This is a genomic window from Janthinobacterium sp. SUN033, assembly GCF_030397595.1.
Taxonomy (GTDB): domain Bacteria; phylum Pseudomonadota; class Gammaproteobacteria; order Burkholderiales; family Burkholderiaceae_D; genus Janthinobacterium; species Janthinobacterium kumbetense.
Genome location: NZ_JAPQNV010000005.1, coordinates 458,197 through 573,539 on the forward strand (window position 1 = coordinate 458,197; position 115,343 = coordinate 573,539).

Annotated in this window: 98 protein-coding genes and 1 tRNA gene (2 of these 99 only partly in view); 78 read left to right on the top strand and 21 right to left on the bottom strand. The window is 64.1% G+C overall.

Features of this window, described 5'->3' with window-relative positions:
• A protein-coding gene (locus OX460_RS22700; protein WP_289900007.1) for a CYTH and CHAD domain-containing protein crosses the window boundary here: on the top strand, window positions 1–354 show its final stretch. 1,227 nt of this gene lie to the left of the window's left edge; the window shows 354 of its 1,581 coding nt (coding positions 1,228–1,581); the start codon falls outside the window, past its left edge; the stop codon is at window positions 352–354.
• Window positions 355–402: 48 nt separating this feature from the next.
• On the opposite strand, the gene OX460_RS22705 is transcribed toward OX460_RS22700, so the two are convergent.
• The 5 genes from OX460_RS22705 to OX460_RS22725 form a co-directional block, all read right to left on the bottom strand.
• Window positions 403–1,278, bottom strand: coding sequence for a Kdo hydroxylase family protein (locus tag OX460_RS22705; RefSeq protein ID WP_289900008.1), 876 nt, complete (start codon window positions 1,276–1,278; stop codon window positions 403–405).
• 78 nt (window positions 1,279–1,356) lie between these two features.
• On the bottom strand, window positions 1,357–1,728 hold the full coding sequence (locus OX460_RS22710) for a lysozyme inhibitor LprI family protein (RefSeq protein ID WP_289900009.1): 372 nt from the start codon (window positions 1,726–1,728) through the stop codon (window positions 1,357–1,359).
• Between the two features lie 116 nt (window positions 1,729–1,844).
• A complete protein-coding gene (locus OX460_RS22715) occupies window positions 1,845–4,817 on the bottom strand; it encodes a sensor histidine kinase (protein WP_289900010.1) in 2,973 nt (990 codons plus the stop codon).
• Window positions 4,818–4,936: 119 nt separating this feature from the next.
• On the bottom strand, window positions 4,937–5,515 hold the full coding sequence (locus OX460_RS22720) for a Fe-Mn family superoxide dismutase (RefSeq protein ID WP_034751750.1): 579 nt from the start codon (window positions 5,513–5,515) through the stop codon (window positions 4,937–4,939).
• A gap of 329 nt (window positions 5,516–5,844) precedes the next feature.
• Entirely contained in the window at window positions 5,845–6,864 is a 1,020-nt protein-coding gene (locus tag OX460_RS22725; protein ID WP_289900011.1) for a substrate-binding domain-containing protein, read from the bottom strand.
• 430 nt (window positions 6,865–7,294) lie between these two features.
• Between OX460_RS22725 and OX460_RS22730 the strand changes: the two genes are divergently transcribed.
• The 6 genes from OX460_RS22730 to OX460_RS22755 all read left to right on the top strand — a co-directional run bounded on the left by OX460_RS22730 (window position 7,295) and on the right by OX460_RS22755 (window position 15,409).
• On the top strand, window positions 7,295–8,584 hold the full coding sequence (locus tag OX460_RS22730; RefSeq protein ID WP_289900012.1) for an extracellular solute-binding protein: 1,290 nt from the start codon (window positions 7,295–7,297) through the stop codon (window positions 8,582–8,584).
• A gap of 7 nt (window positions 8,585–8,591) precedes the next feature.
• Window positions 8,592–9,581, top strand: a complete 990-nt coding sequence (locus OX460_RS22735) for a sugar ABC transporter permease (RefSeq protein ID WP_251349986.1) — start codon at window positions 8,592–8,594, stop codon at window positions 9,579–9,581.
• Window positions 9,578–10,396 (top strand): carbohydrate ABC transporter permease, encoded by an 819-nt coding sequence (locus OX460_RS22740; RefSeq protein WP_289900013.1) that lies wholly within the window; start codon window positions 9,578–9,580, stop codon window positions 10,394–10,396. The genes OX460_RS22735 and OX460_RS22740 overlap by 4 nt, the downstream gene beginning before the upstream one ends.
• A gap of 27 nt (window positions 10,397–10,423) precedes the next feature.
• Window positions 10,424–11,797, top strand: coding sequence for a GH1 family beta-glucosidase (locus tag OX460_RS22745; RefSeq protein ID WP_289900014.1), 1,374 nt, complete (start codon window positions 10,424–10,426; stop codon window positions 11,795–11,797).
• Between the two features lies 1 nt (window position 11,798).
• Window positions 11,799–12,839 carry a sn-glycerol-3-phosphate ABC transporter ATP-binding protein UgpC gene (ugpC, locus tag OX460_RS22750; RefSeq protein ID WP_251349988.1) on the top strand — a complete coding sequence of 347 codons (1,041 nt, stop codon included), beginning with the start codon at window positions 11,799–11,801 and terminating at the stop codon, window positions 12,837–12,839.
• 107 nt (window positions 12,840–12,946) lie between these two features.
• The gene (locus OX460_RS22755) at window positions 12,947–15,409 is read left to right on the top strand and encodes a TonB-dependent receptor (RefSeq protein WP_251349989.1); all 2,463 of its coding nucleotides are present in this window, start codon (window positions 12,947–12,949) and stop codon (window positions 15,407–15,409) included.
• A gap of 81 nt (window positions 15,410–15,490) precedes the next feature.
• Here the strand turns inward: OX460_RS22755 and xseA are convergent, their stop codons facing one another.
• Entirely contained in the window at window positions 15,491–16,852 is a 1,362-nt protein-coding gene (gene xseA, locus OX460_RS22760) for an exodeoxyribonuclease VII large subunit (RefSeq protein WP_251349990.1), read from the bottom strand.
• 317 nt (window positions 16,853–17,169) lie between these two features.
• Window positions 17,170–17,313: a hypothetical protein gene (locus OX460_RS22765; protein ID WP_289900015.1), complete on the bottom strand. Its 144-nt coding sequence runs from the start codon at window positions 17,311–17,313 to the stop codon at window positions 17,170–17,172.
• 869 nt (window positions 17,314–18,182) lie between these two features.
• Between OX460_RS22765 and OX460_RS22770 the strand changes: the two genes are divergently transcribed.
• The 9 genes from OX460_RS22770 to OX460_RS22810 all read left to right on the top strand — a co-directional run bounded on the left by OX460_RS22770 (window position 18,183) and on the right by OX460_RS22810 (window position 25,432).
• On the top strand, window positions 18,183–18,785 hold the full coding sequence (locus tag OX460_RS22770) for a MotA/TolQ/ExbB proton channel family protein (RefSeq protein WP_099665101.1): 603 nt from the start codon (window positions 18,183–18,185) through the stop codon (window positions 18,783–18,785).
• On the top strand, window positions 18,782–19,222 hold the full coding sequence (locus OX460_RS22775) for a biopolymer transporter ExbD (protein WP_035825768.1): 441 nt from the start codon (window positions 18,782–18,784) through the stop codon (window positions 19,220–19,222). The genes OX460_RS22770 and OX460_RS22775 overlap by 4 nt, the downstream gene beginning before the upstream one ends.
• A 93-nt stretch (window positions 19,223–19,315) precedes the next feature.
• Window positions 19,316–20,371, top strand: a complete 1,056-nt coding sequence (lpxK, locus tag OX460_RS22780; RefSeq protein WP_289900016.1) for a tetraacyldisaccharide 4'-kinase — start codon at window positions 19,316–19,318, stop codon at window positions 20,369–20,371.
• Window positions 20,352–20,528 (top strand): Trm112 family protein, encoded by a 177-nt coding sequence (locus tag OX460_RS22785; protein WP_010395789.1) that lies wholly within the window; start codon window positions 20,352–20,354, stop codon window positions 20,526–20,528. Before lpxK ends, OX460_RS22785 begins: the two co-directional genes overlap by 20 nt.
• 2 nt (window positions 20,529–20,530) lie before the next feature.
• Window positions 20,531–21,286: a 3-deoxy-manno-octulosonate cytidylyltransferase gene (kdsB, locus tag OX460_RS22790; RefSeq protein ID WP_289900017.1), complete on the top strand. Its 756-nt coding sequence runs from the start codon at window positions 20,531–20,533 to the stop codon at window positions 21,284–21,286.
• Window positions 21,287–21,530: 244 nt separating this feature from the next.
• Window positions 21,531–22,187 (top strand): adenylate kinase, encoded by a 657-nt coding sequence (gene adk / locus OX460_RS22795; RefSeq protein WP_077400901.1) that lies wholly within the window; start codon window positions 21,531–21,533, stop codon window positions 22,185–22,187.
• Window positions 22,188–22,367: 180 nt separating this feature from the next.
• Window positions 22,368–24,491, top strand: coding sequence for a sodium-translocating pyrophosphatase (locus OX460_RS22800; protein WP_289900018.1), 2,124 nt, complete (start codon window positions 22,368–22,370; stop codon window positions 24,489–24,491).
• Between the two features lie 190 nt (window positions 24,492–24,681).
• Window positions 24,682–25,068, top strand: coding sequence for a hypothetical protein (locus OX460_RS22805; RefSeq protein ID WP_289900019.1), 387 nt, complete (start codon window positions 24,682–24,684; stop codon window positions 25,066–25,068).
• A gap of 13 nt (window positions 25,069–25,081) precedes the next feature.
• Window positions 25,082–25,432 carry a glycine zipper family protein gene (locus OX460_RS22810; protein ID WP_289900020.1) on the top strand — a complete coding sequence of 117 codons (351 nt, stop codon included), beginning with the start codon at window positions 25,082–25,084 and terminating at the stop codon, window positions 25,430–25,432.
• 129 nt (window positions 25,433–25,561) lie between these two features.
• Here the strand turns inward: OX460_RS22810 and OX460_RS22815 are convergent, their stop codons facing one another.
• Window positions 25,562–27,619: a TonB-dependent receptor gene (locus OX460_RS22815; protein ID WP_289900021.1), complete on the bottom strand. Its 2,058-nt coding sequence runs from the start codon at window positions 27,617–27,619 to the stop codon at window positions 25,562–25,564.
• A 320-nt stretch (window positions 27,620–27,939) separates the two neighbouring features.
• Here OX460_RS22815 and OX460_RS22820 point away from each other — a divergent pair, with 320 nt between their 5' ends.
• The 31 genes from OX460_RS22820 (at window position 27,940) to OX460_RS22970 (ending at window position 67,274) form a co-directional block, all read left to right on the top strand.
• Window positions 27,940–28,335 carry a hypothetical protein gene (locus OX460_RS22820; RefSeq protein WP_251349998.1) on the top strand — a complete coding sequence of 132 codons (396 nt, stop codon included), beginning with the start codon at window positions 27,940–27,942 and terminating at the stop codon, window positions 28,333–28,335.
• Between the two features lie 152 nt (window positions 28,336–28,487).
• Window positions 28,488–29,246, top strand: a complete 759-nt coding sequence (locus OX460_RS22825; RefSeq protein WP_099665094.1) for a 3-hydroxyacyl-CoA dehydrogenase — start codon at window positions 28,488–28,490, stop codon at window positions 29,244–29,246.
• Between the two features lie 94 nt (window positions 29,247–29,340).
• A complete protein-coding gene (ggt, locus tag OX460_RS22830; RefSeq protein WP_289900022.1) occupies window positions 29,341–31,116 on the top strand; it encodes a gamma-glutamyltransferase in 1,776 nt (591 codons plus the stop codon).
• A 41-nt stretch (window positions 31,117–31,157) separates the two neighbouring features.
• Window positions 31,158–32,327, top strand: coding sequence for a patatin-like phospholipase family protein (locus tag OX460_RS22835; RefSeq protein ID WP_034751717.1), 1,170 nt, complete (start codon window positions 31,158–31,160; stop codon window positions 32,325–32,327).
• A 54-nt stretch (window positions 32,328–32,381) separates the two neighbouring features.
• Window positions 32,382–36,611 carry a two-component regulator propeller domain-containing protein gene (locus OX460_RS22840; RefSeq protein WP_289900023.1) on the top strand — a complete coding sequence of 1,410 codons (4,230 nt, stop codon included), beginning with the start codon at window positions 32,382–32,384 and terminating at the stop codon, window positions 36,609–36,611.
• A gap of 86 nt (window positions 36,612–36,697) precedes the next feature.
• Entirely contained in the window at window positions 36,698–37,408 is a 711-nt protein-coding gene (locus OX460_RS22845; protein WP_077400918.1) for a response regulator, read from the top strand.
• Window positions 37,409–37,501: 93 nt separating this feature from the next.
• On the top strand, window positions 37,502–39,121 hold the full coding sequence (locus OX460_RS22850; protein WP_289900024.1) for an AMP-binding protein: 1,620 nt from the start codon (window positions 37,502–37,504) through the stop codon (window positions 39,119–39,121).
• Complete coding sequence (locus OX460_RS22855; RefSeq protein ID WP_289900025.1) at window positions 39,118–41,505, top strand: bifunctional salicylyl-CoA 5-hydroxylase/oxidoreductase; 2,388 nt, start codon at window positions 39,118–39,120, stop codon at window positions 41,503–41,505. Before OX460_RS22850 ends, OX460_RS22855 begins: the two co-directional genes overlap by 4 nt.
• A gap of 1 nt (window position 41,506) precedes the next feature.
• Window positions 41,507–42,295, top strand: coding sequence for an SDR family NAD(P)-dependent oxidoreductase (locus OX460_RS22860; protein WP_289900026.1), 789 nt, complete (start codon window positions 41,507–41,509; stop codon window positions 42,293–42,295).
• Window positions 42,296–42,308: 13 nt separating this feature from the next.
• Window positions 42,309–42,812 (top strand): MarR family transcriptional regulator, encoded by a 504-nt coding sequence (locus OX460_RS22865; protein WP_289900027.1) that lies wholly within the window; start codon window positions 42,309–42,311, stop codon window positions 42,810–42,812.
• A 10-nt stretch (window positions 42,813–42,822) separates the two neighbouring features.
• Window positions 42,823–43,677, top strand: coding sequence for an enoyl-CoA hydratase family protein (locus OX460_RS22870; protein WP_289900028.1), 855 nt, complete (start codon window positions 42,823–42,825; stop codon window positions 43,675–43,677).
• 1 nt (window position 43,678) lies between these two features.
• Window positions 43,679–44,839: an acyl-CoA dehydrogenase family protein gene (locus OX460_RS22875; RefSeq protein ID WP_289900029.1), complete on the top strand. Its 1,161-nt coding sequence runs from the start codon at window positions 43,679–43,681 to the stop codon at window positions 44,837–44,839.
• Window positions 44,840–44,856: 17 nt separating this feature from the next.
• The gene (locus OX460_RS22880; RefSeq protein ID WP_035828787.1) at window positions 44,857–45,249 is read left to right on the top strand and encodes a RidA family protein; all 393 of its coding nucleotides are present in this window, start codon (window positions 44,857–44,859) and stop codon (window positions 45,247–45,249) included.
• 119 nt (window positions 45,250–45,368) lie between these two features.
• Entirely contained in the window at window positions 45,369–46,142 is a 774-nt protein-coding gene (locus tag OX460_RS22885) for a PEP_CTERM-anchored TLD domain-containing protein (RefSeq protein ID WP_289900030.1), read from the top strand.
• Window positions 46,143–46,482: 340 nt separating this feature from the next.
• A complete protein-coding gene (locus OX460_RS22890) occupies window positions 46,483–47,850 on the top strand; it encodes an MBOAT family protein (protein ID WP_354669839.1) in 1,368 nt (455 codons plus the stop codon).
• Window positions 47,851–47,858: 8 nt separating this feature from the next.
• On the top strand, window positions 47,859–48,926 hold the full coding sequence (locus tag OX460_RS22895; RefSeq protein ID WP_289900032.1) for a hypothetical protein: 1,068 nt from the start codon (window positions 47,859–47,861) through the stop codon (window positions 48,924–48,926).
• A 71-nt stretch (window positions 48,927–48,997) separates the two neighbouring features.
• Window positions 48,998–49,072 (top strand) — tRNA-Arg (locus tag OX460_RS22900).
• Between the two features lie 172 nt (window positions 49,073–49,244).
• Window positions 49,245–51,137, top strand: coding sequence for an ATP-binding cassette domain-containing protein (locus OX460_RS22905; RefSeq protein ID WP_077400945.1), 1,893 nt, complete (start codon window positions 49,245–49,247; stop codon window positions 51,135–51,137).
• A gap of 176 nt (window positions 51,138–51,313) precedes the next feature.
• Window positions 51,314–51,976, top strand: a complete 663-nt coding sequence (locus tag OX460_RS22910; protein ID WP_289900033.1) for a CAAX prenyl protease-related protein — start codon at window positions 51,314–51,316, stop codon at window positions 51,974–51,976.
• Window positions 51,977–52,016: 40 nt separating this feature from the next.
• On the top strand, window positions 52,017–53,255 hold the full coding sequence (epsL, locus tag OX460_RS22915; protein WP_289900034.1) for an XrtB/PEP-CTERM-associated polysaccharide biosynthesis outer membrane protein EpsL: 1,239 nt from the start codon (window positions 52,017–52,019) through the stop codon (window positions 53,253–53,255).
• Between the two features lie 8 nt (window positions 53,256–53,263).
• Window positions 53,264–54,646 (top strand): undecaprenyl-phosphate glucose phosphotransferase, encoded by a 1,383-nt coding sequence (locus OX460_RS22920; RefSeq protein WP_099665081.1) that lies wholly within the window; start codon window positions 53,264–53,266, stop codon window positions 54,644–54,646.
• 527 nt (window positions 54,647–55,173) lie between these two features.
• Entirely contained in the window at window positions 55,174–56,112 is a 939-nt protein-coding gene (locus OX460_RS22925; protein ID WP_289900035.1) for an EpsD family peptidyl-prolyl cis-trans isomerase, read from the top strand.
• A gap of 56 nt (window positions 56,113–56,168) precedes the next feature.
• Window positions 56,169–56,957: a polysaccharide export protein EpsE gene (gene epsE / locus OX460_RS22930; RefSeq protein WP_077400957.1), complete on the top strand. Its 789-nt coding sequence runs from the start codon at window positions 56,169–56,171 to the stop codon at window positions 56,955–56,957.
• Between the two features lie 41 nt (window positions 56,958–56,998).
• On the top strand, window positions 56,999–58,396 hold the full coding sequence (gene epsF, locus OX460_RS22935) for a chain length determinant protein EpsF (RefSeq protein WP_077400960.1): 1,398 nt from the start codon (window positions 56,999–57,001) through the stop codon (window positions 58,394–58,396).
• Between the two features lie 13 nt (window positions 58,397–58,409).
• The gene (gene epsG / locus OX460_RS22940) at window positions 58,410–59,288 is read left to right on the top strand and encodes a chain length determinant protein tyrosine kinase EpsG (RefSeq protein ID WP_077409017.1); all 879 of its coding nucleotides are present in this window, start codon (window positions 58,410–58,412) and stop codon (window positions 59,286–59,288) included.
• Entirely contained in the window at window positions 59,288–60,196 is a 909-nt protein-coding gene (xrtB, locus tag OX460_RS22945) for an exosortase B (RefSeq protein WP_289900036.1), read from the top strand. The genes epsG and xrtB overlap by 1 nt, the downstream gene beginning before the upstream one ends.
• Window positions 60,193–60,879 carry an exosortase-associated protein EpsI, B-type gene (epsI, locus tag OX460_RS22950; RefSeq protein ID WP_289900037.1) on the top strand — a complete coding sequence of 229 codons (687 nt, stop codon included), beginning with the start codon at window positions 60,193–60,195 and terminating at the stop codon, window positions 60,877–60,879. Before xrtB ends, epsI begins: the two co-directional genes overlap by 4 nt.
• Window positions 60,880–60,943: 64 nt before the next feature.
• Window positions 60,944–62,482, top strand: coding sequence for a lipopolysaccharide biosynthesis protein (locus OX460_RS22955; RefSeq protein WP_289900038.1), 1,539 nt, complete (start codon window positions 60,944–60,946; stop codon window positions 62,480–62,482).
• Window positions 62,475–63,893 carry an O-antigen ligase family protein gene (locus tag OX460_RS22960; RefSeq protein ID WP_289900039.1) on the top strand — a complete coding sequence of 473 codons (1,419 nt, stop codon included), beginning with the start codon at window positions 62,475–62,477 and terminating at the stop codon, window positions 63,891–63,893. Before OX460_RS22955 ends, OX460_RS22960 begins: the two co-directional genes overlap by 8 nt.
• Window positions 63,893–64,837, top strand: coding sequence for a glycosyltransferase family A protein (locus OX460_RS22965; protein WP_289900040.1), 945 nt, complete (start codon window positions 63,893–63,895; stop codon window positions 64,835–64,837). Before OX460_RS22960 ends, OX460_RS22965 begins: the two co-directional genes overlap by 1 nt.
• A 205-nt stretch (window positions 64,838–65,042) precedes the next feature.
• Complete coding sequence (locus OX460_RS22970; RefSeq protein ID WP_289900041.1) at window positions 65,043–67,274, top strand: heparinase II/III family protein; 2,232 nt, start codon at window positions 65,043–65,045, stop codon at window positions 67,272–67,274.
• 48 nt (window positions 67,275–67,322) lie between these two features.
• Here the strand turns inward: OX460_RS22970 and OX460_RS22975 are convergent, their stop codons facing one another.
• Window positions 67,323–68,309, bottom strand: a complete 987-nt coding sequence (locus OX460_RS22975) for a glycosyltransferase (RefSeq protein WP_289900042.1) — start codon at window positions 68,307–68,309, stop codon at window positions 67,323–67,325.
• A gap of 2 nt (window positions 68,310–68,311) precedes the next feature.
• Between OX460_RS22975 and OX460_RS22980 the strand changes: the two genes are divergently transcribed.
• The 10 genes from OX460_RS22980 to OX460_RS23025 all read left to right on the top strand — a co-directional run bounded on the left by OX460_RS22980 (window position 68,312) and on the right by OX460_RS23025 (window position 81,354).
• Window positions 68,312–68,512 carry a hypothetical protein gene (locus tag OX460_RS22980; RefSeq protein ID WP_289900043.1) on the top strand — a complete coding sequence of 67 codons (201 nt, stop codon included), beginning with the start codon at window positions 68,312–68,314 and terminating at the stop codon, window positions 68,510–68,512.
• A 102-nt stretch (window positions 68,513–68,614) separates the two neighbouring features.
• Window positions 68,615–69,826, top strand: coding sequence for a glycosyltransferase (locus OX460_RS22985; protein ID WP_289900044.1), 1,212 nt, complete (start codon window positions 68,615–68,617; stop codon window positions 69,824–69,826).
• Window positions 69,827–70,057: 231 nt separating this feature from the next.
• Window positions 70,058–71,092: a glycosyltransferase family 4 protein gene (locus tag OX460_RS22990; protein WP_289900045.1), complete on the top strand. Its 1,035-nt coding sequence runs from the start codon at window positions 70,058–70,060 to the stop codon at window positions 71,090–71,092.
• A gap of 26 nt (window positions 71,093–71,118) precedes the next feature.
• Complete coding sequence (gene asnB, locus OX460_RS22995) at window positions 71,119–72,987, top strand: asparagine synthase (glutamine-hydrolyzing) (RefSeq protein WP_289900046.1); 1,869 nt, start codon at window positions 71,119–71,121, stop codon at window positions 72,985–72,987.
• Between the two features lie 7 nt (window positions 72,988–72,994).
• Window positions 72,995–75,010, top strand: a complete 2,016-nt coding sequence (locus OX460_RS23000) for an alginate lyase family protein (protein WP_289900047.1) — start codon at window positions 72,995–72,997, stop codon at window positions 75,008–75,010.
• The gene (locus tag OX460_RS23005; RefSeq protein ID WP_289900048.1) at window positions 75,007–76,317 is read left to right on the top strand and encodes a UDP-glucose/GDP-mannose dehydrogenase family protein; all 1,311 of its coding nucleotides are present in this window, start codon (window positions 75,007–75,009) and stop codon (window positions 76,315–76,317) included. Before OX460_RS23000 ends, OX460_RS23005 begins: the two co-directional genes overlap by 4 nt.
• Window positions 76,298–77,560 carry a glycosyltransferase family 4 protein gene (locus OX460_RS23010; protein ID WP_289900049.1) on the top strand — a complete coding sequence of 421 codons (1,263 nt, stop codon included), beginning with the start codon at window positions 76,298–76,300 and terminating at the stop codon, window positions 77,558–77,560. Before OX460_RS23005 ends, OX460_RS23010 begins: the two co-directional genes overlap by 20 nt.
• A gap of 49 nt (window positions 77,561–77,609) precedes the next feature.
• Entirely contained in the window at window positions 77,610–78,764 is a 1,155-nt protein-coding gene (locus tag OX460_RS23015) for an NDP-sugar synthase (protein ID WP_289900050.1), read from the top strand.
• A gap of 20 nt (window positions 78,765–78,784) precedes the next feature.
• On the top strand, window positions 78,785–80,239 hold the full coding sequence (locus OX460_RS23020; RefSeq protein ID WP_099665069.1) for a mannose-1-phosphate guanylyltransferase/mannose-6-phosphate isomerase: 1,455 nt from the start codon (window positions 78,785–78,787) through the stop codon (window positions 80,237–80,239).
• A 74-nt stretch (window positions 80,240–80,313) separates the two neighbouring features.
• Window positions 80,314–81,354: a TIGR03790 family protein gene (locus OX460_RS23025; RefSeq protein WP_289900051.1), complete on the top strand. Its 1,041-nt coding sequence runs from the start codon at window positions 80,314–80,316 to the stop codon at window positions 81,352–81,354.
• 65 nt (window positions 81,355–81,419) lie between these two features.
• On the opposite strand, the gene OX460_RS23030 is transcribed toward OX460_RS23025, so the two are convergent.
• Entirely contained in the window at window positions 81,420–82,142 is a 723-nt protein-coding gene (locus tag OX460_RS23030; protein WP_251350025.1) for a PEP-CTERM sorting domain-containing protein, read from the bottom strand.
• A 449-nt stretch (window positions 82,143–82,591) separates the two neighbouring features.
• Here OX460_RS23030 and OX460_RS23035 point away from each other — a divergent pair, with 449 nt between their 5' ends.
• The 4 genes from OX460_RS23035 (at window position 82,592) to OX460_RS23050 (ending at window position 87,844) form a co-directional block, all read left to right on the top strand.
• Window positions 82,592–85,606, top strand: coding sequence for an ExeM/NucH family extracellular endonuclease (locus OX460_RS23035; protein WP_289900052.1), 3,015 nt, complete (start codon window positions 82,592–82,594; stop codon window positions 85,604–85,606).
• A 10-nt stretch (window positions 85,607–85,616) separates the two neighbouring features.
• Window positions 85,617–86,255: an NF038129 family PEP-CTERM protein gene (locus OX460_RS23040; RefSeq protein ID WP_289900053.1), complete on the top strand. Its 639-nt coding sequence runs from the start codon at window positions 85,617–85,619 to the stop codon at window positions 86,253–86,255.
• 195 nt (window positions 86,256–86,450) lie between these two features.
• Window positions 86,451–87,161 (top strand): winged helix-turn-helix domain-containing protein, encoded by a 711-nt coding sequence (locus tag OX460_RS23045; RefSeq protein ID WP_289900054.1) that lies wholly within the window; start codon window positions 86,451–86,453, stop codon window positions 87,159–87,161.
• Complete coding sequence (locus OX460_RS23050; RefSeq protein ID WP_289900085.1) at window positions 87,161–87,844, top strand: LuxR C-terminal-related transcriptional regulator; 684 nt, start codon at window positions 87,161–87,163, stop codon at window positions 87,842–87,844. Before OX460_RS23045 ends, OX460_RS23050 begins: the two co-directional genes overlap by 1 nt.
• Before the next feature lie 6 nt (window positions 87,845–87,850).
• On the opposite strand, the gene OX460_RS23055 is transcribed toward OX460_RS23050, so the two are convergent.
• Window positions 87,851–88,216, bottom strand: coding sequence for a protease inhibitor I9 family protein (locus OX460_RS23055; RefSeq protein WP_251350030.1), 366 nt, complete (start codon window positions 88,214–88,216; stop codon window positions 87,851–87,853).
• Window positions 88,217–88,478: 262 nt separating this feature from the next.
• Between OX460_RS23055 and gspG the strand changes: the two genes are divergently transcribed.
• The 12 genes from gspG to OX460_RS23115 all read left to right on the top strand — a co-directional run bounded on the left by gspG (window position 88,479) and on the right by OX460_RS23115 (window position 98,579).
• Entirely contained in the window at window positions 88,479–88,922 is a 444-nt protein-coding gene (gene gspG / locus OX460_RS23060) for a type II secretion system major pseudopilin GspG (RefSeq protein WP_034782166.1), read from the top strand.
• A 36-nt stretch (window positions 88,923–88,958) separates the two neighbouring features.
• Complete coding sequence (locus tag OX460_RS23065) at window positions 88,959–90,164, top strand: type II secretion system F family protein (RefSeq protein WP_289900055.1); 1,206 nt, start codon at window positions 88,959–88,961, stop codon at window positions 90,162–90,164.
• Window positions 90,164–91,867 carry a GspE/PulE family protein gene (locus tag OX460_RS23070; RefSeq protein ID WP_289900086.1) on the top strand — a complete coding sequence of 568 codons (1,704 nt, stop codon included), beginning with the start codon at window positions 90,164–90,166 and terminating at the stop codon, window positions 91,865–91,867. The genes OX460_RS23065 and OX460_RS23070 overlap by 1 nt, the downstream gene beginning before the upstream one ends.
• A complete protein-coding gene (locus tag OX460_RS23075) occupies window positions 91,860–92,678 on the top strand; it encodes a hypothetical protein (protein ID WP_289900056.1) in 819 nt (272 codons plus the stop codon). Before OX460_RS23070 ends, OX460_RS23075 begins: the two co-directional genes overlap by 8 nt.
• Window positions 92,675–93,223: a hypothetical protein gene (locus OX460_RS23080; RefSeq protein ID WP_289900057.1), complete on the top strand. Its 549-nt coding sequence runs from the start codon at window positions 92,675–92,677 to the stop codon at window positions 93,221–93,223. Before OX460_RS23075 ends, OX460_RS23080 begins: the two co-directional genes overlap by 4 nt.
• Window positions 93,220–93,804, top strand: a complete 585-nt coding sequence (locus OX460_RS23085) for a hypothetical protein (protein ID WP_289900058.1) — start codon at window positions 93,220–93,222, stop codon at window positions 93,802–93,804. Before OX460_RS23080 ends, OX460_RS23085 begins: the two co-directional genes overlap by 4 nt.
• On the top strand, window positions 93,801–94,322 hold the full coding sequence (locus OX460_RS23090) for a hypothetical protein (protein ID WP_289900059.1): 522 nt from the start codon (window positions 93,801–93,803) through the stop codon (window positions 94,320–94,322). Before OX460_RS23085 ends, OX460_RS23090 begins: the two co-directional genes overlap by 4 nt.
• The gene (locus tag OX460_RS23095; protein WP_289900060.1) at window positions 94,322–96,337 is read left to right on the top strand and encodes a secretin N-terminal domain-containing protein; all 2,016 of its coding nucleotides are present in this window, start codon (window positions 94,322–94,324) and stop codon (window positions 96,335–96,337) included. The genes OX460_RS23090 and OX460_RS23095 overlap by 1 nt, the downstream gene beginning before the upstream one ends.
• Window positions 96,334–96,825 carry a type II secretion system protein gene (locus OX460_RS23100; protein ID WP_099665057.1) on the top strand — a complete coding sequence of 164 codons (492 nt, stop codon included), beginning with the start codon at window positions 96,334–96,336 and terminating at the stop codon, window positions 96,823–96,825. The genes OX460_RS23095 and OX460_RS23100 overlap by 4 nt, the downstream gene beginning before the upstream one ends.
• A 3-nt stretch (window positions 96,826–96,828) precedes the next feature.
• Window positions 96,829–97,212: a prepilin-type N-terminal cleavage/methylation domain-containing protein gene (locus OX460_RS23105; RefSeq protein ID WP_077401047.1), complete on the top strand. Its 384-nt coding sequence runs from the start codon at window positions 96,829–96,831 to the stop codon at window positions 97,210–97,212.
• 5 nt (window positions 97,213–97,217) lie between these two features.
• The gene (locus OX460_RS23110; RefSeq protein ID WP_289900061.1) at window positions 97,218–97,859 is read left to right on the top strand and encodes a type II secretion system protein; all 642 of its coding nucleotides are present in this window, start codon (window positions 97,218–97,220) and stop codon (window positions 97,857–97,859) included.
• Window positions 97,860–98,081: 222 nt separating this feature from the next.
• A complete protein-coding gene (locus OX460_RS23115; RefSeq protein WP_077401053.1) occupies window positions 98,082–98,579 on the top strand; it encodes an FxDxF family PEP-CTERM protein in 498 nt (165 codons plus the stop codon).
• A 160-nt stretch (window positions 98,580–98,739) separates the two neighbouring features.
• On the opposite strand, the gene murJ is transcribed toward OX460_RS23115, so the two are convergent.
• Complete coding sequence (gene murJ / locus OX460_RS23120; RefSeq protein ID WP_099665054.1) at window positions 98,740–100,287, bottom strand: murein biosynthesis integral membrane protein MurJ; 1,548 nt, start codon at window positions 100,285–100,287, stop codon at window positions 98,740–98,742.
• A gap of 297 nt (window positions 100,288–100,584) precedes the next feature.
• Between murJ and rpsT the strand changes: the two genes are divergently transcribed.
• A complete protein-coding gene (gene rpsT / locus OX460_RS23125; protein WP_010395935.1) occupies window positions 100,585–100,851 on the top strand; it encodes a 30S ribosomal protein S20 in 267 nt (88 codons plus the stop codon).
• Between the two features lie 162 nt (window positions 100,852–101,013).
• Here the strand turns inward: rpsT and OX460_RS23130 are convergent, their stop codons facing one another.
• The 3 genes from OX460_RS23130 to OX460_RS23140 all read right to left on the bottom strand — a co-directional run bounded on the left by OX460_RS23130 (window position 101,014) and on the right by OX460_RS23140 (window position 102,640).
• Window positions 101,014–101,457, bottom strand: a complete 444-nt coding sequence (locus OX460_RS23130) for a DUF192 domain-containing protein (protein ID WP_289900062.1) — start codon at window positions 101,455–101,457, stop codon at window positions 101,014–101,016.
• Window positions 101,458–101,642: 185 nt separating this feature from the next.
• On the bottom strand, window positions 101,643–101,966 hold the full coding sequence (locus OX460_RS23135; RefSeq protein WP_099665052.1) for a hypothetical protein: 324 nt from the start codon (window positions 101,964–101,966) through the stop codon (window positions 101,643–101,645).
• 110 nt (window positions 101,967–102,076) lie between these two features.
• Entirely contained in the window at window positions 102,077–102,640 is a 564-nt protein-coding gene (locus OX460_RS23140) for a pseudouridine synthase (protein ID WP_289900063.1), read from the bottom strand.
• Window positions 102,641–102,932: 292 nt separating this feature from the next.
• Between OX460_RS23140 and icd the strand changes: the two genes are divergently transcribed.
• Entirely contained in the window at window positions 102,933–104,186 is a 1,254-nt protein-coding gene (gene icd, locus OX460_RS23145; protein WP_289900064.1) for an NADP-dependent isocitrate dehydrogenase, read from the top strand.
• A 92-nt stretch (window positions 104,187–104,278) separates the two neighbouring features.
• Here the strand turns inward: icd and OX460_RS23150 are convergent, their stop codons facing one another.
• Window positions 104,279–104,482, bottom strand: coding sequence for a cold-shock protein (locus OX460_RS23150; protein ID WP_010395943.1), 204 nt, complete (start codon window positions 104,480–104,482; stop codon window positions 104,279–104,281).
• Between the two features lie 321 nt (window positions 104,483–104,803).
• Between OX460_RS23150 and clpS the strand changes: the two genes are divergently transcribed.
• The 3 genes from clpS (at window position 104,804) to OX460_RS23165 (ending at window position 110,964) form a co-directional block, all read left to right on the top strand.
• Window positions 104,804–105,106 carry an ATP-dependent Clp protease adapter ClpS gene (gene clpS, locus OX460_RS23155; protein WP_034751577.1) on the top strand — a complete coding sequence of 101 codons (303 nt, stop codon included), beginning with the start codon at window positions 104,804–104,806 and terminating at the stop codon, window positions 105,104–105,106.
• Entirely contained in the window at window positions 105,103–107,403 is a 2,301-nt protein-coding gene (clpA, locus tag OX460_RS23160) for an ATP-dependent Clp protease ATP-binding subunit ClpA (RefSeq protein ID WP_035825884.1), read from the top strand. Before clpS ends, clpA begins: the two co-directional genes overlap by 4 nt.
• A 207-nt stretch (window positions 107,404–107,610) precedes the next feature.
• On the top strand, window positions 107,611–110,964 hold the full coding sequence (locus OX460_RS23165; RefSeq protein ID WP_251350041.1) for a S41 family peptidase: 3,354 nt from the start codon (window positions 107,611–107,613) through the stop codon (window positions 110,962–110,964).
• A 5-nt stretch (window positions 110,965–110,969) separates the two neighbouring features.
• Here OX460_RS23165 and OX460_RS23170 read toward each other — a convergent pair whose 3' ends face one another.
• From OX460_RS23170 to prpR, 5 genes are all read right to left on the bottom strand, one after another.
• Window positions 110,970–111,689 (bottom strand): LytTR family DNA-binding domain-containing protein, encoded by a 720-nt coding sequence (locus OX460_RS23170; protein ID WP_289900065.1) that lies wholly within the window; start codon window positions 111,687–111,689, stop codon window positions 110,970–110,972.
• Window positions 111,686–112,750, bottom strand: a complete 1,065-nt coding sequence (locus OX460_RS23175) for a histidine kinase (RefSeq protein WP_289900066.1) — start codon at window positions 112,748–112,750, stop codon at window positions 111,686–111,688. The genes OX460_RS23170 and OX460_RS23175 overlap by 4 nt, the downstream gene beginning before the upstream one ends.
• Before the next feature lie 3 nt (window positions 112,751–112,753).
• Entirely contained in the window at window positions 112,754–113,626 is an 873-nt protein-coding gene (locus OX460_RS23180; protein ID WP_289900067.1) for an alpha/beta hydrolase, read from the bottom strand.
• 90 nt (window positions 113,627–113,716) lie between these two features.
• Complete coding sequence (locus OX460_RS23185; RefSeq protein ID WP_289900068.1) at window positions 113,717–114,643, bottom strand: phytanoyl-CoA dioxygenase family protein; 927 nt, start codon at window positions 114,641–114,643, stop codon at window positions 113,717–113,719.
• Window positions 114,644–114,669: 26 nt separating this feature from the next.
• Window positions 114,670–115,343: the final stretch of a propionate catabolism operon regulatory protein PrpR gene (prpR, locus tag OX460_RS23190; protein WP_289900069.1), read on the bottom strand. The gene runs 952 nt beyond the window's last position; the window shows 674 of its 1,626 coding nt (coding positions 953–1,626); its start codon lies beyond the right edge, outside the window; the stop codon is at window positions 114,670–114,672.

Consider the following 115,343-nt stretch of genomic DNA (forward strand, 5'->3'; position numbering starts at 1 on the left):
CATGCCACGCCGCTGCAGCGCCACCGGGTGCGCATCGCGGCCAAGAAGACGCGCTATGCGACGGAATTTTTTGCCTCGCTGTTTGCCGCGCGCGCCGTGCAACCATATGTGGGGCGGCTGTCGGTGCTGCAGGATGAACTGGGCTGGCTCAACGATGTGCAGGTGGCCGACCGGCTGCTGCAGCAATTGCCCGATGTTCAGAATGGCCAGGCTGACCAGTCCGCCCAGGACGGGTTGCGGCAGCACGCGGCCTTCGTGCGCGGCTACCTGGCGGCGCGCGCGCAGGCGCAGGGCAGCGATGGCCGCATGCACAAGGCCTGGCGGCGCTTCAAGGCGGCCCGTTTGCCTGCCTGAGCCGGTTTGCCTGAGCCTGGCTTTGCCGGGGCGTAGTGCCTGGCCAGGCTAGGCCAGCGGGCGTTGCAACTGGCGCTCGAGGATGGCCAGCGGCGACTTGTCGGGGGCGGCCATGGCGCGCACGGGCAGCAGCCAGGTTTGCTCCAGCGCATGCTGTCCCCGCAGGGCCGCGTGCGATACGGCGTCGCTGAAGACGATCCACGTCTGGCCCGGCGCGAAGGCATGCGTGTGCTGTTCCACCTGCGCCTGGTAGGCCAGGTCGGCCTTCATGGCGTCGTGCAGCTGCAGCATGTAGTGATCGTAGGCTGTGCGCCGCGACTTGGTGATGCGCAGCCATTGCAGCAGGGTCGCCAGCACGGGTTGCGGACGCTGCGCGACGGGTAAAAAATGCTGCGCCACCTGCTCGAAGGGCGGGCCCAGTTTCCACACGCGGGGCGCGTCGCGCGGGTGGATGTTGGTGAAGACGCGCAGGATGCGCCGGCCCTGCGTGGGCGAGGAGGGGAAACTGTCGATATGCAGGCGCGTATCGTCCTTGCGCCAGGAGGTTACCCTGCCGGCGATTTCCACGGGGCGAAAGCTGCCCTTGCCTTGCTGCAGATGCGCCTGGTAGCTGGGCAGCAAGCCGGCCAGCAAGCTGCGCGTCTGGCGTGCGTAGCGCTGCATCAGCGCCGCCAGCAGGGCCGCATCGCAGGCGTCGCCCTGGCCGCGCACGCCGCGTACCGGTTCCCAGCTGATGTTCTTGGCGCCGCTGGCACTACCCGCCGCGCCGTTCAGCAGCCCATGCTCTTCCGGGTGCAGCGAGAATCCCAGGCGGGGCAGCAGCAGTACTTGCCCGTCTTCGAGGGCTTGCAGCGCCGCCGCCTGCTGCGTAGCGCTGCCGCTGGCGTCCCATTGATCCAGGGAAATATCGATGAGTTTGCTCATGGCATAAACGGAAAGACCTCCGAGTGGCCAGTATGGGGGATTACCGCCCGCTCGCGTTTGCGCTGGCGCAGCTTCAGCTCACAGTTTGCTGTTCTGGCAGCCGGCGCTCACGCATTCGCGCACGCGGTCCTGCAAAAATTGCGCGCGTTCGATGGTGGTCTGGGTGGCGCAATCGAGGTTCACATAGAAGCCCGAAGATTCGCGTTTCGAACAGTTCTGGTTGCGTGCGCTGATCCACGCCAGCTGGCCCGCTTTCAGCTTTTGCTTGCCGCCGGCGTCGAGCTGTGCTGCGAGTTTCTTGTAGTTGGCGTTGAGTTCCTTGTCCGCTTCCTGGTACACCTTGTTGAGGCAATACAGGCCGTCGAAGTCGTTGCGCGGCGTGTCGCAGGCCGAGTTGGCGAAGGCGGAACCGGAGGCGCAGAGCAGCAGGGCGAGCAGGCATTTTTTCATGGAGTGCTTTCAGGAAGTGGTGTGGCGGGATAGGCGAGCCAGGCAGCGCTCTTGCGTATCGTATAACATTTTTCATCGAGGCCGCAGACGCTTGCCCGTCCGCCGGCGCCGTGCCGTCAATAGGCCAGGCGGCCCGGCACGCTCACTTCGATCTGCGTGCCGGCGCCGGGGCGGCTGTCGATACGCAGGCTGGCATCGATGGCGGCGGCGCGCTCGCGCATGCCGACCAGGCCCCAGTGGCCGGGCCGCTGGCCCGTTTGCGCCACGGCGTCATCGAGGCCGCAGCCGTCGTCGCGCACGCGCAGGGTGAAGGCCTGTTCCGCATAGTCGAGTTCCAGCACGATGTTTGCCGCTTCGGCATAGCGCGAGGCGTTGAACAGCGCTTCGCGCGCGATGGCGTAGATTTCGTCATGCACGCGCGGCTGCAGGCGCCGGCAGATGCCGCTGACATGCACCGTGAAGGCGTGCGCGCGGTGTTCGGCCAGGCCCTTGCCGAATTGCTGCAGCGCCAGCCGCAGTTCGTCGGGTTCGGCCGAGGCGCGCAAGTCCATGATCTGGTCGCGGCCTTCGATCAGCAACTGGTCGGCCAGGTTGAGGGTGCCATCGAGGCGCGCCCGTTCGCGCGTGCCCTTGGGCAGCATGTCCGCATGCGCATGGAACGACAGGATCAGGCCTTGCACGCTTTGCAGCAGCGTGTCGTGCAGCGAACGGGCGATGCGAGAGCGTTCGGCCAGGCGCTCCTGCAAGCGTTCCTGCAACCGTTCCTGCATATTGCGCGTCAGGTGGCGGATGCGCAGCACATAGCCGCCATACAGCAGCAGCGCGGCGCCCAGCGCCAGCAGCAGCGCGAACCACGGCGTTTGCACGAAGGCGGGCGCGATGACGATGTCGAGCCCTGTCCCCTGCGTGTTCCACACGCCGTCTTCGTTGGCGGCCGTGACGTCGAAGCGGTAGCTGCCGGGCGCCAGGTTGGTGTAGTACGCTTCGCGGCGACCCACCGCCTCCTGCCAGCCGGCGTCCACGCCCGCCAGCCGGTAGCGCAGGCGCACGCGTTCCGGCATCGACAGGCTCAGGGCCGTGAAGCCGATCTGCAGGTTCCGGCTGCCCTGCGGCAGGTGCAGCGGCTTGCCGTCGTCCAGCGTGTAACGCACGCCATCGGCCAGCAAGCTGTGGATCTGCACGGGCGGCGGCAGGCGATTGCGGCGGATATGCAGCGGGTCGAGCATGGCGATGGTGGCCGAGGTGGAGAACCACAGCTTGCCATCGGGCGCATGGATCAGCGACGGCACGGGGCGCAGCTGCGAGGCATGGCCCTGCAAGCCGTCGAGCGCGTCGAAGCGTTCCGAGACGACGGCGCTGCCGTCGCGCATCCACGCGGCCAGGCTGGCGGCGGCGATATGCTCGATGCCGTCCGCGCCATGCAGCCACAGGTCGCCGTCCGGCAGGCGCACGATGCCCGACACGCCGCGAAACGCCGCGCCGCGCGCGCCGCGCAGCATCTGGAAGCGTCCGGCGCGGTACAGGGCCACGCCGTTTTCGCCGCCGGCCCAGATCATGTCGCCATCGCGGTACAGCTGCAGCACCGTGCCCACCTGCAGGCCCTCGGGCGCGCCGAGCCGCCTGACGGCGCCCGCGCGCTGGCCATCGGCCACCAGGCTGATTGTATTGTCGGCATGGCCCAGCCAGACGGTGCCGGCGCCATCGATCGCCATGGCCGTGGTCAGCACCGCCGGCAGGCCGGACAGGCCGCCGTTGGCGATCCATTTCCCTTCGCTCAGGCGAAACAGGCCGCCGCCGGAAAACGAGGCCCACAGGGCGCCGGAGCGGTCCTGCTGCAGCGCCTGCGGATCGAGTCCCAGCACGGGCGGCACCACGCGCGTCATGGCGCCATTGCGCGCGCGGTGGTGCAGTTCCTGCTCGTTGCCCAGCCACAGCGTGCCGTCGGGCGCCCAGTGGCTGGCCGCCAGCGCTCCTTTCAATTCCACCTTTTTCACCCCGTCGGCGGTAAAGCTGCGCACGTCGCCCACATAGTCGCCGATCCACACGTCGCCATCGGGGCCTGGCAGCATGCCGGGATGGTCGAAGGGCACGGCGACGGGCAGGGTCTGCAGGCGGTTCGGCCGCAGCCGGTCCAGGCCCGTCGACGTGCCGAACCACAGATTGCCTTCGCGGTCCTGGAACGACGATTGCGGCAGCGGGCCGCTGATGCCGTTTTGGCGCGTCAGGCGCTGGGCCGGCAGGCTGGGGCCGGAAGGGTCGAACTTGCGCTCAAGGCCATCGGGCTGCATCAGCCACATGGTGCCGGCGCGGTCGAAGCGGATGCCGTTGCCCGTGGCGTCGGGCCGCATGGGCGCATCGCCGTGCGGCGCGCTGGTGCGCACGCGATAGTAATTGCTCTGGTTGTCGACGGCCCAGATGGCGCCATCGGGTGCTTCATCCATGCTGGTGAGCATGGTGCGCGGCCAGGCATGGGAAAAGCGCGCCTGGCCCGGCTTGCGGAAGAACACGCCATGCATGGTCCCCATCCACTGCGTGCCATCGCGCCCGAACAGGATCTGATACACGCGCTTGTCGGGCAGGCCCACGTTGGCGGCCTGCGCTTCGAAGCGGTCCGCGCCCGGCGCCAGGCGCGCCGCGCCATCGCGCGTGCCGACCCAGATGCTGCCGTCGGGCGCTGCCTCGATGTGAAATACGGCGCCTGACGGCAAGCCATCCGCTTCCCGGTAGGTGCGCGCGCCCCCCCGGCGAAAGACGGTGACGCCGCCCAGGCGGTAGCCGACCCACACGGCGCCATCCGGCGGCGTGGCCAGGCCCAGCACATTGCTCGACGGCAGACGGTAGCCGTACACGCTGTCGACGCGGTCGAAGCGCACGCCATCGTAGCGGTACAAGCCGGTGGCCGTGGCGATCCACAGCCAGCCATCCTGGCCCTGGGCGAATTTCAGTACGTCGACGGGCGCGCCTTGCAGGGCGCCCCAGGCGTTGTGCGTGTAGTCGGACAGCAGGGGAGAGGGGGAGGCCGCGTATGCGTGCAGGTGCAGCGCCAGCAGGGGCAAAATCGACAGGCGGCGCAGCAGGCGAGCGGACATCGGGGCAGGGTGGGGTGGGAAGATGCTGATTGTAGCGCAGCGCCTCGCCTTTCAGCAGGCAAAAAAAAAGCCCGCGCGGGGCGGCGCAGGCTTTTTCTCCTTACGTTGACAGGAACTGCTTACGCGAAGTTCTTGGCAACGAAGTCCCAGTTGACCAGGCCCCAGAACGTTTCCACGTACTTGGCGCGCAGGTTGCGGTAGTCGATGTAGTAGGCGTGTTCCCACACGTCGCAGGTCAGCAGCGGCTTGTCGCCGGTGGTCAGCGGGCAGCCGGCGTTCGAGGTGTTGACGATGTCGACGGAGCCGTCGGCTTTTTGCACCAGCCAGGTCCAGCCCGAACCGAAGTTGCCCACGCACGACTTGGTGAATTCTTCCTTGAACTTGTCGAACGACGACCATTTGGCGTTGATCGCGTCAGCCACGGCACCCGCAGGCGCGCCGCCGCCGGCCGGCTTCATGCCGTTCCAGTAGAAGGTGTGGTTCCATACTTGCGCTGCATTGTTGAAGATGCCGCCCGACGATTTCTTGATGATCTCTTCCAGCGACAGGTTCTCGAACTCGGTACCCTTGATCAGGTTGTTCAAGTTGGTGACATACGCCTGGTGATGCTTGGCATAGTGGTATTCCAGGGTTTCTTTCGAAATATGCGGCGCCAGAGCGTCCATTTCATACGGCAGTGGTGGCAGAGTATGTTCCATGTGATGTCCCTTTGTGGTGAATGTTCGGAGTCTTCCAGCCTGTGGCCGGAGGGTTGAGCCAAGCTTGCTTGAAGCAGGCATTCTTGCTGAACGAGCCACTATTGTAAAGCGGATGCGCCATTGCTGCAGATTCCCGCATGCGTTGCGGATACTGGTAGCGTATTGATTCTCGTTCAGGAAAATAGTGGTATATGGTGAAGCGTCAGTACCTTGAGAAACCGTAGCGAGCAAGCCCGATATCGGGTTGAGTAGCGCAGCTGTACAAAAAGTACAGCGAGCAACGCCGACCCGAGAGTGGGCTGCGCAGTAGGTTTATCATGGTGCAATCCTTAGCGGATGCGTCGGGTGGTTTCCCTGACGATCAGTTCCAGAGGCGGAATGGCCGCCTGCACGGCTTCGCCATTGATCAGCCCCAGCAGCGCTTCGGTGGCGATGCGGCCGATGTCGTACAGGGGCTGGTGGATGGTGGTCAGCGGCGGCGTCGTGTAGGACGAGCCGGGCAAGTCATCGAAGCCGACGAGCGAGATATCGTCGGGCACGCGGATGCCCTTGCGGTAGAGGCACAGGCGCACGCCATAGGCGGACAGGTCGTTGGCGGCGAAGACGGCGCTGAACTGCTGCTGCGTATCGAACAGGTGGTTCATGGCCAGCATCCCGCTTGCCTCGTGGAAATCACCTTCCACCATCAGCTTCGGGTCGATGGGTATGTCCGCTTCGCGCAGCGCGCGCTGGTAGCCCGTCAGGCGCTCGGCCGCATCCGTGTTGTTGGCGGGGCCGGCCACGAAGGCGATGCGCCGGTGGCCCAGTTCCACCAGGTGGCGCACGGCCAGGTAGGCGCCGTATTCATTGTCGAGCTTGAAGCCGATGGCGCTTTTCGTGGCCAGCAGGCGGCCCGTCGAGACGATGGGCCGCTGCTGCGAGAAATCAAGCACGCTCTCGTCCGAGATGCGTCCCGACAGCAGGATGATGCCGTCGACCTTGCGCGCCAGCAGCAGACGGATGCGGTCGGCCTCTTCCTGCGCATTCCAGTGTCCGCTGACGATGACGGATGCGTAGCCCGTGTCTTTCAAGCCGTCGTCCACCCCGCGCAGGCTTTCGTCGAAGAAGGGGCTGGAAATATCCTGCACCACGATGCCGATGGTCATCGAGCGGCCCTTTTTCAGCCCCTGTGCCATCTGGTTGGGCGCGAATTTCATGTGGGCAATCGCCGCCAGCACGGCGTCGCGCTTGTCGTCGGAGACCCTGGCCGTGCCGTTCAGGATGCGCGAGACGGTGCTGGGCGACACGCCGGCCTGGCGGGCCACGTCGAGCAGGGTGGAAGGGGGAGCAGCGTGGGCGCTATCGTTCAAGGTGATTCCTGGGTATCAAGATGGCTGGTTGTCAGTGCTCTGAAAACCTTTTCATCGAAAGATTACCATAAATGGCCGTAGCTGATATCGCAGCAGGTCGGGCGCGGGGCGCCGCAGCGCGGCTTGGCCCGCAGGGCGCAAGCCGACAGATTCTGGGCCGTGCACGTCGGATGATGCCGGCGCACCTGGGCGGGCCTGCTGATAGTACATTGCTTGAAAACGTTTTCACAAAAAACAACAGCTGCCCCGGCAGCCCGTATTTTTGCCTCTGTCATAGGGGAACACGCGCCGTGGCATGCCGCTTGCCACGCTACCCTCAATAAAAATGACAACTTTTTCGGTTGACTTGATTTTCTTTGCGGTGTTAAATGGACACATCTTGTGAAAACGTTTTCAAGATAGAAGACGCTCAATAATCGGAGATGAAATAATGAAGTCAAGCATCCTTGGCGCCGCCCCGCTGGCAGCGCTGACCCTGGCCTGTGGCGTGGCCGCCGCGCCCGCAGTCGTCCCGCCGGCGGCGCCGTTGCCCACGCTGGCCCCCGCCACGATCACCGTCGCCTCGTTCCCCGACCTGGATCGCGCCGTCAAGACGGCCTTGCCCCTGTGGGAAAAACTGTACCCGCAAGTGAAGGTCAAGCTGGTCAGCCTGCAGATCGACGACCACCATAACTCGATGACGACGGCGCTGGCGGCCGGTGCGCGCCTGCCCGACGTGATGGCCATCGACTTCCGCTACGTCGGCAGCTTCGCCGAATCGAAGGGCATGGAAGATTTGCTGCAAGCCCCATACGGGGCAGGGCAGTACCGCGCCCAGTTCGTGCCGTTCACCTTCGTGCAGGCCACCAGTTCGCGCGGCACCCTGGGCGCCATGCCGGCCGACCTGGGACCGGGCACCTTGTTCTACCGCAAGGACCTGATGGACAAGGCGGGCATCAAGGAAGCCGACCTGACGCAATCGTGGGAATCCTACATCGCCGCCGGCAAGAAGCTCAAGGCCGCCACCGGCACCCACCTGCTGGCCGGCGCCAGCGACCTGGCCGACATCGTTATCCGCGCCAATCTGAAAGATGGCGAAGGCATTTACTTTGGCGACAAGGGCCAGGTGCTGGTCGACTCGCCCCGCTTCGTCAAGGCCTTCGAACTGGCCAAGGCGGCGCGGGTGGCCGGCATCGATGCGCGCACCGTGGCCTGGACGGGCGAGTGGGCCGAAGGTTTTAAACGCGACAAGGTGGCCAGCCAGATGATGGGTTCCTGGCTCAGCGGCCACCTGGCCAAGTGGCTGGCGCCCGATTCGCAAGGCCAGTGGCGCGCGGCGAACTTGCCGGCCGGCGCGCTGGCGTCGTACGGCGGCTCCTTCTACGGCATCCCGAAAAAGGCGGCGAATAAAACCCAGGCCTGGGAATTCATCAAGTTCATGACCGTCAACAAGGATATCCAGCTGCATTCGCTGAAAGAGATCGGTGCCTTCCCGGCCCTGAAGGCAGCCTATGCGGACCCCATGATGGACGAGCCGCAGCCGTACTTCGGCGGCCAGAAGACGCGCTTGCTGGCGCGCGACACGGCGGCGAAGATCCCCGTCATCCGCGTCGACAAGTTCGACGCCGTGGCGCGCGACATCGTCAACATGGAACTGGAAAGCGTGCTGGCGCAAAACAAGGATATCAAGACGGCGCTGGCCGACGCCAAGGCCCTGATCACCCACCGCGCGCGGCGCTAGGAGCAGCATGACTACCTCCATGCCTTGTACCGAGGGCGCGCCCGCTGCCGCTGCAGCGCGGCCCGCCAGGAAACGCTTCAACATGAAGAAGTGGGCGCCGTACATTTTCATCAGCCCCTTCTTCATCCTGTTCGCCGTCTTCAGCCTGTTCCCGCTGCTGTTTTCCATCTATTTGTCGTTCAACCAGTGGGAAGCGGCCAGCGGCGTGGAAGCCATGCAGTGGGTGGGGCTGGATAACTACAAGTACGCCTTGAGCGACCCGTGGTTCTTGCGCTCGCTGGGCAATACGGTCTGGCTGGCGCTGGCTTCGGGCGTGCCGCAGCACCTGGTGGCCATTCCGCTGGCGGCCTTCATCCACAACAGCTTCAAGCGCTCGCGCAACCTGGTGATCGGCATTTACTTTTTACCGTTCATCACCTCCAGCGTGGCCATCGCCATGGTCTTCAATACCCTGTTTTCGCGCGACTATGGGCAGATCAATGTATTGATCGAATGGTGCGCCAGCCTGCCGCTGGTCGGTGGCTTGTTCCCTGCGGAGTCGATCGACTGGCTGGGCAGCTCGCTGTTCATCAAGCCGGCCGTCGCCTTCGTCATTTTCTGGCGCTACCTGGGCTGGAACCTGGTGCTGTACCTGTCCGCGCTGCAGGTGATCCCCAAGGACTTGTACGAGGCGGCCACCATCGACGGCGCCTCGAAACGCCAGCAATTCTGGTACATCACCCTGCCGCAGCTGCGTCCCATGATCTACCTGGCCGTCACCTTGACCATCATGGGCAATCTGCAGCTGTTCGAGGAACCGTTCGTGCTGGTGGCCGAATCGAGCGGCGTGAGCCAGTCCGTGATGACGACGGCCATCTTCGTCTACAAGACGGCGTTTTCCTCGGGCGACTTCGGCACGGCGTCGGCCATTTCCTGGCTGCTGTTCCTCATCATCGCCAGCACTACCTGGGTCAACAACCGCATCTTCAGCCGCAATGAACGCAAGGAGGTCCGATGAAAACCACCCGCTGGACGGCGTACGCCATGGTGGCCACCGGCGCCCTGATCATGGTCGCGCCGTTCTACTTCATGTTCGTCTTCGCCACGCACACGAGCGCCGAGATCTACAGCCTGCCGCCGCCACGCTGGTTCGGCACGGTCCTGCTCAACAACCTGGAATTGCTGCAGGAGCGCCTGCCGTTCTGGCGCAATATCGGCATCAGCCTGTACGTGGCCCTGATGACCACAGCGCTGACTTTGTTCTTTTGCTCGCTGGGCGGCTATGCCTTCGCCATGTACGAATTCCGCTTCAAGCGGCCCCTGTTTACGCTGGTGATGGCGTCGATGATCATCCCGTCCTTCATGAACATGATTCCCACCTTCATGCTGATGGATTTCCTCGGATGGCTGGACCAGCCGCGCGCCCTGTACGTGCCGGGAGCGGCCGGCGCGCTGGGGATTTTCCTCATGCGCCAGTACATCGGCACGGCGATTCCGAAGGACCTGATCGAGGCGGCGCGCATCGACGGCTGCGGCGAATTCGCCATCTACTGGCGGGTCGTGCTGCCGCTGATCGGTCCCGCCATGGGCACCCTGGGCCTGATCACCTTCATCAACTCGTGGAACAATTTCATCACGCCGCTGGTCGTCATGCGCTCGGTCGAGAACTATACGATCCCGCTGGCCCTGCGCAGCATGCAGGCGCCGAACAACACGGAGTGGGGCGCGCTGATGACGGGCGCCGCCATTGCCGTGCTGCCGCTGCTGCTGATGTTCTTTGTCGCCTCGAAGCGCCTGATCGAGGGCCTCACGCAAGGCGCCGTCAAAGGCTAGCACTCTCTTTAATCCACTCACACTGACATGACCACCATGCATAACGACGACATTGATATCAACTTTCCCGCCACTTTCACCTGGGGCGTGGCCACCAGCGCCTACCAGATCGAGGGCGCCGCGGCCATCGATGGCCGCGGCCCATCCATCTGGGATACCTTCAGCCACACGGATGGCAAGATCATCGACGGCAGCAATGGCGACGTGGCCTGCGACCACTATCACCGCTATGCCGAGGACGTGGAGCTGATCGCCAGCCTGGGCGTGAACGCCTACCGCTTTTCCATGTCCTGGTCGCGCGTGCAGCCCACGGGTTCCGGCGCCTGGAACGAGGCCGGTTTCGCTTTTTACGCGCGCCTGCTCGACGCCCTGGCCGCCAAGGGCCTCGACGCCCACCTGACCCTGTATCACTGGGACTTACCGCAAGCCTTGCAGGACGAGGGCGGCTGGCTCAATCGCGCCACCTGCTACCACTTCGCCGCCTATGCGGCCGAGGTGGCGCGCCGCTTCGGCCACAAGGTCGCCAGCATCGCCACCCACAACGAACCGTGGTGTACGGCCGTGCTGGGCCACGGCACGGGCCAGTTCGCGCCCGGCATGGCCGACCCGGCCGCCGCCGTGCAAGTGTCGCACCATCTGCTGCTGTCGCACGGCCTGGCCATGCAAGCCATGCGCGCCGTCAAGCCGCCCGCGAAACTGGGCATCGTGCTCAATCAGTGGACGGCCACGCCGGCCACCGACAGCGCCCAGGACCGCGAGCTGGCCGAACTGGAATATGCGCGCTCGGTGCAGTGGTATATGGACGCCATCTTCAAGGGCCGCTACCCGGCCCTGGCCCTGAAACACGCCGACGCTTCCGCTTTATCCATATTTGAAAACGATTTCATAGATATCAAGCAGCCTATCGATTTCCTTGGCGTGAACTACTACACGCGCGCTTTCATGAGCGCCGAGACGCCGCCGCGCAAGCCCGAATGCAAGCTTGGCGTCAACGACATGGGCTGGGAAACCTATCCGCAAGGCTTGACGGAGCTGCTCGTGGGCCTGCACCGCGAATACCGTCTGCCGCCCGTCTACATCACGGAAAACGGCATGGCCGTCGCCGACAAGCCCGTCGGCGGCAAGATCCACGACGAGGCGCGCATCGAATACGTGCGGCTGCACCTGGACGCCTTGTGCGCCGTGATCGCGCAGGGCATCGACGTGCGCGGCTATTTCTACTGGAGCCTGATGGACAACTTCGAGTGGAATTCGGGCTACGCCAAGCGCTTCGGCATGCTGTACGTCGATTACGCCACGCAGCAGCGCAGCTTCAAGGACAGCGCCCTGTGGTACCGCGATTTCATCGCCGCGCAGCGCGCCGCGCATGCCGACGCACCGGCCCTGGCAGGGGAGCACTGACATGGCGGCCATCTCCCTGCGCGGCATCCGCAAGACCTACGGCGACGGCCCGGAAATCGTCAAGGGCCTGGACCTCGATATCCACGACGGCGAATTCATGGTCTTCGTCGGACCGTCCGGCTGCGGCAAGTCGACCCTGCTGCGCATGATCGCGGGACTGGAAGACATCAGCGCGGGCCAGCTGCGCATCGGCGACTTGCTGGCCAATGACGTGGCACCGGCAGAGCGGGGCATCGCCATGGTCTTCCAGAGCTACGCCTTGTATCCGCACATGACGGCGCGCGACAACATGGGCTTTGCCCTGAAACTGGCGGGCAAGGGGGAAGCGGAGGTGCGCGCGGCGGTCGGCAAGGTGGCCGAGATTTTGCAGATTACGCATCTGCTCGACCGCAAACCCAAGGCCTTGTCCGGCGGCGAGCGCCAGCGCGTGGCCATCGGCCGCTCCATCGTGCGCCAGCCCAAGGTGTTCCTGTTCGACGAGCCGCTGTCGAACCTCGATGCCTCGCTGCGCGTGCAGACGCGCATCGAACTGGCCAAGCTGCACCAGGAACTGGGCACCACGATGATCTACGTCACGCACGACCAGGTCGAAGCCATGACCCTCGGTGACCGCGTGGCGGTCTTCCACGGCGGCCACCTGGAGCAGGTGGGTGCGCCGCTGGAGCTGTACCGCCATCCGGCCAGCCAGTTCGTGGCCGGCTTCATCGGCGCCCTGCGCATGAACTTTTTGCCGTGCGCCGCCGTTCCCGCGCTGGCCAGCCAGCTCGGTGGCGAGGTGGGCATGCTGGTCGGCGTACGCCCCGAACACCTGCGGCTGGTGCCGCGCAATGAAGGCTACGGCGCCACGGTCACCCTGATCGAGCAGCTGGGCGATGCGCAAATCATCCACGCCACGCTGGACGCCAGCCCCCATGCGGTGGCCATCAAGCTGCATGGCGAGGCGCGCCACGCGCTGGCACAGGGCAGCGCCATCGGCTTCGCGCCGGAAGAAGGCCATGCCTTTCTATTCGACACGGCCGGGCGCGCCGTGGCTACCCATTGACCCCGCACGGAGGCGACATGACTTCAGATTGACACCCAAAAAATGTGCAGCAGTAGCCAAAGAGCTATGTGATCATCATTCAACCAGCGGTACAGGAGACAACAACAATGCAACAACTCAAACGCAATACCATCGCCCTCAGTCTGGCGCATGCGACCTTCGCCCAGTTCATCTTGCTGGGCAGCGGCGCCGCCATGGCACAGGAAGCGGCCAGCACTGCGGCAGCCACCGATGCGGCAAAACCGGCCGCCGAGCAGATGGACCGCATCGTCGTCACGGCCACGCGCCGCAATACCTTCGTGCAGGAGACGCCGCTGGCCGTCACCGCCTTCAACCAGGACACCCTGCAAAACAACCAGGTCAAGGACCTGGCGTCGCTGGCCACCATGGTGCCCAGTCTCGTCGTCGAGCAGCATGGCGATTCCGGCGGCGTGCACGTCTACATGCGCGGCGTCGGCTCGGCCAACCACACGGAGCTGGGCGACCCGGCCGTCGCCTTCTATGTCGACGGCGTGTATTCGCCGCGTCCGCAGGGCGCCACGGCGCTGATGTATGACTTGAGCCACGTGGAGGTGGCGCGCGGACCGCAGGGCACCCTGAACGGCCGCAATTCGACGGCCGGCGCCGTCAATCTCGTGTCGGCTGCGCCGAGCACGGCCAAGTTCATGGGCTCGGCCGGCATCACCGTGGGCGACAAGCGCCATCTGCAGACGCAGGGCATGATCAATATCCCGTTTTCGGACGACGTGGCGCTGCGCATCGCCGCCATCAAGGATAGCCATGACGGCACGGTGGACTTCCGCCGCGGCTCGAACGTCATGCCGGGCACGGCCAAGTATGGCGCCGGCGACCAGATGGGCGTGCGCGCCTCCCTGCTGTGGAAGTTCACGCCGCAGTTGCGCGGCACGTTCATCGCCGACTACTTCCTCGACCAGGGCGCCGGCAATGTCTACCTGGCGGCCGAACCGAAAGCGGGCGAGAAGCTGCGCTCGGCCCTGATCGACACGCCGGGCACCCTGGACCAGTCGATCCTGACCTACAAGGGCAAGCTCAATTACAAGCCGACCGATGCGCTCGACTTCACTTACCTGGGCAGCTGGAGCCGCTACAAGCGCCAGAACAGCAATGATTCCGATGCGGGGCTGTTCCCCGGCTTCAAGTCGGAAAACCGTACCGACTGGGCGCAGTTCGACAGCTATTCGCACGAGCTGCAGGCGCGCTCGGACGACGATGCGCCGTTCCAGTGGGTGGCGGGCCTGTTCCTGTTCAATGAAAAGAACAAGGTGCGCTTCGATATCGACCGCAGCCAGATTTCGCAGGCGGCCGTGCAGCAGGATATCGCCAACGGCGCCGTGATCTTCGTGCAGCCCACCGTGGGCCAGTATGCCTCGGCCATGTCCTTCATCCAGGGCGACCGCCAGTTGAAGTCAAAAGCCGTATTCGGCCAGGTCAGCCAGCAGGTGACGGACCAGATCAAGCTGACGGCCGGCGCGCGCTATACGAAAGACCATAAATTCGATATCGGCGGCAAGAACTGGGCTTGCCCGAACTGGCCCGCGAATACGCCGCTGGGCACCACCGTGCTCACTGCCGACCAGTTGCGCCAACTGGTCACGCCCGGCACGGGCCTGGCCAACACGCACAATATCGGCCCCGGCGGCGCCATCACGGCCGCCAGCTGCGGCAATACGCCGGGCGACAATACGGCCGACCTGAAGTATGGCCAGGCCACCTGGCTGGGCCGCATCGAGTACAAGCTGCGCCCGGATATTTTGCTGTTCGGCTCCGTGACGACGGGCTTCCACTCGCCGGCCATCGGCGACGGCGGCGCCACCACCAAGCCGGAAAAGCTGACCAGCTATGAAATCGGCTTCAAGTCGGACTTGCTGAACCGCGAACTGACCCTGAATCTTGACGCCTTCCTGATGAAGTACAAGGACAAGCTCGAGTCGCAGGTGGTCAACAGCGTGCTGGCCAACTTCAATGCGGCCGGCGCCACCGTCAAGGGCCTGGAAGCGGAATGGGTCTGGCGGCCAACAAAGGTCGACCGCCTGACGGGCAACGCCACCTGGCTGAAGGCCGTGTATGACGACTTCATGTCGTGCGACGTCGATGCGGCGCGCGCGAATGGCCAGTCCTGCGGTTCGACGGCGCCATTGGTGAGCGTGGGCGGCAGCACCATGAAGCATGCGCCGAAGTTTTCCACGACCGTCCAGTACGAGCATGATTTCAATGTCGCCGGCGGCCAGCTCACGCCGCGCGCCTCGGTGCATTATGAAACCATGTCATATGTGGGCGCGGGCGCGTTCAACGGCGACGTGCCGGGCCATGCCGGTGTCAAGCGCCAGGAAGCGTATACGACGCTGGATCTGAGTCTGCGCTTCCAGCCGGCGAACAAGGCTTATACGGTGGAAGCGTTCGTGCAGAATGCCACCGACAAGGCCGTCAAGCTGGACGTCAATGAAATCTGCACGGACGTGGGCATGCCATGCCAGCCCACGCAGCAGATCTACGGCGCCTTCTACAACGCGCCGCGCACCTTTGGCGCGCGCGTGTCGATGAAGTTCTGATGGCGTAGGGGGAAAGAGCAGTCGCAGTAGCAGTCCACTCAGTAGGGAAGGTGTTGGGCCGGGGTTCTTCCCCGGCCTTTTTTACTCCAATGTCGCCTGCACGCTGGCGATGCCGATCTGCGCGCTGCCTTCGGCCAGGCGCACGTTGACGTTCTGGCGCGCCTGCAGCTGCGCCGGCGAGCGCACGATCGCGCCTTTTTCATCGCGCAAGATGGCGTATCCCCGTTCCAGGGTGCGCTGGGGATTCAACAGTTCCAGCTGCGCCGCCAGGCCGTCGAGGCGGTGGCGCCGCTGCGTCAGTTGCTGCGCCATGGCCGCGCCGCCGCGCCGCTGCATTTCCACCAGGCGCGCGCGCGGCGCCGTGACGTCGGGCCGCAAGGCCGCCCAGCGCGCACGCAGGCGTTCCAGTGCGTACTGCGACTGGTTTACGGGCGCGCGCGCCGCATGCGTCATGGCCGTCGACAGGGCCAGCAGTTGCAAACGCTGCTGCTGCAGTTGCGCCTTCGGGTTGAGCAGGCGGCGGCTGTGGCGGTCCAGGGTCTGCGCCGCATCGTCGAGGCTGCGGCGCATGGCGCGGCGCAGGTCCGCCGCATCGGCGCGCAGGGACGCCATCCAGTCGGCGCGCGGCGTGGCCGCCAGTTCGGCCGCTGCCGTCGGCGTGGCCGCACGCAGGTCGGCCGCGAAGTCGGCGATGGTGAAATCCGTCTCGTGGCCCACGCCGCTGATCACGGGCATGGAGCAATCGGCGATCGCGTATGCCACGGCTTCATCGTTGAACGACCACAGATCCTCGATGCTGCCGCCGCCGCGGCATACCAGCAGCACGTCGCACTCGGCCCTGGTTGATGCCGTGCGGATGGCGTGCGCGATTTTTTCCGGCGCCTGCTGGCCCTGCACTGGCGTGGGGTAGAGGATGATGTTGACGTGCGGCGCGCGGCGCTTGAGCGCGATCAAGACGTCGCGCAGGGCGGCCGCCTGCGGGCTGGTGACGATGCCGATGCTGCGCGCGAACATGGGGATGGCGCGCTTGCGCTCCTGGTCGAACAGCCCTTGCGCGGCCAGCTTTTCCTTCAGGCGCTGGAACGCTTCATACAGGGCGCCTACGCCGGCGCGGCGGATGGCTTCCACGTTGATCTGGTAATCGCCGCGCGCGCCGTACAGGGTGACGAGGGCGCGCACTTCGACCTTGTCGCCTTCGCGCGGCGTGAAGCCGGCAAACTGGGCGCGGCCGCGGAACATCACGGCGCGCACCTGGGCGCCATCGTCCTTCAGGGTGAAATACCAGTGGCCGGAAGCGGCGCGCGTGAAGTTGGAAATCTCGCCGGCGATCCAGGTCAGGGGAAACGAGCGCTCGAGCAGGCGCGCGACGGCCTGGTTCAGGGCGCTGACGGTCAGCACGGGCGGGGCGGCAAAGCCGCTGTCAGTCGGGGTGTCGGTCATCATCAAGCTGGGGGGAGGTGAGGGAACTGTCCACATATTATCGGCGAGGTCATGCTTATGTCATATATCGTGCAAAACAACAAGTTCTATTTCTAAGTATTTGATTTCATGATGAATTCCCATATGCCTGATTTGCGAGCACAGGGAAAAAAACCTTTAATATCAAGCACATCAGTATAGCCCCCGCCACTTACGCACAAAGTTATCCACAGAAAGTGTGCGGAACTTTTTGCCTTGGACAAACATGGCCCGGCAAGCCGGCATTGACCGATAAAAATGCCTTGCTACATTTTTGCGCACGGAAATAAAGAGCATAGGAATCAAGCGCTTAGTATGCCATGCATGGCCTTGCGCACAATCTTATCCACAAAAAATGTGCAGAACTCTGGCGCGGCGCCGGATTTATCCACCGGAATGCCTATGGCATGGCTTGCCTGAATTTTGCGCAGCATAAAAATAGCCATATAAATCAAGGGTATAGCATCACATCGTAGGCCTTGCTCACAATCTTATCCACAGAATATGTGCAAAACTGCATAAATCGTTTCGCTTTTTCGCCTGCTTTTCCACCGCGCGGCCAGGCCGTTGCTCTGCCTCATTTTTAATCATTGAAAAAAACTCCTTTAAAATCAATGCTCTTGCATGGAGTCAATCCGCTTGCTCACAATCTTATCCACACTTTATGTGCGAAACTGCCTTTGCGGTGGAAAACTGCCGTTTCGAAGCGCAATCGGGCCGATAAAAGCCCGCTTTTCAGCGCTTGCCACATTTTTATGCATGGCAATAAAAACGATATAAATCAAAGTACTTAGCGCGTATCCTTGCGCTTGCACACAATCTTGTCCACAGATTGTGTGCAGAACTTTGACGGTCTCCCTGGCGTCGATTTCGTGCTCGCTGCCACTTTTTTACTCATTGATTTAATTTCCTTTAAAATCAATGGCTTAGTCGAATTCCTTGGCTTTGCGCACAATCTTGTCCACAGTAAATGTGCAGAACTCTTGAATTCTTGATTTTATGGCATTGACTCCTGTCGATAAGCTGCTATGCCTGTATTTTGCGCAGTACAATAATTCGCTTGCAAATCAATGGCTTGCATGCTGGACTTCATGCTTGCTCACAATCTTATCCACACAAAGTGTGCAAAACCGGGTGTGCTTGGCGCACGCCAGCCGCGCCGTGTGGACAAGTGCCATGCGGGCGCCACTTGCCGCCGGCGCGGCAACGCGCTACATTGCGCCATTCCCGCGCGGACGTACAATCGGTCTTCGGCGCTCGGTACAATACAGGCTGTTCGGGCGGTCCATCGCCTTTCCTCTATCAGGAGTTTCTTTTGCTCGCTATATTTCAAGCCGCTGGCTGGCCCATCTGGCTGTTGTTGATCGCTTCCATCGTCGCCCTGGCCCTGATCATCGAGCGCCTGCTGTATTTGCGCCGCGTCAAGATACTGCCCCGCAAGCTGTTTGATGAAGTGGTGCAGGTGTATCGCAGCGGCAAGATCACGCCGGACACGGTGGCCAAGCTGGAAGACAACTCGCCGCTGGGCGTGGTGCTGGCCGCCGCCCTGCGCAACGTCGACGCGCCGCGCGAGGTGATGAAGGAATCGATCGAAGAGGCGGGCAGCGGCGTGGCCCACACGCTGGAACGTTTCCTGACGACCCTGGGCACCATCGCCACCCTGGCGCCGCTGATGGGGCTGTTCGGCACGGTGATCGGCATGATCGAGATTTTTGCCTCGCCCGGCGCCACCGCGTCGAACGCGGCGCTGTCGCACGGTATTTCCGTCGCCTTGTATAACACGGCGTTTGGCCTGGCCATCGCCATGCCGGCCCTGATTTTCTACCGCCACTTCCGCGCCCTCGTCGACAGCTTCGTCATTGACATGGAGCAACAAGCGGTCAAGTTCGTCGATATCGTCCACAGTGGCCGCCAATGAACTTCCGCAAAGGCAAGGGGCGTGAAGACCCCGAAATCAACCTGATCCCGTTCATCGACGTGCTGCTGGTGATCCTGATCTTCCTCATGGTCAGCACCACCTACAGCAAATTCACGGAGCTGCAGATCACCTTGCCGACGGCCGATGCCGAGCAAGCGAAGGACAAGCCGCAGCAGCTCGACGTCACCATCGATGCCAAGGGTAACTACACGGTCAACCGCGAACCCGTCTCGTTCCGCGACGTGGCCGGCCTGGCCGACGCCTTGCAGGATGCGGCCAAGGCGGCCAATGGCGGCAAGGCGCCCGCGCAGACGCCCGTGGTGGTGGTCAACGCCGACCAGTTCGCCATGCACCAGATGGTCATCCACGTGATGGAAGCGGCGCGCCTGGCCGGCTATGAAAAGCTGACGTTTGCGGCGCAGGCGGGTGGCAAGTAAGGCCAACCTCCAACCCCAACCGAAGTGCCGGGGTCGGACCCTCAGGGTCCGACCCCAGGTGTCGATTTTGGGTTCCAATTTTAGTTGACACGCATGCCCACTTCCTCACCCCTCAAGCTTGAATCCACTCTCACCCGCGTCTGGCTGACGCGCGGCCCGCTGGCGTGCGCGCTGTGGCCCGTGTCGCTGCTGTTCGGCGCCTTGAGCAGCGTCAGGCGCGGCCTGTACCGGGCCAACCTCCTGAAATCGGCGCGCCTGCCCGTGCCCGTCGTCGTCGTCGGCAATATTTTCATCGGCGGCACGGGCAAGACGCCGCTGACGATCTGGCTGGTGCAAGCCTTGCGCGACGCGGGCATGCGCCCGGGCGTCATTTCGCGCGGCCATGGCAGCGCCGACCGCTTGCCGCGCGCCGTCAGCGCCGCCTCCACGCCGCAGCAGGTGGGCGACGAGCCGCTGCTGATCTTCCAGCGCGGCGGCTGCCCCGTGGTGGTGGGGCGCGACCGCGCGCAAGCGGGCAGGGCGCTGCTGGCCGCGCACCCGGACGTCGACGTGCTGGTGACGGACGACGGCTTGCAGCATTACGCCTTGCAGCGCGACGTGGAAATCGTGCTGTTCGACGGCCGCGGCGCGGGCAATGGCTGGCTGCTGCCGGCGGGGCCCTTGCGCGAATCGCCGCGCCGCCGGCGCGACGTGACGGTGATCAATGCGCCCGAGCTGGCGCCGGCACTGGTGGACCAGGTCGCGCCGCAAGGCGGGCTGGTGGTGCAGATGCGGCTGGCCGGCGGCGTGGCCGAGCGCCTGCTGAATCGCGGCGAAAGCATGGCCCTTGCCGACCTGGCGGCCAGCGGCCGGCGCATCGTGGCGGCGGCCGGCATCGGCAATCCTCAGCGCTTCTTTACCATGCTGCGCGGGGCCGGACTGGACTTCACGGAACTGCCCCTGCCCGACCATCACGACTTCCTCGACCAGCCATTTGCCGCCCTCGACACGGATGTGATCTTGATCACCGAGAAGGATGCAGTAAAATGTGCGCAAATTGAACATCTCAAAGATGACCCGAGACTGTGGGTCGTCCCCGTCAGTGCGCGCATCGATAGCGCGCTGGCCCAACAAATTGTGGAGAAATGTCGTGGACGCTCGACTGCTTGATATCCTGGTCTGCCCTGTTTGCAAGGGTCCGCTTGAACACGATAAGAAGGCGCAGGAACTGATTTGCCGCGCCGACCGTCTGGCCTATCCTATCCGCGATGGCATCCCCATCATGTGGGCGGACGAAGCGCGCACCCTGCAAGACGCAGTGGAATAACGATGGCGTTCATCGTCATCATCCCGGCTCGCCTGGCCTCGACGCGCCTGCCGGGCAAGCCGCTGGCCGACCTGGGCGGCAAACCCATGGTGGTGCGCGTGGCCGAGCAGGCGCTGCTCTCGGGCGCCGCGCGCGTCATCGTCGCCACCGACCATGACAGCATCCGTGCCGCCTGCGCCGAGCATGGCGTGGAAGTGTGCATGACGCGCAGCGACCATCCGTCGGGCACGGACCGCATCGCCGAAGTGGCGCGCACGCTCGGGCTGCCGCCGGACGCCGTCGTCGTCAACCTGCAGGGCGACGAACCGTTGATCGATCCGGCCCTGCTGGCCGCCTGCGCGGCGCAGATCAGCGCCGCCGTCCCCATGGCTACTTGCGCCCATCCGCTGCATGATGTGGCCGACGCGTTCAATCCGAACGTGGTGAAGGTCGTGCTGGACAAGAACGGCCGCGCCTTGTATTTCTCGCGCGCCACCATCCCGTGGCACCGCGACGGCTTCGCGCAGTCGAAAGACAGCTTGCCGGCAGGTTACGTGCCCCTGCGGCATATCGGCCTGTATGCGTACAGCAATGCGTTTTTGCAAGAATACCCGCAATTGTCCGCCTCGCCGCTGGAAGCCATCGAGGCGCTGGAGCAGTTGCGCGTGCTGTGGCACGGTGTTGCCATCGCCGTCCACGTGACCGATAGCGCCCCGGCCGCCGGTGTCGATACGCCGGAAGATCTTGCCAGGGTGCAAGCCCACTACGGCGCCCTGTAAGCGCTACCCGCAAAACGGCAGGCGTGCAAATATAATTTTGTGCGCCTGCAGTAAAAACCACATTTTGAAACGTGCGCCGCGCGAATTGCTGGCTTTGATCAATCAGGGCATAGCAATTCGATAGCAAACTGGCGTTCCGGGGATTTTTTGTGGTAAGTTTCGTAGGGAAAGATAGCCTTAGCAACACCATCTAAAAAAAATTACACATACCACCATCCAAAATCTGTTTTTTAGGAACTTTTCAATGCGTCTGATACTTTTAGGAGCACCCGGTGCCGGCAAGGGCACCCAAGCTAATTTCATCAAAGAAAAATACAACATTCCACAAATCTCCACGGGCGACATGCTGCGCGCGGCGATCAAGGAAGGCTCCGAACTGGGCCTGGCAGCGAAAAAAGTCATGGATGCGGGCGGCCTCGTGTCGGACGACATCATGATCGGCCTGGTCAAGAATCGCCTGCAGGAAGCCGATTGCGCCAATGGCTACCTGTTCGACGGCTTCCCGCGCACCATCGCGCAAGCGGACGCCATGAAAGACGCCGGCATCAATGTCGACTACGTGCTGGAAATCGACGTGCCTGACGCGTCGATCATCGAGCGCATGGACGGCCGCCGCAGCCACCCGGGTTCGGGCCGCGTGTATCACGTCAAATTCAACCCGCCCAAGGTCGACGGCGTCGACGACATCACCGGCGAACCGCTGATCCAGCGCGACGACGACAAGGCGGAAACGGTCAAGAAGCGCCTGGACGTGTACCACAACCAGACCAAGGTCTTGTTGGGCTACTACAATGACTGGGCCAAGTCCGGCCTGCCAGGCGCACCGAAATACCGCCGCATCGCCGGCGTCGGTCCGGTCGAGCAAATCCGCGACAGCGCATTTGCCGCCCTGGCGGAATAAGCAGTTTATGAAAAGCGGACCTGAGTGTCCGCTTTTTTTGTGCCCGCTTTTCGCCAGCGGTGCCGCATCGTTTTCGTAGTTCAGGTTTTTTGCAGGTCGTGTTTTCCTGGCTGCGCGTGCCTACCCGGTGCGGTCTGCAGCTGTTGGCAATGACGTCGGATAAAAACAGAAGGGGACGATATGGCAGCCAGCTTGTGGTTTGCGGTAGTCTGCGGCGTGGTCGCAGTTATTTACGGTTTGGTGTCGCGCAGCTGGATCCTGAGGCAGGATCCCGGCAACGCGCGCATGCAGGAAATCGCCCTGGCTATCCAGCAGGGTGCGGCCGCCTACCTGGCGCGCCAGTACCGCACCATCGCCATCGTCGGCGTGGTGTTATTGATCGCCATCTATGCGCTGCTTGGCCTGCACACGGCGCTGGGCTTCTTGATCGGCGCCGTGCTGTCGGGCGCCTGCGGCTTCATCGGCATGAATGTCTCCGTGCGGGCCAATGTGCGCACGGCGCAGGCGGCCACCCTGGGCATCAACCAGGCGCTGAACGTGGCCTTCAAGGGCGGGGCGATCACGGGCATGCTGGTCGTCGGCCTGGGCCTGCTGGGCGTGACCCTGTTCTACTGGCTGCTGGCGACGACGGGCGCGCCCGGCCTCACGCAGCATGACCTGATCAAGCCCCTGATCGGCCTGGCCTTCGGCGCCTCGCTCATTTCCATCTTCGCGCGGCTCGGCGGCGGCATCTTTACCAAGGGCGCCGACGTGGGCGCGGACCTGGTGGGCAAGGTGGAGGCGGGCATCCCCGAGGACGATCCGCGCAACCCGGCCGTCATCGCCGACAACGTGGGCGACAACGTGGGCGACTGCGCCGGCATGGCGGCCGACCTGTTCGAAACCTATGTCGTGACCCTGATCGCCACCATGCTGCTGGGCGCACTGCTGATGGCAGAGGCCAGCAGCACGGCCATCATCTACCCGCTGCTGCTGGGCGCCGTCTCCATCCTCGCGTCCATCGTCGGCTGCTCGATGGTGAAGACGGCCCCCGGCAAGAAGATCATGTCGGCCCTGTACACGGGCCTGTGGTGGGCGGCCGGCCTGTCGCTGGTCGGTTTTGCCGTGGTCACGTGGCTGCTGTGGCCCGACGACGCCATGCGCTACAAGATGCTGGGCGCCACCGTCGTCGGCATCGTCCTCACGGGCCTGATGGTGTACATCACCGAGTACTACACGGGCACGGATTTCAAGCCCGTGCGCCACATCGCCGAAGCGTCGACGACGGGCCACGGCACGAATATCATTGCCGGCCTGGGTGTGTCGATGAAGTCCACGGCGTATCCGGTGCTGGCCGTCTGCGTCGCCATCCTGATATCGTATCAATTGGCGGGCCTGTACGGCATCGCCATCGCGGCCACTTCCATGCTGTCGATGGCGGGCATCATCGTCGCCCTCGACGCGTATGGCCCCATCACGGATAACGCGGGCGGCATCGCGGAAATGTCGGGCTTGCCCGACTCCGTGCGCGCCATCACCGATCCTTTGGATGCCGTCGGCAACACGACCAAAGCCGTCACCAAGGGCTACGCCATCGGCTCGGCCGGGCTGGCCGCGCTGGTGCTGTTCGCCGACTACACGCATGCGCTCGAATCCGTGGGCCAGCACATCACCTTCGATTTGTCGAACCCCATGGTCATCGTCGGCCTGTTCATCGGCGGCTTGATACCGTATCTGTTCGGCGCCATGGCGATGGAAGCCGTCGGCCGCGCGGCAGGCGCCGTGGTGGTGGAGGTGCGGCGCCAGTTCCGCGACATCAAGGGCATCATGGAAGGCACGGCGCGGCCAGAATACGACAAGGCCGTGGACATGCTGACGGCGTCGGCCATCCGCGAAATGATCGTGCCGTCGCTGCTGCCCGTGGTGGTGCCCATCGTCGTGGGCATGCTGCTGGGGCCTGCGGCGCTCGGTGGCTTGCTGATGGGGACGATCGTCACAGGCCTGTTCGTGGCCATTTCCATGACCACGGGCGGCGGCGCCTGGGACAATGCGAAGAAATACATCGAGGATGGCCATTTCGGCGGCAAGGGTTCGGACGCGCACAAGGCGGCCGTCACGGGCGACACGGTGGGCGACCCGTACAAGGATACGGCCGGGCCGGCAGTGAACCCCTTGATCAAGATCATCAATATCGTGGCCCTGCTGCTGGTGCCGCTGCTGCCGGCCACGGGCTGGCTTGCCGTCAAGGCGCCGGCGCCCATCCACGCGCCCGCGCCGCCCATCCTGGCGCCGGCGACACCCGTGCAAAGCCTGCCCGCGCAATAAACTGCGCCATCCCCGCAGCCCCGCGGCCAGCGCTGCGGGGCTGTTTGTATTTTGCGCAAATGAAACTTTCCTGCCGTCCATATCCTCGGCGTATCAAAGGTGAGCAATTGTTACGGCGCCTTTGCTTGTGCTGGCTCTCTGTCAATAATGGAATGAGCGTCACAGTTGGGCATGAAGGCGGGAGGATGTCATGGACAGCATCAGCAGGAAGGGCGGCGCGCTGGCGGCGCTGTTGGTATTGGCGGTCACGGCGGGAGTGGCTCAGGCGGCGCCGGGCCGGCATGGCGGCTTTCACGGCGGCCACGGCCACTTCCATGGTCGTTCGCACGTGGGCGTCTGGGTGGGATCGCCCTGGTGGTATGGCTACGGGCCGGGCTGGTATGGCGACCCGTGGTATGGCTATCCCTATCCATATGGGCGCACCCTGATCGTGCAGCCGCCGCCCGTGTACATCGAGCAGGGCGGCGAGCCGACGGTGCAGATGTGGTACTACTGCGCGAGGCCGCAGGGCTATTATCCCTATGTGAAAAATTGCAGTACGGCATGGCGTGCCGTGCTGCCGACCAGCGTGCGCTGACGGGGAGGCGAAGATGAACACGAAAGCGTTGATGGGGCGTGCCGGCCTGCTGGCGCCCCTGCTGCTGGCCGCCTGCACGGTGATGCCGGAAGGGCCGTCGGCCACGGCCTTGCCCGGTACGGGCAAGAGCCCCGAGCAATTCCGCGTCGATGACGGCAGTTGCCGTGGCTACGCGCAGGCGCAGCTGGCCGGCACGGGCGCGGCCGACAGTTCCTCGCATGGCATGCAGCGCAGCTACGATGATTCTTATCAGAAGTGCATGTATGCGAGCGGCCACAAGGTGCCCGCGGCCGGGCGGATGCTGGGCAGCGTGCCGGCGAATGCCGCCACGCCGCCGCCCGATACGCCGCCACCCCGGTACTAGGTTGCTACAACGCCTGGCACAAGCGTAGCGAGCGGAAGGGGGATGCGGTTGAGACGCGCAACTGTACGGAGGTACAGTGAGCATCGCAGACCGCAACCCGCGACGCGCAGCAGGTTTTGACAGGCGTGTTTAGAAGCGCGACGTCAGGCCGACGAACATGCGCCGTCCCGGCACGTAGTAGTCGACCAGTCCATCGGCCATCGGACCCTTCTTGAACAGGTTTTGCACGCCGCCACGCACGGTCCATTGCGGCGTGACCTTGTACGACACGACGGTGTCGACGATGGTGTAGGCCTTGTCGGCCAGCTTGCCGGCGTCGAGTTCCTTGCCCGTGTACTGGGCCGATACTTCGCCGAACAGCTGGTCGTTGACTTGCCAGCCCAGCGCCGAGTACCACGACAGTTTTGGAGTCGACAGCAGGTTGGCGCCCGTGGTCAGGTTTTTCGCTTCCGCCATGTAGGTGACGTTGTTACGCCAGTTCAGGTTTTTCGTCAGCGGGATGGTGGCCGTCGCTTCCAGGCCGCTGGTGCGCGCCTTCTGGATATTCGTCATCTTGGTCCACCAGCGCTGCTGGTAAAAGCCCAGCGGCGCATAGTCGATCTTGTTCTTGAAATCCGTGTGGAAGTAGGTCAGGCCCACATCCCAGCCATTCTGTTCCCACGCCACGCCGATCTCGCCGGCCGTGCTCGTTTCCGGCTTCAAGTCCGCATTGCCGGCCATGTAGCAGTCGCCCTTGATGTAGCCCAGCGGCTTGAGGCTGCCGCAACCGCGTCCGGCCGAGTTGGTCGCCGCCGCTGGCGAGTTTTCCTTCAGGCTCGGGGCGCGGAAGCCTTGCGAGATGCCGCCCTTGATGGTCCAGGCGGGGGCAGGGTGGTACACCAGGTACAGGCGCGGACTGTAATGGTTGCCGAACTTGCTGTGGTGATCGAGGCGCAAGCCGGCCGTGGCCGTCAAGTCCTCGCGCAGGAACAATTGATCTTCCGCAAACAGGGCCGAGGTGGTGCCGGACAGGGTCGCGCCGCTCACGGTGTTGCCCAGGTAATCGGTGGGTACGGTGCCGATGGTGTTCGTGTTCGTCAATTCCTGGTGCTTCCACTGGCCGCCCATCACCAGCATTTGCTCGATGCCGCCCCAGCCGACCCGTTTTTCCAGGCTGGCATCGAGCGTGCTGTCCTTGGATTTTGCCACCGTGCCGACGAATTGGTTGTCGAAATCGTTGTGATACAGGTTGACCGTGGTCTTGCCGAAGTCCCAGCGGCCTTCGTAGCCGAGGCTGACGCTCTTGCGTATCAGCTTGTTGGCGCCCCAGCTGGGAACCAGCGACTCGCCGTCCGCATCGCGTGTGCTCGAACCGCTGGCTTCCTGCCTGCCATAGCTGGCGTCCAGCGACAGGTTCTGTTTCTTGCCCAGCGCCCAGGTCAGCTGGCCCGAGACAGTCTGGTTGCGTTCGCCGCCGATGCCGCCCGCTTTGTCGAATTTTTCATCGGGATTCTGGCGCGTCTGGCTCACGCCCAGGCGCATGCCCACCGTGTCCGACAGGGGGCCGGCCAGGTTGACGCCCAGCTGGTGCGCCGTGCCGCGGTCGCTTTCCTGCGGTTGCGTGTAGTTGGCCGTGGCCGAACCGTTCCACTTGCCCGGCACCTTGCGCGTGATGATGTTGATCACGCCGCCCATGGCGTCCGAACCGTACAGCGACGACATGGGTCCGCGCACCACTTCGATGCGCTCAATCATGTCGGGCGAGATCCAGTTCAAGTCCTGGCGGCCCAGGTCGGGACGGTAAGCCGTGTCGCTCGAGCTGCCCACGCGCTTGCCGTCGACCAGGATCAGGGTGTATTTGTCGGGCAAACCGCGCAGCTTGATCTTCGACGCTTCGCCTTCGGGGCCGGTGCCGCCCGTCACGCCGGGGATACGGCGCAGCAAGGTATTCAAGTCATACACGGGCTGGCGCTCGATTTCCTCGCGCGTGATGACGCTGATGCTGGCCGGCGCATCCTTGATGTCGATGGCCGTGCCGGACGCCGTGACGACCACCGTGTTCATGGTGGGATCGGCGGCCACATTGCCTTCGGCCCAGGCGTTGCTGATGGCCAGCGAGAGCAGGCAGGGCAGGAGCAGGGCGGCGGAATGCATGGAGCGGGCGGGAGTGGAAACGGGGGCTGCGAAGGCGGGACTACGCTTGGTCATGGTGAACTTTCCGGATGTTGTTATTTCCTGGCTGCCTTCCGGGTGGCTCGGGTATGAATGAATGAAAAGAGTAAAAAATGCGCTCCCATCCTGAGAATGAGAATAAGAATCGTTCTTATTGTAATGCCATACTGGCAAGAAGGAAAGTGCTGAAAGGAAATAAAACACCGTTACGCTGTGCGCATGGCAGGTACAAGCGTGACAAATTGTTACCCGCGCTGGCATCTGGCGCGGCGTGTGCCAATAATGAAAGTTGCGATGGATGCTTGGGAGGCGGCATGAAGAGGCTGGCAAAAACGATATCGGCACTGGCGTGCTCCATGCTGCTCGCTGGCGGCCATGCCCGGGCGCAGGAGCAGGCGGCGCCTGCCGAGTCCTTGACTGAGCCTTTGCCCGTGTGCCAGCTCGACCCGCGCGACAGCGGCAAGCTGGCGGTGGAGCCGTGCCGCCCGGCGCCGCCCGTGCAGCCGCGCCGTTCCGTGGCGCAAGTGATCGGCCGCATGCCGGCGCAGCCTGCGTCACCGGTCGTGCCCATCGCGCCCCTGCCGCCCAGCCCGGCCGTGCCGATGCCGCGCGCGCCGCAGCCCATCGGCTCATGCGACTCAGGCGGTTGCCGCGATGCGGCAGGCGCGCGCTACAACGGCGCGGGCAACGCCACGCTCGATGCCAACGGGCGCATCTGCCACCGCAATGGCGCTTTCATGCAGTGTTTTTAACTTTCTCATTCGCCAGCGCTGCAAGTTTTCGCTCGGTGACCATAAAAATGGCTACAATTGTCGCTGACATTACGTTTACGTAAACGTAATGATGGCATCATGCATCAACCATCAGGCGCCGGGAACACGGCCCTTACCACTCAGGAGATTTCATGCAGATTCAGGACAATGTATTCATCATCACGGGCGGCGCATCGGGCTTGGGCGCCGCCACGGCGCGCATGCTGACGGCGGCCGGCGGCAAGGTCGTGCTGGCCGACGTGCAGACGGAAGCGGGCCAGGCGCTGGCCGCTGAACTCGGTGGCGTGTTCGTCCAGTGCGACGTGACGTCGGAAGAGGACGGCCTGGCCGTGGTGGCGGCAGCCACGAAGCTGGGCACCTTGCGCGGCCTGGTCAACTGCGCCGGCGTGGCGCCTGCCGTGAAAACCGTGGGCAAGGATGGCCCGCATCCGCTGGCCCTGTTCCAGAAGGTCGTCAACATCAACCTGGTGGGCACCTTCAATATGTGCCGCCTGGCCGCCGACGCCATGGCAAAACAGGATGCGACGGCCGAAGGCGAGCGCGGCATCATCATCAACACGGCTTCCGTGGCGGCCTACGATGGCCAGATTGGCCAGGCCGCGTACGCGTCGTCGAAGGCGGCTGTGGTGGGCCTGACCCTGCCGATGGCGCGCGACCTGTCGCGCAACGGCATCCGCGTGATGACGGTGGCGCCCGGCATTTTCGAAACACCGATGTTGCTGGGCATGCCGGCCGAAGTGCAGGATGCGCTGGGCAAGATGGTGCCGTTCCCTTCGCGCCTGGGCAAGCCGGGCGAATACGCGCAACTGGTGAAAGCCATCGTGGAAAACGTCATGCTCAATGGCGAAACTATCCGCCTGGACGGCGCCATCCGCATGCAGCCCAAGTAAGGGGCAGTGCCCTGACGGGCATTTGATGTAGGATACCCCCGTATGGGGCGTACAGCCTTGCCTGGCTGTGCGCCCTTTTTTTATCGGAGAATCCATGATCATATTGAAGCCGCTGGCACTGAGCCTGACCTTGCTGGGAGCCCTCGCTGCCAGTCCCGCATTTGCCGAGGTGCCGCAGAAGGCGCCGGAAATCGCCACCGCGTATGCGGAGAAATCGGGTTGGGCGGCACAGAAATTCATGGTCGCCGCTGCCAATCCGCTGGCCGCCGATGCCGGCTACCAGATGCTGAAAAAGGGCGGCAGCGCCATCGACGCGGCCATCGCCACGCAGCTGGTCCTCACCCTGGTCGAGCCGCAATCGTCGGGCATCGGCGGCGGCGCCTTTTTGCTGTACTCCACGGCCAAGGGCGTGCAGGCGTTCGACGGGCGCGAAACGGCGCCTGCCAGCGCCGATGAACACCTGTTCCAGAATGCCGACGGCAGTCCCGTCTCGCGCGCCACGGGCGTGGTGGGCGGGCGTTCCGTGGGCGCGCCGGGCGTGCTGCGCATGCTGGAACTGGCGCACAAGGAGCACGGCAAGCTGCCGTGGGCGACCCTGTTCGGCCCCGCCATCAAGCTGGCGCACGGCGGCTTTCCCGTCAGCCAGCGCCTCAACGGCCTGCTGAACTGGGACCAGGCCCTGAAGCGCGACCCGGTCGCCGCCGCGTATTTCTATGATCCGGACGGCAAGGCCTGGCCCGTCGGCCATGTGCTGAAAAACCCGCAGCTGGCGCGCACCCTGCGCGAGATCGCCCGTGGCGGCGCCGACGCGTTTTACAACGGCCGCATCGCGCGCGACATCGCCGCCAAGGTGGCGGCGCATCCGACCAATCCGGGCAAGCTGACGGCGCAGGATATCGCCGGCTACCGCGCCAAGGTGCGCGAACCCGTCTGCAGCGACTACAAGGCCTGGACCGTGTGCGGCATGCCGCCGCCATCGTCGGGCGGCATCGCCATCGCGCAGATGCTGGGCATGCTGGAAGTGAAGGATATCCGGCCGTATGCGCCCGTCGACGGCGTGCTCGATGCGCAGGCGATCCACCTGTTCTCGGAAGCGGGGCGCCTGGCTTACGCGGACCGCAACCGCTACGTGGCCGACACGGACTTCGTGCCGCTGCCGGGCAATGGCGTCGCTTCGATGCTCGATAAAACCTACCTGGCGCAGCGCGCCTCGCTGATCGGCGAGAAATCCATGGGCCGCGCCTTGCCTGGCACGCCGCCGGGCATGCAGGTAGCGTGGGGCATGGACAACGCCTTGCAGCGCCCGTCGACCTCGCACCTGGTGGCGGTGGATGCTTTTGGGGGCGGCCTGTCGATGACCACCAGCGTGGAAGACGCGTTCGGTTCGCGCCAGATGGTTGACGGCTTCCTGCTGAATAACCAGCTGACGGATTTCTCGTTCGATTCGCGCGATGCGGACGGCCCCATCGCCAACCGGGTCGAAGCGGGCAAGCGTCCGCGCAGCGCCATGTCGCCCACCCTCGTGTTCGAGAAGGGCACGCACAAGCTGGTGCTGGCGACGGGTTCGCCCGGCGGCTCGTCCATCATCAACTATGTCGCCAAGGTGCTGGTCGGCACCATGGACTGGGGCTTGAACGTACAGCAAGCCATCAGCCTGCCGAACTTCGGCAGCCGCAATGGCCCGACGGAGCTGGAAAAGGGCCGCGCGCCCGCCGCGCAAGTCGAGACGCTGCAGGCGATGGGCCACGAGGTGCGCGTGATCGAACAGAACTCGGGCTTGCAGGGCATCATGCGGCTGAATGCGCATGGCAAGGACTTCTGGTTTGGCGGCGCCGATCCGCGTCGTGAAGGCATGGTCAAGGGAGATTGAAACTTTTCCACAAAGTATCAAGACCCTGCTAATCTGCCGGCATGGGAATGCAAAATAAAACAGGCTTGATACTCACGGGAGGAGGCGCCCGTGCCGCCTACCAGGTGGGCGTGCTGCAGGCGATTTCGGCGATTTTGTGGGAAGCGGGCTGGGCGCCGGCGCGCAACCCGTTCGACATCATCTGCGGCACCTCGGCCGGCGCCATCAACGCCACGGCGCTGGCCTGCCGTGCCGATAACTTCGGCGAAGGCGTGCAAAAGCTGCTCGACGTGTGGCAGCACATCGAAGTCGAGCAAGTCTACCGGGCCGATTCGCTGGGCGTGATCCGCTCGGGCGCGCGCTGGCTGTCGTTGCTGTCGTTCGGCTGGCTGCTGCGCCAGTGGCACGCATCGCCGCCCAGTTCCCTGCTCGACAACACGCCGCTGGTCAGCCTGCTGCACCGCATGCTCGACCTGCCGCGCCTGGACGCGGCCCTGGCCGACGGCCTGCTGCATGCGCTGGCCGTGACGGCGTCGTCGTACTCGGGCAGCCGCCACATGACGTTTTACCAGACGGCCGAGGATATCGCGCCCTGGGTGCGCACGCAGCGCCTGGCCCTGCCGGACCAGATCGGCGTGGAGCACTTGCTCGCCTCGGCCGCCATCCCCTTCATCTTTCCCGCCGTGCCCCTGTACGTGGGCGGCCAGCGCGAATACTGCGGCGACGGTTCCATGCGCCAGCTGGCGCCGATCTCGCCGGCGATCCACCTGGGCGCGAACAAGGTGCTGGTGGTGGGGGCGGGACGGATGACGGAACCGGCGCCCGCCGCGTCCGAAGCGGCACGCTACCCGAGCCTGGCGCAGATTGCCGGCCACGCGCTGTCGTCGATCTTCCTCGACGGCCTGGCCGTCGACATCGAGCGCCTGAACCGCATCAACCTGACCCTGTCGATGCTGCCGCCCGAATTGCTGGGCAAGACGGCCTTGCGGCCCGTGGAGTTGCTGGTCATCGCGCCGTCCGAGCGGCTCGACGCCATCGCCAGCCGGCATATCGGCAGTTTGCCCCGCCCCATCCGCACCATGTTGTCGGGTATCGGCGCGGCCGAAGCGCGCGGCGCGGCGCTGGCATCGTATTTATTGTTCGAATCGACGTATACTAACGAGCTGATCCGTCTTGGACAGCGCGATACGCAAGCCCGCAAGGATGATGTCCTGGCGTTCTTTGGTTCCTGAGACGGCCCCTGGAGCGGTGTGCGGGTTTTTCGCGTTTTTTTTGACAGGACGATTGTGCTGGTATTTCGACGTGTTTGCGATGTTGCTTTACTGTTAATTCTGCTGCTGGGCGTCCCGGCCGCGGCGGCGCCTGCGCCCACCCTGCGTTTCGACCAGCTCAGCGTCGACCAGGGCCTGGCGCAGGAATCGGTGCTGGCCATCGCCCAGGACCGGCAGGGCTATATGTGGTTCGGCAGCCAGTCTGGCCTGAGCCGCTACGATGGCTACCGCATGGTCGTCTACAAGAATATCGAGGGCGACAAGACCAGCCTGGCCGACAATTGGGTGGGCGAGCTGCATGTCGATAGCCAGGGCCAGCTGTGGATCGGCACCGACAATGGCCTGGACCGCTTCGACGCCGCCAGCCAGACCTTCATCCATTACGTTCCGGCCGAAAAGAGCAAGCGCGGCAACGGCAACCGGCATATCCACGCCATCCTCGACGATGGCGCGCGCGGCTTCTGGATCGCCACCTCGGACGGCTTGCAGCATTTCGACCCGGCCACGGGCACCTTCCGCACCTGGCACCATGAAGAGGGCAACCCGCACAGCCTGGGCGACAATGAAATCAAGGCGCTGGCGCTGGACGCGCAACAGCGCCTGTGGATCGGCACGGTAACGGGCCTGGACATGCTGGCGCCGGGCAGCGAGCGCTTCGAGCATTTTGCCGTCGACACGGAGCCTGGCTCGAAATACAACGTGATCCAGTCGCTGCTGATCGACCGCCAGCAGAACCTGTGGATTGGCACCATGGCCGGCGCCGAGCGCTGGCGCCTGGGCGGCGCCGGCCAGCCGCCGCAGGCGCGCGTGCGCTTCGGCGAGAAGCATGGCTTTTCCGCCATCCGCGTGGCCAGCCTGTACCAGGATGTCGACGCCACCGTCTGGCTGGGCAGCAATGCCGACGGCCTGTTCCGCTGGCTGCCCGCGAGCGACACCTTCCTGCAATACCGGCATCAGACGGGCGACAAATTCAGCGTCGCCGACAACCAGCTGTCGTCCTTGTACCGCGACCGCGCGGGCACCTTCTGGGTCGGCTCCTGGTACAGCGGCGTGAGCCGGGTCGACCTGGGCAGTGGCGGCTTTTCGCGCATGGCGCGCGCGCCCGGCGACGTGGGCGCGCTGGCGGACAAAAAAGTGCGCGCCGTGGCCGATGCGGGCGATGGCAAGCTGTGGCTGGCCACCAAGGGCGGCCTGAAACTGTACGACACGCGCGACGGCAGCTCGCGGCTGTTCGACTTGCGCAGCTCACCCGGCATGTCGCGCGACGAGCAGGTCACGACCCTGTACAAGGCGCCGGACGGCGTGCTGTGGGTGGGCGGTTCGACGGGCTTGCACCGCTTCGATCCGGCCCTCGGGCGTTTTTTTACCATGCGCTTTGCCGCCGGCGACCCGAACAGCGACACGATCCGCAATATCGTGAGCGACCGCAGCGGCATGCTGTGGGTCTCGACGCGGGGCGGCGTGCACCGCTTCGACCCCGTCAGCCGCCGCTTTACCACCTACCGCCACGACCCGGCCAACCCGAACAGCCTGTCCGACAACATGGTGCGGCCCGTGCTGGAAGACGGCAAGGGGCGCTTGTGGATAGGTTCCTTCCACGGCCTGGACTTGCTGGACCGCGCCAGCGGCCACTTCCGCCATTTCCGCCACGATCCGCAAAACCCGCATAGCCTGAGCCACGACGAGGTGCATTACCTGCACGAAGACAAGCGCGGCGTGCTGTGGGTGGGCACGGCCAATGGCTTGAACCGCATGGACGTCGACGCCAAGGGCGAGATCCGCTTCCGCCGCTTCGTGCGCAAGGATGGCATGGCCGACGACGCCGTCGCCAGCATCCTCGGCGACGACAACGAGCAGCTGTGGCTGAGCACGAACAGCGGCATCACGCGGCTCGACATGCGCAGCGGCCTGTTCCGCAATTACGACAGCGCCGATGGCACCGTGGAAGGCTCGTACTTCGATGGCGCGGCCCTGCGCGCGGCCGATGGCACCATGTATTTCGGCGGCTTCAACGGCATGACGGCGTTTGTGCCGCAGGATATCCACGACAACCGCGTGCCGCCGCTGGTGGCCATCACGGAGCTGCAGATATTCAACAAGCCGGTGGCCATCGGCCGCGGTGAGTTCGCGCACGTGCTCAAGGCGGCGATCGACCACACGCGCAACCTGGTGCTGACCAGCCGCGAAAGCGTCTTTTCGCTGGAATTCGCGGCCCTGCATTTCGCCGCGCCCCAGCGCAACATGTTCGCCTACCGGCTCGAAGGCTTCGACCAGGACTGGGTCATGACGGATGCGGGGCGGCGCTTTGCCACCTATACCAACCTCGATGCCGGCAACTACGTGTTTCGCGTCAAGGCGGCCAACAAGGACGGCGTGTGGAACGAGAGCGGCGCCACCCTGGCCATCACGATCCTGCCGCCGTTCTGGAAAACCTGGTGGTTCCGCACCCTGATGGCGGCGCTGCTGCTGGGCGCCATCTATGGCGCGTACCGCCAGCGCGTGCGCGCGCTGCGGCATCAGCAGAATGAACTGGAAAAGCAGGTCAGCGAACGCACGGCGGAGTTGCAGAGCAAGGAAATCGAAGTGCTGGCCCAGTCGGAAAAACTGGCGCAAGTCAACAGCAGCCTGACGAAAAACGAGGAAAGCCTGCGCCAGGCCAAGCGCAAGGCCGAGGATGCGACGCGCCAGAAGTCGGAATTCCTGGCCAACATGAGCCACGAGATGCGCACGCCCCTGGCCGGCGTGATCGGCATGCTGGGCTTTGCCCTGCGCGACGAGCAGCTGCACGACGCCACGCGCGAGCAGATCCTGCGCGGCCAGGCCAACGCCCAGTCGCTGCTGGTGATCATCAATGACTTGCTCGATTTTTCCAAGATCGAGGCGGGCAAGCTGAGTATCGAAAACATCGACTTCGCGCTCGGCGCGGCGATCGAGACGGTCGTCACCCTGTTCGAGGAGCAGGCTGCCGCGCGCAGCATCGGTTTCGCCATCGATTTCGCGCCCGACCTGCCGCCCTTCGTGGTGGGCGACCCGACCCGCTTGCGCCAGGTGCTGGTCAACCTGGTCGGCAATGCGTTTAAGTTCACCCAGCGCGGTGGGGTCAGCCTGAGCGTCGAACGGGCCGGCGTGGCCAGCGGCAGCGGCGGACGCAAGGTTAACCTGATCCGCTTTACCGTCAGCGACAGCGGCATCGGCATCGATGCCGAGGCCATGGCGCGGCTGTTCCAGAAATTCGAGCAGGCCGACGCCAGCACCACGCGGCGCTACGGCGGCACGGGACTGGGCCTGGCGATCTGCCGCCAGCTGGTCGAACTGATGGATGGCCAGATCGAGGTGGCCAGCACGCCGGGGCAGGGCAGTACCTTTGCCTTCACCTTGCCGCTGGCCGATGGCGTGGCGCCGCCGCTGGTGCCGCAGGTGGCGCTGGCGCCGCACAGCCACCAGTTGCGCGTGCTGTGCGCGGAAGACTTCCCCACCAACCAGATCATCATTCGCGTCATGCTCGAAGAGCTGGGGCACCGGGTCGACGTGGTCGCCAACGGCGTGCTGGCGGTGGCGGCCTGCGTGCATACGCGCTATGACCTGATCCTGATGGACGGGCGCATGCCGGAGATGGACGGCGCCACGGCGACGCGCCTGATCCGCGTGGGCGGCTGGCCGGACCAGCCCGTGCGCGACCAGGAATTGATGATCGTGGCCCTGACGGCGAACGCCAGCGAAGAAGACCGCAGCCGCTATCTTGGCGTCGGCATGGATGATTTCCTCAGCAAACCCGTCGACGAGGCGGTGCTGCATGGCTTGCTGGCGCGCGCCATCGAGCGCCAGCTGCAGCGCGGTTTCATGTTGCCGCGCATGCCGTCGAACGCGCCGCGCGGCACGGCGCGGGGACAGGCCGAACTCGACGCCCTGTTCGGCATCGCGCCGGCAGTTCCCGTCGCGGCGCCTTCCCAGTCCATCCGCAGCGGCGAACTGCAACGGCGCATCCGCGTCGCCTTCGTCGCCGACCTGGAAGGGCGTTTGCGTGAACTCGACGACGCCCTGGCGGCGCAGGACAAGGACAACGCCGGGCGCCTGCTGCACGGTTTGAAGGGCAGCGCCGCCTATCTCGATGAAACACAGCTGCACATGCTGTGCACGGAAATGGAGGAAGCGGCGGACGGCGGGCGCTGGACGCAGGTGGCCCTGCATTTGCCGCAATTGCGCGCACTGTTGGCGCAAATAGCCGTTTTGGACAAGGAAATGTAAAATAGGCAATGCCGGCCATGGAGCGCGCGGCGAAACTGGGTAGAATACGGCCAGGCACCGAGACGCTGCCGCCAATGGAGAACGCAATGAAAGTACTGGTGGTTGACGATGATGTCGTGTCGCGCATGGTATTGATGCATCTGATCGACAGCTGCGGCGTGCACGATATCGTGGAAGCCGAAGATGGCGCGGCGGCGTGGGAACAGCTCGAAGGCGGCTTGCGCCCGTCGCTGTGCTTCTGCGACCTGCGCATGCCGCGCCTGTCCGGCATGGAGCTGCTGCAGAAAATTCGCTCCGACAGCGCGCTCGATGCCATGCCGCTGGTGCTCGTGTCGTCGGCCAATGACCAGGACACGGTGCGCGACGCCGTGCAGGCCGGCGCCGCCGGCTACATCGTCAAGCCTTTCCAGCCGGAGCAGGTGCGCCAGCATATCGACGCCTGCTTCGACGTCTCGGCCTTGCCGGCCGAGGCGCCGCGCGACACCTTGCAGCGGCTGGGCATCGACAGCGAACGCCTGCTGGCGTATCTGACGGGCTTCCAGGGACAGATAGTCGCCGCCAGCGAACAGGTCGACGCCTTGCTGGCGCGCGGCGAACCGGCCCAGGCGCGCCAGCAGCTCGAACGGCTGCACCTCGGTTGCCGCACCCTGGGTTTGCATGGCGCGGAAGCCGGGATGATGGCCCTGCTGCAGGCCTCGGTGCTCGATGGCGACCAGATGCAGACGGCGCTGGCCGCCCTGGCGCGCAGCGTGGCGCAGCAGGCGCGCCTGCTGCGGCAACAGGACGGGATCGACTGAATCTGCCGTTTTTCGCTTGCCGGGGAAATACTTTAGGTTTAAAGTATCTGCTTCCGGGCCTTGTGCACGCGCCCGCTACCAGCCAGGATGAGCATGAGCAGCGACCCTTCGCCTACCACCGCATCTCCCCAGGACGACTTTGCGCGCGCGCATTTGCCGCCGCGCGCACTCTGGCCGCAACTGTGCCTTGACTTGCCCGAGCTGCAGTATCCGGCGCGCCTCAATTGCGTCGCCGCGCTGCTCGATGCCGTCGTGGCCAATGGCGGCGGCGGGCGCACCGCCATCCTTGCCGACGGCCAGCGCTGGACCTATGCACAGCTGGCGCGGCAGGTCGACCGCATCGCCCACGTGCTGCGCAGCGACCTGCGCCTGATCCCCGGCAACCGCGTGCTGCTGCGCGGCGCGAATACGCCCATGATGGCCGCCTGCCTGCTGGCCGTGCTGAAAGCGGGCTGCATCGCCGTGCCCACCATGCCGCTGCTGCGCGCGTGTGAGCTGTCCACCATCCTGGCCAAGGCGGAAGTGAACGCCGTGCTGTGCGCGCAAGGCTTGCGCGCGGAACTCGATGGCGTGCCCGGCTTGCCCGCCATGCTGTGCTTTGGCGCCGGGGGCGCCGAACTGGAACAGCGCATGGCGGCCCACGATGCGCCATTTGCCGCATGCGATACGGCGGCCGACGACGTCTGCCTGATCAGCTTTACCTCGGGCACGACGGGCGTCCCCAAAGGCACCATGCACATGCACCGCGACCTGCTGGCCATCTGCGACTGCTTTCCCCGCTCCATGCTGCAGGTGCGCGCCGACGATATCTTCATCGGCACGCCGCCGCTGGCGTTCACCTTCGGCCTCGGTGGCTTGCTGCTGTTCCCCCTGCGCTTTGGCGCTTGCGCCGTGCTGCTGGAAAAACTCACGCCCGACGGCCTGCTGCGCGCCATCGAGGCCTATCACGCCACCATCTGCTTCACGGCGCCCACCTTTTACCGCCAGATGGCGCCCCTGGCGGCCAGCCACGACTTGCGCAGCCTGCGCCTGTCCGTCTCGGCCGGCGAAGCGCTGCCGCTGGCCACGCGCGACGCCTGGCAGGCGGCGACGGGCCTGGCCATGACGGACGGCATCGGCGCCACCGAGATGCTGCACATCTTCATTTCCGCCACGGGCGAGGGCATCCGCCGCGGCGCCATCGGCAAGGCCATCCCCGGCTACCAGGCATGCATCGTCGATGACGCCGGCGTGCCGCAGCCGCCCGGCGTGACGGGCCGCCTGGCCGTGAAAGGCCCTACCGGTTGCCGCTACCTGTCCGACCCGCGCCAGCGCGAGTATGTGCAGAATGGCTGGAACCTGACGGGCGACACCTTCGAGATGGATGCCGACGGCTATTTCTATTACCGCTCGCGCAGCGACGACATGATCGTCTCGGCCGGCTACAACATCGCCGGCCCGGAAGTGGAAGAGGCGCTGCTGCGCCACCCGGCCGTGGCCGAATGCGGCGTGGTCGGGCGCGCCGATGCCGAGCGTGGCCAGATCGTCGAGGCGCACGTGGTGCTCAAGGAGGGCTGCCAGGCCAGCGACCTGCTTGCGGCCGAACTGCAGGACTTCGTGCGCCAGCAGATCGCCCCGTATAAATACCCGCGCGCCATCCATTTCCTGCCTTCCCTGCCGCGCACGGAAACGGGCAAGCTGCAGCGCTTCAAACTTCGCACGGACACTCCATGAATATTGTCTGCATCGGCGGCGGCCCCGCCGGCCTGTATTTCAGCCTGCTCATGAAAAAGCAGGACCCCGCGCACCGCATCACCGTCATCGAGCGCAACCGCCCGTATGACACGTTTGGCTGGGGCGTCGTGTTTTCCGACCAGACCCTGGGCAACCTGGCCAACGCGGACGAGCCGACGGCGCGCGCCATCCTGCAGGCGTTCAACCACTGGGACGATATCGAGATCCACTTCAAGGGCGAGACCGTGCGCTCCGGGGGCCATGGCTTTTGCGGCATCGGCCGCAAGCGCCTGCTCAACATCCTGCAGGCGCGCTGCGAGGAACTCGGTGTGCATCTGGTATTCGAGACGGAGGTGCAGGACGACCAGGTTATCGCGCGCCAGTACGGCGCCGATCTGGTGATCGCCAGCGACGGCTTGAACAGCCGCATCCGCACGCGCTATGCGGCCAGCTACCAGCCCGAGATCGACCAGCGCCATTGCCGCTTCGTCTGGCTGGGCACGCGCAAGAAATTCGAGGCGTTCACGTTTGCCTTCCGCCAGACGCCGCACGGCTGGTTCCAGGCGCATATCTACCAGTATGACGGCGACACCTCGACCTTCATCGTAGAAACGCCCGAACACGTGTGGCGCGCGGCGGGCCTCGATGCCATGAGCCAGGAAGAGGGCATCGCCTTTTGCGAAGCCCTGTTCGCCGAGGAACTCGATGGTCACGGCTTACTGAGCAATTCGCCGCACCTGCGTGGCTCGGCGCAGTGGATCACCTTCCCCCGCATCGTCTGCCGCCAATGGGTGCACTGCCAGGATGGCGTACCCGTCGTGTTGATGGGCGACGCGGCCCACACGGCGCATTACTCCATAGGCTCGGGCACCAAGCTGGCGCTGGAAGACGCGATCGAGCTGGCGCGCTGCTTCGGCCAGCATGCCGATAGCGCTGCCGGTACGGATGCGGCGCTGGCCGCCTACCAGCAGATGCGCGCCATCGAGGTGCTGAAAATCCAGAGCGCGGCGCGCAATTCCATGGAGTGGTTTGAAAACGTTGAACGCTACAGCGCCATGGAAGCGCCGCAGTTCGCCTATTCCATGCTCACGCGCAGCCAGCGCATCTCGCATGAAAACCTGCGCCTGCGCGACCCTGCCTACGTGGCCGATTACGAGCGATGGCTGGCGCGGCGCGCGGGCGAGCAGGCTGGCGTGGCGATGCTGGACGAGGCCTTGCCGCCCATGCTCACGCCCTTCCGCTTGCGCAGCGTGCTGCTGAAAAACCGCATCGCCGTCTCGCCGATGGCGCAGTATAGCGCCGTCGATGGCGTGGCGGGTGACTACCATCTGATGCATCTGGGTGCGCGCGCCATGGGCGGCGCGGGCCTCGTGTTTGCCGAGATGACGTGCGTGTCGGCCGATGCGCGCATCACGCCCGCCTGCCCGGGCATGTACAGCGAAGCGCACACGCAGGCCTGGCGCCGCATCGTCGATGTCGTGCATGCAAACAGCGATGCGAAGATCGCCCTGCAGCTGGGCCACGCGGGGGCGAAAGGCTCGACGCGGCCCATGTGGGATGGCATCGACCTGCCCTTGAAAGAGGGTAACTGGCCGCTGATCTCGGCCTCGGAGCAGCAATACCTGGCTGGCGTGTCGCAGGTGGCGCGCGCGGCCACGGAAAGCGACCTGGCGCGCATCGAGCAGGATTTCGTGCGCGCCACCCTGGCGGCAGCCGTCGCCGGTTTCGACTGGCTGGAGCTGCATTGCGCGCACGGCTATCTGCTGTCGAGTTTTATCTCGCCGCTGACCAACCGCCGCACGGACGAATATGGCGGAAGCCTGGAAAACCGCTGCCGCTATCCGCTGCGCGTGTTCCGCGCCATGCGCGCCGCCTGGCCGCAGGATAAACCCATGAGCGTGCGCATCTCGGCCCACGACTGGGTCGATGGCGGCATCACGCCTGACGATGCCGTCGTCATCGCGCGCCTGTTCAAGCAGGCGGGCGCCGACCTGATCGACTGCTCCTCGGGTCAGGTCAGCAAGCTCGAACAGCCAGTCTACGGGCGCATGTTCCAGGCACCGTTCGCTGACCGCGTGCGCAACGAGGCGGGCATCGCCAGTATGGCCGTCGGCTCGATTTTTGAAGCCGACCACGCCAACAGCATCATTGCCGCCGGGCGCGCCGACCTGTGCGCCGTGGGCCGGCCGCACCTGGCCAACCCGGCCTGGACCCTGACGGAGACGGCGCGCATCGGCTACAGCGGCGCCGGAGCTGCCTGGCCGAAACAGTACCGGCCGGGCCAGCAGCAGCTGGAACGCAATCTGCAGCGCGAGCGCCAGCTGGCGGCCGCCAATACGGGTCTCACCCCGCAACAGGTGGCCGCGCGGCTGCTGGAAGGATGACATGAAGACGCAAGCGATAATCGACAGGCACGCGCTGGTGACGGGCGCCGGCAGCGGCATCGGGCTCGCTTGCGCGCGCGCCTTGCTCGATGCGGGCGCCCGCGTCACCCTGGCCGGGCGCGACGGCGCGCGGCTGGCGCGTGCGCGCATGCAGCTGGAAGAAGAGGGCCATGCGGGCAGGGTGGCCATCTGCGTGCTCGATGTGGCCGTGGAAGCGTCCGTGCAGGCGGGCTTCGCGCAGGCCGCCGCGCATTTCGGCCGCATCGATATATTGATCAACAACGCGGGCCAGGCGCATGCTGCGCCTTTCGGCAAGACGGATGCCGCCATCTGGCAGCAGATGCTGGCCGTGAACCTGACGGGCGTGTTCCACTGCTGCCAGGCGGCCATGCCGGGCATGCTGGAAGCGGGCTGGGGACGCATCGTCAACGTGGCATCGACGGCGGGCTTGAAAGGCTACCGCTACGTCAGCGCCTATGTCGCCGCCAAGCATGGCGTGATCGGCCTGACGCGCGCGCTGGCGCTGGAGGTGGCGCCGCGCGGCGTCACCGTCAACGCCGTCTGCCCCGGCTACACGGAAACGGACATGGTGGCCCAGGCCGTGCAGAATATCGTGCGCAAGACGGGGCGCGGCGAAGATGCGGCGCGCGCGGAACTGGCGGCCTGCAATCCGCAGCAGCGGCTGGTGCAGCCGCGCGAAGTGGCCGATGCGGTGGCGTGGCTATGCCTGCCCGCGTCGGCCGCCATGAATGGACAATCGATCGCCGTCGCCGGCGGTGAAGTCATGTAACGGAATGAAGATCATGGATAAAGAAACCGAGAACGTACCGGAAGAACCCGTGCTGGATCTGGCCAGCCGGTTGACGCAGGACCACCACCAGTCGCTCAAGCTGTGGCTGCGCATGCTCTCGTGCACGGTCAAGATTGAAAACGAGGTGCGCACGCGCCTGCGCGCCACCTTCGGCATCACCTTGCCCCGCTTCGACTTGATGGCGCAGCTGGAACGCTTTCCCGAAGGTTTACGCATGGGCGAACTGTCCAAACGCATGATGGTCACTGGCGGCAATATCACGGGCATCACCGACCAGCTGGAGCAGGAAAAACTGGTGGCGCGCGTGGTCGATCCGAAGGACCGCCGCTCGTACAGCGTCAAGCTGACGCCGGCGGGCCGGCGCGCGTTCGACGAAATGGCGCGCGTGCACGAAGGCTGGATCGCCGAACTGCTGCACGGCGTGACGCCGGACGACAAAACCCGATTGATCGACCTGCTGTCGCACATGAAGCAGCAGTTGAATAACACCCCCTAAAGGACTGAGCATGCGCCATCTACCCGGCCAGCCGCAAGACCTGCCAAGCAACCGCGCCAGCCTGGCCGGCTACGCCGCGCGGCATTTCCTGTTTTCCGTCGACGCAGGCGTCGCCACATTGACCTTGCACCGGCCCGAGCGCAAGAATCCGCTCACCTTCGATTCGTATGCGGAGCTGCGCGAGCTGTTCCGCGCGCTGGCGCATGCGGACGATGTGAAGGCCGTGGTCATCACGGGCAGCGGCGACAATTTCTGTTCGGGCGGCGACGTGCACGACATCATCGGCCCCCTGACGCAGCTCGACATGCCCGGCCTGCTGGCGTTTACCCGCATGACGGGCGACGTGGTGAAAGCCATGCGCGCCTGTCCGCAACCCATCGTCGCCGCCATCGACGGCATTTGCGCGGGCGCTGGCGCCATGCTGGCGCTGGCCTCCGATATCCGCATCGGCACGGCGCGCAGCAAGACGGCCTTTTTGTTTACCCGCGTGGGCCTGGCCGGCTGCGACATGGGCGCCTGCGCCTTGCTGCCGCGCGTGATCGGTCAGGGCCGCGCCGCAGAATTGCTGTACACGGGGCGCTCCCTGCCTGGAAGCGAGGCCGAGCGCTGGGGTTGGCTCAACCGCCTGGTCGAACCCGGGGAGCTGGCCGAGGCGGCGCAGCTGTTCGCCGCCGGTCTGGCCGGCGGCCCCACCTTCGCGCACGGCATGACGAAAAAAATGCTGCAGCAGGAGTGGAACATGGGCGTCGATGAAGCCATCGAGGCGGAAGCGCAGGCGCAGGCCATTTGCATGGCCACCAACGATTTCCACCGCGCCTATCACGCCTTCGTGGCGAAAGAAAAACCGCAATTCGAGGGCGACTGACATGAGTGGCACACGCGACACGACTTACCTGGACTGGCCGTTTTTCGAGGCGCGCCATGCGGAGCTTGAGTCCGAGCTCGATGCCTGGGCTTCGCAGCACCTGCAGGAAGCACATGGCGCCGATGTCGATGCCGCCTGCCGCGCGCTGGTGGCGCAACTGGGGCAGGGCGGCTGGCTGACATACGCCACGGGCACCGATGGCAAGATCGACACGCGCGCCATTTGCCTGATGCGCGAAACCCTGGCGCGCCACGACGGCCTGGCCGATTTCGCCTTCGCCATGCAGGGACTCGGTTCCGGCGCCATCGGCCTGTTCGGCAGCGCCGACAACAAGGCGCGCTATTTGCCGGACGTGGCCAGCGGCAAGCGCATCGCCGCCTTTGCCCTGTCCGAGCCGCAGGCTGGCTCCGACGTGGCGGCCATGGCGTGCGCGGCGCGCCGCGATGGCGACGAGTATGTGCTCGATGGCGAAAAGACGTGGATCTCGAACGGCGGCATCGCCGATTTTTACGTGGTGTTCGCCCGCACGGGCGAGGCGCCGGGCGCGCGCGGCATCAGCGCCTTCATCGTCGACGCGGACAATCCCGGCCTGGAAATCGCCGAGCGCATCGCGGTGATCGCGCCGCACCCGCTGGCGCGCCTGCGTTTCAATGCCTGCCGCGTGCCCGCCACGCAGCGCCTGGGCGAGGCGGGACAGGGTTTCAAGGTGGCGATGGCCACGCTGGACGTGTTCCGCACCTCGGTGGCCGCCGCCGCGCTGGGCTTTGCGCGGCGCGCCTTTGACGAGGCGCTGCGCCACGCGACAAAGCGCCAGATGTTCGGCCAGACCCTGGCGGACTTTCAGCTGACGCAGGCAAAATTAGCGCAGATGGCCACCGGCATCGACGCGGCTGCCTTGCTGACTTACCGCGCCGCCTGGCAGCGCGACCAGGGCCGCAAGGTGACGAAGGAAGCGGCCATGGCCAAGCTGACGGCCACGGAAACGGCGCAGCAGGTGATCGACGCGGCCGTGCAGCTGTTCGGCGGCATGGGCGTGGTCAGCGACCACCCGGTCGAGCGCCTGTACCGCGAAATCCGCGCCTTGCGCATCTACGAGGGCGCCAGCGAAGTACAGCAATTGATCATCGCGCGCGAACTGCTGCGCGAGGCGGGACATGTATGAATAACCAGGAGAACGCAATGCAAGTGCTGCAACCACCGGGATGGGCCAGGCCGCGCGGCTATGCGAACGGCGTGGCCGCCAGCGGACGCACGGTGTACGTCAGCGGCATGATAGGCTGGGATGCGCAGGGCCAGTTCCATACGGACGATTTTGCGGGGCAGGTGCGCCAGGCTTTGCAGAATATCGTCGCCGTGCTGGCGGAGGCGGGCGCCTTGCCCGAGCACATCGTGCGCATGAACTGGTATGTGCTCGACAAGAAGGAGTATGTGGCGGCGTATCCGCAAATCGGCGTGGCGTACCGGGAGCTGATCGGCAAGCACTTTCCAGCCATGACGGCCGTGCAGGTGGCCGGCCTGATCGAGGATCGTGCCAGGGTGGAAATCGAGGTGACGGCGGTGCTGCCGCCATGATGGCTGCAATAAACTATTGCCTTAACTGCATTTCAATTGAAATAAATTAATGCAATTAATATATCACCCTGTGCTATATTGATATGCCGAAAATTCGCGGCATATATACAGGGGGAGCGATGCAACAACAAATCATGCTGAAAATCAAGGCGGTGCGGCCCGTCACCTTGCTCGCCGGTGCCTTGCTGTGCATCGGCAGCGTTCCTGCCGCCTCGGCGCAATCCTTGCTCAACGGCGCGCAGGAAGCGCAGCTGTCCGCCTGGCTGGGTGAAGGGCCGCTGGCGCTGACGGCCATCTACACGAAGTCGGCAGGCGACACCTCGCGCGACTTCCACCTGGCCGCCGACGGCAAGGGACGCACGTTTTCCGTGATGCAGGCGAGCAACGCCGCCGGCCAGACCTGGCTGGTGGGCGGCTACAACCCGCAAAGCTGGAATTCGTCGGGTACCTACAACATGACGCCGGAAGACCGCGACCGCACGGCCTTCATCTTCAACCTGACGTCGGGCCAGTATTTCCGGCAGACGCCGAAAACCTATGCGCTGGACTCGGTGGGGGCGTATCAAACCTTCAATGATATCGACGCCGGCCCCACGTTCGGCATCGGCGCCGATCTGGGCATGTCGGCGGACCTGAGCACCAATGGCATTTCTTCGCGCTATTCGTACATCGACCCGGTCAATGGCATCTTTGGCGCAAGCTTGCTCGATGGCGCGCCGTATGGCTCCTATCCGAACGTCACGTTTGGCGCCATGCAAGTATTTAGCGTCAGCGCCGTGCCCGAGCCCGCGATGTTGCAACTCATGCTGGCCGGCTTGTTGCTGGTTGGTGCAGGCGTCGCGCGGCGCAGGAAATTCAGCGTGCCGCCGTTTGCCACCATGGGTATCAAATAAGGCAGGACGCTGGTACGGGTTCGGCAGCGTGGCGGGAAATGGTACACAGGAATGGCTGCCGGCGACGGCGCGCCTGATCGTGACTGTCCGGCGCATGCCCGCACATTGTGCGGGCAAGAGTTCGTCTCGTCACCATGTTCAGAATAATAATAAACAAAACTCAGCGTTAAAAGCATAAACTTGCCATTGCTGGCTGCCAACGCGTTACGTATAAGCAACTTTATGGAATTGCACCGTGTTATTTAATTCATTTCCGTTCTTTCTGGTGTTCTTGCCGTTGGCGTTGCTGGGATACTTTCTCCTGTCAAAATACTCGCTGCGGCTATCCATAATTTTCCTGTTGCTGGCCTCGCTTGCATTCTATAGTTACTGGGATGTCGCCTACCTGCCGCTGCTGCTGCTGTCAATCTGCTGTAACTTCAGCATTGGCCGAGTCGTCTCGAAACGTCAAGAGACGGGCCGCAAGCGCGAGGCAAAGCACTGGCTGTGGCTCGGACTCGCCTTTAATTTGTCGCTGCTGGTGTTTTTCAAGTATTTTGATTTTTTTATCAGCAATATTGCCACCCTGACGGGGGCGACATTCCAGCCGCTGGGGATTACCCTGCCGATCGGCATCTCGTTTTTCACCTTTACGCAAATCGCCTACCTGGTCGATTGCCACGCCGGCAAGGTCAAGGATTACCAGCCGGAAAGCTATGGTTTGTTCGTCACCTACTTTCCGCACCTGATCGCCGGTCCGATTCTGCATCACAAGGAGATGATGCCGCAGTTCGTGCAGGCCGAATCGCATGTCTTCAGCCGCGGGCGCCTGATCGTCGGCCTTGCATTCTTCACGATTGGCCTGTTCAAGAAAGTCATTTTGGCCGATGGCATCGCGCGCTACGTCGCACCCGTCTTCGACCTCCATCACGCCCATTTGAGCATGCTGGAGGCATGGGCCGGTGCGCTGGCCTATACGTTCCAGCTGTATTTCGACTTTTCGGCCTACTGCGACATGGCGTATGGCTTGTCCTATATGTTCGGCATTATCTTGCCGATTAACTTTCTCTCGCCATACAAGGCGACCTCCATCATCGATTTCTGGCGCCGCTGGCACATCACGCTGTCCAATTTCCTGCGCGATTATCTGTATATCCCCCTGGGCGGGAACCGCAAGGGCGGATTCTTGCGTTACCGCAACCTCCTGATCACGATGCTGCTGGGCGGACTGTGGCACGGCGCCAACTGGACCTTTGTGGTCTGGGGCTGCTTGCACGGCGCTTATCTGATCGTCAACCATGCCTTGCGTCATCTGCTGGGCCAGCGCAGCAACCTGGCGATACGGGCCGGCGGCGCACTGGCGACTTTTTTTGCCGTGGTGCTGGCCTGGGTGTTTTTTCGCGCCAGTTCCCTCGAGGTGGCGCTGGACGTGCTGCAAGCCATGGGCGGCGGCACGCTGACGCCCGCCATGCAGGAAAGCATGCTGGGCGTGAACCGCATCATGCAGCTGAGTTCCTGCCTGTGGTGGCTGGGCGTCTGCGCCGCCATCGTTTTCTTCCTGCCGAATGTGTATGAGCTGCTGGGGCGAGGCTTGCGCCTGTCGACGGAGCAGCGCCTGGACAGTGGCCGGGGCAGCGTCTTGCTGGGGGCCATGTTGATGCTTTGCCTGGTCTTGCTGGCAATTAGCGAGACGCGTGGCGTTTCTGAATTCTTGTATTTTAATTTCTGACAAATCATATGCGCTCCATATTTGCGATAGGCCTGGGTGTGCTGGTCACGGCACTGGCGTTGGAAGCGTTCCTGCAATGCATGCCGGTGGTGTCCGGATTGCGCATGGAGCAGAGCAGCGAGCAGCGCCCGTATGCCCGTTATCTGCCGCAGCAGGACTACGTGTATTCGCATGGCTGGGCCCTGGCGAATGCCCGGCATGGCCGCACGAATCGGCAGGGCTTTACCAACTCCCCCGATTTCAAGGATGGCGCGGCCGTGCTTGTCATCGGCGACAGCTTTATCGAAAGCCTGATGCTGGAATACCCGGAAACCCTGCAAGGCCGGCTGAGTCAAGCCCTGGGCGGCGGCGTGTATGCCGCCTCTGCCTCGGGCAACGGCTTTGCCGACGCGCTGGAAGTGTTCCGTCATACGCGTGCGCAATTGCATCCGCGCACGGTGGTGATGTTTGTCGAGCCGATGGACATGCAGGACATCCTGGCGCCGGCGCAGCGGGGTCACAGCATGTTTGTCAGCGAAGGGAACGATATCAGGCTGGTGCATGTTCCCTATGTCGAGTCCAAGGCCAAGCGGCTGGTCGCCTATTCGGCCCTGGCCCGTTATATCTATTACAACTTGAAATTTCCTGACTGGTTGATGAGCCAATTGCGCCGCAGTCCTCCTGCCGCGGCGCAGGCGCCGGCCGCCAGCGCACCTGATGCACGCCGCGCCGCCGCGCTCGAGTACTACATGACGCAATTGCGCGCGCTGGGCGGCGCTGGCGATACGCGCTTTATCTTCCTGGTCGATGCGGACCGGAACATGCTGTACGCGCCGCAGAAGGCGGTACCCAACTGGAAAGCGGGCGATCGCGCATTTTTCATCCAGACGGCCCTGCGACACGGCCATCAGGTGGTGGACATGCAGCCGGTATTCGCGCGCCATTGGGCGCAACAGCGCGAGCGCATGGATTTCCTGCCGATGGACGGCCACTGGAACCCGGTGGCGCACGATCTGGCGGCGCAGCAAATCCTGCCCTTGTTGCCTTCGGCATCGCCTGCGTTGCCGGCGCCATTGCGCCAGGTGGCAGGACACTGAGGCTCCGGCTCCACGCACGCGCTGCCGGACTGTCAATGGCCGGAACTAGCCTGTATAATGCCGCTGCGCGTGTCGCCATCGTACAATGGATAGTACAAGGTCCTCCTAAGACTTAAATGCAGGTTCGATTCCTGCTGGCGACACCACGTTTCCACGCAACGCGCGTCGGCAGCCTGTGATCATCCAGGCGGTAATTACTGGTCGATGGCGATTGAAGTCCGAGTTATCGGTACAATGCGTGCTTCATTCATCCAATCGGCGGCTGTTTTGCACACCACGCGGTGTGCGCGAGACGGCGCCCGAGCACTCTTACTCATTATGGCTGTCATTTCTCTTTCATCGGCGCAACTTGCGTTCGGTCACGTCGCGCTGCTCGATCACGCGGAATTTTCACTGGAAACCTCGGAGCGGGTCGGCTTGATCGGCCGCAACGGCACGGGTAAATCGTCGCTGTTGAAGGTTATTTCGGGCAAGTTCAAGCTCGATGACGGCTTGTTGGTAATGCAACAAGGCATCAAGATCGCGTATGTGGAGCAGGAACCGCAATTCGACCCGGAAATGTCCGTGTTCGACGCCGTCGCGTCCGGCATGGGCGAATCGCAGGCGTGGCTGAAGGAATACGATGCGTTGACGGGCCAGTTTGGCCAGGGCAATGACGACGAACTGATGGAACGCATGCACGACATCCAGGTCAAACTCGATGCGGCCGATGCGTGGAGCTTGCCGAACAAGGTGGAAACCGTGCTCGACCGTCTGAACCTGACGGGCGACATGGCCATGAAAACCCTGTCCGGCGGGATGCAGAAGCGCGTGGCCCTGGCGCGCGCGCTGGTGTCGGCGCCCGACGTGCTGCTGCTCGATGAGCCCACCAACCATCTGGACTTCAGTTCCATCCTGTGGCTGGAAGGCTTGTTGCGCGACTTCAAGGGCAGCGTGCTGTTCATTACCCATGACCGCTCCTTCCTCGACAACGTTGCCACGCGCATCATCGAGCTCGACCGCGGCCGTTTGCTGTCGTATCCGGGCAACTTCACGGCGTATCAAGTGCGCAAGGCGGAGCAGCTGGAAATCGAAGAAGTGGAAAACGCCAAGTTCGACAAGTTCCTGGCGCAGGAAGAAGTGTGGATACGCAAGGGCGTCAAGGCCCGCCGCGTGCGCGACGAAGGCCGCGTGCGCCGCCTGGAAGCGCTGCGCCTGACGCGCAATGCGCGCCGTGAACAGCAGGGACAAGTCAAGCTGGACGTCTCGGCCGGCGAACGCTCGGGCAAGATCGTGGCGGACCTGGAAAACGTCTCCAAGATTTACGGCGACAAGGTCATTGTCAAGGATTTCAGCGCCACCATCTTGCGCGGCGACAAGGTCGGCCTGATCGGCGCCAACGGCGCCGGCAAGACCACCCTGCTGAAGATGATCCTCGGCGAAGAGCAGTCGGACACGGGCACCATCCGCCTGGGTACCAAGCTGCAAGTGGCGTATTTCGACCAGATGCGCACGCAGCTGAACGAAGAGGCGAACCTGATGGAAACCATCGCGCCGGGCAGCGACTGGGTCGAGATCAACGGCCAGCGCCGCCACGTGATGACGTACCTGAACGACTTCCTGTTCGCGCCGGAACGCGCCCGTTCGCCCGTCAAGTCGCTGTCCGGCGGCGAGCGCAACCGTTTGCTGCTGGCGCGTCTGTTCGCCAAGCCGGCCAACGTGCTGGTGCTCGATGAACCGACCAATGACCTGGATATCGATACCCTGGAATTGCTGGAAGAGTTGCTGGAAGAATACACAGGCACCGTCTTCCTCGTCAGCCATGACCGTACCTTCCTCGACAACGTGGTCACGCAGGTGATCGTCGCCGAAGGCGAGGGCAAGTGGCGCGAATTCGTCGGCGGCTACACGGACTGGGAGCGCGTGCGCACCTTGCCGATCGCCACGGCGCCAGCCAGCAAGCCGGCCGTGAAGGTCGAGGCTGCCGCGCCGGCCGCCAAGCAGAAAAAGCTCAGCTACAAGGAACAGCGCGAGCTGGAAGAGTTGCCGAAACTGATCGCCAAGCTGGAAGACGAGCAATCGGTGCTGGCCGCCGAACTGTCGCATCCGGACTTCTACAAGAAGACGCCAGCCGAAGGCAAGCGCCTGAATGCGCGCGTGGCCGAGATCGAAGGCGAACTGCTGGAAGCGCTGGAAAAGTGGGAGCAGATCGAGGCGCGCGCGAATAGCTGATGCTTTTTTGCATACCCTGTTGTAATTAAGTCAGGATTATTTGCCACGGCAACGGTTCTGCTTGATATAATTATATAATTATATTTATTACATCGGGGGATGCATGTTTGTCATGAAAAACATGCGCGCCGGACCACCGCGTCCGGCGCGCAGCTCCTCCTCCGATGCGTGGCAGCATGTTTGACCGCGCCGCCTTGCCCCGGGTAGCGCCATTCCTGGCCTATCTCTCCTTCATTGCCATTGCCGACATGCTCGGCCGCCTGGGCGTTGCCGCGCAGGACTTGCGCTGGCTGTATGTCGTCAAGATCGGCGTCGTGCTGGGCTTGTTGTTGTACTGGCGCCGCAGTTACACGGAATTGCGGTGGACGCCGTTGGGCGCGCGTGCCATTCTCGGGGCGCTGGCAGGCGGTGTTGTTGTTTTTTTGCTGTGGATCAATCTCGACGCCAGCTGGATGAGCATCGGCAAGCCGGACGGTTTCGACCCCCGCACCGATGGCCGCATCGAGTGGAGCCTGGTGGTGCTGCGCATCGCCGGCGCGGCGCTGGTGGTGCCCGTGATGGAAGAGCTGTTCTGGCGCTCCTTCCTGCTGCGCTGGATCGACAAGCCGGACTTTTTGCGGGCCGATCCGCGCCTGGCCAGCGCCAAGGCCTTCGCCATCAGCGTGTTGCTGTTTGGCTTTGAGCATAATTTATGGCTGGCCGGCATGGTGGCCGGTGCGGTCTATAGTTTGTTGTACATGCGTAGCCAGTCCTTGTGGTCGCCCATCCTCGCGCACGGCGTGACGAACGGCGTGCTGGGCCTCTGGATTATTTCTGGTGGGCACTGGATTTACTGGTAGTATTGCCTATCAACTGTGTGATCTTTCAAAGACAAAATCCATGTTGAATTCCTTGCGTAAAAAAGCCGTTGCCGCCGCCTTCACGGTCAGCCCGCGTTTGCCGGTTGCGCTGTTACTCTTGGGCACCCTGGCCAGCGGCGCCGCCGTGGCCGATATCAGCGACACCATCAAGCCTTTCGTTGCCACGTCCTATTCGTACGACGACAACCTGATGCGCCTGCCTGACGATGTGCGGGGGTTTTCCGGCCCCCGTTCGGATACGTCGAGGATGCTGCAGGCGGGCTTCCTGTTCAACCGTCCCATCGGCCGCCAGATACTGACGGGCCAGGCCAAGTGGTCGAAGGTGAGCTTCAACCGCTTCAGCCAGTTCGACTACGATGGCAAGGATTACCTGGCCGACCTGGAATGGCACATCGCCAACCACCTGGAAGGCCATGTGGGCGCCAGTTATTCGCAGACCCTGACGCCGTTCAGCGACTTCCAGAGCTCGGTGCGCAATCTGCGCACGCAGCGCCGCGAGTACGTGAATGGCGCGTGGCGCTTCCACCCCAGCTGGCGCGTGCGCGGCGGCCTGTCGCGCGACCGCTACTCGTATGACCTGCCGTCGCAGGCGTTTTCCAACTGGGTGGAAGACGCGACGGAATTTGGCGTCGACTACCTGGCGCGCAGCAACAGCCGCGTCGGCGTGCAGCTGCGCCACCTGAATGGCAAGTATCCGAACCGCGGCGCGTTCGACGCCAGTGTGTACGGCAACGGCTATAGCCAGGACGAGGTCAAGGCCAATGTCCTCTGGGATTTCAGCGATATCACGCAGATGGAATTCCTCGGTGGCTGGGTGCGCCACCGCAACAACTTGCTGTCCGGGCGCGATACCAGCGGCACGAATGGCCGGCTGAGCGTGTACTGGAAGCCGTTGGGCAAGGTCAATTTCACGGGCATCGTCTGGCGCGAATTCGGTTCCGTCGACAATTCGCTGGTGACGAGCAGCCTGAACACGGGCGCCAGCCTGGGCGCGACCTGGACGGCCACGTCGAAGGTGCGCGTGGATGCGCAGCTGCGCCAGGAACGGCGCGATTTCGAGGCCGTCAGCGGCCTGGTGCTGCCCGGCGACGGGCGCGACACCACGCGCACGGCCTCGCTGGGCGCGACGTATGCGCCGCACCGGAAAATCCAGCTTGGCGTGCGCGTGTTCCACGAGCGGCGCGAAGGCGTCGCCATCATCGATAGCGGCAGCTACCGGGCCAAGGGCATTTCCTTCAATGGCAGCGTACAGTTTTAAAGATCAACATGACTGTCAATGATATACCCCTGATTTCGTTTTTCCAGCGCGTCCTCGACCCGATCATCATCATGGGCTTGCTGTACCTGATGACGGTGTTGTCGGGTTCGACCTTCACCGGCTATACGCTGGTGCTGATGATACTGGCCGTCTTCATTTCATCGACGGTCTACCAGCATGTCGACCCCTACCGTACCTGGCGCAGCGGCCGCATGCTGGCGTATGCGCGCGATATCCTCGTCGGCTGGACCATCGTCGCGCTGATTCTCACCTTCCTGGGCTCGGCCACGGGCCTGGCCTATCATTTCGATACCGAAGTGGTGCTGGCCTGGTTTGTCCTCACGCCCTTCGTGCTGCTGGCCGGGCACCTGGCCGGGCGCAGGTTCAGCCTGCGCCCGGACGGCGACAGCGAAGTGCGCTCGGTGGTCATCATCGGCGCCAACGACGCCAGCCTGAAGTTTGCCGCCACCGTCGAGCGCAATGCCAACCTGTTCATGCACGTGCACGGCTTTTTCGATGACCGCACGGACGACCGCTGGCCGGAAAAGATGCGCGAACCCATGCTGGGGCGCATGGATGATATCGCCTCCTACGTGCGCGAACACAACATCAAGATGATCTTCATCAGCCAGCCGATTTCGGCCCAGCCGCGCATCCGCAAGATGCTCGACGAGCTCGAAGATACGACGGCTTCCGTGTATTTCCTGCCGGATATTTATATCTTCGACCTGATGCAGGCGCGTTTCGACAACGTGGGCGGCATGCCCGTCATCGCCATCCGCGAATCGCCGTTCACGGGCTTTAACAGCATGGTCAAGCGGGGCAGCGATATCGTGCTGGGGCTGATGATCCAGATCCTGCTGCTGCCGGTGATGCTGGTCATCGCCATCGCCGTCAAGACCACCTCGAAAGGCCCCGTGATTTTCCGCCAGCGCCGCTATGGCCTGTATGGCGAGGAAATCGTCGTCTACAAATTCCGCTCCATGACGGTGGGCGAAGATGGCGACACGGTGGTGCAGGCCACCAAGAACGACCAGCGCGTGACGCGCGTCGGCGCCTTCCTGCGCCGCAGCTCGCTCGACGAGCTGCCGCAATTCCTCAACGTCCTGCAGGGCCGCATGAGCATCGTCGGACCGCGCCCCCATGCCGTCGTGCACAACGAGCAGTACCGCAAGCTGATCAAGGGCTACATGCTGCGCCACAAGGTCAAGCCCGGCATTACTGGCTGGGCCCAGGTCAACGGTTTGCGGGGCGAGACGGAAACGCTCGACAAGATGGAGGCGCGCATCCATTTCGACCTCGATTACCTGCGCAACTGGTCGCTGTGGTTGGATCTGTGGATTATCGCGCGCACGGTCAAAGTGGTGCTGGCGCGCGAGAACGCCCATTGAGCGCCAGTATGCTGCCCACAGGAAAAAATAGCGTTTGAATATACTTTGCACGGAGTCAATACGCGTTAAAATGGAGCATCTATAGAGCACCAGCGCATTACGCGACCACTCCGCGCTCACCTTGCCACGAGTCGTGCCGGCCATGCGCCAATACTTTCCTCTTGGAAAGGGTTCACGATGTGAGCAGTATCCGGCCTTGCCCCTGCCGGACGTGCGTCACCCTGACGGGAAGCCGTCCGGGACGGCACGCGCCAACTATCGATTTTAAAGTCGGTCTGAACCACGCAATACATAATTTTTTGCAATCAAGTAGACTGTGGAAATAGTTGTTTTTATATCTCATTAGTAGATTTTTAAGCAAATATTTTGCTTGTCGCCATGCATTATGTGTATTATGTTTACAATATTGTTAATTATTTGACGAATAACTATTTTTCGGGGCATCCGTGCAGTGCAGCCTGGCCATGGCCCGTTATACTGCGCCGGATTTTCCACCCCCGTCATACCTGTCATCCGAAGGAGTACGCTTGAATCATTTTATTCACTCCCGCCCCGCGCCACGTTTGTTGTGCGCCGCCCTGGTCCTGCTGGCCGCTGCTGGCCTGTCCGCTTGCGGCAACAAGGAAAAAAAGGCTGGCCAGGCGCTGGCCAGCGTGAACGGCGAAGAAATCACCGTCTTGCAGTTGAATGAAGAGTTGCAGCGCGCCGGCGTGCAGGCGCCGCAGCAGGCCGCGGCCAGCAAGCAGTTGCTCGAGTCGCTGATCGACCGCCAGTTGCTGCAGAACGAAGCGGCCAAGGAAAAGGTCGACCGCGATCCGAAAGTCATGCAGGCCATCGAGCGCGCCAAGGCGCTGATCGTTGCCCAGGCATACATGCAAAAGCGCATCGGCGCGGCCACCCGCCCGAGCAAGGCCGAAGTGGAAGAGTACTTCGCGAAAAACCCGCTGTTCTTCAGCCAGCGCAAGCAATTCGATCTGCGCGAGCTGGTCATCCCGACGGCGGCGCTGAACGATGAGCTCAAAGCCGTCATGGACCGCGCCAAGTCGCTGGAAGACGTGGCGCAATGGCTCGAGGAGCACAAGATCGCGTTCGGCCGCACCCAGGTGTCGCGCACCAGCGCCGACCTGGCGCCCGAACTGAGCAGCAAACTGCAATCGATGCCGAAGGGCCAGCTGTTCATCGTGCGCGAAGGCGAGCGCAGCCTGCTCATCGCGCTGGCCGATATCAAGGACAGCCCGGTGGGCCTGGACGCGGCGGCGCCGCAAATCGAGCAGTTCCTGGCCAACAAGAAGAACAAGGATGCGGCCGAAGCGGAACTGAAGCGTCTGCGCGCCAGCGCCAAGATCGAGTATTTCAACAAGGATGCAGCGGCTACGGCCTCGGCTACGGCCAGCGCACCTGCGGCAGCGGCGCCGGCGAACAGCGCGCATGAAGCCAACGAGCGCGGCGTGGCGGGCTTGAAATAAGTGACTTATCGACAAGTAGTTAAACATCAGCAATCTACCAACGGGAATCTGTAATCATGAAACGACTCGCAAACTGGATGATGGCGGCCTTTCTGGCCCTCGCCGCAGGCATGGCCGGTGCAGCCGATGTCCCCCTTGGGGCTGGTGACGTGCTGAAAATCTCCGTCTACGGCAACCCGGACCTGGGCCTGGAGACGCGCGTGAGCGAAGCGGGTGAAATCACCTTCCCGCTGGTGGGCGCTGTGGCCGTCGGCGGCCTGTCGACGTCGGCAGCGGAAAAGAAACTGGGCGGCTTGCTCGAGAGCGGCGGCTTCCTGCGCAAGGCGCAAGTCAACATCATCGTCACCAGCCTGCAAAGCCAGCAGGCGTCCGTGCTGGGCCAGGTCAACCGCCCAGGCCGCTACCCGGTGGAAGGCAAGCGCAGCGTGATGGACATGCTGGCCATGGCCGGCGGCGTCAGTCCTGACGGCGCCGACCAGATCACCGTGATCCGCAAGCGCGGCGGCACTGCCACGCGCGACGTGGCCGACATTCTCGACATCGTGCGCAACGGCGACCTGAAGGGCGACATGGAAGTGGGCGGCAACGACATCATCTACGTGGAACGCGCGCCGCGCTTCTACATCTACGGCGAAGTCCAGCGTCCGGGCGCCTTCCGCCTGGAACGCAACATGACCGTGCTGCAAGCCCTGTCCGTGGGCGGTGGCCTGACCTTGCGCGGCACCGAACGGGGCGTGCGCGTCAAGCGCCGCAATGCGGAAGGCCAGATGGAAGTATTGTCGGTCAAGCATGACGACCTGCTGCGCGTCGACGATGTCGTGTATGTCCAGGAAAGCCTGTTCTAAGAGCAACTGGCTCCCTACCTTTTTGTATTGAAAGTTTCCAAATGAACCTCACCCAACTATTGCTGATCCTTCGGGCACGCAAGAAGATTGTGCTGCTGACCTTGATGATCACCGTGGCGCTGGCGCTGGGCGTCAGCCTGGTGCTGCCGAAGACCTACAAGGCCACCAGCACCCTGCTGCTGAACTACAAGGGCGTCGATCCCCTGACGGGCATGACCATGCCGGGGCAGTTGCTGCCTGGCTACATGGCGACCCAGGTCGATATTATCGGCAGCAAGAACGTGGCCTTGCGCGTCGTCGACCAGCTGGAACTGGCGCGCAGCCCCGCCGTGATCGCCCAGTTCAATGACGCGGCGCAAGGCAAGGGCACGGTGCGCGACTGGCTGGCCGACTTGCTGCTGAAGAAACTCGAAGTGATGCCGTCGCGCGAAAGCAGCGTGGTCGATGTCAGCTTCAAGGGCGCCGACCCGCAATTCGTCGCGGCCGTGTCGAACGCCTTTGCGGAACAGTATCAAAAGGTCAGCATCCAGCTGAAGGTCGACCCGATGCGCAAGGCGACGACGTACTTCGATGACCAGACCAAATTGCTGCGCGACAACGTTGAGCGCGCGCAAAGCCGCCTGTCGAAATACCAGCAAGACAATGGCATCGTCAGCGTCGACAACCGCCTCGATGTGGAATCGAACCGCTTGAACGACCTGTCGGCGCAACTGGTGCTGGCGCAGGGCCAGGCCATGGAAGCCAATTCGCGCCAGCGCATGGCGCAGGGCGGCAACCTGTCCGAATCGCCGGACGTCGCGTCGAATCCGCTGATCCAGAGCCTGAAGCTGGGCCTGGGCAATGCCGAGGGCAAGCTGGCCGAACTGGGCCAGCGCCTGGACCGCAATCACCCGCAATACCAGAGCGCCAAGGCGGAAGTGGACAAGCTGCGCCGCGACCTGGCCGAGCAGACGCGCGCCACCTCGCAAAGCGTGGGCAACAATGCGCAGATCCTGCAGCAGCGCGAAGGTGCGATCCGCGCCGCACTGGCGGCGCAAAAAGCCAAGGTGCTGGAACTGAACCGGACGCGCGATGAAATGGGCGTGCTGAGCAAGGATGTGGAAAGCGCCCAGCGCGCCTTCGACGTGACCTCGCAGCGCCTGTCGCAGACGCGCATCGAAGGCCAGGCGGAGCAGTCCGATATCGCCATGCTCAATCCGGCCACGGCGCCGATCGAGCCGGACAGCCCGAAGATTCTCCGCAACGTGCTGCTGTCGATCTTCCTCGGCCTCATGCTGGGCTGCGGCATCGCGCTGCTGGCCGAATTGCTGGACCGCCGTATCCGTTCCGACCAGGACCTGAGCGAAGTGCTGCAGATTCCCGTGTTCGGCGTGGTCGACTGGAAACCTAAACAGCGTCGCATGCGCGGCATGCTGCCGCGCCGTTTGCGCCTGAACTGAGATGGAACCTATCATGACTTCAAGTCCACACCTCCTCAATACCACTGCGCCGCTGGCGCGCGGCACCGATTCCAGCATTGGCGGCCTGTTGCTCGAATCGGGCAAGATCACGCCGGAAAACGCCGAACGCGTGCTGCGCATGCAAAAGGAACTGGGCATCCGCTTCGGCGAAGCGGCCCTGCGCCTGGGCCTGATCACGGAAGCCGATATCGAGCAAGTGCTGGCGCGCCAGTTCGACTATCCGTACCTGCAGCCGGGCGCCGGCAAGTATCCGCAGGAACTGGTGGCCGCCTACCAGCCTTTCAGCCACCAGGTGGAAACCCTGCGCGCCGTGCGCAGCCAGCTGATGCTGCGCTGGTTCGCCCGCGGCAGCAAATCGCTGGTGGTGCTGGGCATGGAGCCGGGCGACGGCGCCAGCCTGTTCGCGGCCAACCTGGCCGTGGTGTTTTCCCAGCTGGGCGAGCACACCTTGCTGGTCGACGCCAACCTGCGCGCGCCGCGCCAGCAGGAAATCTTCGACCTGAAGACACGCCAGGGCCTGTCCGACGTGCTGGCCGGCCGCGCCGAACTCGATATCATCGCCAAGGTGGAATCGTTTGTCGCGCTGTCGGTGCTGTCCGCCGGCACCTTGCCGCCGAATCCGCAGGAACTGCTCAGCCGTACCTCCTTCGTCACGCTCAACAAGCAGCTGGAAAGCCGCTACGACGTGGTGCTGTACGACGTGCCGGCGTATGCCACCGGTTCCGATGCGCTGGCCGTGGCGGCGCGTGCGGGCGGCGTGCTGCTGGTGGCGCGCAAGAACAAGACGCCGATGGCGGAAGTGGCGGCCATGGCCGAGCAAATGACGCATAGCGGCGCCCAGGTGGTCGGTTCCGTGATGGTCGACTTTTGATGGCTGCGCCAGGCCACGCCATGCCGCCGGCGCAGGCCGGCCGCTCCGCCGTGCCGGACTGGCTGCCGCTGGCGCTGGGTTTCCTGGCCATGCTCGCGCCCAGCCTGGTCGGCCTGTTCCGCGGCATCTGGTCCACCGAAGAGCAGGCGCACGGCCCCATCATCCTGGCCCTGTCGCTGTGGTTGATCTACCGCAAATGGCCCGAGATGCTGGCGCAGAGCGCCGGCGCCCGTCCGGCCCGCGCCGGCTGGCCGCTGCTGGCCGTTTCGCTGCTGCTGTATGTGCTGGGCCGTTCGCAGCATATCCTGTCGCTGGAAATCCTCGCCCTGATCGGCACCGGCCTGGCCCTGCTGCTGCTCAAGCGCGGCTGGATTGCCGCGCGCATTCTGTGGTTTCCCTTCTTTTTCATGCTGTTCATGGTGCCGCTGCCGCTGCCGCTGGTGACGACCCTGACCATGCCGATGAAAATGGCGGTTTCGTATGTGACCGAACACCTGCTTTTCCTGGCCGGCTATCCGATCGCCCGCAATGGCGTGATCCTGCAGATCGGCCAGTACCAGCTGCTGGTGGCCGACGCCTGCGCCGGCTTGCAGACCCTGCTGACGCTTGAAGCGCTGGGCCTGTTCTACCTGAACCTGGTGCGGCATACTTCGCCGTTCCGCAACATCGTGCTGGCCCTGCTGATCGTGCCGATTTCCTTTACTGCCAATGTCATCCGCGTGATGGTGCTGACCCTGATTACGTATTACTTCGGTGACGCGGCCGGGCAGGGCTTCCTGCATGGCTTCGCCGGCATGGTGCTGTTCATTTCCGCGCTGCTGCTGATCCTCAGTGTCGACAGCTTGCTGCAGTGGATCGTGCGCAAGCGCCAGGCGGGCCGCGCGCCAACCGTGGGAGCGTCGACATGAACGCTGCACTGCGCATGAATATGCTGCTGGGCGCCTTGCTGCTGGGCGCAGCCGTCCTCAGCCACGGTGTGGCGCCGGGCGTGAAGATGGCCGACCAGCGCCCGAGTTTTTCGCTGGAAGCGGCGATACCGCAAGCGTTCGGCGACTGGCGCGTCGATAGTTCCATCGTGCCGCTGCAGGTGGATCCGGAAACCCAGGAACGCCTGAACAAGATCTACAACCAGACCTTGTCGCGCACCTACGTCAATGGGCACGGCGAACGGGTGATGCTGTCGATCGCGTACGGCGGCGACCAGAGCGACAACATGGGCGTGCACAAGCCGGAAGTGTGCTACGCGGCGCAGGGTTTCCAGGTCGAGCGCGACGAATATGCCGAGCTGGCCTCGGCCTACGGCAGCCTGCCCGTGAAGCGCTTGCTGGCCGTGAATGGCAACCGCAGCGAGCCCATCACGTACTGGATCACCATCGGCGACAAGATCAGCAAGGTGGGCATGCAGCAGCGCCTGGAGCAATTGCGCTATGGCCTGACGGGCACCGTGGCCGACGCCATGCTGTTCCGCGTGTCGAGCATCGATACGGATTTGCCGCGCGCCTACCGCTTGCAGGCCGATTTCGTCAACGGCTTGCTGGCTAGCATGCCGGCAGCGCAGCGCAGCCGCCTGATCGGCGCGCCGCCCGGATGAGGCATGGCTTGAACGATGACAAAGCGCCGGCGGGCGCGGCACGGCGTGGCGGACAGCGAGAATCATGAGCAGCGACATCAACAAGAAAAGCGTCAGCGCCGTCAAGTGGGCGGCGATGGGCACGGTCCTCATGTTTGGCCTGCAGCTGGTCACGCAAGTGGTGCTGGCGCGCCTGCTGGGGCCGGAAAACTACGGTTTGTTTGCGATGGGACTGATTGTGCTGACATTTAGCAACTTTCTGGCCGATTTCGGTTTTTCCTGGGGGCTGGTGCAAAACCGCACGCTCAGCGAGGAAGACGTGCGCTTCACGGTGACGTGGCAGGCGCTGACGGGCCTGGCGGCCATGAGCTTGCTGTTTTTCATGGCGCCGTGGATCGCCGCGTACTTCAAGGAACCGCGCATCGCGCCCGTGATCGCGTGGATGAGCCTGACTTGCCTGCTGAATGCGCTGACGGCGCCGGGCAGCAGCCTGCTGCGGCGCGCCCTCGATTTCCGCTGGCTTAACATCATCCAGGTGATCAGCTATATCGTCGGCTACCTGCTGGTGGGCTTGCCGCTCGCGTATGCGGGCGCCGGCGTGTGGACCCTCGTGTGCGCCTGGCTGGGACAGGCTTCCACGGCGCTGGTGCTGACGTATGCGCGCACGCGCTTTTCGCTCAAGCCGTTGCTGTGGTACGAGGGCGCGCGGCGCTCGACGAATGTGGGCGTGACGGTGTTCGTGACGAATCTGTGCAACTGGTGCCTGAACAATATGGACCGCGTGTTCCTCGGCCGCTTCCTGAATGCCCACGCGGTGGGCGTGTATGCGGTCGGCTACAACCTGGCCAATACGCCCAACTCGCTGTTCCTGAGCGCCTTGCAGCCGGCCTTCCTGGCCACGGGCGCCAAGCTGCAGGACGATCTGCCGCGCCTGCGCGACACGTATCTGTCGGTGCTGGCGACCATCTGGATCATCATCCTGCCCCTGTTCGTGCTGCTGGCGATGACGGCGCCGGACTTGATCGGCGTGTTGTACGGCAAGGTGTGGCAAGAGTCGGGCATCGTGCTGAGCATTCTTGCGCTGGCCATGCCCGCGTACATCACGTGGGGCATGTCGACGCCGATCTTGTGGAATACGGGCGGCAAGCACCTGGAAAGCCTGCTGCAGCTGCCGCTGATCGTGCTGGCCGGCGCGGCGCTGGTGCTGTGGGCGGGGCAGGGCGGGGCGGTGGTCGCCATGATCGCCGCCGGCACCTTGCTGGCGCGGGCGCTGGTGGTGGGCACGGTGGCGTGCCTGCGCCTGCAGGTGGGGCCGGGCGATCTGGCGCCGCTGGCCGCGCGCGGCCTGGCCATGGGCTTGCTGGCCGCCGCCGGCAGCTGGGGCGGCGCCATGCTGGGCGGCCTGGGCGGCAGCCATCCGCTGCCGGCATTCCTGGGCGGCGCGCTGTTCGGCGGCCTGACCCTGCTGCTGGCCGTGCTGGCCTGGCCTGAACTGCTGGGCACGCGCGCGGTGGGCATGCTTGCCCGCTTCAGCCCGCCGCTGCCGGCCAGGGTGGTCTCCTATTTGCGCGCCCGCTGTGGCGCGCGCGACAACTTACTGGATACGCGAGAACTACATGAGTGAAATACTGTTTGGCCTGTTTGCCGTGGTCGCCGCGCTGGTGGTGGTGTTCGTGATCGCCTTGAGCATCCATTGGGGCAGCAAGCGCGAGACGGGACTGGTGCCGTACGTGTTCTATCCGGTCTTCCTGTCGATCGCCGTGGCGGCCATCCTGTCGAACCGCGATGTCTCGGGCGATGAACTCCAGATGGGCATGCAGGCGCTGGCGCGGCACCCGGCCAGCTCCTGGTTTGGCCGGCTCACGTCCCTGTTCGTGATCTTTGCCTGCGGCGAGCGCATTCTGCACCGCCTGACTACGCGCGACAAGCTGCAGCCGATACCGATGCTGCTGTTCTGGGCGCTGTTCGTGTATTTCCTCAGCAATATCGTCAGTCCGGCCGTGCTGGGGCGCCATACCAATGTATCGCATGAATACCTGTACATGTTCCTGGCCGGCTATGCGGCCTTGCTGATGACGCACAAGGAGGTCGACCTGAGCGTCATCTCGATGCGCAACGCCACCCTGCTGTTCCTGGTGCTCAGCGCGGCCGTGTTTGCCTGGAAGCCGAACATGGTCGTCAACCGGAATTACCACGGTCTGATTCCCTTCCTCAGCATCCGCTATACGGGCCTGGCCAATCACGCCAACAGCCTGGGACCGATGGTGGTGGTGTTCCTGCTGTGCCTGTGGCGCAAGCCCTATGGCTGGCGCCCGCTGAACCTGTTCGCCTGGGGCCTGGGCCTGGGCAGCCTGCTGCTGGCGCAATCGAAAACCAGCTGGATCGCCTGCTTCCTGTGCTTTGCCTGCGTCGCCTATTTCGGTTTCCGCGAACAGATCAAGGAGCGGCTGTTCGATTACCGCCGCCCGCAATTGCCGATCGTCGGCATCTTCTGCTTCATCCTGCTGTGTACGTTTGGCATGTTGTATGTGATGTTTGGCAATATCGATGCCAAGCTGGCGCACTTTGCCACCAGCAGCGAAGGCTCCGACTTGATCAGCTTGACGGGCCGCGACGTGATCTGGCAGGTGGCGCTGCAGGAATGGCACAAGAATCCCGTGTTCGGCTACGGCTTGCCGCTGTGGGACGACGCGTTCCGCATCAGCATCGGCATGCCATACGCCACCCATGCGCACAGCCAGTTTTACCAGAGCCTGGCCAGCGCCGGCACCATCGGCGCCATCGGCCTGGTGCTGTATGCCATGGCGCTGCTGTATGCGTGCGCGCGCACGGCGCGGGCCAGCCAGGGCCTGTCGATGGCCTTGTTCGTTCTCATCGCCATCCGTTCGATCAGCGAAGTGCCGCTGTCGCTGACGGGCTTTGCCGCGGAGGCGATGACGCATTTGCTGTTGCTCATTATCGTGACGGCGTATTTCCCGGTGGCCGACAAGCAGGCCGTCAGGGCGCGCAAGGTGCGCGTGCCGGGGATGGCTTGATGCTGTGCTCGGTCATCGTGCCCCTGTATAACAAGGGGCCGTATATCGAAGCGGCGCTGGCCTCGGTGCTGGCGCAAACCCATGCCGACTGGGAAGTGGTGGTGGTCGATGACGGCTCCAGCGACGATGGCGCGCAGCGCGTGCGGGCTTGCGCCGATGCGCGCGTGCGCCTCGTCAGCCAGGCCAATGGCGGCGTCTCTCGCGCGCGCAACCGCGGCATCCTCGAAGCGCGCGGCGACTTGATCTGTTTTCTCGATGCGGACGACTGGTACGGCCCCGTGTATCTGGAAACCATGGTGGGCATGGCGCGCGCCTATCCGTCGGGCTCGTTTTTCGCCTGCGGCTTCGAACGCATACCGGACAGCCGCGCCGCGGCGCTCAGCTACCAGGGCGGGGCCGTGCGCGAGACGCGCCTGCTCGACGACTTTTTCGAGCGGCGCCGCCGTGGCGGACCGTTTTTCTGCACGAATTCGGTGGCCATCCGGCGCAGCGATTTGTTGCTCTTGCAACCATGCTTCCCGGAAGGCGAGTCGGCTGGCGAAGACCAGGATCTGTGGTTCCGGCTGGCCGAGCGCCTGACCCTGGTGTTTACGCCGGCACAGCTGGTGGCCTACCGTGTCGAGGTGGCCGGCAGCCTGTGCGCGATCGAGTCGGCCGATGTGCTGGCGCCCACGTTCGAACGGCTGGAACGGCGCGCCCTGGCCTGGCCGGCGGCCAATCCGGCGCGCCGTTCCGCCTTGCGGCTGGTGTCCGATGCGCGCGTCAGCGTGGCGCGCGCGGCGCTGGCGCGGGGCCGCCGCGGCGAGGCGCTGGCCGGGCTGCGCCGCGCCGCCGGCGGCGGCATGTCGCGCCACTGGTGGGTGGCCCTGGCCTTGTCTTGTTTGCTGCCGACCCGGCTCGCCGTCAAATGGCAAATGTGGCGCGAAACGCACATTAATAGCTGAGCTGCAACTAATATTAATGTTCGGAAGAATACTTTAGGTATATGCTTACAGGTATTCGCAGTGCCTTCAGCAGTGTCTTCGCCTTTTGCCCGATTTTGTACGGCGGGCCGTCCTGTGTCTCGCAAGCAGCCTCGACAGGAGGCGTATGATATGCCCCACGCAGCGGCGGTATCTTGCTCGATAGTTGATGTTAAGAAGGTAATCTATGAAATTCGCTAAATATACGCTGGTCAAAGTGGCGCTGCTGCTCGTCTGTTCAGCCTGCGGCCAGGCCCAGGCCGACTGGGCCCTGGCGACCGACCCATTGGCCGTCCGCACCTTGCCGGACAACCGCCAGATCCAGCCGCAAAATCCCCCCAGTTTTACCTGGTCGCGCCATCCGCTGTCGCCGGCGTCGTATGTCATTGAAGTCAAATTGGCGGGCACCGTGGTCAGCACCTTCACGTCGGCGCGCAACTGGTATCTGCCATCCAAGAAATTTGCGGCAGGCACCTATAGCTGGCGCGTGCGTCCCAGCACGAGCAATGAATGGTCGAGTCCGCGAACCTTTGTGATCGACGCCACGTCGAAAGTGTTCGAAGTGCCGGAAAGCAGCACCTTGCGCGCTGCCATCGTCTTGCGCCCGCGTCCGCGCGGCCTGGAGGATAACGCGACCTTTTTTGCGAGCTGGAGCGCGGCCAAGCGCGCCGACCGCACCCAGGTGCTGACCTGGCTGAGCACCGAGGTGATACGTAATATGACGGCGATCGCGCCCGTCTCCGACGCCGAGTGGCCATTGTCGCCAGGCAAGGTGCGCACGGCCGCCAACGAGGCGCAGAATGCGCGCGTCATTTCGCGCACGAATCAGAGCGCACGCCAGCTCGAAGCGGCCTCGCTGCTGTACCGCGTGACGGGCGAGAACCAGTATCTGGTGGAGGCGATCGCGCGCGGCGACCAGGAAGCCGCGCTCAGCCCGAACGGCGGTACCAGTTTTGTCAACCATGACCAGGGCAACCGCGCCATTGCGCAAAGCCTGATCAAGGCGGTCGACAACCTGGGCAGCGCCCTCGATGCGCCGCGCCGCGCCGCGTGGCTGGAAATGGTACGCGTTCGTACGAATGCGATGTACCTCGACCTGGCTGCGCAGACGGGGCGCCTGGACCAGTATCCCTACGATTCCCACGCCGCCAGCAATATCGGTTTCCTGACGCTGATTTCAACGCTGTCCCTGGGCGATATCCCGGAGGCGAAGGACTGGTTCGATTTCTCGTTCCGCGCCTTTGTCAGTTCCTACAGCGTGTGGAGCGGTCCGGAGGGCGGTTTTGCCAACGGCACGGCGTATGCCGAGTATGAAGCCGACTATGCGCTGCAGATCTGGCCGGCGCTTGCCTACGCGACCAAGGTCGACCTGTTCACCAAGCCTTGGGCCAGCGGCTTCCTCGATTACCTGATGCATTTCGTGCCGCCCGGTTCGCAGACCCACGTGTTTGGCGACGGGCACGAGACGCTGCCTGAAATCCGCATGATGAAGGGTTTCGCCGCGCATTTCGCCACGCCTGCCGCGGCGTGGTATTACAAGAACCTGATCCGCACCGACGATTCGCTGGCCACCTTGCAGGCGCCATACCCGTTGCCGGTGGCGACGGTGGCCACGCCCGCGCCGCCAGGCAACTCGGCGTATTACCCCAGCATCGGCTGGGCAGCCATGCACAGCGACATCGGCAATCTGCAACGCACCTCGGTGTATTTCAAATCGAGTCCCTACGGTTCGTTCAATCACAGCCACGGCGACCAGAACGGCTTTGTGCTGGCCAGCGCGGGCGTGCCCCTGCTGACGGAAAGCGGCTGGTACGACTGGTACGATTCGCCGCTGTGGAGTTCCTGGTACCGCCAGACCAAGGCGCACAATGCCTTGACGTTCGACAATGGCCAGGGCCAGCTGGTCGACGGCTATGAAACGACCATGGCGCGCAACGGCCGCATCACCGCCTTTGCTCCCAAGGCCACCGTCGACTATGTGGCGGGCGACGCCACGCTGGCCTATGGCGGCCAGCTGACATCGGCGCTGCGCAAGCTGTGGTTCCTGCGCACCACGGACGCCGTGGTGGTGCAGGACCAGGTGACCTCGGCCACGCCGCGCGTGTTCGAGTGGAACTTCCATACGTATGCGCCTATCGTGGTCGACGCCGGCGGCGCCATCTCGGTGACGAATCAGGGCCGCAAGGTGTGCGTGGTGCCGGTCAGCACCGGTGCGCGTTTCGAAAAGCGCACGGGACCTCCGCCGCAGCCCGGTACCTATGAAGAGCATGGGGTATTCATCAAGTCGGCCGCAGCGCTGAGCGGCGAATTCCTCACGGTGCTCGATGTCGGCTGCAAGAAGCCGCTGATCAAGCTGGGAAAAAGCGGCACGGCCCGCACGCTGACGGTCGGCAAGCAAGTGGTGACATTGCCGAACTGACCGCTGCTTCAAGGAAAATCCACTGTCGTTGTTGCGGCAGTGGATTTTTTAATTGGCGAGCAGAAATTGTTCGATTTCCTGGCCCGGTCCGCCGCGCTGCTCCATCCGGGCACTGGCGCGCGACACCTGCGCGGCCAAGTCTGCGCGGAAGGCGTCGTCGGACAGGGCACGGCGCAAGCCTTCGCGCATGGCGCCGCTGTCGCCGGCGGCAACGAAGCCGGCGTAATCGCGTCCCAGGTACGCTTCGATGGCTTCGTGGCGCGTGGCGATCAGTGGTTTTCCATTGCGCAATACCCGCAGCAGCACGCTCTGGCCACAGGCTTCGCCCTGGCTTTTCAGCGGCATGGCGACCACCCGGCTGCTTGCCAGCAGCTTTTCAAATTGCGCTTCCGGCAAGTCGAGATGGACCGTGGTCTGCGCCGGGTCTTGCGCGGGGATCTGGTTTTGCGCCGACGCCACGATCACCAGGTGCGCTTCCAGCCCGTGCGCCGCGTCCAGCAGCAGGTCGTAATCGCGGTTGGAAAAGCCGCCGGAGAAGATGCTGCCGTCATCTTGCCGCTGGGACGCCGTGGTGGCGCCGTCGAGATGCTGGCGCCACAGGTGGAAATGCACGGCGGCGGGCGCGATGCCGACGTTGTCGGTCAGGTTGCGCGTTTCGCCGCTGGAAAAAGTAATGAATTCCAGTCCGGGGAAATTGAGCAGGCGCCAGGCTCGGTTGATCACGTTGCGGGCCCGCGTGCCATGGATGAAACAAGCCATCACCAGCAGCCGTTGCGGCCGCGGTAGCAGGCCCAGGCGTATCAGCGCCAGCACGGGCAGCGCTTGCCAGCCGACGACCAGCAGGCGGTCTTGCTGGCGCCATAATTTGCGCGTGCGCAACAGCGACGGCGACAGCATGGCGGCCAGGATGGACAGTTTGCTGCGCATGTGCGCCTGCGCGTCCGGCCCGATATGCGTCACGCGCGCGCCGCCCGCCGCCAGATGCTCGACGATGTCGTGGTAGGTTCCCGCTTCCGACAGCAGCACGTGGATCATTGTTGCGCCTTATTAAAAATGAACATTATCACATTAAAACAACAGCCAGTGCCGTTCCGGCGCTCGTTGTCACACAATTAATGATTGGCAATCGACTGCATTATTACAATAGCATTAAAATGGACGTTTATGCATTGTTTTGGCATGAGGCATGTCATGCTGCGGCCAGCTTGCCGCTCATCAATGGTGCAAGCTTGGTTTGATGCTACTAATGCAATATAATTAATTATTTCGTAATGGCATGATATGCTTCGGCGCATGGCGTATTGTATCTGCCTCAACCTTTTTTTGCCGTCGAACCGCCTATGTCCCTGAAGATTTTGCAACTGGTGCCGGAAAGCCTGCCCACGTTTCGTCCCGATGTCGCGGTACTGTTCGGCAAGTACCTGCCGCGCCACGGCGTCGAATGCGATATCGTCGGCATGCCGTCGCAACAGCCGCCGCAGGCGCAGGGTTTCCGTTCGGTACGCCACGGACGTTTCCTGGGCAGCCGCCTGTTGCGCGAACTGGCTTTCCAGTGGCTCTGCCTGCGCGCCCTGGCGGGCGCCCGCCGCGCCGGTTGCGATGCGATCCAGGTGCGCGACATGGTGCCCACGGGCCTGCTTGCCCTGCTGGTGGCGCGCCTGAAGGGCATACCGTTCTATTACTGGGTGTCATACCTGATCAGCGAGGGACGCATCGAACGGGCGCGCAGCAGCCTGGCGCAGCGCCCCACCTTGCGCGCGCGCCTGGTGCTGTGCAAGGGCTTGCTCGAACAATGGTTGTTGTACCGCATTGTGTTGCCGCGCGCCAATCATGTGTTCGTGCAAAGCGACGCGATGCTGCGCATGATGCAGGCGCGCGGCATCGCGGCGCAGCGCCTCACTGCCGTGCCCATGGGTGTCGACATGGAAGTGTTGCAGGCGCAAGCCATCGCGCCCGTCCGGCCGGAGGGCTGGGACGAGGTGCCCTTGCTGGCCTACCTGGGCACGCTCGACCAGTCGCGCCAGCTGGAACGCTTGCTGGACGCCTTGCTGATCGTGCGCCAGCGCATCCCCGCGGCCTGTTTGTTGCTGATCGGCGCTTCCGATACGCCATCCGACGTCGATGACTTGCTTGCCTATGCGCAGCGTGCCGGCCTGGCCGGGGCCGTGCGCGTGACGGGCTGGCTGCCCTCGGACCAGGCCTGGCCCCTGCTGGCCGGGGCCGACGCCGCGCTGTCGTATATTCCCCGTGGCGCCCTGTTCGACGTCAGTTCGCCCACCAAGCTGCTCGAATACCTGGCCTTGCGCATGCCGGCCGTGGGCAATGACAGTCCGGACCAGGCCGAAGTGCTGACGGCCAGCGGCGCAGGCTGGCTGACGGCCAGCGAACCGGCCGCCATGGCCGCGGCGATGGCGGCCATCTTGTCCGATGTGCCCGCAGCGCGCGCCCGCGCCCAGGCCGGCGTCGCCTATATCGAGGCGCGGCGCAGCTACCGCGTGCTGGCGCAGGCACTGGCGCAGCGCTACCTGGATCTGGCCGGCGCGCACCGTTGATGCCCGTGGCTGGAAGCGCAGGCAAGAAGTTGTTGCCGAACACGTAAACGGCGCTCAGAATGCACCATGGGTGGTGTTCCTTGGAAGAAAATTGTTGTAGATGTTAGCGCAATGCAGCAAATATATTTGTCTTCGCGTCTAAATTACAAAAGTACAACATATAATACCAATATGACTACGATAATGCTGCTAGGACCTGCACTCAATGCGGTGAGCGGGGTAACCACCCATTTGAATCAACTATTTCACAGTTCTTTGTCGCAAGACTACAAGCTCGTGCACTTCCAGGTCGGCAGCGAGGGCCGCAATGAGTCGCGCCTGCACAAGCTGCTGCGTTTCGCCTGGAGCCCCGTGCAGTTCGTGCAGGCCATGCGCAAGCAGCACCCGCAGATCGTGCATATCAACACGTCCATGGAGTGGCGCAGCTATTGGCGCGACATCGTGTATCTGCTGCTGGCCAAGGCCATGGGCAAGCGCGTCGTGTACCAGGTGCATGGCGGCGCCTTGCCGCAGGTGTTTTTCAACGGCAAGCCATTGCTGACGGGTTTGCTGCGGCGCGTGTTGCGCGCGGCCGATGTGGTGGTGTTGCTGGCGCAATGCGAACTGCAGGGCTATCGCGATTTCGATCACGCGCTGGCGCTCGACGTGATACCCAACGCCATCGATGCGGGCAGCGACCCCGGCGACAGGCCGCTCGTGCCGCAGCGTCCGCTGTCACTCGTGTACGTGGGGCGCCTGGCGGAAAGCAAGGGCCTGTTCGACTTGCTCGAAGGGCTGCGCCTGGCGCGCGCCGCAGGTGTGCAAGCCACGCTGGCGCTGGCCGGCAGCGGCCCCCAGGAAGCGGCGCTGCGCGAGCGCGTCGCCGGGCTCGGCTTGCAAGAGGCGGTGCGCTTTCTCGGCCCCGTCTTTGGCGCCGAAAAGGAAGCCGTGTGGCGCCAGGCCGACCTGTTTGGTTTCCCCACCTTGCACCAGGAAGGCTTGCCGTATGCGTTGCTGGAAAGCATGGCCGCGCGCACGCCCGTCCTGGTGTGCCCCGTGGGCGCGATAGCCGACGTGATGCAGGATGGCGTGCATGGCGTGTTCTTGCCGCGGCGCAATCCCCAGGCGCTGGCGGATGCCATCGCGCGTCTCGACGGCGACCGCGCCCTGTTGCAGCGCATGGGGCAAGCGTGCCGCGAGCGCATCGAAAGCGCCTATACGGTCGAGCGCCTGGCGCAGGATTTTCGCCGCGTCTACCGCGCCTTGCTGGCGCCGCCGGCAGTCTAGCCGAACCCTTTTTTAAGCGAGCCCATATGTGCGGTATTGCCGGTTTGATCTTCCCCTCGTCCGTCGCCGGCTTGCCCGCGGCGCTCGACGCCATGGGGCGCGCCATCGCGCACCGCGGTCCCGATGACACGGGCGTGCTCAATGCGGCCACCGCCGACGGCGCCTGGCAGCTGGGCTTGCTGCACCGCCGCCTGTCCATCATCGACATCGCCACGGGCCACCAGCCGCTGGGCAATGAGACGGGCGATGTGCAAATCATCTTCAATGGCGAAATCTACAATTTCCAGCCCCTGCGCGACGAATTGATCGCGCTGGGTCACCATTTCCGCACGGCATCCGACACGGAAACCATCGTGCATGCCTACGTGCAATGGGGCGAGGAGTGCGTGCAGCATTTCCGCGGCATGTTTGCGTTTGCCATCTGGGATGCGCGCAACGACCGCCTGTTCATGGCGCGCGACCCATTCGGCAAGAAACCCCTGTTCCTGTGGCAGCACGAGGGAAAACTGGCTTTCGGCTCGGAAATCAAGGCGCTGCTGGCCTTGCCGGACGTGGCGCCGCAAGCGGACGAGGCCGCCATCTGGGATTATTTCGCCTACCGCTACGTGCCGGGCCCGGCCACCTTGTTCCAGGGCATCCGCAAGCTGGCGCCCGGTTCCACGGCCACGTGGGAAAACGGCGTGCTGCGCGAGCGCGTGTATTACACGCCGCCCGACAGCCGGCCCCGCCTGGCGGCCCTGTTGCCGGCCGACCCCGTCGCCACCTTCCTCGACAAGCTCGATGAATCGGTCCGCATCCGCATGATTTCCGACGTGCCCTTCGGCGCCTTCTTGTCCGGCGGCATCGATTCGTCGGCCGTCGTGGCGCTGATGTCGCGCCATGCGGGCGTGCCCGTGAAGACTTTTTCCGTCGGCTTCAAGGAGGGCGGCTTCAGCGAGCTGGCGTACGCGGCCGATATCGCGCGGCAATTTTCCACGGAACACCATGAGCTGGAAGTGTCCGTCGACCAGGTCATCGCCTTGCTGCCCGACCTCGTGCGCTTCCGCGACGCCCCCGTGGCCGAGCCATCCGACATTCCCATCTACCTGCTGGCGAAGGAATCGCGCAAGACGGTGAAGATGGTCTTGACGGGCGAAGGTTCCGATGAAATCCTCGGCGGCTACCCCAAGCACGTGTACGAGCGCTATGCGGGCAACTACCAGATGCTGCCGGGCCTGCTGCGCCGGGGCTTGATCGAGCCGGCCATCGGCGCCTTGCCATACCGTTTCCGCCGCGCCAAGACGGCCATCGTCAACCTGGGCCTGGAAGCGTTCGACGAACGCATGCCGCGCTGGTTCGGCATGATGTCCGACCAGGAACGCGCGCGTCTGGTGGCCATGCCGGCACCGGCGCGCCAGCGCGATCCTTCGCTGGGCTGCGGCAGCGCCGGCAACAGCGCCTTGCGCCGCATCCTGTGCTTCGACCAGCTGAGCTGGCTGCCCGACAACCTGCTGGAGCGGGGCGACCGCATGACCATGGCCGCGTCGCTGGAAGCGCGCATGCCCTTCATGGACCACGAACTGGCCGCGTATGTGGCTAGCCTGCCGGACGAGTACCGCGTGCGCGGCCGCACCACCAAGTGGATCTTGCGCGAAGCCATGAAGCAGCTGTTGCCGCAAGCTATACTGGAACGGCCGAAAGTGGGCTTCCGCGTGCCCGTCAACGAGTGGTTCCGCGGCCCCATGAAGGATTACCTGTATGAACACTTGACGGGCGCCGAGTCGCGCACGCGCCACTATTACCATACACAAGCCCTGCAGCAGGTGCTGGCCGAGCACGTGGCCGGACGGCAAAACCACGAGAAACTGCTGTGGAGCTTGCTCACCCTGGAAATCTGGCACCGCCAGTATCTGTGAGACGTCCATGCTGAGCAACCTGTCCTGGAAACTGAACCGCTTGCGCGCCATGGGGGCGCCCGAGGTGGCGCATCGCGTGCGTGATGCCTTGCAGCAACGGCTGCAGGCGCGCGGCTATGGCCTGGCGCATGTGCCGCCGCCCGCCGTGCGCCAGCGTTTCGGCGCGCCCTGGCTGGGCATGCCCATCGACACGGCGCCGCACCTGGCGGCGGCCGAACGCATCCTCGCGGGCCGTTTCGATGTGTTCGCCCTGCGCGATGCGGAGCTGGGTTTCCCGCCGCAATGGAACCGCGATCCGAAGACGGGCACCGTCGTGCCCTTGGATTTTGGCAAGACGCTCAATTACCGCGACGAAACCGTGGTGGGCGATATCAAATGCCTGTGGGAACCGAACCGCCACCTGGCCGTGGCCGACCTGGCGATGGCGTACCGCCTCGGCGGCGACTTGCGCCATGCGCAAGGTGTACAAGTCTTGCTCGAATCGTGGTGGCAGCAATGTCCGTATCCGCTGGGACCGAACTGGAGCAGCGCGCTGGAGCTGGCCTTGCGCCTGGTCAGCTGGTCGCATGCGTGGCACTTGCTCGGTGGCATCAACAGCCCCCTGTTCCAGGGTGCGCAGGGGCAAGCCTTCCTGCAGCGCTGGCTCGACAGCATCTACCAGCATTGCCACTTCATCGCGGGACACTTTTCGCGCCACTCGTCGGCCAACAACCACCTGTTTGGCGAATTGACGGGCTTGCATATCGCCGCGCTCACGTGGCCTTGCTGGCCGGAAAGTGCCGGCTGGCTGGCGCAGACGGAACGCGAGCTGGAAGCGCAGGCGCTGCAGCAGAACGGCCCCGATGGCGTGAACCGCGAGCAAGCCATTTATTACCAGCACACGGTGGCCGATGAAATGCTGCTGTGCGTGCTGGCGGGCCGCGCCAATGGCCGGCCCCGCTCGGCCGCCTTTTTGCGGCGCCTGGAAGCCATGCTGGAATTTATCGCCGCCATGACGAACGTGGCGGGCGAGGTGCCGATGCTCGGCGACGCCGACGATGCGCTGCTGGCGCACTGGGACAAGGCGCCGGGCGCCAATCCCTACACATCGCTGCTGGCCAGCGGCGCGGCCCTGTTCGGCCGCGCGGACTTCAAGGCCAAGGCGCGCACGTTCGACGAGAAAAGCGCCTGGCTGCTGGGCGAGGCGGGGAGCCAGGCGTTTGACGCCTTGCCGGACGCTGCGCCCGATACCTTGCCGCGCGCCTTCCCCGATGGCGGCTATTACGTGATGGGCGCCGGCTTTGGCACGCCCGACGAAGTGCGCCTGATTGCCGATGCCGGCCCGCTGGGCTACCTGGGCATCGCCGCGCACGGCCACGCCGATGCGCTGGCGCTGACCTTGTCCGTGGCGGGCCAGATGGTGCTGGTCGATCCGGGTACCTATGCCTACCATACGCACAAGCAGTGGCGCGATTATTTCCGTGGCACCAGCGCGCACAACACCGTACGCATCGATGGCCGCGACCAGTCCGAGTCGGGCGGCAACTTCCTGTGGCTGCGCAAGGCCAGGGCCGAGTGCCTGGCGTGGCGTGACGATGCCGATGGGCAATTCTGGAGCGCCAGCCATGACGGCTACCTGGGCTTGAAAGATGGCGTGCTGCACCGGCGCGACGTGCGCGTGGCGCCCGGCGCCGCGCTGATCGTGGTCGATGACGTGCTCGAATGCCAGGACGCGCATGAGGTGGAATTGTTCTGGCACTTTGATCCCCGCTGCCGCGTGCAACTGGACGGCCAGGTGTTGCGCGTGGCGGGCGACGCCTTCGCGCTGGAGATGCATTTACCGCCGTTGCCGGAGGCTTCCGTGCAACTGGTATGCGGCAGCGACCATCCGCCGCTGGGCTGGATTTCGCACCGCTTCGATGAAAAACAGGCTGCGCCTGTGTTGGTCTGGCGCGGGCGGCTGCAAGGCGCAGCCACCTTGCGCACGGAGTTTCACCTGAGTTTGGCTACCCCTGATCTGTCAGAAAATACGAGGAAAACATGAAAATTAGCATATTTGGTTTGGGTTATGTGGGTGCCGTCTCGGCTGGTTGCCTGGCAACGGATGGACACGAAGTCATCGGCGTCGATCCGAACAGGACCAAGGTGGAGCTGATCAATCAGGGCACCACGCCCATCATTGAAAAAGACATCGGCGAAATGATCGCCGCCACCGTGAAGAGCGGCCATTTGCGCGCCACCTTCGACGTGCGCGACGCCGTCTTTAGCTCGGACATGTCGCTCATCTGCGTGGGCACGCCGTCGCAGCTCAATGGCAACCTGGACCTGAGCCACGTGCGCAAGGTGTGCCAGGAAATCGGCGCCGCCATCCGTGAAAAGGATACCTTCCACGTCGTCGTGGCGCGCTCGACCATGCTGCCCGGCTCCATGCGTTCGCTCGTCATCCCGACCCTGGAAGCGGCGTCGGGCAAGGTGGCCGGCGTCGATTTTGGCGTGTGCAACAACCCGGAATTCTTGCGCGAAGGCACGGCCGTCTATGATTACTACAATCCGCCGAAGACGGTGATCGGCGAATCCGACGAAAAGGCGGGCGCGCTGCTGGTGCAGCTGTATGAAAAGATGGATGCGCCGCTGGTGCGCACGGACGTCGAGACGGCCGAGATGGTCAAGTACACGGACAACACCTGGCACGCCGTGAAAGTGGCGTTCGCGAATGAAATCGGCAACATCTGCAAGGCCGTCGGCATCGATGGCCACAAGGTGATGGAAATCTTTTGCCAGGACACCAAGCTGAACCTGTCGCCGTACTACATGAAGCCGGGCTTCGCCTTCGGCGGTTCGTGCCTGCCGAAAGACGTGCGCGCGCTGACCTACAAGGCCCGCAGCCTGGACCTCGATTTGCCCTTGCTGAACTCTATCCTGCCGTCGAACCAGCGGCAAGTGGAAAAAGGCATCAAGATGATCGTCGACAAAGGTGCGCGCAAGGTGGGCATCCTGGGCTTCTCGTTCAAGGCCGGCACGGATGACTTGCGCGAATCGCCGCTGGTCGATGTCATCGAGTATCTGCTGGGCAAGGGCTACGAGCTGAAGCTGTACGACAAGAACGTCAACCTGGCCGCCTTGACGGGCGCCAACCAGGATTACATCCTCAATCACATCCCGCACATTTCCAAGCTGATGGTGACGAACATGCAGGACGTGCTCGATTTTGCCGACACCATCGTCATCGGCAATGGCGCGGCCGAATTCAAGACCGTGCCCGCCAGCCTGCAGCCGCACCAGCATATCGTCGACCTGGTGCGCATCAGCAAAGAACAAAGTGGAGAGCAATATGACGGCATCTGCTGGTAACACCGTGGCAGGACAGCCGCGCCGGGTGCTGATCCTGGTGGAAAACCTGCCGTCGCCGTTCGACCGGCGCGTGTGGCAGGAAGCGACCACGCTGCATGCGAACGGTTATGAAGTGTCGATCATCTGCCCGACGGGCAAGGGCTACGAGTCGCGCTATGAAGCCATCGACGGCATCCATATCTACCGCTACCACCTGCCGCTGGAAGCGGAAGGGGCGAAGGGCTATCTGGTGGAATACTCGCTGGCGCTGTTCCACACTTTCCGCCTGGCATGGAAAGTGCATTTCGCGCGCGGCTTCGACGTCATCCACGCCTGCAATCCGCCCGACCTGCTGTTCCTCATCGGCGGCTTCTTCAAGTTGACGATGGGCAAGCGTTTCCTGTTTGACCACCATGACATCAATCCGGAGCTGTACGAAGCCAAGTTCGGCCGGCGCGATTTCTTTTATAAACTGATGGTGCTGTTCGAGCGCTGGTCGTTCCGGAGCGCCGACGTGTCGATCGCCACCAACGAGTCGTACAAGAAGATCGCCATCGAGCGGGGCGGCATGAAGCCCGAGGATGTCTACGTGGTGCGCAGCGGACCCAAGCTGGACCGCCTGCGCGTGCTGCCGCCCGTGGCGGAACTCAAGAAGGGGCGCGCCTACCTGGTCGGCTACGTGGGCGTGATGGGCGCGCAGGAAGGCATCGACCTGTTGCTGCAGGCGGCGCAATACATCGTGCAAACCCTGAAGCGCGAAGATGTGCAGTTCGGCCTGGTAGGCGGCGGCACCTCGCTGGAACAGATGAAGCAGATGGCGCAGGACCTGGGCATTTCCGACTACGTGACGTTTACGGGGCGCGTGCCGGACCAGCAATTGCTGGAAATGCTCAATACCTCCGATGTGTGCGTGAATCCGGACGTGGCCAACGACATGAACGACAAGTCGACCATGAACAAGATCATGGAATACATGGCGCTGGGCAAACCGATCGTGCAGTTTGATCTGGTCGAGGGCAAGGTTTCTGCGCAGCAGGCATCCTTGTATGCATTGAAGAACGATCCCATCGACATGGCGCGCAAGATCGTCGACTTGCTGGACGACCCGGCCCGCCGCGAGCAGATGGGGGCGTTTGGCCGCCATCGCGTGATTAACGAGCTGGAGTGGGAATATGAAGCGCCGAAGCTGCTGGCCGCGTATGCGCGCCTGTTTCCCGCCGCCGCGCCCGCCGCTCCCGTGACCTTGAGCAAGGATGGCCGCTGAAGTGCGCCGCCTGGCCAGCCATCCCCAACCCTGATGGAGCAGTTTGACGATGAAAGCGATGATATTGGCAGCAGGCAAGGGCACGCGCGTGCAGCCCCTGACCTATGATTTGCCCAAGCCGATGATCCCCATCCTGGGCAAACCCGTGATGGCTTACCTGGTGGAACACCTGGCGCAGCATGGCGTGACCGACATCATGGTCAACGTCAGTTACCTGCATGAAAAGATCGAGGAGTATTTCGGCGAAGGCCACCAGTTCGGGGTGCGCATCGGCTATTCCTTCGAAGGCTATACGAACGATGCGGGCGAGGTCGTGCCGCAACCGCTCGGCTCGGCTGGCGGCATGAAGAAGATCCAGGAGTTCGGCGGCTTTTTCGACGAGACGACGATCGTGCTGTGCGGCGACGCCTTGATCGACCTCGACCTGGCAGCGGCCCTGCGCGAGCACCGCAGCAAGGGCGCGCTGGCGTCCGTCATCACCCTGGAAGTGCCGTGGGACAAGGTGTCGAGCTATGGCGTGGTGGTCAGCGATGCCGACGGACGCGTGCGCGCCTTCCAGGAAAAGCCGGCGCAGGCCGATGCGCTGTCCAATTGCGTCAGCACCGGCATCTACCTGTTCGAGCCGGCCGTGCTGGACCTGATTCCCGCCGGCCAGCCCTTCGATATCGGCTCGGAACTGTTTCCCCTGCTGGTCGCGCAAGGCTTGCCCTTCCATGCGCAAAAACGCCAGTACAACTGGATCGATATCGGCAGCATCAAGGATTACTGGGAAGTGCTGCAAAGCGTGCTGATGGGAAAAGTGGCCCATTTGCACGTGCCTGGCACCCAGATCGCCGATGGCGTGTGGGCCGGCCTGAACACGAGCATAGACTGGAGCGGCGGCACGCGCATCGAAGGCCCCGTCTACATCGGCTCGGGTTGCCGCATCGAAGCGGGCACGACCATCATCGGGCCGGCCTGGATCGGCCATGGCAGCCACGTCTGCGGTGGCGCCGAAGTGGTGCGCAGCGTGCTGTTCGAGTACACGCGCGTGCTGCCTGGCGTGGTGCTGGATGAAATGATCGTCTTCAAGGATTATAGTGTCGACCGTGCCGGCCAGATGCGCCATGTCTCCGACTATGAAAAAGATGCCTGGGGCAATGCGCGCGACCGGCGCAGCCTGCGCCGCGACGAAACGCCGCCGGCCCTGTATGCTGCCCAATAAACTGTTTGCGAAGTGAAACCATGAAAATTTATCCAGTCATCCTGTCCGGCGGTTCGGGCACCCGTTTATGGCCGCTGTCGCGCGCTGTGTTGCCCAAGCAACTGTTACCGCTGGTAACGGACAAGACCATGTTGCAGGAAACGGCGTTGCGCGTGACCAGCCTGCCCAACCGCCGTGCCGGCGATAGCGGACTGGCCGGTTTCGACGTCATGCCGCCGCTGGTGGTGTGCGGCAATGAGCACCGCTTCATGGTGGCCGAGCAACTGCGCGAGATCGGCTTGCCGCCGCTGGGCATTTTGCTTGAGCCCGTGGGGCGCAACACGGCGCCGGCCGTGGCCGTGGCCGCGCAATTCCTGCTGGCCATCGACCCGCAGGCGCTGATGCTGGTCTTGCCGGCCGACCATGTCATCACCGACGTGGCCGCGTTTCACCAGGCGATCGCCGAGGCGGCGCTGCTGGCGGCCGATGGCGCGCTGGCCACCTTCGGCATCGTGCCGACGGCGCCGGAAACGGGCTATGGCTACATCCGCAGCGGCGCGCCCGTCAATCCGGGCGCCGCGGGCTGCAAGGTCGAGCGTTTCGTGGAAAAGCCGGACCTGGCCACGGCGCAGTCGTTCCTTGCTGCCGGTAATTATTTCTGGAACAGCGGCATGTTCATGTTCCGCGCCGAACGCTATCTGGGCGAGCTGGGGCAATTCCAGCCCGCCATGCTGGCCGCCTGCGAAACGGCCGTGCGCGACGGTTACCGCGACCTCGATTTCTGCCGCCTGCAAGAGCAGGCCTTCGCCGCCTGCCCGTCCGATTCGATCGACTATGCCGTCATGGAACATACGGCGCATGCGGTGGTGTTGCCGGCCGCCATAGGCTGGAGCGATGTCGGTTCCTGGTCGGCCCTGTGGGAAGTGCAGCAGGGCGATGCCAACGGCAACGTGGTGCGCGGCGACGTATATCTCGATGGCGTGAGCAATTGCCTGGTGCGCGCCGAGCGCCGCATGGTGGCCGTGCTGGGCGTGCAGGACCTGGTCGTGGTGGAAACGGACGATGCGGTATTGATCGCGCACAAGGACCAGGTGCAGCGCGTGAAGCAGGTGGTCGACCACTTGAAGCAGGCGGGACGCAGCGAACACGTGCAGCACCGCAAGGTGTACCGCCCGTGGGGCAGTTATGAAGGCATCGATATCGGCGAACGCTTCCAAGTCAAGCGCATCACCGTCAATCCGGGCGGCAAGCTGTCCCTGCAGATGCACCATCACCGCGCCGAACACTGGGTGGTGGTCAGCGGCACGGCGCAAGTCACGTGCGGCGAGAAGGTGACCTTGCTGACGGAAAACGAATCGACGTATATCCCCATCGGCATGACGCACCGCCTGGAAAACCCGGGCAAGCTGCCCTTGCACCTGATCGAAGTGCAGTCGGGCAGCTACCTGGGCGAAGACGATATCGTGCGCCTGGAGGATGTCTACCAGCGCGCCTGATGGCGTTCTCATCGCAGGGTAGCCGCGCCCCTGGCCGGCTGCCTCCGATCCCTTACTTACCGGTGTACCGACCCTTGCGCAACTTCCTTTGTCTTTCGCTGGCGCTGGCCGCCGGCGCCGCCCATGCCGACGCGCCAGCCGCCGCTGCCGCAGCCGTGGCGCCGCCCGGCTTGCAGGCGTCGCAGCTGGCCATCGTCATCAACGACGCCGAACCCAACAGTGTTGAGGTGGGCGAGTACTACCGCAAGGCGCACGGCATTCCTGCCGCGAATGTGGCGCACGTGAATATTCCCAACCGCCCCCGCAAGCTCAGCATCGACCAGTTCGCGCAGTTGAAGGAACGCATCAATGCGCAGCTGAAACCCGAGATCCAGGCCGTGCTGATGGTGTGGAGCGCGCCGTATGCCGTCGAATGCAATGCCATCACCGCCGCCTTCACCCTCGGTTATGACGGGGATCAATGCGCGAAGACCTGCGATCCCGGCAAGCCCAGCAAGTATTTCAACAGCGAGGCGGCGCAACCCTACACGCAGCTGGGCTTGCGCCTGTCGATGCTGCTGCCTGTCGATTTCGTGGAAGAGGCCAAGGCCGTGGTGGATCGGGGCGCCGTCAGCGGCTTTTCCGTGCCGGCCGCCAGCGCCTATTATTTGACCACCAGCGACGCGGTGCGCAACAGCCGGGCCGGTTTCTTTCCTCCCGCTGGCGTCGTGCGCCAGCGCAAGCTGACCGTCAAGAACCTCAAGGCGGACAGCCTGGAAGGGGCGCAAGACATCATGGTGTACCAGACGGGGCAGGCCAAGGTGGCCAAGCTGGATACCCTGCATTTCCTGCCCGGCGCCCTGGCCGACCACCTGACCTCGTTTGGCGGCGACTTGCAGGGCAGTAGCCAGATGAGCAGCCAGCGCTGGCTGGAGGCGGGCGCGACGGCCAGCTATGGCACCGTCAGCGAACCGTGCAGTTATTGGCAAAAGTTTCCCAATCCGACCGTGCTGCTGCGCCGCTACCTGTCCGGCAGCACGGCGCTGGAAGCGTACTGGGGCAGCGTGCTGTGGCCGGCCCAGGGCCTGTTCATCGGCGACCCGCTGGCGGCGCCGTATGCGGGTTTCCGGCGCTGAAACCGGATTCCTCCAGACAATAAAAAAGGCCCTTGCGGGCCTTTTTTCATGGTGCGGCGTGACGGTTACTTGCTTTTGCGGCGGCGCGCCAGGGCGACGAGGCCCAGTCCGGCCAGCAGCATGGCATAGGTTTCCGGTTCCGGCACGGCCGGGATTTCCGGCGTCACGGGGAGGATGCTGCCGCCCGTGAAGCCGCCACCCGAACCGCCGCCGCCGACACCGTTGCTGCCTGTGGGCAAGTTTTCACCCAGCGACGACGAAACGATCAAGGGCGCCTGGGTGTCGCCGCTGCGGGCCTGGTACGAACGGCCCGGGCCACGGTAGCCGGCCGCGTCATCGAAAGGACGGTTTTCTTCGGCGGCCACGAAGTCGCGCGTGATAAAGCTGAAGTCGCGGTCGTCGCTGGCACGCACCTTGCGCGGTTCGCCGGCACCGGCACCGTCAGGCAACTGGCGCGCGGTCAGGCGGTGATTATTCTCGGCCGAGGACGAGTTGCGGAATTCCTGGTCGGACACGATGCCGTCAAATTCCGGCGTCTTGTTCGAGCCGTCGTTGGTGCGCGTGCCGGAGCCGATGAAGCCATTGGCCAGGCTGCAGGCGCTGTAGGTGCCGTCCAGGTTGGCGTCTTTCGTATTGCCATTCGCCGATTGCGTGCTGGCCTGGCAATTCTTTTCATTCTTTTGCGCAGGCGCGGCCGTTTGTGCCTGGGCGCTGGCGCCGAAGAACATCAAGGCCGCGGCCAGCAGCAAGGGACGGGAAGAGGCTGGCGTGAAAATTGGTGTTGGCATGATCGATCTCTCAAAAAGCATGGAAGGGTGCGCCGCTGGGCGCGTATGTCCGCATGCGATTGTTGCCGCTCCCGTCCAGGCTACTGTTGCGAGCAAGGCAGGGAGTGCGTTTCAAGGTCAGGCATGGATGGGGCCTGCACTACTGGGTCTGGTGTTGCCGTTCAATTTCTTATCAGGAACTAAACTTATTTGTTTGAATTATATCATATTGTGCAGCGGCATAACGACCTGGCTTGCTTTGTACAGCCTGGCGTTGTTGAAAGGATACTTTCGGCAGGCAGCCGCCAGCCTGGATCCGTGCTGCGCATTACTCCGTTCAGCTTAATGAAATGTCATCAACTCGTCATGCACACTGTTTAGTATGCAAATCATAAGTTCGTCATCATTTTGTCAAGAACAGCCTGCCAGCGCCTGTCCGGGTTGGCGTCATCTTACCGACCAGGAAAACCATGAATGTCCACCTTGCCGTCCCGTCCGTCCCGCTCTCGTCCCTGCGTAAACCGTTGCGCCTGACGGTCATGGCCGCCGTGCTGGCCAGCCTGTCCTTGCCAGCCTTGGCCGTATCCGATGTCGTCATCAGCCAGGTATATGGGGGCGGCGGCAATACGGGCGCCGTGTACCGCAACGATTTCATCGAGCTGTTCAATCGTGGCGCCAGTCCCGTCAACCTGAGCAACTGGAGCGTGCAGTACGGCGCCGCCGCCAACACGAGCTGGTCCGTGACGGCCTTGCCGGCTATCGATTTGCAACCTGGCCAGTATTTGCTGGTCCAGCAAGCCAAGGGCACGGGCGGCACGCAAGACTTGCCGACGCCGGACGCGACGGGCACCCTGGCCATGTCCGGCACAACGGGCAAGGTACTGTTGAGTAATAGCAAGACAGCCCAGGTGGGCGCCAGCCCCACGGGCGCGGCCGTCATCGACCTGGTCGGCTTCGGCACGGCCAACGGCTTCGAAGGCGCCGTGGCGCCCGCGCCATCGAATACCCTGGCGATTCTGCGCGCCAATGGCGGCTGCGGCGACACGGACGATAACAGCGCGGATTTTGCCACCGGCAGCGTGACGCCGCGCAATACGGCCTCGCCGCTGAATGTCTGCGGCGGCCCCGTCGTGCACAAGATCATCACCAGTTGCCCCGCCAGCCTGGCCCTGGCCGTGGGCAATGGCGGCAGCGCCGTGCTGCGCGCGTCCGACGCGGATGGCGTCGTGAACGCCGCTATCTTGAGTTCGCCGGCCGTGGCCGGCATCAGCCTGGCCAACTTCAGCGCGGCCGGCGTGGCGGGCGAGAGCGCCATGGTCAGCCTGCTGGTGGCCGCCGGCGTGCCGGTGGGCAATTATCCCGTGATCGTCAGCTTCAGCAATGACCAGCAGCAGACGGCTACCTGCAAGGTGGATGTCGCCGTGCAAGGCCTGGCCGCCGTCAGCCACACGATTCCGCAAATCCAGGGCAGCGGCGCGGCCAGCCCCTACGCCAATTCCGTGCAGACGACGGAAGGCGTGGTGACCCTGAAAGTGGGCACGGGCTTCTTCATCCAGGACGCGGCCGGCGACGGCGACCCATCGACGTCGGACGGCATCTTCGTGTACACGGGCGCGACGGCCACCACCGTGCAGCCGGGCGAGCTGGTGCGCGTGACGGGCACGGTGTTCGAATACACGCCCACGGGCGCCAAGAATTCCTACACGGAATTGAAGGACGTGACGGCCATCCTCACGCAAAGCGCGGGCCACGGCATCGTGCCGACGAATGTGACCTTGCCGAACGACAAGCTGGCCGCCGTGGAAGGCATGCTGGTGCGTTTCACCCAGCCCCTGACCGTGTCGCAAAACGCCTACCTGGGCGCGCGCGGCGAGCTGACCCTGTCGGCGGGCCGGCGCGAAGTGCCGACCAACCGTTATCCGGCCGGCTCCGCCGAAGCGCAAGCCTTGATCGCCGCCAATGCGAACAACCTGATTGTGCTCGATGATGGCATTTTCGTCACGCCGCCCACGATTCCCTACATCGGTCAGGACAACACCGTGCGCAGCGGCGACACGGTGGCCGACCTGACGGGCGTGGTCGATTTCGGTGCCATCGGCGGTGGCGGCGCCGCATATAAATTGCAGCCGACGCAGACGCCGCAGTTTTCGCGCGATAACCCGCGCACGGGCAGCCCGGAACTGCCATCGGGCAACGTCAAGGTGGCCAGCGCGAATGTGCTGAATTTCTTTACGACCTTTACGAATGGCAACAATATCTTTGGGCAGACGGGGCAGGGCTGCACCGTGGGCGCCTCGACCACCAAGTCGAACTGCCGCGGCGCCGACACCCTGGCCGAATTCGAGCGCCAGCGCGACAAGATCGTGGCCGAACTGAAAGCCATCGATGCGGACGTGGTGGGTTTGATGGAAATCCAGAACAATGGCGAAATCGCCGTCACCTATCTGGTCGACCAGCTGAACGCGGCCACCGGCGGCGTCACGTACGCCGTGGTGCCGAAACCGGCCGCCACGGGCACGGACGCCATCCGCGTGGCCATGATCTACAAGCCGGGCAAGCTGGGCCTGGTGGGCGGCGCCTTGTCGGACGCCAATGCCATCAACAACCGGCCACCGATGGCGCAAACTTTTCTTGCGAGCAATGGCGAGAAATTCTCGCTGATCGTCAACCACCTGAAATCGAAGGGCAGCTGCCCGTCGAGCGGGCTGGACGCGGACCAGAACGATAGCCAGAGCTGCTGGAACGCCACCCGCGTGCAGCAAGCCCAGCGCCTGGTGGGCAGCTTCGTGCCGCAGGTGGCGGCCGCTGCCGGCGACGCTGACGTGCTGGTCATCGGCGACCTCAATTCCTATGGCGCGGAAGACCCGATCCAGGTCATCACGGGCGCCGGCTTCGTCAATGAACTCGAGCGTTTCGTGCGGCCGTCCGGCATGCCGTACTCGTACGTGTTTGGCGGCCAGAGCGGCTACCTCGACCATGCGCTGGCCAGCGCGTCGCTGAGCCCGCAAGTGGCCGGCGTGGCCGAATGGCATGTGAATGCGGACGAGCCGGAAGTGATCGACTACAACATCGATTCGGCCAAGCCGCAAGACTTGTACAACGCCTTGCCTTACCGCGCCTCGGACCATGACCCCGTCGTCATCAGCCTGGACTTGCAGCCCGCCTACCGCGACATCACGGCCGGCGTGGCGCAAGCCAGCTCGGGCCTCGCGTACAACCGCGCGACGCAAAAATACACGGGCACGTTCTCGTTCACCAACACGGGTACGAGCGCCTTGAGCGGCCCGTTCCAGGTGGCGTTCGGCGGCTTGCCGGCCGGCGTCAGCCTGGCCAATGCCACGGGTACCCATGCGGGCGCCGCATATGTCACCGTCAACGCCGCCAGCCTGGCGCCGGGCGCGACGGCCTCGTTTGCCGTCAGTTTCACCAATCCGTCGAAAGTGACGATCACCTACTCGGCCAGCATCTACGCCGGCAACTTCTAAGGACACCATCATGTTGACAACAAAACTCCATCCGGCCTTGCGCCGCGCCGTGCTGGCCGCCGTGCTGGCCGCCAGTTCCAGCGTGGCGCTGGCGGATCCGCTGGCCTATCGCGTGGAAATCGACACGAGCGCCTTTTCCGGCGCCGGCTTCCTCGACTTCGCCTTTATCGCCGGCAACAGCCCCGCGCCGGGCGCCAGCGCCGTGCTCAGCAATTTTTCGGGCGCGTTCGGCGCGCTGGAATCGCTGGAAGGCGATGTCAGCGGCAGCGTGCCCGGTACCTTGACCTTCGGCAATAGCGGGGCCTACAACGACTGGTTCCACAACGTGACCCTGGGCGGCAAGTTCGGTTTCAACGTCGTCTTCGGCGGCGACTTCCTGAACACGGCCGGCAACGCGGGCACGACGTTTGGCGTGGGCTTGCTCGATTACACGGGTATGGCTTACCTGGGCAATGCGAATGGCAACCTGCTGCAATTCGAACTGACCCCGCTGAACGGCGGCTTGCCCGCCAGCATAGCCGGCAGCACCTACGCCAGCATCGCGACGATCTCGGCCGTGCCGGAAGCGGCGGAATGGATGATGCTCACGGGCGGCCTGGCGCTGATCGGTTTTGCCTTGCGCCGGCGCCAGTTCGTCACGCCAGCATAAATAGTCGTTGTCCCGCCTGAACACAGCGCGCCTCGGTGCGCTGTGTTTTTTTTTCGCCTATTTATTCGGAATAGCTATAAATCAGGAAACTAAATTGTATTAGTCACCGTTTTACGCTTGATGCATAGTCAAAAACTTGTCGTGCCGTCTAGTTTCTCAGGGAGGGCCGCCCACTTTTTTCGGGAGGATGCATCGATGCGCCGTCATATTCTGCTGCTGGATCCTGCGCCAGCCTCGCAAGCCTTGCTGGTGCATAACCTGCAAGGCGCCGGCTACCGGGTCAGCTGCGCCGTGGATGCGCGCGGCGCGCTGGCCTTGCTGGCCGCCGATCCACCCGACGTGCTGCTGCTGGAATGGGAGCTGCCGGATGCGTCCGGCATCGCGCTGCTGCGCCAGGTGCGCCAGGATGGCGTGCTGTGCGACTTGCCCATCATCATGGTCAGCGCGCGCGACAGCGAACAGGACAAGGTGCTGGCCCTGGAAAGCGGCGCCGACGATTATCTGTGCAAGCCCGTCGGCCCCCGTGAAATGCTGGCACGCGTGCATGCCTTGCTGCGCCGGCGCGCGCCAGCGGCCTTGCGCGCAGGCTCAGGCGCGGACGGCGCCGCCTTGCGGCTCGATCCGCACACCCGGCGCGTGACGGCCGGCAGCGTGCCTGTCAGCCTGGGTCGCGTGGAATTCAAGCTGCTGCATTTTTTGATGGACCATCCGGGCCGGGTGCATAGCCGCGCGCAACTGCTGGACCAGGTGTGGGGCCATGCCGCGTATCTGGACGAACGCACGGTCGACGCCCACGTGGGACGCTTGCGGCAGGCTTTGCTGCCGGGCGGCTGCGGCCACCGCATCGAAACCGTGCGCGGCAGCGGCTACCGCTACCTGGCGTTTGACACCGCCGTGTGCGCCTGATGTTGCTGACGGGGCGGGAACAGGAATACTTGCTGCACGCCATACTCGGCGCGCATGGCATCGCCGCGCCCGGCGATTTCTTTTTGTGGAGCCAGGGGCCGCTGCAGGCGTTGCTGCCGCATGCCGTCCTCGTCTGCGCGCAACTGGGCGCCGATGGCGGCGTGGTGCGCAGCGCGACCTGGCATAGCGCGGTGCTGGCCGAGGCCGAGGTGCGGGACTTCAGCGACCCGCGCCACGGACAGGTGGCCCGGCTGGCGCAGGCCTGGCGCGCTGGCGGGCGGCGCGTCGCCTTCATCGACGGGACCCTCGTGCATGGCAGCACAGGCGCTGGCGGCGGCAGTTTCTTTGCCCTGTTCCGTGCCCCCTGCGCTGCCTGGCCCGACCCGGCGCGCCAGGCGTACGTGCTGGAATTGCTGCTGCCCTGCCTGCATCTGCATTGGCTGGCGCTGCCGGACGGCGCGCAGGCAGCTCCCGCCGGGGCGGCGCGCGCGGCCAGTGCGCGCGAGCTGGAAGTGCTGCACTGGGTCAGCATCGGCAAGAGCAATGAAGAGGTGGGGCAAATCCTCGGCATCAGCGGGGGGACCGTGAAAAGCCACTTGCAGCGCATCTATAAATTATTGGGGGTGAGCAATCGCACGCAAGCCGTCTCACGCGGCATCGCGCTGCGCCTGCTGGCCGCCTGATGCCGCTTAGCGCTGCGGCCGGGGTGCGGCGGTCCGGTGCATGCCGCCGCTGTTGAACTGATCCTCGGTGTCGGGCGCCACCCGCGCGACGAGGGGGCTGGTGCGCAGGCGCTGGACTTCGGCCGGCGTCAGCAGGGCGGCAAAGCCGTTCAGCGCGGCCGTGTAGTGATATTGCACGATGGCATCGGGCACCAGCGCCAGCACGGCGCGCCGTCCCGCTTCCCGCTGGGTTTCCCGCTGGATTGCGTCAGGCGGCGTCAACTGCATGCGCACTTCAACAATATATGGCTGCCGCTGTGGCGCCGCCGACGCGCCGGCAGGCAGTACGCTGGCGGCGGCCAGGATGGCAAGGCTGAAACGGATTGCAGACATGCAAGCTCCCAAGGCAGGCGGCGTGGCCGCACATGCGCCGATTGTACGCCTGCCGCGGCACAGGTGGCGCGCGACTTGCGTTAGTGCAAACGCGATGGTTTCCCCTGGGATTTTGTTGTTTTCAGTACAAACAAAAGATTGTATTAACCATAAGCGGCATGGTAGCCTGCTAGGCATCAGGCAGGCGCGCGCCGCCTGTGCGCGGCCACCAGCGGTGCACATGGCGGCAATGTATTGAAGGTAGGCAATAAGGAGTTACCGGATGCATGCAGCACACAGGCAGAACCTTGCAGCAACGCGCCATGCGCGCGGCTTTACCTTGCTCGAATTGCTGGTCGTCATCGTCATCATCGGCTTGCTGGCGGCGTATGTCGGCCCCAAATATTTCGCCCAATTGGGCAAATCCGAAGTGACGGTGGCCAAGGCGCAGATCGAGGCGTTTGAAAAATCGCTCGATACCTACCGCCTCGACGTGGGGCGCTACCCGACCACGGAAGAAGGCCTGGCCGCGCTGCTGGCCGCGCCGCCCGCCGCCGGCACGCGCTGGAACGGCCCCTACCTGAAAAAGGCCGTGCCGCTCGACCCGTGGGGCCATGCCTATCAATACCGCGCCCCGGGCAGCAAGGGCGAATATGACATCGTCTCGATGGGCAAGGATGGCCAGCCGGGCGGCAGCGGCGAGAACGCCGACATCAGTTCGCAATAACGCCAGCACCATTCTTTTTCCTACGGACAAGCCATCATGCAGTTCGAAGTACGCGCGCTTTCCACGGACCAGGCCGTAGCAACCTTGCATACGTGCGTGATCGACGGCCGCGACGAAGCCGACGCGCGCCGCCAGGCCGAGGCGCGCGGCCTGTTCGTCAGCGCCATCCGCCCGCTGCGCGCCACCCCGTTCAGCGCGGCCGGCCGCCAGCGCGCGCGGGCCTTGCCCCTGCTGCTGTTCAGCCAGGAGTTGCTGGCGCTGTTGAACGCGGGCCTGGGCATCGTCGAAGGATTGGAAGCCTTGCTGGAAAAGGAAGCGTCGCCGGCCACGCGCAGCGTGCTCACGCGTCTGCTGGAAGGCTTGCGCGAAGGCAAGCGCTTTTCCGCCGCTCTGGCGGAGCAGGCGGAACTGTTTCCTCCCTTGTATATCGGCATCGTCAAGGCGGCCGAAGGCACGAGCGACTTGCCGCGCGCCTTGTCGCGCTACATCGATTACCAGCAGCGCATCGATACGGTGCGCGGCAAGATCGTCAGCGCCGCCATCTATCCCGCCATTTTGCTGGCCGTGGGCGGCGGCGTCAGCGCCTTCCTGATCAGTTATGTCGTGCCCCGCTTCGCCGAGGTATACCAGGGCGCCGGACGCAACTTGCCGTGGATGTCGCAAGTCATGCTCAGCTGGGGCCAGTTCGTCACGCAGCATGGCGTGCCGCTGTTGCTCGGGCTGCTGATCACGGGCGGCGTCGCATGGTCGGCCGTGCGGCGCGTGCTGCGCCATGGCGGCGTGGCGCGCCTGCTGGCGAAGTTGCCCGGCATCGGCGAGCGCGTGCGCATCTATGAATTGTCGCGTCTGTACCTGACGCTGGGCATGCTGGCCGAGGGCGGCATCACCATCGTGCAGGCGATCGCCACCGTGCAGGCGATGGTGTCGCCCGGCATGCAGGCGTCGTTGCAGCAGGCGCGCGGCGCCATCGAAGCGGGCCAGCCCCTGTCGTCCGCGTTTGAGCAATATCAACTGACGACGCCCATTTCCCTGCGCATGCTGCGCGTGGGCGAGCGCACGGGCGACATGGGCCCCATGCTGACGCAGTCGGCGGCCTTTTATGACGGCGAAATCAGCCGCTGGATCGACCGTTTCACGCGCACCTTCGAACCCTTGCTGATGGCCGCCATCGGCCTCGTCGTGGGCGCCATCGTGATCCTGCTGTACATGCCCATCTTTGACCTTGCCGGCGATATTTCATGATGCAGAGCGCAGCCGAATCCCCCGTGGCCGGCGCGGCCATCGATCCCGCGCTGCTGCAGCGCGCGCGCCTCCTGTGCCGCCAATCGAAGCGCAGCCTGGTCGAGGAATTGCAGCAATTGAGCGGCATCGAGGCGCGCGCCGTGGTGCGCGCGCTGGCGCGCCCGTTCGGCCTGGACGTGCTGGAAACGGCCGACATGCTGGCGTTGTCTCCCGCCTTCGACGTGCTGCCCCTGTCGCAGGCGCTGGCGCGCCACAGCGTGCTGCTGCGCGCCGCCGACGGCCAGCTGGTGGGCGTGATCGCCGACCCGTTCGACCTGGACCTGCAGACCTGGCTCGGCGCGCGCGCGGGGCAGGGCGCCCTGAGCGTGCGTCTGGCCCTGCAAGCCGACATCGGCGCCTACCTGTCGAAGCAGGAAGAGTCGGCGCGCGCCGTCGACAGCCTGCTGCCCGGCGCCGCCACCGATGCGCGGCGCGACGGCAAGACGGCCGCCGTGCTGTCGTTCGCCAGCGTGTCGGAAGCGGCCAGCCCCGCCGTCAAGCTGGTCAACTCGACCTTGTATGACGCGCTGAAGGCGGGCGCCTCAGACATCCACCTGGAAAGCACGGCCGGCGGCCTGGCCGTCAAGTACCGCGTCGACGGCGTGCTCGATCACGCCACGTCCGTCAACGGCATCGAAGTGGCGGAGCACATCATCTCGCGCCTGAAAGTGCTGGCCGAACTCGATATCGCCGAGCGCCGCGTGCCGCAGGACGGCAGCTTCCGCGTCGAATCGGGCGGGCGCGAAATCGATCTGCGCGTCTCCATCATGCCCAGCATCCATGGCGAGGACGCCGTCATCCGCATCCTCGACAAGCGCGCCATGATCGAGGCGTACGGCGCCCTGACCCTCGAAGCGCTGGGCTTTGACGCGCCGTCGCTGGAAGCCTTGCGCGCGCTGGCGCAGGAAGCCTACGGCATGCTGCTCGTCACGGGTCCCACGGGCTCGGGCAAGACGACGACCCTGTACGCGGCGCTGACGGAAATCCATAACGGGCGCGAAAAGATCATCACCATCGAAGACCCCGTCGAATACCAGCTGCCCGGCATTCTGCAAATCCCCGTGAATGAGAAGAAGGGGCTGACCTTTGCCAAGGGCTTGCGCTCGATCCTGCGCCACGACCCCGATAAAATCATGGTGGGCGAGATCCGCGACCGCGAGACGGCGGAAATCGCCGTGCAGTCGGCCCTCACGGGCCACCTGGTGCTCACCACCGTGCATGCGAATAACGTCTTCGACGTGTTCGGCCGTTTTACCCACATGGGCATCGATCCGTATGCGTTCGTCTCGGCCCTGAACGGCATCTGGGCGCAACGGCTGATCCGCACCAACTGCCCTCATTGCGCGGTGGAGTACACGCCGGACGAGCAGGAACTGGCCAGCGTGGGCCTGGCGCGTGCCGACGTTGATGCATATCAATTCAAGCAGGGCAAGGGGTGCGGCGACTGCCGCGGCACGGGTTACAAAGGGCGCCGCTCGATCGCCGAAATCCTCGTGCTGACCGATGAAATCCGCGAACTCATCGTCGACAAGAAGCCGATCCGCCAGATCAAGGCGGCCGCGCATGCGAACGGCACGCGCAGCCTGCGCCTGGCGGCGCTGGAACTGGTCAAGCGGGGCGCCACCACCATCACGGAAATCAAGAGGGTCACCCTGCATGCGTAGAGGTTATGGACTGGGACTGCGCCTGGGCGTGGCGGCTGGCAAGGTGAGCCTGTGGCGTAGCAGCCGCTGGCGCGCGCCCGCCTGGACACCGCTGGGCGAAGCCGCGTATGTGCCGGGCGACACGCTGCACGGCGACTTTGCCGCCCTGTGGCAGGCGTTGGAACAGATTCTGCCGGCCGGCGAGTACGCGGGCTGGCCCCTGTCCGTGGTGCTCGACGATGGCTTGGCGCGCCTGTGGCAAGTGGACATGCCGCACGGCGCCGCGCGCCTGGCCGATATCGAGGCGGCCGCCGCGCTGCGCTTCCAGTCGCTGTATGGCGATCCTCCCGGCCTGTGGCACAGCAGCAGCGCCTGGGATGCGCGCGCGCCGTTTTTTTGCGCCGTGCCCCGTGCCCTGCTGGCGCAGCTGACGCGCGTGGCGGCCGCGCGCGAGCTGGCCCTGATTTTCATCACGCCGCAATTCGCGCGCCACTGGAACCGCTGGCACGACGCGCTGAAACCGGGCGCCTGGTTCGGCCAGCTGCAGGAGAATGCCTTGACCCTGGGCGTGCGGCACGATGGCCGCCTGCGCGCCGTGCGCGCGCTGCCCGTGCCGCCCGGCGCGGGCCAGGATTGGCTGGAACACACGCTGGCGCGCGAGGCGCTGCTGCAAGGCGTGCCCGCACCGGCGCTGCTGCAGCTATGCGGCGCGCCGCCAGCGCTCTGGCTGGCGCCGGCGGCAGCGTTCCGCTGCCAGGTTTTTTCCGCGCCGGACGGGGAAGGCGCCTTGTCGCCGGCCGCCCGGCTGGCCCGCAGCGGAGGCGTGGCATGACGCGCCTCGATTTCGATTTCGCGCCACCCGGCTGGCGCCGCAGCCTGCACCGCGTGCCCGTCTGGGCGTGGATGACGGGGGTGCTGGGCGTGGCGCTGGCCGTCACGGCGGCCTGCAGCGGCAGCGCCGCACTGCAGCGCCAGCAGCTGCGCGAGGGGCAGTTACAGCGCGCGCAGCAGCGCGTGATGGCCGCCATGCAGGGTCCCGCGCCTGCGCCGCAAATCGCCATCGCGCCCGCGCAGGCGGCGGCCGTGAATGCGGCCATCCTGCAATTGAACCTGCCGTGGCGCGACTTGCAGGATGCGCTGGCCAGCGCCACGCCGCCCGCCATCGCGCTGCTGGCGCTGGAACCGGATGCGCGCAAGCGCGTGCTGAAGATCACGGCCGAGACGACCGGCAGCGACGCCATGGTGGCCTACATCGCGCAACTGAAGCAGCAGGAGCTGTTTGGCGCCAGGGTGCAGCTGCTGCGCCATGAAATCAATGCGCTCGACCCGAATAAACCCTTGCGCTTCCAGCTCGAAGCGCGCTGGGGCTCGCCATGATGGCCATCGACATCAATATCCTGCGCCTGCGCGCGCAACTGCTGCTGCGCCGCCTGGGCGCGCCCGCCTGCATCGCCGTGGCCTTGCTCGCACTGGGCGTGGCCGCCTGGGCGTGGGCCTGGCAGCAGCGGGCCGTGGCGGCGCAGCTGGAAGCGCGTCCCTTGCCCGTGCCATCGCTGGCCGTCGCCATCGCGGCGCCGCCGGCGACGGCCAGCGAGAACCTGGCGCGCTTTTATGCCGCCCTGGGGCAGCAGCGCCACGCGGAGCAGCAGGTCAAGCAGCTGTTCGACCTGGCCGCGAAAAATGGCTTGCTGCTGGCGCAGGGCGAATACAAGAGCGGCTACGACAAGGCCAGCAGGGTCGCCACCTACCAGGTGACCTTGCCGCTGAAGGGCAGTTACGGGGCCGTGTGGCAGTTCGCGCTGCAAGCGCTGCGCGCCGCTCCCTTCGCCTCGCTCGACGAACTGAGTTTCCGCCGCGAGCAGATCGCCGATACGCAACTGGAAGCGCGCTTGCGCCTGACGTTTTATCTGACCGAAACGCAGGCCGATGCGCCGGGCGATGCGGGAGGCGCGCCATGACGCCGCGCCACTATCTGATGCTGGCCGGCGTGCTGGGCGCGGGCGCCTTGCTGCTGTTCGGCGAGCGCCAGCCCGTGGCCGACGTGGCCGAAGCGGTGGAGCGGGCCGTCGCGCCCGCGCGCCATGCGGCCGTCAAGGCGCCGGCCGCGCAGCCGGCCATCCTGGCCCTGCTGCCGCGCAGCGAAGTGGCGGGCGAGGAGGGCGAGACCTTTGGCGGCGCCGACGGCGTCTTCCAGAGCCAGAACTGGAATCCGCCGCCGCCGAAAATGGCAGTGACGGCAGCGCCGCCGCCACCGCCGCCGATGGCGCCGCCGCTGCCCTTCGTCTACCTGGGCAAGGCGGCCGCCGACGGCGCCTGGGAAGTGTTTTTATCGCGCGCCGACAAGACGTATATCGTGCGCGCCAATACCGTCGTCGATGGCGCCTACAAGGTCGTGACGATCGCGCCGCCCGTCATGACGCTCACTTATCTGCCGTTGAACCAGCTTCAGCAGCTCAACATTGGAGTTTTCGAGTGATGTCTCGTTCCTTTTCATCGGCGCTGCTGCTCTTGCTGCTGTCCGGCTGCGCAGGGCAGCAAGCCTACCGCGACGGGCGCGAGCTGATTGCGCAAGATCACATCCCGGCCGGCCTGCAAAAACTGCAGGAAGCGCTGCAGCAAGACCCCGGCAATGCGCAATACCGCAGCGCCTATCTGCAGGCGCGCGAGCGGGCCACCGGCAGCCGCTTGCAGCAGGCCGAGCGCCAGGCGCAGGCGGGGCAGGGCGAGCTGGCGCGCGCCTCCTTCATGAGCGTGCTGGAAATCGATGCGCAGAACGAGCGGGCCAACAGCGGCTTGCGCGCGCTCGAACGCGAGCAGCGTCAGGGGAAACTGCTGGCCGATGCGCGCACGGCCCTTGAGGCAAAACAATACGACCCAGCGCGCCAGCGCCTGAACGCCATCCTGACGGAGCAGCCGAATCACGCCGGCGCGCGCGCGCTGCTGCGCGAGGTCGATGAAAAGACGGCGCCGCCCATCGTCGAATCGGGCCTGGCCAGGTCGTACAAGCAGCCGATCACGATCGAGTTCCGCGACGCGCCGTTAAAACAGGTGTTCGAGCTGATCGCGCGTCGTTCCGGCCTCAATTTCGTCTTCGACAAGGACGTCAAGGCGGACGCGAAAACGTCGATCTTCCTGAAAAACAGCACGGTGGAATCGGCCGTCTACTTCCTGCTGGTGACGAACCAGCTGGAACAGCAGGTGATGGATGCGAACACCATTTTGATCTATCCCAATGTGGCGGCGAAATTGAAGGAATACCAGGAAGTGCTGGTGAAAACCTTCTTCCTGGCGAACGCGGACGCCAAGCAGGTGGCCAACACGCTCAAGACCATCCTCAAGACGCGCGACGTGGTGGCCGATGAAAAACTCAACCTCGTCATCGTGCGCGACACGCCCGAGGCGATCCGCCTGGCCGAGCGCCTGATCGCGCTGCAGGACGTGCCGGAGGCGGAAGTGGTGCTGGAGCTGGAAATCCTCGAAGTCAAGCGCAGCCGCCTGATGGAGCTGGGCGTGGCCTGGCCATCGAGCCTGACCTTGACGCCGCTCAGTACCTCGGGCGGGATCGGGTTGACCATCAACGACTTGAATAATCTGAATCAGCGTACACTCGGCGTGAGCAACCTGGCCGTGACGGCGAACGCCAACAAGACGGACGGCGACGCGAACATCCTGGCCAATCCGCGCATCCGCGTGCGCAACCGGGAAAAGGCGAAATTCGTCATCGGCGACAGGGTGCCCGTGGTGACCACCACGATTTCACCGGGCACGGGCGGCTTCGCTTCCGAATCGATCAGCTACCTGGACGTGGGCCTGACGGTGAACGCCGAGCCGACCATCTATTTGAACAATGAAGTGGGCATCCGCATCTCGCTCGAGGTGAGCAACCTGGGCGCGGCCACCACCACCCGGAGCGGCTCGACCCTGTACCAGATCGGCACGCGCCAGGCGTCGACCATGCTGCAGCTGAAGGATGGCGAAAACCAGGTGCTGGCGGGCCTGATCAACAATGAAGAGCGCAGCTCGGGCAACAAGGTGCCGGGCCTGGGCGACATACCCGTGCTGGGCCGCCTGTTCGGCAGCAGCAAGGACGATAGCCAGAAGACGGAAATCGTGCTGTCGATCACGCCGCACCTGGTGCGCACGGTGCAGCGTCCGGAAGCGAAGGAGTCGGAATTTTCCGCCGGAACGGAAGGCAGCTTCCGCCGCCGGCCCGACATGGCGGCCAAGGCGCCCACGCAGATGCCGGGCACGGTGATCGTGCGTTCCGGCCCGTCGGCCGTCGGCATGCAGCCGGCGCCGGCGCAGCAGCTGATGGCGCCGGGCCAGGTGCCGCCGGCCTTGCCGCAGAGCGTCCCGGCGCCGGAAGTGGCGCCATCGCCCGAGCCGGCCGCCTCGCCCTTGCCGATCTCGGCTGGCCAGCCCGTGCCGCTGCAGGCATCGCCCTTGCCGCTGTCATCGAGCCAGCCGGTGCCGGTGGCGCCCGCCAAATGAGACTGGCGCATGCGCAGGGCGGGCCAGGCGGCTTCACCCTGATCGAGCTGCTGGTGACCCTGGCCATCCTGGGCGTGCTGGCCACCCTGGTGATCCCCGTCACGCAGGTGACGGTGCAGCGGCGCCAGGAGCAGGAATTGCGGCGCGCGCTGCGCGAGATCCGCCAGGGGCTCGACGCCTATAAACGGGCCGGCGACGAAGGCCGCGTCATGCGCACGCCCGACGCCAGCGGCTATCCGAAAAGCCTGGACTTGCTGGTCGAGGGCGTGCCGGACCAGCGCAACCCGAAGCGCAGCAAGCTGTTTTTCCTGCGCCGCGTGCCGCGCGATCCGTTCAACGCGGACGCGGGCCTGAGCGATGCGCAAACGTGGGGCAAGCGCAGCTACGCCAGCGAAGCGGCCGAGCCGCGCGAGGGCGACGATGTGTACGATGTGTACTCGACTTCCAACAAGACCGGCCTGAACAACGTGCCTTACCGTCTATGGTGAACCATGCCCGTCCCTGACCGCGCGCGCGGCTTTACGCTGATCGAGCTGCTGGTGGTGCTCGGCATCGTGGCGCTGTTGCTCACCCTGGCCGTGCCCCGCTACTTTCCCAGCCTCGACAAGGCGAAGGAAACTGTGTTGGCGGACAACTTGCGCAACCTGCGCACGACCATCGACCAGTTTCACGGCGATACGGGCCGTTATCCCGATACTTTGGAGCAACTGGTCGAAAAGAAATACCTGCGCGCCATGCCCATCGACCCCATCACGGACAGCGACAGCAGCTGGCTGATCGTGCCGCCGCCCGACGATACGCCGGGCCAGGTGTATGACGTGAAAAGCGGCGCGCCCGGCAAGGACCGCAGCGGCACGCCGTTCGCCGACTGGTAGCGGCCATGCACCGTCCTGCGCGCCGCCAGCGCGGTGTTACGTATCTGGGCCTGATCATCCTGGTCGCCATCCTGGGCCTCGTGGGGGCGGCCGGGCTGAAGATGGGCTCCTTGCTGCAGCGCCAGGCGGCCGAGCAGGAGCTGCTCGACATCGGGGCGGAGTTTGTCGATGCGCTGCAGAGTTACACGGGCGCCACGCCCGCCGGCCAGCCGCAGCATCCGCCGACCCTGGCCGCCTTGCTGCGCGACCCCCGCTTTCCGCAGGTGCGCCGCCATTTGCGCAAGCTGTATGTGGACCCCGTTACGGGACGGGCTGAATGGGGCTTGCTGTACCAGCCCGGTGGCCAGGGCATCATCGGCGTGCATAGCCTGTCATCGTCCGCGCCCTTAAAAGTGGGTAATTTCGACGCCCGCTTCACCGGTTTCGAAGGCAAGTCGCACCTGTCCGAGTGGCAGTTCGTCGCCGGCGGGCCCGTGCCGCCGGCGGGACTGGTCCTGGCGCCGCCAGACGCCGCCGCGCCGCCCTCCGCTGCGCCGCCCGCCTTGTTCCCGCCGCCGCATCCGGCTGCGCCAGCGCCCGAACCGTCGGCGCCCGAGGCGGCGGAGCCGGAGGAAGAGACCGGCGCGCCAGCGCGCAACCCGCCGTAACCATAAGTTAACAATGAAGAATACAGGGATAACTATTTTCACCTGGAAATTCATCTTGACCTGGAACCATTTCATAGAGGAAATACTTTTAATAAATGAAATTTCAATAAAATAATTACAAGTAATTTGATGTCTTTATGCTACCATCCTTCCTGGTACTTTCAGTACTAAAGCGATGGCTGGCCCACCTGGCGGCCATAAATTACTTTTAAGGGATAATTTATGAAATTGAAATTTATCGCGGCAGGCATTCTGGCTGCAGCATCGTTCAGCGCATCGGCGGCCACCTACAATCTGGGCATACTGGATCCAAGCGGCTTCGATACGCGGGCATCGATCACCACCAATTTCGCCGCCAATTCGGTGGTCGATGATTTGTGGACCTTCAAACTGCTGACCCCGTCGTCGACCTCGTTTGGCGCATTGCAAACGTTTTCCGTTGCCGAAGGCGCGATCAGCAACTTCGCCGCCACCCTGGTAGGCTATGGCGACCTGACCCTGACGTCGGTGGCCGGCATCCAGAGCCTGAGCTGGGCCGGTTCCCTGGCGGCGGGTACCTATGAGGTGCGTGTTTCGGGCTTGACCGGTTTGCAGAATGGCCAGTACGTGGGCACGGTCTCGGCCTTGCCTGTGCCGGAACCGGAAACCTACGGCATGCTGCTGGGTGGCCTGGCGCTGGTCGGTTTCGCCGCCCGCCGCCGCGCCCGCAAAGCTGTTTGATTTTTGCTGGCAAGAATGACAAAACCCGCCGAGGCGGGTTTTTTTGTTTCTAATGCATGATTACATGTGCGATTGCGACAACATGTGCAGGACTAGGCGCCCAGTCGAAGACAGTACGCCAGTACGGCGAGACGCAGGCAACAACGTCTTGCCCATGCTGTCAAGCGTGGCGCTTGAAGTCGCGGAAGCGGAAGCCAACCAAAAAGAGGGTGGCAAAATACGCCACGCCGCACAGGGCCACCACCAGGGCCAGCGCGCCGGCCCGCAACAGCGGATGGGCTTGCATAGCGATCCAGTCGATGCGCATGGCGCCAGCATACGCCACGCCGCCCATCACGACGAGTGCCGGCAGCAGGCGCAGGAAGAACTTGGCCCAGCCCGGTTTTGGCTGGTAGATGCCGCGCTTGCGCAAGCCCCAGTACAGGAAGCTGGCGTTCAGGCAGGCGCCCAGGCCGATCGACAGGGCCAGGCCGGCCACGGCGATGTAGGGCACGAATAGCAGATTCATCAGTTGCGTGGCGATCAGCACGCCGATGGCGATTTTCACGGGCGTGCGGATATCCTGGCGCGCATAGAAGGCGGGCGCCAGGGTTTTCACCAGGATGATGCCGATCAGGCCCAGGCTGTAGGCCACCAGCGGCTGCGTCGACATGGTCACGGATTCAGCCGTGAACTTACCGTAGTGAAATAATGTCGCGATCAGCGGCGTGGCCAGGGTCGCCATGCCGACGGCGGCGGGCAGGGCCAGCAGGAAAGTCAGGCGCAAGCCCCAGTCCAGCAGGGCCGAGTATTCCGTCTTGTCGCCATCCACGTTCGCCTTCGACAGGCTGGGCAGCAAGATGGTGCCCAGGGCCACGCCCAGCATGGCGGTGGGGAACTCCATCAGGCGGTCCGCATACGACAGCCAGGAAATGCTGCCCTCGGCCAGGCGCGACGCGATGCTCGTGTTGATCATCAGGCTGATCTGCGCCGCCGAGACGGCGAACACGGCCGGTCCCATCTTTTTCAGCACGCGGCGCACGCCGCCGTCGGACAGGCCGATGGCGGGATTGATCGACAGGCGCGGCAGCATGCCGATCTTGATCAGCGCGGGAATCTGGATCGCTACCTGCAGCAAGCCGCCGGCGAACACGGCAATGGCCATGGCGTAGATCGGCTGTTTCAAGTGCGGCGCGAGGAACAGCGAGGCGGCGATGAACGACAGGTTCAGCAAGACGGGGGTGAACGCGGGTATCTTGAATTCGCGCCAGGTATTCAGGATGCCGCCGGCCAAGGCCACGAAAGACATGCAAGTAATATAAGGGAACATCAGGCGCGTCATCCATACGGCCGCGTCGAAGGCGCCCGGATCCTTGGACAGGCCCGTGGCGATCGCGTACACGAACCAGGGCGCGCCGACGATGCCGATGGCGGACACGAGCAAAGTGGCCCAGACGAGGGTGGTGGCCACATGGTCGGCCAATTGCTTGCTCGCTTCCTGGCCATGCTGGTTCTTGTATTCAGACAAGATCGGCACGAAGGCTTGCGAGAAGGCCCCTTCGGCAAACAGGCGACGCAAGAGGTTGGGAATGCGGAAGGCAACGATGAAGGCGTCCGTGTAGGCGCCGGCGCCAAAGGCGCGCGCGAACAGGCTTTCGCGCAATAATCCGGTTACACGGGACAGCATGGTCATGCTGGAAATGGCGGCGAGGGTTTTAAGCAAGTTCATGGGGGCAGATTATAGCCGGGCGCGGTACCGGCAAACGGTTAAAATATGGTAACAAGCGGGGCCGATTCGCCCTTGTCAGGCCCATTTTCACGTGTTTTTGGCGTGACACACGGTTTTTTGATTTGCCCCCGCTTGAAAATATCGCTATAATCGAAGGCTGTACAGAATTCTGTTACGCAGACACTAATGTTTGACAGGCACTGGTTTGGCACACATGGTTCGGCAGACGCACAGAACGCACCGGTTGGCAAACACTAATGTTTGCAAACGCACTTTGACCCTGTTTTAGGAAATTCCATGGCAAATACCGCACAAGCGCGCAAACGCGCTCGTCAAGCAGTTAAGCAAAACGCACACAATTCGTCCCAACGTTCGACCTTGCGCACGGCTATCAAAGCTGCTCGCAAAGCGATCCAGGGCGGCGACAAGGCAGCTGCTGCTGCAATCTTCCAAGCATCCGTGTCGACCATCGACCGTATCGCTGACAAGAAGATCATCCACAAAAACAAGGCAGCTCGCCATAAGAGCCGTCTGGCAGCTGCTTTGAAAGCACTGTCCGCTTAATATTCGCCAGCAGGCAAGCCGCCACGGCGGCCTTGCCTGTGCCGGTACGCTGGCACTGGTTGAAAAGCAAAAACCCGCAGATTCATTCTGGCGGGTTTTTTCGCGTTTTTTCAGGATTTTTTGCGGCCGCACCCGCCAGCGGCAGGCTGCGGCCGCGCTGGCCTAGCGTGCCCCTGGCAAGTTGCCGATGCTCATGCCCGGCTTGATATTCTTTTGCTTGAACCAGCCCAGGTTCATTTCCAGCGCATAGCGCACGGGCACGGTCTTCGTGGAGCAATGGCTGTCGAGCGTGTGCGGCTGCATGTCTTCGATGTTGACGATCTTGCCGCCGGCATCGATAAAGGCCACCGACAGGGGCAGCGGCGTGTTTTTCATCCACATGCATTGCGTCGATGGATTGCCAAAGACGAACAGCATGCCCGCATTGGCCGGCATCTTTTCACGGTACATCAAGCCCTGTTCGCGCTGCTCTTCCGTGGCGGCCACTTCCGCCTGGATCAAATGCATGCCAGCCGACAGTTGCACGCTCTTTGTTTGAGCTTGAGCAATGTTGGCGCCGGCCAGCAGGGCGATGGACAGGCTGAGATGACGTAGGGAATTTTTCATGGGGCGGGACGGTGGCTGCGAAGCGGCGATTAAGCCATGCTGGCGGCTGCCTGGTCAAGCATGCTGCCTGTCCGCGCCGAAAGCGTGGGGTTACAGCAACATGGCTGCTGCCGTAACCCCGGGAATTACCCTTGCTGGGAATTACCCTTGCTTCTTCTTACTTCTTACTTCTCACTTCTTGCTGCTTACTTCACGGGCTTGCCTGCCTCGGCGGCTGGCTGCTTCGCCTTGCGGGCCTGGGGGACCAGGCGCGGGGCATCCGTTGCGGCCGAAGCCTTGGTCGATGCGCCCGAACGTGCCGCATCCGTCGCGGCCGAAGCGTTGACGGTGGCCGATGCCGGCGGCACCGGCTTGACGGCGTCGGTCGCGGCCGACGCATGGCTGGCTGCCGAAGCGGGCGGCGGCTTGACAGCATCGGTCGCGGCGGAAGCGTGCACCTTGGCGCCCGATTGCGCCAGTGCGGCGCCGGCAAGCAGGGAAGCGGCCAGGGCCAGGATTACTTTTGTCATCATCTTTCCTTTTCTATCATGTTAAGGTGGGATGATTTTAATGCATTATCTAAAAATAAATAGTGCATCTTGGCAAAATTCGGCGCCGGGGGCGTTTTTTCTTGTCCGGTTCACGCTTTTCCGATGTTTTCGGCCGGCACTTCGCACCATTCGCCGGGCAGCAAGGGGTGGCTGGCCAGGGAAAACGGGCCGATGGCGCTGCGCACCAGGCGCAGCGTGGGCAGGCCGACGGCGGCCGTCATGCGCCGCACTTGCCGGTTTTTTCCCTCTTTCAGGGTGATCGCCAGCCACGAGGTGGGCTTGTCGGCGCGCGCGCGGATCGGCGGATTGCGTGTCCACAGCCAGTCCGGCTCGGCGATGCGCACGGCCTTGCACGGCTTGGTGATGAAGTCGCCCAGGTCCAGCGGCGCCTGCAGGCGCGCCAGGCTGGCCGCATCGGGCACGCCGTCGACCTGCACCAGGTAGGTTTTCGCTTCCTTGCGGTCCGGGTGGCTGATCTCGTGCTGCAGGCGGCCGTCGTCCGTCAGCAGCAGCAAGCCTTCGCTGTCGGCGTCGAGCCGGCCGGCCGGGTAGATGCCGGGGATGGTGATGTGGTCGGCCAGGGTGGCGCGGCCCTCCTGCGGCGAAAACTGGCACAGGACCTGGAATGGTTTATTGAAGAGGATGAGTGGCATGCTGGTAAGGGAATTGATGTAAGCGATGGTGGCTGCTGATCGGCGCCGCAAAAGCGTGGCGCCCTGTAAGATACTGGTGCATAATGTGAAATGTTAGTCTTATGTCTTATAGAAGACTTGAGGCGGTATGGCAATGCGGTTCTTTGGCGCCGCGGGTGGCCCGGGTGTTCTTTCCCTGCTAAAGTGCGTTGTTGCCGCCCTGTTCGGACTTGTTTTTGTAAACTCTGCAACCGCAGAGCGCGTCGCCGGCCTGTGTTGCCCGCCAGCGGTGTGTCCCACTTCGGAGATCACGATGTATCAACATATCACTGTACCTGCTGACGGCCAAAAAATCACCGTCAACGCCGATTTTTCGCTGAATGTACCAGATAATCCCATCGTTCCCTTCATTGAAGGCGATGGCACGGGCATCGATATCAGCCCCGTCATGATCAAGGTGATCGACGCGGCCGTGGCCAAGGCCTACGGCGGCGCGCGCAAGATCAGCTGGATGGAAATCTATGCGGGCGAAAAAGCGACGAATGTGTACGGCCCCGATGTGTGGCTGCCGGAAGAAACCTTGGCCGTGCTGAAAGATTACGTGGTTTCCATCAAGGGTCCGCTGACCACGCCCGTCGGCGGCGGCATCCGCTCGCTGAACGTGGCCTTGCGCCAGCAGCTCGATCTGTACGTCTGCCTGCGCCCCGTGCGCTACTTCACGGGCGTGCCATCGCCCGTGAAAGAGCCGGAAAAGACGGACATGGTGATTTTCCGCGAAAACTCGGAAGATATCTACGCCGGCATCGAATACCAGCAAGGCTCGCCCGAAGCGAAGAAACTGATGGATTTCCTCGTTAATGAAATGGGCGTGACCAAGATCCGCTTCCCGGCCACGTCGGGCCTGGGCATCAAGCCCGTCTCCATCGAAGGCACCGAGCGCCTGGTGCGCAAGGCCATCCAGTATGCGATCGACAATGACAAGCCATCCGTGACGATCGTGCACAAAGGCAACATCATGAAGTACACGGAAGGCGGCTTCCGCGACTGGGCGTATGCGCTGGCGCAAAAGGAATTCGGCGCCGAGTTGATCGATGGCGGCCCGTGGTGCAAGTTCAAGAACCCACGGACGGGCCGCGACATCATCGTCAAGGATTCCATCGCTGACGCGTTCCTGCAACAGATTTTGCTGCGTCCGGCCGAATACAGCGTCATCGCCACCCTGAATTTGAACGGCGATTACATTTCCGACGCGCTGGCGGCGCAAGTGGGCGGCATCGGCATCGCGCCGGGCGCCAACCTGTCCGACTCCGTCGCCATGTTCGAAGCGACGCACGGCACGGCGCCGAAGTACGCGGGCAAGGATTACGTGAACCCCGGTTCGCTGATTTTGTCCGCGGAAATGATGCTGCGCCACATGGGCTGGGTGGAAGCGGCCGACCTGGTGATTTCCTCGATGCAAAAATCGATCGCCTCGAAGCGCGTCACCTATGATTTCGCCCGCCTGATGGAAGGCGCCACGCAAGTGTCGTGCTCCGGTTTCGGCCAGGTGATGGTCGAGCACATGTAAAAGAAACGGGGCAGGGTGCTGCGCGCCCTGCGGACGAAAAAAAACCCCGCTTCAAGGAAACGGGGTTTTTCACATCTGAGGGCCGGCGATGCTTAGGCTGCTTGGATGTTGGAAGCTTGCTTGCCTTTAGGGCCTTGCGTGACTTCGAATTGAACTTTTTGACCTTCTTTGAGGGTCTTGAAACCGTTCATGTTGATTGCGGAGAAATGAGCAAACAAATCTTCGCCGCCATCATCTGGAGTGATGAAGCCAAAACCTTTGGAATCATTGAACCACTTAACTGTACCTGTTGCCATAAAAAGAACTTTCAAAATTAAAACAAATCACACGAGCCATAAAAGCAAGAAGCTTCTTGCCCCCTCCTCGACGTCTCACTTCTTATCAAGCTGTACATTACTGCAACAGTCGATACAGCATTGTTGGCGGAATAAATAATGAAGTCAAGCGCTTTTCCATCGATATTGCCAAATTCTTCACGACAACCAAAAAAGCAACTCTTGATTTTGACGGCAAGGTCGCCATCTGCGCACTATTAAGAAAACGCGTAAGATTGAAAACAATTGGAAAGGCGTAGATATTGCGCATGACAACCACTGTGAAAGCATTAGAATAAGCGTATGGCAACCAAGCACGACACAGAAACCCTGCTGGAGCGGCAAGTGCTGAAGCCGCCACCGCTCTACCAGGTAGCCTTGCTCAATGACGACTACACCCCGATGGAATTTGTGGTGGCCATCATTCAGGAGTATTTCAACAAGGACCGTGAAACGGCGACGCAAATCATGCTCAGTGTTCATCGCTACGGCAAAGGAGTGTGCGGCGTGTTCTCTAAAGATATAGCGTGTACCAAAGTGGAGTTCGTTTTAACGCATGCGCGCAAGGCGGGGCACCCCCTGCAGTGCGTGATGGAGGAAGTATGATTGCGCAGGAATTAGAAGTAAGTTTGCACATGGCGTTTGTCGAAGCTCGGCAGGCACGGCACGAATTCATCACGGTTGAGCATTTACTGCTGGCACTGCTGGACAATCCCTCCGCTGCCGAGGTGTTGCGTGCCTGCGCGGTCAATATTGAAGACCTGCGCAAGACCCTCACCAATTTCATCGGCGATAACACGCCGACCGTGCCTGGCACGGGCGAAGTCGACACCCAGCCGACGCTTGGTTTCCAGCGCGTGATCCAGCGTGCCATCATGCACGTCCAGTCCGCCTCGAATGGCAAGAAGGAAGTCACGGGCGCCAATGTGCTGGTGGCCATCTTCGGCGAAAAGGATTCGCATGCTGTCTACTACCTGCACCAGCAGGGCGTGACGCGCCTGGACGTGGTCAATTTCATTTCGCATGGCGTGCGCAAGGACCAGTCGACGGAAAGCGCGAAAGCCTCCGAAGGCGTGGAAGAGGCACCCGTCGATGGCCAGCCGAAGGAAAGCCCGCTTGACCAGTTCACGCAAAACCTGAACAAGGCCGCTGCCGAAGGCAAGATCGACCCGCTGATCGGCCGCGAGGAAGAAGTCGACCGCGTGATCCAGATCCTGTGCCGTCGCCGCAAGAACAATCCGCTGCTGGTCGGCGAAGCGGGCGTGGGCAAGACGGCCATCGCCGAAGGCCTCGCTTACCGCATCACGCAAAGCGACGTGCCGGAAATCCTGCAGAATGCCGTCGTGTATTCGCTGGACATGGGCGCCTTGCTGGCCGGTACCAAATACCGCGGCGACTTCGAACAGCGCCTGAAAGCCGTGCTGAAACAGCTGAAGGACAATCCGAACGGCATTCTGTTCATCGACGAGATCCACACCATCATCGGTGCGGGCTCGGCGTCGGGCGGCACGCTGGATGCGTCGAACCTGCTGAAACCGGCACTGGCCAACGGCCAGTTGAAATGCATCGGCGCGACCACGTACACGGAATTCCGCGGCGTGTTCGAGAAAGACCATGCGCTCTCCCGCCGCTTCCAGAAAGTGGACGTCAACGAGCCGACCGTCGAGCAAACCGTGCAGATCTTGCGCGGCCTCAAATCGCGCTTCGAAGAGCACCATGGCGTGAAATACTCGGCCTCGGCCCTGTCGACGGCGGCCGAACTGGCGGCGCGCTTCATCAACGACCGCCATTTGCCCGACAAGGCGATCGACGTCATCGATGAAGCGGGCGCGGCGCAGCGCATCCTGCCGAAGTCGAAGCAAAAGAAAACCATCGGCAAGGCCGAGATCGAGGACATCATCGCCAAGATCGCCCGCATTCCGCCGCAAACGGTCAACCAGGACGACCGCAGCAAGCTGCAGACGATCGACCGCGACTTGCGCAATGTTGTGTTCGGGCAAGATCCGGCCATCGATGCGCTGGCTTCGGCCATCAAGATGGCCCGTGCCGGCTTGGGCAAGACGGACAAGCCGATCGGCTCCTTCCTGTTCTCCGGTCCGACGGGCGTGGGCAAGACCGAGGTGGCGAAACAGCTGGCCTTCATCCTCGGTATCGAGCTGATCCGTTTCGATATGTCGGAATACATGGAACGCCACGCCGTCAGCCGTCTGATCGGCGCGCCACCGGGCTATGTCGGTTTCGACCAGGGCGGCTTGCTGACGGAAGCGATCACCAAGAAGCCGCATGCGGTCTTGCTGCTCGATGAAATTGAAAAAGCCCATCCGGACATTTTCAATATCCTGCTGCAAGTGATGGATCACGGTACCTTGACGGACAACAATGGCCGCAAAGCCGATTTCCGCAACGTGATCATCATCATGACGACGAATGCGGGCGCGGAAAGCTTGCAAAAGACGTCGATCGGCTTCACCAACTCGAAGCAGGCTGGCGACGAGATGGCCGACATCAAGCGCATGTTTACGCCGGAGTTCCGCAACCGCATCGACGCGACCATCAGCTTCCGGTCGCTGGATCAGGAAATCATCCTGCGCGTGGTCGACAAGTTCCTGATGCAGCTGGAAGAGCAGTTGCACGAGAAAAAGGTCGAAGCCGTGTTTACCGAGAAGCTGCGCGCTTTCCTCGGCAAGAAAGGCTTCGACCCGCTGATGGGCGCGCGGCCGATGGCGCGCCTGATCCAGGACATGATCCGCAAGGCCCTGGCCGACGAACTGCTGTTCGGTCGCCTGGTGACGGGCGGACGGGTCACGGTCGACCTCGACGACAAGGACCAGGTCTTGCTGGAATTCCCGGAACCGCCAGACGCGGCGCCGACGGCTGCGCCGGAAACGGTGGAAGTGGAATAAGCTTCCTGCCGTCAACAAAAACCCGCCCACGCAAGTGGCGCGGGTTTTTTTACGCCCGTAAGTGAGTAATGGAAACTATTATGCAAATTGCCTTGTTTAAAAAAAGGTATTGCTTTTGCATTAGCTATGCAAGAATCGTGATCCCGGTGTCGGCCTTGCCCCGCATCGTTTCCATGACCGCTGACTGCTCGTTGAAAGACTGCCTACATGAAAATTTCCCGTACTCTCGCCTTCCTCTTGTTTTCCGCCGGCTTGCTGGGGAGCGCTGCCGCCACTGCCGCGCCTGCCGGCAGCTACTTCCGCTTTCCCGCCGTGCGCGGCGATACCGTCGTCTTCACGGCCGAAGGTGACTTGTGGAAAAGCAATCTGCGCGGTGGCGCGGCGCAGCGTTTGACCACGCATCCGGGCTATGAAACGAATGCGGCGATTTCGCGCGACGGCCAGTGGATCGCCTTTTCGGCCGCCTATGAAGGGGCGCAGGAAGCGTATGTGATGCCGCTGGCCGGCGGCTTGCCGCGGCGTATTTCGTACGACAATGGCGGCGTGCTGGTGCTGGGCTGGACGGCGCAGGGCGAAGTGCTGGTCAGCACGCAAAATACGGACGGTCCCGCGTCGCGCCGCATCGTTGCCGCCATCGATCCCGTGAAACAGACGCGCCGCGTGTTTCCCGTGGCCGACGCCAACGATGCCGTGCTCGACGACGCCGGCAAGACGCTGTTCTTTACGCGTTTCGGCCTGGCCATGACCAACGACAATGTGCGCAACTACCGGGGCGGCGCGCATGCCGTCCTGTGGCGCTATGACCTTGATGGCAAGGGTGAGGCCGTGCGCATGCACGCGGAACCCGCTGTGTTGGCTGGCAACAACAAGCGCCCCATGTGGTGGCAGGGCCGTGTCTACTATATCAGCGACGCGGGCGGCAGCGACAATCTGTGGAGCATGCTGCCCGACGGCTCCGACCGCCGTGCCTTGACGAGCCACACGCAGTGGGACGTACGCAATGCATCCCTGGGCGATGGCAAGATCGTCTACCAGTTGGGCGCCGATTTGCACGTGCTGGACCTGAACGTCGCGGCAACGGGCGCTTCGCAGCCGCTGGCCATCAGCCTCGTGTCCGATTTCGACCAGCAGCGCGCGCGCCAGATCCGCTCACCGCTCGATACCTTGAGCAATGTCCAGGTGTCGGGCAAGGATGAGCGCATCATTCTTACTGCAAGGGGCCGTGTCAGCGTCGCCGGCACGGGCAGCCTGCGCCGCGTCGACATCGCCATTCCGGAAGGGGCGCGGGCGCGCGACGCCGTCTTTTCCAGCGACGAGAAATCCGTCTTCGCCATCGTCGACACGAGCGGCGAGAATGAAATCTGGAAGTACGCCGCCGATGGCTCGGGCAAGGGCGAGCAGCTGACGACGCAGGGCGATAATCACCGCTGGAAATTGTATCCGTCGCCGGACGGGCGCTGGCTGGCCCACACGGATAAAAAGGGCCGTTTCTGGCTGCTGGATCTGGCGACCAGGGGCAACGCGCTGATCGACGACGCGGGCAAGGCGGGCGTGGACAAGCATGACGAAGTGCAATGGTCGCCCGACAGCCGCAACCTGGCCATCGTGCGCGTGGCCAGCAACGAGCAGCGCGAGCAGATCGGCTTGTACAACCTCGCGTCGAAGCAGCTGCAATTCGTCACCAGCGACCGCTACACGTCTGGTTCGCCCGTGTTTTCGCCGGACGGGCGCTGGCTGTATTTCTTGTCGGCGCGCAATTTCCAGCTGGCCAACGGTTCGCCATGGGGCGACCGCAACATGGGCCCCGTGTTCGACAAGCGCACCGGCGTGTATGCGCTGGCGCTGCAGCCGGGCAACCGTTTTCCGTTCCAGCCCGACGATGAACTGAGCCGTCCGGGAGTGAAACCGCCCGAGACGGACGATGAAAAGGCCGCCGAATCGGCGGCGGAAAAAGCGCTGGAAAAGGCGGGCGGCAAGGGCGCCGTGAAAAAGGCGCCGGCGGCACTGCCGGCCATCGTCAGCCAGGGCCTGGCCGAGCGCCTGTATGAAGTGCCGCTGGCGGCGGGCAATTACAGCGCGCTGGCCGCCGATGACAAGCGCCTGTATTTCCTCGAGCGGGACAGCGGCGAAAACAAGTCCAGCCTGAAGACCTTGGCGATTGGCAACACCGGCTCCAAGCCGGAATTGCTGGTGGCCAATGTGCGCGAATTCGACCTGGCGCAGGACAAGAAGCATTTGTACTACCGCACGGCGGCGGCCACGGGACCGGGCGAGATGCTGGTGATCGAGGCGGGCGCCAAGCTGCCGGCCGACCTGTCGAAGGCCAAGGTCAAGGTCGACGACTGGACTTTCGTGTCGAATCCGCGCCTGGAATGGAAGCAGATGTTCAACGACGCCTGGCGTTTGCACCGCGATTTTCTCTACGACGCGAAGATGCGCGGCGTGGACTGGAAGGCGGCGCGCGACAAATATGCGCCGCTGGTCGAGCGGGTCACGGACCGCGCCGAACTCAACGACGTGCTCGGCATGATGGTGGCCGAAGTGGGCGCCCTGCATTCGCAGATCCGCCCCGGCGAATTGCGCCGCACGGAGCAGGAAGGCACGCCGGCGGGCCTGGGCGCCGTGCTGGCGCGCACCAGCGACGGCTACCGGGTCGAGCATGTCTACCGCAGCGAAGCGGAGCTGCCCTCGGCGCGCGCACCCCTGTCGCGTCCCGAAGTGGAGGTGAAGGCGGGCGACGTGATCACGGCCGTCAACGGCAAGGACGTCTTGGGCGCGCGCGACATCAGCGACCTGCTGCTGAACCAGGCTGACAAGCAGGTGTTGTTGCAGGTCAGGCGGGGCAAAGGCGCGCCGCGCGCCGTCATCGTCACGCCCGTCAACATGGCGAAACAGACGGCGCTGCGCTATGGCGACTGGGAATTGAGCCGCGCCGAGCAGGTGGCGGCCGCCTCGCAGGGACGCATCGGCTACCTGCATTTGCGCGCCATGGGCCCCAACGACATCGCCTCGTTCGCGCGCGATTTTTACGCCAACATCAACCGCGAAGGCCTGGTCATCGACGTGCGGCGCAATAACGGCGGCAATATCGACAGCTGGATCATTGAAAAACTGCTGCGCAAGGCCTGGGCCTACTGGGCGCCGCCGGGCGTGCAGCCGTCGTCGAACATGCAGAATACCTTCCGCGGCCACCTGGTCGTGCTGGTCGACGAACTCACGTATTCGGATGGCGAGACCTTCGCCGCTGGCATCAAGGCCCTGGGCCTGGCGCCGCTGGTGGGCAAGCGCACGGCGGGCGCCGGCGTCTGGCTCAGCGACAATACGCGTCTGGCCGACAATGGCATGGCGCGCGTGGCGGAAAACGGCCAGTTCGGCATCGACGGCCAGTGGCTGATCGAAGGCGTGGGCGTGGTGCCGGACGTGGAGGTGGAAAATCCGCCGCACGCCACCTTCAATGGCGCCGACCGCCAGCTGGAAGTGGCGCTCGACATGCTGGCGAAAAAGCTCAAGGAGCAGCCGCGCCCCGCTTTCCAGGCGCAGCCGATCCCCGCGCTGAAGTAGTCCCGCTACAGGCCGCAGGCGGCCTTGAACTGTTGCGCGCGGCGGCGCGACACCTCGACCACGCTGCCGTCCAGCAGGTGCAGGTCGAGGCCATCGGCCGCATTCGGCGCCACTTGCGCCACCTGCGCCAGGTTGACGATCTGGCGCCGGTTGGCGCGCAGGAACAGGGCGGGATCGAGCCTTTCTTCCAGCTGGTTCAGGGTGCGCAGCATCAGCGGACGCTGCGTGCCGAAATGCACGCGCGTGTAGTTGCCTTCCGATTCCAGCAGGCGGATATCGTCAAACGCCACGAACCAGCAGCGCTCCCCATCCTTGATGAAGACTTTGCGCGGCGCGGGCGGCGGCACGGCTTGCGCCCGCGCGCCGGCGCGTGCCAGCGCCGTGGCCAGGCGTGCCGCCTGCACGGGTTTTTGCAGGTAGTCGAGGGCGCTGACCTCGAACGCCTGCAGCGCGTACTGGTCGAAGGCCGTGCAAAAGATGACGTCGGGCGCATCGTCGAGCGCGGCCAGCAGGTCGAAGCCGGAGCCGCCCGGCATCTGCACGTCGAGCAGCAGCAGGTCGGGCCGCAGCTTGCCGATCTGCGCGACGGCGTCGGCCGCGCTGGCCGCCTCGCCCGCGATCTCCACGGCGCCGCGCTGCACATGCGGCGCCAGCAGCCGTCGCAGCTCGGCGCGCGCCAGGCGCTCGTCATCGACCAGCAGTACCTTGAGCGGCTGGCCGTTCATGCCCGCTCCGGCAGGTGGATGGTGGCATGCACCCAGCCCGCCTGTTCGCGCAATTCCAGGCTGGCGCGCTCGCCGCAAGCCAGTTGCAGGCGCTGGCGCGCATTGCGCAGGCCGACGCAGGTGGAGTTGCCCGGTTCGCGCAAGGCGCCCGTGTTGGCCACGTCGATCTGCAGCATGGCCGCGCCGTCGGCGGGGCTGGTACGGCGCGCCGCGATGCGGATGTCGGCGCCCTCGGCGCTCGCTTCGACGCCGTATTTGACGGCGTTTTCCACCAGCGTCTGCAGGGCCATGGGCGGCACGCGCACGTGTTCCAGGTCGGGCGCGCCGATTTCGATCGCGAAGCTGACGCGCAGGCGTTCCTCGAAGCGTATCTGTTCGATGGCCAGGTAGGCGCGCACGGCGTCCAGTTCGGCCGCCAGCGGCACCGTGGTGTGCTGGCCCGATTGCAGCGCGTGGCGCATCAGGCCGGCCAGCTGGTCGATCATGTGCGCGGCCGCTTCGCGGTCTTCGAAGATCAGCGCGCGCACGCTATTGAGGCTGTTGAAGAAAAAATGCGGATTGACTTGCGCCTGCAGGGCGCGCAGTTCGGCTTCCCGTCCGTGCAGCTGCAGGCGCAGGGTTTCCGCTTCCAGGCGAGCGGCGCGGCGCAGCGACAGCGCGGTGAAGTAAAAGACCGTCCAGGTCAGGAAGACCCCGAACCAGAACAGCAGCGCGCCAGGCAGCCAGGCGATGCCGCGCAGGATGTCGGGCGGATACATGACGTGGAAGGCGGCCGTCACACTGGCCGTCTGGATGGCGGCCAGCAGGATCAGCGACGGCACGATGCGTTTCCAGCGCAAGCCGTTTGCCGCCCAGCCGCGCCGGCGCAGCACGCCATGCCACAGGTGCGACAGCAGCAAGCCGCCCAGCGATCCCCAGCAGGCGATGGTCGCGACGATGCGCAGTTGCGAGGAGCCGCCGTACACGCTGTTGAACAGGGCCAGCGCGCCCCAGCCGGCCAGCTGGAAGGTCCAGTACCAGTCGATCCGGGCCAGCAACGGGGGGCGGTGGGGTGGCGTCATGGCTCAACGCAGGAATTGCTCGATCTGGCCGAACATCCAGTCCGGCTGGTCGTACATGATGAAGTGGCGCGCCGTGTCGGCCAGCGCGATCTGCACGCCGGGCAGCTGGCGGTACTGCTGCTGGAACGTGGCTTCGATGGCGGCGCGCGGCGCGTAGTCCTTGTAGGCGATCCAGGTGCCCAGCACCAGGGTGGGCGACTGCACTTTTGCCACGTCCTGGCGCAAATCGCTGGCCATCAGGGCGCCCATGGCCCTGATCACCGTTTCGCGGTCCGAGCGCTGGCCCCAGCCGATGATGCGTTCCACGTCGGTCGGCGCGCTGGCCATGGCCGCGACGGTGCGGCGCTGGCTGGCGCTGGCGGCCGCCGCATCCTGGGCCCGCATGGCCGCCTGCATCTGCTGCGACATGGCTTGCAGCTGCTCCGGCGTGATGGCGGGCTGCTGCGTCGCGCCCAGCGCCGGCAGCGAATCGACGATCACCAGCTTGCCCGTTTGCGCCGGATGGTCGATGGCCATTTTCAGTGCCAGGAAGCCGCCCAGGCTATGTCCGATGATGGCCGGCTGGCCCAGTTTGCGGGTGCCGATGTAGTCGGCCAGCTGTTGTTCCGCCTGCGCCAGCAGGTCGCCTGCGATGGGTGCCACGCCGGCAAAGCCGGCCAATGTCAGCACGTGGCATTGGCGCGCGGCCTGCGGGCCGCACAGGCGCGCCACGGTGGCTTGCCACACTTCGCCCGAGGATGCGAGGCCGGGAATCAGGATCAGGGGACGGCCTTGTCCGGTGACCTCGACCGTGAAGGCCTGGGGCGCGGCGGCCTGGCTGGCGCCCGCCAGCAGCGCCGTACTGAGCAGGATCAATGTTTGCAGTGTTCGTTTCATGGGGTACTCCTCCTTGACGACCATGCTAGCGGCGCCGGGAACGCGCGGCCAGCGCCGCGGGATGAGCGGCGCCAGGGCAGGATGAGCGGCTCAGATCCATCCATCGTGGTCCTGGCAGTGGTCCGGATGGTAGGTCAGGTATTGCACCATGCGCGGCACCGGGCCGCGGTTGGGCGTGGCGCAATGGGGCAGGGCCTGGTGCCAGATGATGAAATCGCCGGCCATGCCTTCGACGGGTACGGGCCGCAAGTCGTCGACGGCCCATTCGCGCGGCTGGCGCCCTGGCGGCACTTGCTCCAGCCAGCCAGCCATGCGGTGCTGGAAGCCGGGCACGCAGTGGAAGGCGCCGTGTTGCGCCGGACAGTCGCTCAGGTACAGCATGCCTTGCAGCTTGAACGGAATCGGCTGCTGCAGGCTGACGTCCCAGTGCAGGGCGCTGCCGAGGAAACGGTGCTGCGGCGTTTCCGGAGCATTGAAGCTCACCTTGTCGATGCTGGCGTAGATGCCGGCGCCAGTGCCGTACAGCTGCTGGTAGGCGTGGCGGATGTGCGCGACGTGGCGGTTTTCCTCGAGGGCCGGGTGGTCGGAAAACTGCAGCATCAGGCCCCGCTTGCCCGGGTGCGGCTGGTACCACGATGCCGCATCGTCCGGGGAGGCGCCCAGGTAGTCCCAGATGGCCGTCCGGGCAGCGGCGCACTGCGTGCGCGGCACGGCGCCGCGCAGCACCAGGTAGCCGTGCTCCTCGAAATGGCGCAGCTCGGCGGCGGACAGCACGTCCTCGTGCGCGCTGGCGACATGGGCCGGGCGTGGGCGCGTGCGCGCGGCGATCCAGTCCGTGTAGGCTTGCAGGGTCGGCCGTTGCTGATACAGGAAGTGCAGCGCGTCTTCCATCGAAATGCCGCGTGCGTACAGCGCCTTGATGTCGCTGTGGTCGCGCGCCAGTCCCGGGTTGCCGCTCGCGGCGCCTTGTCCCGTGCAGCGCTGCCATAAATCGTGCAAGTGAGCCCAGTCGTCCATGGTGTTTTTTTGTCTGGTTGGAAAAATCAGCCGGCGCGCAGGCGGCGCCACAAGGTGGTACGGCTGATGCCGAGGTACTGGGCGGCGGCGTCGCGGCGCCCGCCGAAGCGCGCCAGCACGGCGCTGGCGCTCTCGTCTTCCAGGCGCGGCGCAATGGCGGTGGCCGGCGCCGGCGGCAGCGCCGCCGTGCCGGCAGCGTTGGCCAGTTCCGGCGCCACGCCCAGCACGAAGGCGGGCGTCAGCGCCTGCAGCGGTTCGGCGGCCAGGAACAGCGCCAGGCGTTCGGCCAGATTGCGCAGTTCGCGCACGTTGCCGGGCCAGTCGTAGCGGCGCAGCAGCGGCGCGCAAGCCTGGATTTCCGCGTGCAGGTTGGGATGCGGGCGGGAGCCCAGCGCCGCCAGCGCGTTTTTCAGCGACCATTCGGCCAGGCCGGGAACGTCGCTGGCGCGTTCGCGCAAGGCGGGCAAATGCAGGCGCAGCACGGCCAGGCGGTAGAACAGGTCGGCGCGGAAGCGTCCTTCGCGGATGCGCTGTTCCAGGTCGCAATGGGTGGCGCTGATGATGCGCACATTGATGGCGATGGGCCGCGTGCCGCCCACGCGCACCACTTCGCGCTCTTCCAGCACGCGCAGCAATCGCGTTTGCAGTGCCAGCGGCATTTCGCCGATTTCGTCGAGGAACAGGGTGCCGTGGTTGGCCG

Bases quoted from the DNA above. Each gene is read 5' to 3' on its own strand.
- OX460_RS22855 (WP_289900025.1), top strand. From the start codon at position 39,118: ATGAATATTGTCTGCATCGGCGGCGGCCCCGCCGGCCTGTATTTCAGC.
- OX460_RS23085 (WP_289900058.1), top strand. From the start codon at position 93,220: ATGATGGCCATCGACATCAATATCCTGCGCCTGCGCGCGCAACTGCTG.
- OX460_RS22835 (WP_034751717.1), top strand. From the start codon at position 31,158: ATGGGAATGCAAAATAAAACAGGCTTGATACTCACGGGAGGAGGCGCC.
- OX460_RS23010 (WP_289900049.1), top strand. From the start codon at position 76,298: ATGACGGCATCTGCTGGTAACACCGTGGCAGGACAGCCGCGCCGGGTG.
- OX460_RS23140 (WP_289900063.1), bottom strand. From the start codon at position 102,640: ATGCCACTCATCCTCTTCAATAAACCATTCCAGGTCCTGTGCCAGTTT.
- OX460_RS23105 (WP_077401047.1), top strand. From the start codon at position 96,829: ATGCCCGTCCCTGACCGCGCGCGCGGCTTTACGCTGATCGAGCTGCTG.
- OX460_RS22920 (WP_099665081.1), top strand. From the start codon at position 53,264: ATGACTGTCAATGATATACCCCTGATTTCGTTTTTCCAGCGCGTCCTC.
- epsE (WP_077400957.1), top strand. From the start codon at position 56,169: ATGAAACGACTCGCAAACTGGATGATGGCGGCCTTTCTGGCCCTCGCC.
- OX460_RS23000 (WP_289900047.1), top strand. From the start codon at position 72,995: ATGCTGAGCAACCTGTCCTGGAAACTGAACCGCTTGCGCGCCATGGGG.
- OX460_RS23110 (WP_289900061.1), top strand. From the start codon at position 97,218: ATGCACCGTCCTGCGCGCCGCCAGCGCGGTGTTACGTATCTGGGCCTG.
- OX460_RS23115 (WP_077401053.1), top strand. From the start codon at position 98,082: ATGAAATTGAAATTTATCGCGGCAGGCATTCTGGCTGCAGCATCGTTC.
- OX460_RS23175 (WP_289900066.1), bottom strand. From the start codon at position 112,750: ATGACGCCACCCCACCGCCCCCCGTTGCTGGCCCGGATCGACTGGTAC.
- OX460_RS22810 (WP_289900020.1), top strand. From the start codon at position 25,082: ATGAACACGAAAGCGTTGATGGGGCGTGCCGGCCTGCTGGCGCCCCTG.
- OX460_RS23005 (WP_289900048.1), top strand. From the start codon at position 75,007: ATGAAAATTAGCATATTTGGTTTGGGTTATGTGGGTGCCGTCTCGGCT.
- OX460_RS23070 (WP_289900086.1), top strand. From the start codon at position 90,164: ATGCAGAGCGCAGCCGAATCCCCCGTGGCCGGCGCGGCCATCGATCCC.
- OX460_RS22875 (WP_289900029.1), top strand. From the start codon at position 43,679: ATGAGTGGCACACGCGACACGACTTACCTGGACTGGCCGTTTTTCGAG.
- xrtB (WP_289900036.1), top strand. From the start codon at position 59,288: ATGGCTGCGCCAGGCCACGCCATGCCGCCGGCGCAGGCCGGCCGCTCC.
- OX460_RS22910 (WP_289900033.1), top strand. From the start codon at position 51,314: ATGTTTGACCGCGCCGCCTTGCCCCGGGTAGCGCCATTCCTGGCCTAT.
- OX460_RS23165 (WP_251350041.1), top strand. From the start codon at position 107,611: ATGAAAATTTCCCGTACTCTCGCCTTCCTCTTGTTTTCCGCCGGCTTG.
- OX460_RS22765 (WP_289900015.1), bottom strand. From the start codon at position 17,313: ATGGCTATTTTTATGCTGCGCAAAATTCAGGCAAGCCATGCCATAGGC.
- OX460_RS23015 (WP_289900050.1), top strand. From the start codon at position 77,610: ATGAAAGCGATGATATTGGCAGCAGGCAAGGGCACGCGCGTGCAGCCC.
- OX460_RS22730 (WP_289900012.1), top strand. From the start codon at position 7,295: ATGAAGTCAAGCATCCTTGGCGCCGCCCCGCTGGCAGCGCTGACCCTG.
- OX460_RS23090 (WP_289900059.1), top strand. From the start codon at position 93,801: ATGACGCCGCGCCACTATCTGATGCTGGCCGGCGTGCTGGGCGCGGGC.
- OX460_RS23050 (WP_289900085.1), top strand. From the start codon at position 87,161: ATGTTGCTGACGGGGCGGGAACAGGAATACTTGCTGCACGCCATACTC.
- OX460_RS22800 (WP_289900018.1), top strand. From the start codon at position 22,368: ATGGCAGCCAGCTTGTGGTTTGCGGTAGTCTGCGGCGTGGTCGCAGTT.
- OX460_RS23080 (WP_289900057.1), top strand. From the start codon at position 92,675: ATGACGCGCCTCGATTTCGATTTCGCGCCACCCGGCTGGCGCCGCAGC.
- OX460_RS23180 (WP_289900067.1), bottom strand. From the start codon at position 113,626: ATGAAACGAACACTGCAAACATTGATCCTGCTCAGTACGGCGCTGCTG.
- OX460_RS22960 (WP_289900039.1), top strand. From the start codon at position 62,475: ATGAGTGAAATACTGTTTGGCCTGTTTGCCGTGGTCGCCGCGCTGGTG.
- OX460_RS22985 (WP_289900044.1), top strand. From the start codon at position 68,615: ATGTCCCTGAAGATTTTGCAACTGGTGCCGGAAAGCCTGCCCACGTTT.
- OX460_RS22895 (WP_289900032.1), top strand. From the start codon at position 47,859: ATGCGCTCCATATTTGCGATAGGCCTGGGTGTGCTGGTCACGGCACTG.
- OX460_RS23095 (WP_289900060.1), top strand. From the start codon at position 94,322: ATGTCTCGTTCCTTTTCATCGGCGCTGCTGCTCTTGCTGCTGTCCGGC.
- OX460_RS22825 (WP_099665094.1), top strand. From the start codon at position 28,488: ATGCAGATTCAGGACAATGTATTCATCATCACGGGCGGCGCATCGGGC.
- xseA (WP_251349990.1), bottom strand. From the start codon at position 16,852: ATGATGACCGACACCCCGACTGACAGCGGCTTTGCCGCCCCGCCCGTG.
- rpsT (WP_010395935.1), top strand. From the start codon at position 100,585: ATGGCAAATACCGCACAAGCGCGCAAACGCGCTCGTCAAGCAGTTAAG.
- OX460_RS23185 (WP_289900068.1), bottom strand. From the start codon at position 114,643: ATGGACGACTGGGCTCACTTGCACGATTTATGGCAGCGCTGCACGGGA.
- kdsB (WP_289900017.1), top strand. From the start codon at position 20,531: ATGGCGTTCATCGTCATCATCCCGGCTCGCCTGGCCTCGACGCGCCTG.
- OX460_RS22865 (WP_289900027.1), top strand. From the start codon at position 42,309: ATGGATAAAGAAACCGAGAACGTACCGGAAGAACCCGTGCTGGATCTG.
- OX460_RS22955 (WP_289900038.1), top strand. From the start codon at position 60,944: ATGAGCAGCGACATCAACAAGAAAAGCGTCAGCGCCGTCAAGTGGGCG.
- OX460_RS23040 (WP_289900053.1), top strand. From the start codon at position 85,617: ATGTTGACAACAAAACTCCATCCGGCCTTGCGCCGCGCCGTGCTGGCC.
- OX460_RS22710 (WP_289900009.1), bottom strand. From the start codon at position 1,728: ATGAAAAAATGCCTGCTCGCCCTGCTGCTCTGCGCCTCCGGTTCCGCC.
- OX460_RS22885 (WP_289900030.1), top strand. From the start codon at position 45,369: ATGCAACAACAAATCATGCTGAAAATCAAGGCGGTGCGGCCCGTCACC.
- OX460_RS23075 (WP_289900056.1), top strand. From the start codon at position 91,860: ATGCGTAGAGGTTATGGACTGGGACTGCGCCTGGGCGTGGCGGCTGGC.
- OX460_RS22735 (WP_251349986.1), top strand. From the start codon at position 8,592: ATGACTACCTCCATGCCTTGTACCGAGGGCGCGCCCGCTGCCGCTGCA.
- OX460_RS22745 (WP_289900014.1), top strand. From the start codon at position 10,424: ATGACCACCATGCATAACGACGACATTGATATCAACTTTCCCGCCACT.
- OX460_RS22965 (WP_289900040.1), top strand. From the start codon at position 63,893: ATGCTGTGCTCGGTCATCGTGCCCCTGTATAACAAGGGGCCGTATATC.
- OX460_RS22805 (WP_289900019.1), top strand. From the start codon at position 24,682: ATGGACAGCATCAGCAGGAAGGGCGGCGCGCTGGCGGCGCTGTTGGTA.
- OX460_RS23035 (WP_289900052.1), top strand. From the start codon at position 82,592: ATGAATGTCCACCTTGCCGTCCCGTCCGTCCCGCTCTCGTCCCTGCGT.
- OX460_RS22870 (WP_289900028.1), top strand. From the start codon at position 42,823: ATGCGCCATCTACCCGGCCAGCCGCAAGACCTGCCAAGCAACCGCGCC.
- clpS (WP_034751577.1), top strand. From the start codon at position 104,804: ATGGCAACCAAGCACGACACAGAAACCCTGCTGGAGCGGCAAGTGCTG.
- murJ (WP_099665054.1), bottom strand. From the start codon at position 100,287: ATGAACTTGCTTAAAACCCTCGCCGCCATTTCCAGCATGACCATGCTG.
- epsL (WP_289900034.1), top strand. From the start codon at position 52,017: ATGTTGAATTCCTTGCGTAAAAAAGCCGTTGCCGCCGCCTTCACGGTC.
- OX460_RS22970 (WP_289900041.1), top strand. From the start codon at position 65,043: ATGAAATTCGCTAAATATACGCTGGTCAAAGTGGCGCTGCTGCTCGTC.
- OX460_RS23170 (WP_289900065.1), bottom strand. From the start codon at position 111,689: ATGAACGGCCAGCCGCTCAAGGTACTGCTGGTCGATGACGAGCGCCTG.
- OX460_RS22820 (WP_251349998.1), top strand. From the start codon at position 27,940: ATGCTGCTCGCTGGCGGCCATGCCCGGGCGCAGGAGCAGGCGGCGCCT.
- epsI (WP_289900037.1), top strand. From the start codon at position 60,193: ATGAACGCTGCACTGCGCATGAATATGCTGCTGGGCGCCTTGCTGCTG.
- OX460_RS23065 (WP_289900055.1), top strand. From the start codon at position 88,959: ATGCAGTTCGAAGTACGCGCGCTTTCCACGGACCAGGCCGTAGCAACC.
- OX460_RS23045 (WP_289900054.1), top strand. From the start codon at position 86,451: ATGCGCCGTCATATTCTGCTGCTGGATCCTGCGCCAGCCTCGCAAGCC.
- OX460_RS23020 (WP_099665069.1), top strand. From the start codon at position 78,785: ATGAAAATTTATCCAGTCATCCTGTCCGGCGGTTCGGGCACCCGTTTA.
- asnB (WP_289900046.1), top strand. From the start codon at position 71,119: ATGTGCGGTATTGCCGGTTTGATCTTCCCCTCGTCCGTCGCCGGCTTG.
- icd (WP_289900064.1), top strand. From the start codon at position 102,933: ATGTATCAACATATCACTGTACCTGCTGACGGCCAAAAAATCACCGTC.
- OX460_RS23030 (WP_251350025.1), bottom strand. From the start codon at position 82,142: ATGCCAACACCAATTTTCACGCCAGCCTCTTCCCGTCCCTTGCTGCTG.
- OX460_RS22845 (WP_077400918.1), top strand. From the start codon at position 36,698: ATGAAAGTACTGGTGGTTGACGATGATGTCGTGTCGCGCATGGTATTG.
- adk (WP_077400901.1), top strand. From the start codon at position 21,531: ATGCGTCTGATACTTTTAGGAGCACCCGGTGCCGGCAAGGGCACCCAA.
- OX460_RS22715 (WP_289900010.1), bottom strand. From the start codon at position 4,817: ATGTCCGCTCGCCTGCTGCGCCGCCTGTCGATTTTGCCCCTGCTGGCG.
- OX460_RS22860 (WP_289900026.1), top strand. From the start codon at position 41,507: ATGAAGACGCAAGCGATAATCGACAGGCACGCGCTGGTGACGGGCGCC.
- ugpC (WP_251349988.1), top strand. From the start codon at position 11,799: ATGGCGGCCATCTCCCTGCGCGGCATCCGCAAGACCTACGGCGACGGC.
- gspG (WP_034782166.1), top strand. From the start codon at position 88,479: ATGCATGCAGCACACAGGCAGAACCTTGCAGCAACGCGCCATGCGCGC.
- OX460_RS22815 (WP_289900021.1), bottom strand. From the start codon at position 27,619: ATGACCAAGCGTAGTCCCGCCTTCGCAGCCCCCGTTTCCACTCCCGCC.
- OX460_RS23130 (WP_289900062.1), bottom strand. From the start codon at position 101,457: ATGAAAAATTCCCTACGTCATCTCAGCCTGTCCATCGCCCTGCTGGCC.
- OX460_RS22705 (WP_289900008.1), bottom strand. From the start codon at position 1,278: ATGAGCAAACTCATCGATATTTCCCTGGATCAATGGGACGCCAGCGGC.
- OX460_RS23055 (WP_251350030.1), bottom strand. From the start codon at position 88,216: ATGTCTGCAATCCGTTTCAGCCTTGCCATCCTGGCCGCCGCCAGCGTA.
- OX460_RS23100 (WP_099665057.1), top strand. From the start codon at position 96,334: ATGAGACTGGCGCATGCGCAGGGCGGGCCAGGCGGCTTCACCCTGATC.
- OX460_RS22740 (WP_289900013.1), top strand. From the start codon at position 9,578: ATGAAAACCACCCGCTGGACGGCGTACGCCATGGTGGCCACCGGCGCC.
- OX460_RS22975 (WP_289900042.1), bottom strand. From the start codon at position 68,309: ATGATCCACGTGCTGCTGTCGGAAGCGGGAACCTACCACGACATCGTC.
- epsF (WP_077400960.1), top strand. From the start codon at position 56,999: ATGAACCTCACCCAACTATTGCTGATCCTTCGGGCACGCAAGAAGATT.
- OX460_RS22905 (WP_077400945.1), top strand. From the start codon at position 49,245: ATGGCTGTCATTTCTCTTTCATCGGCGCAACTTGCGTTCGGTCACGTC.
- OX460_RS23135 (WP_099665052.1), bottom strand. From the start codon at position 101,966: ATGACAAAAGTAATCCTGGCCCTGGCCGCTTCCCTGCTTGCCGGCGCC.
- epsG (WP_077409017.1), top strand. From the start codon at position 58,410: ATGACTTCAAGTCCACACCTCCTCAATACCACTGCGCCGCTGGCGCGC.
- OX460_RS22850 (WP_289900024.1), top strand. From the start codon at position 37,502: ATGAGCAGCGACCCTTCGCCTACCACCGCATCTCCCCAGGACGACTTT.
- OX460_RS22720 (WP_034751750.1), bottom strand. From the start codon at position 5,515: ATGGAACATACTCTGCCACCACTGCCGTATGAAATGGACGCTCTGGCG.
- OX460_RS23150 (WP_010395943.1), bottom strand. From the start codon at position 104,482: ATGGCAACAGGTACAGTTAAGTGGTTCAATGATTCCAAAGGTTTTGGC.
- OX460_RS22775 (WP_035825768.1), top strand. From the start codon at position 18,782: ATGAACTTCCGCAAAGGCAAGGGGCGTGAAGACCCCGAAATCAACCTG.
- OX460_RS22880 (WP_035828787.1), top strand. From the start codon at position 44,857: ATGCAAGTGCTGCAACCACCGGGATGGGCCAGGCCGCGCGGCTATGCG.
- lpxK (WP_289900016.1), top strand. From the start codon at position 19,316: ATGCCCACTTCCTCACCCCTCAAGCTTGAATCCACTCTCACCCGCGTC.
- OX460_RS22755 (WP_251349989.1), top strand. From the start codon at position 12,947: ATGCAACAACTCAAACGCAATACCATCGCCCTCAGTCTGGCGCATGCG.
- ggt (WP_289900022.1), top strand. From the start codon at position 29,341: ATGATCATATTGAAGCCGCTGGCACTGAGCCTGACCTTGCTGGGAGCC.
- clpA (WP_035825884.1), top strand. From the start codon at position 105,103: ATGATTGCGCAGGAATTAGAAGTAAGTTTGCACATGGCGTTTGTCGAA.